We start from the raw sequence: 115,343 nt of genomic DNA on the forward strand, positions 1-115,343 counted from the left end.
AGCGAAATATTCTTCATCTGCAGGCCATAGTCCGCAAAGGCATTAAGCGAGAATTCAAACAGGCTGCGGGAATCCGTCTTCAAATGGATCTCGCCGAGCGGACTGAGCAGTCCGCGGTATTTATCCAGAAAACGCGGATGCGTCAGACGGCGGCGGGCATGCTTGCTTTTCGGCCAGGGATCACTGAAGTTGAGAAAAATCCGTTCCAGCTCCCCTGGAGCGAACACTTCCTCCGCGTAATCGATATTGGCCAGGGCCACTCTCACGTTCGGCGGTGTCTCTTCTCCTGCCGGCTCCCATACATTCCGGGCCTTCTCGGCTGCGCGCCGCACCAGCTCGTCATACATATCCACGCCGATGAAATTAATCTCCGGATATTTGAAGCTCATTTGACTGATAAACTGTCCCTTGCCCATTCCGAACTCCACATGAATCGGATGATCATTCCCGAACAATTCGGACCAGCGCCCCTTCAGGCTGCGTGGTTCCAGGATGACCAGATCGGTCTGCTCCTCAAGACTTTCACGTATTCCTTTTCTTCCACGTAAACGCATAGGTACTCCTCCGCTTATCTCTTTATTGCCTTATCTGTGAATAGGATAAATGCCACTTGCAATATTGTGCCGAACTTACCGGCAAAAGTAAAGGGATTTCAGCAAAAGAAAAGGAACCTCCATCCCGCCCCTGTTGGACTGGTCGAAAGTTCCGTGCGTGTTGTATCTGTAATACCGGCCCGCCGTTCAGCGGACTGCCATTTATTTATCGAACTCGAAGGTCTTCTCGAACGCATTGCGGATCTTCCGCTGCGCTTCTGTCTTGATCTTGTGGTTGCCGTTGAATTCTACGCCTGTCAGGGCGAGAGCTTCATCGGGAGTCAGCTGCACATCAATCGAACCTTTGTTATCAGCAAATACCGTTGGAGAATTCATCGTTATCACCTCTAAGGTTTAGTATGGACCGGACGACACGAAATTATGAATTCAAGCATAAGATTGTGGTTGCTGCAGCGGCTTTTTTAACACTTTAAATATAACATAATGTGTAAGCATTTTCAAGCCGAATGGCGGTAATTCACAGCCTATTTTTAGTTTTTTTTCGGCGGATTTCCGGGAGGGATTGTTACGTTCATCACGGATTTTTGATACAATGGGAAGGTTAATGAAAGGAGCTGCACATGTCTAATCTTCAACAAGCCTCCTCTCCGCTTCTGTGGGGGGATAAACGGTTCCATACCTGGAACTACGAAATGCGCGGGCAGATGGATACCAAGGTGTTCAAGGTCATGCTCGATGCGGGCTTCACCTGTCCGAACCGTGACGGTTCCATCGCCAAAGGAGGCTGTACATTCTGCAGTGCCAGAGGGTCAGGCGATTTCGCCGGAAGCCGCCGGGATGATCTGGTCACCCAGTTCAACCATATCCGCGACCGCCAGCATCAGAAATGGCCGAATGCCAAATATATCGGCTATTTCCAGGCCTATACCAATACGTATGCTCCTGTCGAGGAGCTAAGGGAATATTATGAAGTCATTTTGCAGCAGCCCGGGGTTGTCGGCCTCGCCATTGCCACCCGCCCCGACTGCCTGCCGGATGATGTAGTGGAGTATCTCGCGGAGTTGAACCAGCGCACCTATCTATGGGTGGAAATGGGGCTTCAGACCATTCATCAGTCCACTTCGGATCTGATTAACCGCGCGCATGATACCGCCTGCTATACTGAAGCTGTTGCGAAGCTCCGCCGTCACGGCATCCGGGTGTGTACCCATATCATTCACGGTCTTCCGCAGGAAACGCATGAGATGATGCTGGAGACTGTAGCTGCTGTAGCGAATATGGGAGTTCAGGGGATCAAAATCCACCTGCTTCATCTCATGCGCAAAACGCCGATGGTGAAGCAGTATGAAGCCGGGCTGCTGCGGTTCCTGGAGCAGGATGAATATGTGAAGCTCATTGCCGACTCGCTGGAAATTCTGCCGCCGGACATGATCGTCCACCGCTTGACCGGCGATGCCCCGCGCGATGCTTTGATCGGCCCGATGTGGAGCCTCAAGAAGTGGGAAGTGCTGAATGCCATTGACCAGGAGCTGGTTGCCAGGGACACCTGGCAGGGTAAGTACTGGAGGAAGGGCTGATGGGCTTCCTGTCTGTCCTTAGCTTCGCCCATAAGCTGACCGCTGAGCGGCTCTCGCCCGGCGGAAGGGCTATCGACGCCACCGTGGGGACCGGCGCCGACACTCTGTTCCTCGCCAAGGCGGCCGGGCCGCGCGGCGGGGTGTACGGGTTCGACATCCAGCCGCAGGCGCTGGCTCTTGCCGGCGAGCGCCTGCGGCTGGCCCGGGAGGAAGCGCCTGCTGCGCTGGCTCCCGTGACGCTGCTGCTGCAGAGCCATGCAGCCATGGCTGAAGCCGTTCCGCCCGCTTGGCGCGGAACGGTCTCGGCGGTGATGTTCAACCTCGGCTATCTGCCCGCAGGCGATGCCGATAAGACCATCATCACCGAGCCGGGAAGCACGCTGGCCGCGCTGGAGGCGGCGCTTGCGCTGCTCCGCCCGGGCGGGATCATCACGGCCGTGCTGTATCCCGGCCACGAAGGCGGCGGCCGCGAAGCCGCCGCTGTCGAAGCCTGGGCCGCCCGACTGGCCCAGCAGGACGCGCAGACCATCGTGTACCGCCAGCTTCAGCGAGAGTCTGCCCCGTATGTTGTAGCTGTAGAGAAGAAAAAAAGCTGATTAGAGATTGCAATCGCCCAGTTTTCGCAGCGATTGTATTTTCCCGGGACACCATCATCGGGTTGACAGCCCGGGACAAGACAAATCACCAATTCTATTATCAGGAAGGAAGATGTTGTAATGACGAAACCATATCCTCTGAAATTTCAGCCGGAATTCAAAGAACGTGTCTGGGGAGGCCGGGCGCTGGAGAAATTCGGCCTGGATCTGCCCGAAGGCCATATCGGCGAAGGCTGGATGATTGCCGATCATCCGAACGGCACCTCCTCTGTAGTCAACGGCGAGCTGGCCGGACAAGGCCTGGATGCCATCCGTGAGCAGTTCGGGCACGAGTGGTTCGGCAGCAAGGGCATCACGGAGGAAGGCGGAAGATTCCCGCTGCTGATCAAGCTGCTGGATTGCAACGATAACCTCTCTGTACAGGTGCACCCTACGGATGATTATGCCGGACTTCCCAAGGGAGAGCTGGGCAAAACCGAAATGTGGTACGTGCTGGACGCCAAGCCAGGCGCCAAAATCATCTACGGCCTGAAGGAAGGCGTCACCCGCGAGATGCTGAAGGACGCGCTGGAGAACGGAACGGTGATGGACAGCCTGCAGGAAGTGACTGTAGCTGCCGGTGACTCCTTCTATATTCCTGCCGGGACTGTACACGCCTTGTGTGCAGGTGTCGTTGTAGCGGAGATCCAGCAGAACTCTGACACTACATACCGGATTTACGATTACGACCGTCCGGGTCTGGACGGGAAGCCGCGCGAGCTGCATATCGAGGATTCCCTGAATGTTACTGCCTATGAAGGCGCAGGCGCGACTTCGATGAAGACCGATGGTGCAGTGGCCGGTGAATGGCTGCAGATTGCCTCCTCCCCTTATTTTATCGTGGAAAAAGGTCTGGTGTCCGGCGAATGGCAGCTCGCCACCACCGATGACAGCTTCACCATTCTGGTGGTCTGCGAAGGCAGCGGCCACCTGATCTGGGACGGCGGCTCCCAGCCATACGCAGCGGGCGAATGCTATCTGCTTCCTTCCAGCCTGGGCGCTTACAGTATTGAAGGACAATCTACAGTGCTGCGCTCTTATCTGCCTTAAGCAGCCGGACTGCGTCACTTGGATCAGAAGCAACAGGTACTCTTTACGCTAGGAATGCTGAATTTTACTTTCAGGAGGACAGGCGATGACTGAGAACACTTTTACCATGACTGATCCCTTAGATGTCAAAATCCATGTCTATGAATGGCTGCCGGACGCGGAAACGGAGATCCGGGGGATTGTGCAGATAGCACACGGGATGTGTGAGACGGCTGCGCGGTATGCCCGGTTCGCCTCGGCGCTCACCGCAGCCGGTTATGCCGTGTATGCCAATGACCACCGGGGGCATGGGCTTACCGCCGGCAGAGTCAACCTGCTTGGTGACAGCGGGGAGAACGGCTTCTACTGGATGCGGCGCAATCTGTTGCAGCTTGCGGGAGTTGCCTGCTCCCGGCATGAACATGCCCCGATCTACCTGTTCGCGCACAGCATGGGTTCGTTTCTGGCTCAGAAGCTCATGTGCGAAGAGGGGCATGAGATTTACAGCGGCTTCATCCTCAGCGGCACCAATGGTCCCCGGAGCATGCTGCGGCTGGCAGAATCCTTGTCGGCTATGCAGTTAAGGCTGCAGGGCGACCATCACCGCAGTGTACTGCTGAATGGCATTGTTTTCGGCGCTTATAACCGGTCCTTCTCTCCGGTCCGCACAGCTTTTGACTGGCTCAGCAGTGACCCGGAGGAGGTAGATAAGTTCATTGCAGACCCGTACTGCGGGGCGATCTGCACCACCCGCTTCTTCCGGGACTTCTTCCATTTGCTGCGTGAGCTTCATACCAGGTCCACTCTTCAGTACCTATGCAGCGACAAGCCGGTCTATCTGTTCGCGGGGGAGAAGGACCCTGTGGGGATGAACGGTCAAGGGGTGATGCGTCTGGCTGAGTTATACCGGAAGCAGGGGCTTCAGGATGTAGAATGCAAGCTGTATCCGGGAGGCCGGCATGAGATGCTGAATGAGGTCAACCGGGACGAGGTCACGGCCGATGTGCTGGACTGGCTCGCCCGCCACCTGCCTGCCGGGTCCATGCGGCTTCAGCCTACGGCGGATTAGCCTATTGATGCAGACGCACGTACTGGTCTGGTGCTGACGTTGGTCTGATGCTTACGGTGGTGTAGCACAGTGCAGACCTATGTCGCCACTGCGCTGTGATCCGCAGGTACGTTACAAAAAGAGAGGCACTCCGCTGGGTAGCGGAGTGCCTCTCTTTCGATTATTTTGCCGTAGCGGCTGTATAGCGTCCTCTGCGGTAATGTTTAACCGTAGCAGTTAGTTAAGCTCTGTGGTAATTCTCACCTTAGCTGTAACGTAAGGTCTGCCGCTGATCCTGCAGTAGCAATTGTTGTACTTTTTGCAGGAACTCCACCCTATCGGCACCGTCACAGGAGCAAATGTTGCACTTTTTGCATTATTTTCAACAAATTAACGCTCTTAGAAGCACCAGTTGTTGCATTCTGTGCAGGATTTCGCCATATTGACGCTCCAGAAGCAGCGAATGTTGTAATTTATGCAGGATTTCCAGGCTTCTTCTCAGGCCTCACTTACCGCTTAAGCTCCACTTACCGCGCCAAAACCCAAATTTTCACCTCAGGTATTAACAGTAACTCTACGAGGACCCTTTATTCACGCTCTAAATAACCTGCCAGTCTCCCGGCTAAATCTTGCTTATACGCCGGAAGATCATACGAAGAATTATTGACTTTAATCTTGTGCATATTTATGCGGTTATATATAATTTCTTCCAATTTCAGTCTGGCCTCAAGAACCTTCAGAGTTCCTTTTAAGCCCTGGTGCCCCTGTCTTAAGCCATACCCCTGTTTGGTGTAATAGTCAATGAACCCCTCCGACCACTCCAGGGGTCTTTCGCGGACTGCTTTTCGGAAAGAATTCTCCAGATCGTCCTGTTCAATATACATCAGCAGCGGATTCAATCCGGCCGTGATGGTCTCCAGCTCCAACGTGTAGCTTATAATGTCTTCCTCAGCTGCACCATGCTTAATCATCCCCATAGTTACTGGGTTCTGGATAAAACAGCAATCGAACACATACGTGTCCGCCCCCTGCAAGGCCTTCTGCGCGAACTGCCTCCATCTTGCTGTAATCAGCTCCCTGTTCTGCGCGAACGGCAATTCATACACATCGTTCCGGGCAAAAATATCCGTCCCTTCCTTTGGAACCCGGGAACTGTGTTCATTTAGGATTTTCCGGTATTCCACCAGGTAATGGCTGTTATGAACAGTTGTCCGCGGACTTAATATATATCTTGAATCGGCCCACATCCCCAGCAGCTCATCGTACTCTGCCTCCGTAAGACAAGCGACACCATCATAATCCGCCGGATGATCCAAATTCCCCTCCAGGAATAGCTGTGCTTTAGTGCCCGACTCCGCAAGAATGTCATAAATCAGCTGCGCCGTGGTGGATTTCCCGAAGCCGGGTAAGCCCTCGATTAAAATCAATTTAGGTTGCATATAGTAGTTCCCCCATTCACAATTTAGGAGGATAAGCAGATAAGAAGCCATTGAGATGCGGTGTCCCGGCAACAAAAAAAGATACCCTAAGGTATCCGCAGAAGTGTCGGTCTATGAACCAAACTTACCCTGCATACCCTGTAAGATTAAAAAAGACATGCCGAATAGCATAGTGTTCTGCACTATTACTGGCATTCTTCCGGTTAATTAATCCTTACAGAGTAATCCACATGATAAGGTATATGCTCCTTTATTTGCATCTCATGACTGATCGTAACACTTAGGATGTGTAAATACAATTAGGTGTTGTGAAAGACCAAGAGACCACCTTAAGCTCCGGCCATTTACTCTTCCATTTCTGCGTTTTGGTACGATATACCTCTTCGGTGATCAGCGCTTTGTTGGGCCGCAGAACCAGTTGAAACAAATCCTCCAGACCAAATGGAGCATAAATCTTCCATTCACCGTTCAGCTCAAGTTTTGCTCCCAGTGAGGTTACTGTAGTCGGCCAGCTGTCGATTGCAGCTTCCAGGGAGAGGTAGGGGTTGATCTCCACACCGAACTTCTGCGGATACCACAGATGAACCCGAGCCTGATTTTTGAGATCGACCGGGATAGCAATATCCTTAAAAAGCTCCCTGCCCTTAGCAACCATCGCATCCTCAGCAGCATAACTCAAATCGGCCGCATCATAGTAAATAATATCGATGTCACTAATTCCGTACCCCGGCGCTCGCCCGGTAAGCTCATTCCACACCGTTTGCACCAAGCATCCTGCACCTATGTAGTAAGGGAACGGGGCCAAACCTTGGGCACGCTTGAAAATATCCATTAGCAATGTATCGCGGGTGAATAGCTCCGTAAGACGATTATACATTTCATAGCAACTATCCATCGCCCAGATCCCCCACACTCCCGCTAGACAGCCCGTACTGCAAAATCAGCTGCGTTCCCTTGCTCCCGCTGCGCCGCAGGCCGTGATCCTGAAATCCGGCGCGGAGATATAGCTGACTGGCGGCGGTATTGCGTTCATTCACAGCCAGCACCATCTGTCGGGCTTCAGGGTAGTGACGGCGGATAAAATCCGGCAGCAGTGCCATCGCTGCTTTGGCGAACCCGCGGCCCTGGCTGGCGTAGTCCATCAGGAAAGCCCGGAGCAGAACTGCCCCTTCGTAGTCCTGGTAGAAATTCGAAATGCCTTCACCTGTATGAAGGATGAAGAAGCCCACCGCTCGTTCTTCGTGAGCAATAACCACTCCGGCTTTACCGGCATCCTCCCTGAGGTCCTGAAGCGTCTCCTCCGGCAGCCGAGTGAACTGCGCCTGCTCTGCCGGAAGCTGGAAGCTCAGTAACTGATCCCTGAATGTCTGCTCATGCCGATCCTTGTACATAAACAAGGATATGTGCTGATCCTGACTCATCTGTACGTCCTCCAATTGGTAACGGATAGATTAGCGCGATTACATTTGGTCCACGCACCCACGCGGCGCCGAATGTGGTCGGTTTTTCGATTACATTTGGCCTACGTGCCCACGCGGCGACGAATGTGGTCGATTTTTCGATTACATTTAGCCCACACGCCCACGCAGCATCGAACGTGGTCGGTTTTTCGATTACATTTGGCCTACGTGCCCACGCGGCGACGAATGTGGTCGATTTTTCGATTACATTTGGTCCACGCACCCACGCGGTGCCGAATGTGGTCGGTTTTTCGCACACATCAGCGCATGTCCGGTGCAACCAGGGTCCCTAACCTATAGAGGCAGCGAATAATACTGCGCCCGCTGGCTCTCGTCCTGCTGATACAGGACGACCAGCAGCGTGCGGCCGTCGCCTGCACCAGGGTGCGGATCGTTAAGGGCCACCGCTGGCACACCACCGGCCACCGCTGCCACAGAACGCAGCAGATCTGCCTCAGCAGCGGCCACGCCGCCCGCTCCAGCTCCCCCGCGTTCTGCCGGAGCCGCTGCTGTAACCGCCGCGTGTAGTTCCCGGCCGTCCCCGTTCCCGGCATCAGCACCGGCTTCAGCTTGGGCACCCGCCTCAGCGCCAAGCTCCCCGTCATAGCGCAGCCCGCTGATCGATTCCAGCACCGGATCGAGCCGGAATGGCAGCTCGTCGAGCACGATGAACTTCTGGAGCTCCCGCTCGCTAAGCCCGGCCTCCGCCAGCTTGGCCGAGATCAGCTCCGGCTGACTGGCGATCTGCTTCAGGTGCTTTGCCCACTCCGCTTTATCAAGCACATCCTCCCACCAGATCTTGCGGGGCTTGTACTTGTGGGCGAGGAAGTAGTCCAGCTTCATCAGGCCGGTGACAATATCCATAGAGGCCGTGCCCCGTTCCGTCAGGAAGTTATGCAGCCGGGTGAACAGATCCTCCAGCTGATGCCCGATCTTCTGCCAGCCCCGCTCTTCCCAATAGTCGCCGAACTCCTGGAAGAAGTCGAACGGGGACGGGAACACATGGCGGATCAGGTACTTGACCGAATGAGCCAGCCGCTGGCTGTTCCAGTACTTCTCCAGCACATCCTCCAGACGCTTGAGCCGGATGATATCGGCGAACGGCATGACATGGCTGCTGAGAATCTCGTACGGCGCATGCTCCATGTACGTGTAGTCATATTTGGCTGCCTGGGCGCGCAGCCCGGTGCCGCGCAGCATTTTGAGGAACCCTAATTGCAGCTCCTCCGGCTCCATGGCAAAGACGTCATTGAAGGTCTTGCGGAAGGTGTCGTAATCCTCCATTGGCAATCCGGCGATCAGATCGAGATGCTGGTCGATGTTGCCGCTGGCCTTGATCTTCATCACAGTGCGCGACAGCTTGGTGAAGTTCTGGCGGCGCTTGACCAGCTCATTCGTCTCGTCATTCGTGGACTGGACGCCGATCTCGAAGCGGAAGACGCCCGGAGGGGCGTTCTGCGCCAGGAAATCCAGCACCTCGGGACGCATAATATCGGCGGTAATCTCGAACTGGAACACGCAGCCCTGATGGTTGTCGATCAGGAACTGGAACATCTCCATCGCATAATTGCGGTTGATATTGAACGTGCGGTCCAGGAACTTGATCACCTTGGCTCCGCCCTCAATCAGATAGAGCAGATCAGACTTCACCCGTTCGATATCATAATAACGCACGCCCACCTCAATGCTGGACAGGCAGAATTGGCAGTTGAAGGGACAGCCCCGGCTCGTCTCAAAATACACAATCCGCTTGCTCAGCTCCGGCAGATCCTCCGCGAAGCGGTGCGGGGTCGGCAGGGTGTTAAGATCGCTTTTGGGACGGGGAGGGTTAACGATCAGCTCTTCGCCCTTGCGGTAAGCCGCACCGTATACGAAATGGTACTTATGTTCATCCCGGATCTCCTGCAGCAGATGGTGGAAGGTCTCTTCCCCGTCACCGTTCACGACAAAGTCCACTCCGGCCTCCCGCTTCATCCAGTAGAGCGGCTCATAGGATACCTCCGGCCCGCCCAGCACAATCTTGACCTCCGGCATGACCTGCTTGAGAATACCGACCAGCTTGATGGTCTCCTCGATGTTCCAGATGTAACAGGAGAAGCCAATCACATCCGGCTGCTTCTGAAAAAGGTCAGACACGATGTTCATCGCGGGATCTTTGATGGTATATTCCGCCAAAAGGATATCCTTGAACTCATGCTCGCTATACGCCTTCAGCAGCCGGATCGCAAGCGACGTGTGAATATATTTGGCATTTAATGTGGCCAGGATGATTCTCATGCCTTATAACCTTCTTTACATGTCATTTTGAAAAAACTCCAGGAAGGCCTTGCCGTACTTCCGGTACTTCACTTCCCCGACACCCTTCACCCTCAGCATCTCCGCTTCCGTCTGCGGACAGACCACGCTCATCTCGCGCAGCGTTGCATCATTGAAAATGATGTACGACGGCACATGCTCGCGCCCCGCCAGCTCGCGGCGGATCAGGCGCAGCTGCTCGAACACCGTCTCGTTGACCGCAGACGGCGAAGTATCGCGCGAACGGCTGCGGTCCCGCGTGCCGGAGGTGACCAGCGTGCGGGCCACGCGCTGATGCACCTGGCGCTGGCCGCGCAGCACCTCGGCTGCCAGCGGCTGCAGCCGGACCACCGGATACTGGCCTTCGGACAAGGCCAGATATCCTTCCGAGATCAGCATATTGATGATCTCGGTAATCTCCTTCTCGCTGCGGCTGGACATAGCGCCGTGAGTCGGCAGCTTCTCGAAGCCGTATTGCAGCACCTTCTGGTTACGTGAGCCCTTCAGCACGGATGAGACCAGCGCCACGCCGTAACGCTCCCGCATCCGGTGGATGCAGGAGAAGATCTTCTGCGCTTCAACGGTGATATCGACCAGCTCACGCTCGTCGGTACAGGAGCTGCAGATCCCGCAGTGATCATCGTCATGACTCTCGCCGAAATAGTCGAGCTGCGCACTGCGCAGGCAGCGGGTGGTATAGCAGTATTCAATCATCTGCTGGAGCTTGCGGTATTCGTTGGCTTTACGTTCCGGGTCCTGCGGGTTCTGCTCAATCAGGAATTTCTGGGTCATGATATCCTGCGCACTGAACAGCAGGATACAATCGCTCGGCTCCCCGTCACGCCCGGCACGGCCCGCCTCTTGAACATAGGCCTCCATGTTCTTCGGCATATTGTAATGGATGACATAACGCACGTTAGACTTGTCGATCCCCATCCCGAAGGCATTCGTGGCGACCATGACGCGGATATCGTCATAGAGGAAGCCTTCCTGGCTGTCCGCCCGCTCCTGGTCGTTCATTCCGGCATGATAGCGCCCGGCGGTGATTCCTGCGGCCTGGAGGCGCTGATAGAGATCATCCACCTCCTTGCGGGTGGCGGCATACACGATGCCCGGCTGATGGGCATGCTGAGCCGCGTAATCCAGCACGAACTCGCGCTTGTTCTCTCCGCGCAGCACGGACATCGCCAGGTTGTCGCGGCCAAGTCCGGTCATGAAGACGCCCGGCTCGCGCAGGCGCAGCAGCCGGACCATATCCTCCATGACCTCTGGGGTAGCCGTAGCGGTGAAGGCCGCCAGAATCGGACGCTGCGGCAGCTGCTCCACGAACGGGGAGACCGCCAGATAACTGGTGCGGAAGTCATGGCCCCACTGCGAGACGCAGTGGGCCTCATCGACAGCCACGCAGGAGATGTTCAGTCCCGCCATTTCCAGGCGGAACCAGTCCAGCTCCAGACGCTCGGGAGCTACATAGAGCAGCTTCAAGTCGCCGCGGCGGGCCGCGCGGATGCGCTCATTCACTTCCTTGCCGCTCAGGGTGCTGTTGATATAAGCAGCGGGAATCCCTGCGGTCGTCAGAGCATCCACCTGATCCTTCATCAGGGAGATCAGCGGTGAGACGACCAGGGTAAGCCCCGGCTGCAGCAGCGCCGGAACCTGATAGCAGATGGACTTACCGCCTCCGGTAGGCAGAATGCCCAGCGTATCGCGGCCTTCCAGCAGATTGTTCACAATTTTTTTCTGGCCGTCCCGGAAATCGGGATAACCGTAATATTTTTGCAGCTCGGCCTGGGCCTGCTCCATTAATGATCCTTGCATCTCCATATCTCTTCAAACTCCTTAAGGCTTTCTACCTTTTAGTTTACCGGGCAACCGGCTGCCAAGCAACCGCCTGAAGCAGATATCATAGCACTCCTTCCTGGCCTTACACATAGAAATTACATAAAAACCTTACGATCAAGCAACACTTTAGATAGATTCATCCATCTGCCCCATGAAGGAGGCCGCCCGTTTGCAAGATTGGAAAGATAAATATGCCTCCTACATAGATAAGCAACAGTCTTCTCCTCCAGAGCCGAAGCCGGCCAGCGGCAGCAGGCTGACAGGAGAGCTGAAGACCGATCTGCCGGAGCTTCAGGCCAGGCTCGGGGAGAACGGCGACCTGGTCGTACGCGACTTCCTGCTCTTCGGGGCTTATCCTGCCGCAATGCTCTTCTTCTCCTCACTCGTGAATATGGAGCAGGTGCGCGAGCATGTGCTAAAGCCGCTAATGGCCCCGCCGCCGGGGCAGCCTGTGGTGCCGGAGGATAAGGGCGGAATGATTCATTACATCTGGAGTACTGCCGTTCAGGTCACTCAAGGCACCACAACTGCTGATCTGTCCGCTCTCCCTCAAGCGGCCGTGAAGGGTGAACTGATTCTGCTGATCGACGGGATTCCCGAGGCGCTCCGCATGGAGATGCGCCAGATTGAGATGCGCGGGGTCGAGCAGCCGCAGACGGAGCAGGTCATCCGCGGGCCGCGTGAAGGCTATGTGGAGAAGCTGGAGAACAACCTCTCCCTGCTGCGCTACCGGCTGCAGAGCACAGACTTCCGGATTGAAATTAGCCCGCTCGGTGCACGTACTCAGTCGAGGGTGGCTCTATGTTACATTGACAGCGTCACTGACAGCAGTCTGGTCGCTGAAGTCATGCGCAGAATCTCGCTGATTCATACGGACGGCATCCTCGATGCGGGATACATCGAGCAGTTCATCGAAGACCAGCCGCTGTCCCCCTTCCCTCAGGTTCAGAGCACTGAGCGGCCGGACAAAACTGTTGCCGCCCTTCTGGAAGGAAGGGTCGCCATTCTTGTGGATGGCTCCCCGTTTGCCCTGATTGTTCCCGCCCTCTTCAACCAGTTCTTCCAGACGGTGGATGACTATACGGAACGCTTCATTATGGGCAGCCTGATCCGGATCATCCGGCTGATTGCTTTGGCCTGCTCGCTGTTTTTCCCGGCGTTATATGTGTCTGTCATCTCGTACAACCCCGAGCTGCTGCCTACAGATTTCGCTGTGGCAATCTCGGGCGGCCGGGCGGGTGTGCCGTTCCCGGCTGTCCTGGAGGTGCTGATCATGGAGGTATCTATGGAGGTGCTGCGGGAAGCGACGATCCGGCTGCCGCAGATGATCGGCGGGGCATTATCTATTGTAGGCGTCCTCGTCATCGGACAGGCTGCAGTGGGCGCAGGACTCGCCAGCCCGATCACGGTTGTCATTGTGGCTCTGACGACGATCGGCTCGTTCGCCACCCCCGCCTACAATGCAGCGATCGCCCTGCGTATGCTGCGGTTCCCGCTGATCCTTCTGGCCGGTATGTTCGGCCTCTACGGGGTTATGATTGGTACGATTCTGATTCTGAATCATCTGCTCTACCTGGAGTCCTTTGGGGTTCCTTATATGTCCCCTTACATTCCCGGCAAATGGCGTGATCTGAAGGATACGCTGGTGCGGGTGCCGCTCTGGTGGATGCGCCGCCGCCCCAGCTTCCTGCATGTCCGGGATACCGACAGACTGCCCCGCAGTGTACCCACCGCAGAGATTGACCAGATTCTCAGGCAGGGAGATGAGACCGATGAATAATCCGCGCCAGATTACGAGTCTGCGCGCAGCAGCCGTGATCAGCAGCACCATTATCGGAGTGGGCATCCTCAGCTTCCCGCGCTATATGACCGAAGCAGGCAACAGCAGCGCTCCCCTTGTTGCATTCTGCGGCGTACTTTTCTCCTTCATCAGCTACTGGCTGCTGGCCTCCCTGTGCCAGCGGTTTCCGCAGGAGACCCTGTTTGTGTTCAGCCGCCGCCTGATCGGACGCCCGCTTGCTGCTATTTTCACTGTGGTGATTATGCTGCTGTTCATTGTACTCACCGGCCTCACTGTACGCCAGTTCGGGGATGTCGCCACAACCGTGCTGTACAAAAAAACACCGATCGAAGCAACCATCTTCCTGATGCTGCTCATCAGTCTGCTGTCCTCCAGGCGCAACGTTGTGAAGTTCTCCTATATCCACTTCTTCTATCTGCCGCTGATTGTAGGCTCTATTCTGGTCACCATTCTGCTCTCGCTCAAAAATGTGGATATGCTCAATCTGCAGCCTGTCCTGATGGCTCCCAGCCTCCAGTTCTGGAAAGGAGCGCAGGAGGCCACCTATCTGTTCCAAAGCTCCTTCGTCATCGTGCTGCTGATTCCATTCATGGAGAAGCCTGGGCATGCCGTCCGTGCGGGGGCTTGGGCCATCTTCCTGTCGGGTGCAATCTACGTGCTGATCGTCATTGCTTCTGTAGGGATATTCGGTGCCGAGGAGACCAAGCTGTTGATTTACCCTACCCTGGAGATGGCCCGTTCGGCGGCTTTTGGCGAGGGATTCCTGGAGCGGCTGGATGCTATCTTCATTATTATCTGGGTCATCTCTGTCTACACGACGATCTACACTACTTATTACATATCTGCCTATCTGCTGCACAAGCTGCTGCGATTCCGCGACCAGCGGATGGCCTCCACGGTCCTGCTGCCGGTTATGTTCATCCTGGCCATGCTGCCCTCCAATGTGTTCGAATCTTACCGATGGGCCCTTCACCTGGGCAATGCCGGCATGATGCTGATGTTCGGCTATCCGCTGCTGTTATGGACGGTCTATCTGCTCAGACGCCACAAGAAGAAGGTGACCCCATGAAAATACAGCTTCCGCGCACGCTCGCCCTGCTCCTCCTGCTCACTATAGCCTCCCCGCTGCTCAGCGGATGCTGGGATCAGGTGGAGATTGAGGACCGCGCGCTGGTTCTAGGCCTATCCATTGACAAGATCCCTGCAGACGATACGCAAAAAGAAGACCGGGTCACTCACATTCATGATAACTCTCTGCCTACGGAGATGATCAGTGTCACCGCTCAGATTGCCGTCCCGGGCAGAGTCCCGCTGGGCCCCGGCACCGGCGGCAGCGCAGGGGAAGGCAAGACTAGTCCCGTCTGGGTAGTCAGCGTGCGCGGCATCTCCCTCGACGATGCCATGAATAATCTGCAGCAGCAGATAGCCGACCCGCGTTATCTGGTTCACCTGCGGATCATCATCATCAGCGAGGAGATTGCCCGGGGCAGTCTCGCCGAGCTGAATGATTATCTGCGGCGCAACCCGGAAATCCGGCGCAGAACCTGGCTGCTCGTCTCCGAGGGCCGCGCGTCCGCCTTCATGGATGTGAACCCGCCGCTGCAGCGTGTGCCTACTCTTTATATTTTGTCCATGATGGAGAAGTCCGTCTCCTCCGGCAAATTCCCCCGGGATTATATCGGCACCTTCTGGTCAGCCGACTCCAGGTGGGGACAAAGCGCTTATCTGCCTTATGTGGCACTTCGCAACAAGGATAATATTCTGATCAAAGGGCTGGCTTATTTCAGCGGCGGCCGGATGGTCAGCAAGACTGCCCCTATAGAGATCGGCGGGTTCATGGCGATGCAGGGGATGGACCCCGGCGGCTATTCCACTCTGCTCCGTACGCAGGAGCTAGGGATTGTCATGACCAAGATCAATGAACGCTTCACCCGCACCCGGAGCTATATCAAGGATGGCAAGCCCTATTTGTCCTATGAGATCTTCCTGGAGGGGGATTTGGACGAGCATTACAGCAGTGACATTCCTGTCAATTCCCCGCAGAAGCTGCATGAGATCGAGCGGGATTTCGAGCAGCAGATCCAGACGGTGCTGACCGGACTGGTGAAGCAGACCCAGCAGGACCACTCCGATATTTTTGGCATGGGCGAACAGATCCGAAGCCATCATCCCGCCTACTGGAGGAAGCATATCCACGGCAAAAACGACTGGGAGAGCCTGTACAGCAGTGTTGGTGTAGATATCAGACTGACCCTGCATATACGCAGAGTGGGCCTCAAGCATGATTAAGCGCCAGCCCGTGCAGGTAAAACCGCCTATGGAGGAGGAAGCGTATGATCCGATTGCTGGGAAGCCTTGCCGGGATGCTGTTGTTCTCGGCCATGCTCCTGCTGGTTGTAGATATCCGAATTTACAGTAACCGGGGCTGGCTCCGGGAGAAAAAGTACGCAAAGATCATAGCCTGGAGCTATATCCTGCTCTCCCTGATAATCTGTATCGGCCTGCTCCTCTATATCTAGTGCCCCACGTCCCTTCGTAGTATTTCTTCACGGCCCATGGTATATTGAGGAGTAACCTATTAAAGGACGGAGAATGCGGTCATGAATACAAGAAGAACCAGAAATCAGGGGAACAGAACCTCTAACCATAAACAGGGAGCAAGATCCGGAGCCCCGGCCAAGCCGGCAGCTGCACCCAAATCCTATACGGTAGCCGAGCCTGCGGAGCTGCTTCCTTGGCTGCTGAAGACGATTACGAACAAGGGGCGCAACTCGATCAAATCCATGCTCTCCCGCGGACAGGTTGCGGTGAACGGCAAGCCGGTGACGAAGCATAACCATCCGCTCTATCCCGGCCAGACCGTGACGATTGACCATGAGAAGCCTGCCGAAACCAAGGAGATGCTCGGACTGACCATTGTCCATGAGGATGACGATATTATCGTGATCCAGAAGGATGCGGGACTCCTGTCCATCGCTACCGGTGAAGATAATGAATTGACGGCTTACCGCCAGCTGATGGAGCATGTCCGCCTGAGCAACCCGAAGAACCGCGTCTATGTGGTGCACCGGCTGGACCGTGATACCTCGGGTGTCATGATGTTTGCCCGCAGCGAGGCGATTCAGCAGCAGCTCCAGAACAGCTGGAAGGAGACCGTCAAGGAACGCTCCTACGTGGCTCTGGTGGAAGGCGCCGTTAAGAGATCCGAAGGCACGATCAGCTCCTGGCTGAAGGAGACCTCCACACTGAAGATGTACTCCAGTCCGCATGAGGGAGACGGGCTGCACGCCGTAACCCGCTATAAGCTGATCCAGGCGAACCGCCACTTCTCCCTGCTGGAGGTGCACTTAGAGACCGGACGGAAGAATCAGATCCGTGTCCACATGTCCGACATCGGACATCCGATTGCCGGGGACAAGAAGTACGGCGCTGAGACCAAGGCGGTCGGCCGCCTCGGCCTGCATGCCCGCGTGCTCTCGTTCGTCCATCCGACCACAGGTGAAATTCTAACGTTTGAGAGCGCGATTCCGAAGAGTTTTCTGAAATACACGGCACCGGCACCTACGAACTAATTCCTAAGCTGTGAGTGCCAACAGCAGATCATAATAAATTATAGAGAAACGATAGAAGGTGCCGCTCTTGTTCCACCCTACTGTTTTTGACAATATCAAAATCGCCCTGGAGAACCAGATCTACGACTACGATAATCTGGATGGGGTTCTAGTTGTAACTGACCGGTCCGATTTGCTCAATCTCGCGCTGATGTCGCGTGAATTCAGCCTCGCGTTCAAGCTGGCCGGAGGCCTGAATGTGACGTCCGAGATTCTGCTCCAGTCCACAGTGAAGGACCTCAGCGATGAGATTCTGGAGACGCCGGGCAGCGATCCGGGATGCAGTCTTTTCTTACGCTTTTATATGGAGATAGAAGATGTGAATGTGCAGTGCCCGGCCATTGAAGAAATTCTGACCCGAATCTGGGGACCCGAATTCCAGCCTGTGCAATCGCTCAGCTTCCGCTATGGACAGACAGACGATACGTACAATAACTGTGTTGAACTGCAATTCAAACGGCAAATTACCGAGGAGCAAATGGAAGACCTTCCGAACCTCCTGAAGTTCATGCTGCAGAGCGCAGAGGAACTGGAAGAGGTATAACGCTATACATGGGGTGAGCTGATAATGAATTTCCTGCCTCCTGCCCGGACGGGCCGCTGGCTGGCATGGTCTGCCGGTTACGCGCTGTTGCTGTGGCTATCGCTGATTCTGCACCGGTATCTGTGGTTAGGTGAGCCTTTCAACTTTATTCTTGCCCTACGCTGGGCCATCCTTGCCCTTGTCATCTCCGGTATAGTCAACGGGTTCGGCTGGTTGGGTGCGCAGCTTGTGTGGATCTTCTCAACCGCTGGAACTGTGGCGGGGCTCTTCCTGATGTACCTGTACACTTACCGTGAGATGTCGGGCTTCGAGGATCTTGCGGGCTTTCTTTCCTTCGGCCTGTTTACAGCAGGCGGCTTCGCTCTGGGTCTGATCGCCGAGGGCGGCCGGCTGCTGATACACTATTGGCGCACACGCTGATTCCTGTTAGGAGCTGATGACCCTTATGTCCAATTCCCTGCTGACCAAAAATGCGCTCGCCCGCTCGCTCAAAGACCTGATGGAGGAGCTTCCGCTGAACAAAATCTCCGTCCGGCATCTGGTCGAGGATTGCGGCGTGAACCGGCAGACCTTTTATTATCATTTTCAGGATATCTATGATCTGCTGGGCTGGATCTACAAGACGGAGGCTGTCGAGAGCATTGCCGAGTACCGCAGCTACAGCACGTGGACAGACGGATTCTACCGGATATTCTGCTACATTGAGAATAATAAGGCGTTCTGCTGCAATACGCTGGACTCCCTCGGACGGACGCATCTGGATGCGTATCTGTATGAGGTGACGAGTGATCTCGTTATGGGCGTCATCAACGAGCTGGCCGCCGGACTGGATGTCGGAACGCCGGATAAGCAGTTCATCGCTAACTTTTACACGCTGGCCTTTACCGGACTGGTCATTCAGTGGATGCAGGACGAGATGAAGGAGCCGCCGGAGCAGATGATCGGGAAGCTGAGCGTCCTGATTGAAGGGAACTTTCTGAAGGCACTGCATAAATATGAGAACATTGTGTCGTAGCCTTAGGGGCTGCGGCTTTTTTTCTGCTCAAAAATGTTACACTTTGTTCCATATGTCCAAATTTTATACAGATCAAGTGCTTTGATGATACCCTCCAGGGCGGGACTGGATTACACTCGGTTCAGGTCCAGTATTCAAGCAAACCTATGGAGGCGGTAATCAGTGAAAAAAGAGTATGGTAACGAGCAGGTATATTTCGTAGGTGGTGGCATTGCATCCCTTGCAGGTGCGGCCTATCTGGTCAGAGACTGCGATTTTCCCGGACAGAACATTCACATTATTGAAGAAATGAAGATCCTTGGCGGCAGCAATGACGGTGCCGGCGATGCAGAGCATGGATATGTCATTCGCGGCGGCCGGATGCTGAACGATGAGACCTATGAGAACCTGTGGGAGCTATTAAGTACCATTCCGTCCATTGACCAGCCAGGGCTGACGCTACGGCAAGAAATCATTCAATTCGATGAGTCCAATCCAACCCGCGGCCAGGCACGGCTGATCAACAGCAAGGGTGAGGTTCAGGATGTAACCTCCATGGGCTTCGATATGGCAGACCGCCTGGCCCTGGGCAAACTGGTCATTACGCCGGAGCCAGCCATGGGCACCTTGCGGATTAACGACTGGTTCGGACCGCATTTCTTCACGACGAACTTCTGGTACATGTGGGCAACCACCTTTGCTTTCCAGCCTTGGCATAGTGCGGTTGAGTTCAAGCGTTATATGCTCCGCTTCATGCACGAGTTCCCTAGAATTCAAACGCTTGAAGGCGTAACCCGCACTCCATACAACCAATATGATTCCATTATTCTGCCGCTACATCAATATTTGGAGCCGCTGGGCGTAGATTTCAACTTGAAATGTACGGTAACTGATCTGGAATTCAAAGAAGGCGACGGCATTACTGTGACAGCGATGAAGGTCGTCCGCGATGGCGTGGAGGATGTCATTACTGTCAATGAAGGCGACCGCGTCATTGTGACTAACGGCTCGATGACCGAAGGCGCAAGCCTCGGATCGATGACCTCCGCTCCCGGGCTGAACGGTAAGGGCAGCTCATGGAAGCTGTGGGAGACGATCGCCGCGAAGAAGCCGGGCCTCGGCAATCCCTCCTCCTTCGACGATCATGTGGATGAATCCAAATGGGAATCCTTCACGGTGACCTTCCAGGACTCGAAGTTCTTCGATCTTATGGAGAAGTTCACCCGGAACCGGGCCGGAACCGGCGCACTCGTCACCTTCAAGGATTCCAGCTGGCTGATGTCTGTCGTGCTGGCCTTCCAGCCGCATTTCCGCAACCAGCCGGAGCATGTCAGGGTCTTCTGGGGATATGGCCTATACCCGGACAAGGTCGGCGATTATGTACACAAAAAAATGTGCGACTGTACCGGCGAGGAGATTATGGAGGAGCTGATCGGGCATCTGCACTTCGCAGAGCATAAGGAAGAGATCATGGCTACCGCCAACTGTATTCCTTGCATGATGCCGTATATCACCTCCCAGTTCATGCCGCGCCTGAACAGCGACCGGCCGCAGGTGGTGCCCGAAGGCTCAACCAACCTGGCCTTTATCGGCCAATACTGCGAGATCCCAGACGATATCGTTTTCACAGAAGAGTATTCAGTCCGTGCCGCCCGCATCGCCGTCTACACCCTGTTCGGCCTGAACCGTCCGGTAGAGCCGATCAATGCGTACCAGAACGATGTCCGCACACTGTTCTCCAGTCTGGTGACCTCGTTCCGGTAACGGAATGATTCGGTTTCCCGCTCCAGGCCAGTGGTCTTTGTAAGGAACAAAAACCCCCGCTGCATGAATTTCATGCGGCGGGGGTTTGGTGCGTCCATTTGTTGCAGACTTACCAGGAAGGGCCAGTGGCGGCAGGAATGCCGTACTTTTAGCCTGCTTCGATCAGGGCGTGGCTTCCTGAATGACTGGATGAATCACGCTACACAGACTCTAGCGGCGGACTCCAGTGCGCTTATTTGTTCCAAATCATCTTTTACGGCAGCGTTACGGACTCCAGTGCGCTTAAGTGCCGAATATCCTGCAATTTCGCTTCAAAAACCTCTGCATAGCGTCTTCTGAGTCCGGCACGCCGCTCCAAATGGCCTTTTGGCGCAAATAGCGGAACTATAGTCCGTAACCAGAATGAATCGTACGTCCCGTCCAGGCACAGCTTGCTGCAACGCTTATCTCAAACCTGCCACTGATCGTAATCAGATGCTGCAAGAACCGTCATCGCAGCCGTCAGCAGACGGTGCAGCCCCGGACTTCGGCTGGCCGACCACCTGAAGCTCTGGACCCTTCTGTTCCTCCGCCCATACCGTGTCCAGCACTTCAGTAAAGACCGGACCCGGCTGCGCACCGGATACGGCGTACTTATTATTGAAGACGAAGAACGGAACGCCGGTGATGTTCAGCTGCCGGGCAGCTTCAATGTCAGCCTGGACCCGATCGCCGTAAGCCTCACTGTCGAGCACTGCAGCCACTTCAGCCTGATCCAGTCCGGCCTCCGCAGCCAGCTCAGCCAGCACTTTATGGTCACCCACATTCAGTGAATCGGTGAAATAAGCACGCAGCAGCCGTTCGGTCATCTGCGGAGCCTTGCCCTGAGTAGCGGCATAGTGGCTCAAGCGGTGAGCGTCAAAGGTATTCGTGGACTGAATCGTATCGAAATTGAACTCCAGACCTACACCCTGCGCCTGCTCGGCCAGCTGTGCGTTCATCTCCTTGGCCTTGTCACGGGTCATGCCGTATTTGCCGGCCAGCAGCTCATGGATATCTCTCGTCTCATCGGTGCGTGCATTCGGATCCAGCTGGAAGCTGCGGAACACGACCTCCACTTGGTCACGGCCGGGGAATTGGCTCAGCGCGTGCTCCAGCCGTCTTTTGCCGATATAACAGAACGGGCAGGCATAATCAGACCATATATCTATTCTCATGGGAATTCCTCCTGAATGGTAATGTTATTGGTATTGCAATTTACTTACTATTATATAGTTAAAAACCGAAAATTACAAACAAACTTTCTGAACGGCCTCTCCCATTGAATGTCCCGTACACTCTCTTCCCTGCTGGCTTCCTTGAGAAAAGTAAACGAAAGAGGTATATACGTACGCCCGGCCGGGCAGGTAAAATTAGAGCAACATCTCTAATTCAAAGCGGACGGTCTATGGCGTCCCGAAAGGAGTCAGCGGCATGCATGACCTGTCTATAGTCATTCCCACGCGTAACCGGATCAGCGATCTGACCCTCTGCATTGAATCCATCGGTGCCCAGACCGGGCTGGAGAATGTCTCCATCGAACTGCTGATCGTGGACGACGGTGAGATCGAAGAACGGGTGCTGGATTATTTCCGTGAGGTGCTCGGGCGTCTTCCGGATGCCAGCCTGCGTTATTACCGCAAAACCAAGCCCGGCGTCTGGCTCTCCCGCTATGAGGCCCTCGGGCTCATCGACGGTGAGATTCTGCTCAGCTTCGATGACGATGCGGAGCTGGACGATCCGCTCTATATCCGCCGGTTGCTCGACACCTACGCCTCAGATCCGTCCATTGTCGGAGTCGGCGGAATCGCCAAGGGTCTCTCCAGCAGTAAATCAGGCAAGCTGCTTGGCCGGCTGACCTGCCAAATGTCGGCTTCGCCAGGCAGACTGTCGGCAAGCACACTGGCTGGGTCTCTTCTTTTGTGGGGGGAGACGGAGAATATTTTTGAGACGGATTTCTTCCATGGCTGCAACATGTCCTTCCGCAGCTCGGCGCTGCAGGACATGAAGCCGTACCCCTGGATGACTAGCTACGCGGTGGCGGACGATATCTATATGTGCCATCTGGCGAGCAGATACGGCAAGCTGGTGATTAACCCGGAGCTGAAAATCATGCATCATGAATCGCCCAGCTCTCGCGACAAGGCAGGCCGGGTCGCCCGGGCGACCGCAGTCAACCATTATTATCTGCTGAATCTGCGCAAAGCACCCGTGAAGAATTATGCAGCTCTGCTCTGGACCTTGTCTTACCTCGCCGTCAAGTCTACGCTCAAGCGGAACTTCAATGCCGTCTCAGGCTACACCAGCGGCATTCTGTTCGTGCTTAATCCCCGCAAGAATAAATACAGGGAATTCATGCTGGATTAGGTACGGCATTCCGCGAAGAACTGCTAGTGCGCACAGAACCAAGCAGTTTAAGGATGCTGGGGGCCCTGTGCCCCATACATCCGGTTCATACAGCTTCTGGTCAGTACATTAAAAAAGGTGCCACAGGCGGCTGCTTCAATGCGGCCTCTGTGGCACCCTTATATTATTCTTAAGCCGTATAGCCAAAGCCCAGGATCGTGAAGCTCTTGTCCTGATCCTCCGGCGCCATCCGGATCTCCACCACATGCTCCTCGCTCTGCTCATTGTTGTATAGAATCACAGCGTTGCAGTGCGTCCAGCTATTCACATGCGGATCTGCCGTCAGAACCAGCTTGCCGTCAACATAGACCTCCGCCTTGCCTACATCCGGGCTGCCAGAATCCTTGAAGACCAGGATAAGATTCTTACTGGTGATTGTCAGCCTGAAGCGATCCTCACCGGACGCAGCCGTGTGCATCCAGTTATGCGGGAATTGCGGAGTGCCGAACGGATTGGCATCCAGCTCCACCTGCTGCAGCTCCTCATCCGTACCGTGGAAGCCGCCTGCTTCAATAGCAATCGCAGTACCTGCGCTGCCCAGATCACTTATACGGTCCAGCAGCCGGACATGGGCAAAATCATTGCCGAGCTCAGGCGGTCCCGCCAGCATATCCTGCTCCTTTTCATCCAATCCCATCCGGGCGGTCTCGGCGAAAAGGTAGCCCAGGGAGTCCGCCATTACGCGGTGCCCGTCATTCGTGGGGTGATAGATATCGTAGAAGAATTGCCGTTTGGAGATGATATTTCCTTCGGCCTTGCTCAGCCGGAACTGCTCTGTTACTGCATCTTTGACACTGACCATCGGGAGATTATAGCGTCTGCCTACCGGGGAGAGGCGGTCCTGCAGGTTCCAGTCATTCACGAAGACACTGAACAGCAGAATGACGGCAGGCTGGTTCGGCGCAGACAGGATTTTGAGACAAAGACTCTCGAAGCAGTTGCCCTTCGTCTCGTCCCCTTCATCATTCACGGCAAATTCCACCACTACGATGTCGGGAGCGGCTGCACCATCCCTCAGCACATCCCGCTCATAACGGATCATCCCAAGCTCAGAGGGCGTCCCGCCAACCCCGGCCTTGATGAAATGAATATTCTCTCCACCCTCCTTGCCGAATAGCTCCTTAAATCTCAAGTACGACTGATAGGCATAGCATTCCGTATGAATGGGCTTAGCTCCGGCCCCCTGTGTGATGGACCCGCCAATATAAGCAATCGTCACATCCTCTCCGCTTGCAGCCTTGTCCATAGCCCGCTTCAGCCGCCGGTTATTGCCCGCATATAGCAGAGACTTCGCAATCATCGCGCGGTAAGCAGACGACTCGAAGTCTACGGAAGGTTCCGCTGTCAGCTCAGGCGCCGTGTACCCGTCATTCAGGTAGAGAACGATGCTCGCTGTCGCCAGTTCCCCCTCCTTACTGAATTCAAAGGCGTATTTGCCAGGAGCCACATCCTCCTCAGACCACTCGTGCTCTTCCAGCTTCACTAGGATTTCCGTTCCATCGCCCGGGCAGGGGACCCGCAGCTGCGTGCCGGTCTCATACTTGCTGGTTCTGCCCCAATTCTGCATAAGAAAAGTGACTGCTCCCCCTTCTTCCGCCGTCTTCACGGACACTCCAATGCTGTGCACCAGCTTGCGGAAGCCAGTCCAGTCTCTAAGCATCGCCAGCATCTGCTCATCCGTAACCCCGCCTATGTATTTGGCCTTATCGATCAGATAATTGCCTTCCAGATAGACCTCCTGCGAGGGCTTGCCCTCCGCCCGGGCGGTTGCCTCAATCGCCGTCTCGAACATGACGAAGAAGCCGTTACGGCGCTCCACTGGATCTTGGGGTGCCGCCGGACCCTCCTGCCCGCCAAGCCCGATACCGCTGTTATACTCTTCCATAACCATCAGCCTCACTTTGTCTGAAGGCGCTCTCATCCATCTGGAACAGGACAGCAGTACCCCGCCGCCATGCCAGCTCTAGACTTCAGCTGCGCCATAATCGTCTTCATTAACGCTTTCATTATAGCCCGGGGTGCCGGAACAGCTCAACGTACAATCTGAAGCTCTGTTTAGTTATTACAACAATTCGCTAGTTTGCCTCTATTGCAGTATTCCGGTGGAGATGAACAGAATCATATGCTCTTTGATCTTGTCCTGATCCAGCGGCTCATGGGATTTGTTCCATTCCGTGGTTAGAGCCAGATACATCCGCAGAATCATAAACGCCGCCACACTGGCATCGCAAGGCTTCACTTCTCCGCTCCCGATGGCCTCCTCAATCTGCTGCTGCAGGAAGTCCAGCGCATAGCCCTCCATCCGCTTCACGCCTTCGAGCGCCTGGGCCGTACCGATGTCCCGGACCTCCTGGGCCAGCTTCACGAACAGCTCATGGTCCAGGCGGAATTCCAGAATGGAATCCAGCAGATTAAGCAGCTTATGTACGAAGGAAGTTTGCTGCGCAGCCACACGGCTCATCACCGATGTTAATTCAGAGGTGGCCTTGTCCAGAATTTCCTCGAACAGTTCTTCCTTGGTTTTGAAAAAGGTATAGATCGTGCCTTTGCCCACATTGGCAATTCTGGATACCTGATCCATAGTCGTAGCCTTATAACCAAATTGAACAAAGGACAGGGTGGCTGCCTGCAGGATTAATGCTTTACGGTCAATGGACATGGGTAACACTCCATTCTCTAGAATACAAATTGACTAGAATTTATTTCCGGTCATTAATTACCACCCAATTTACCACGCCACCGGGAAGAAGACAATATTTTCATCAAAATATCACCGGATTCGGCACTCCGCAAGCCGCTCTTCTGCACAAAATGTCACCAAATGAGTATCCATTGCCGTTCTTTCTGGGGTATGATAGTAAAGATGCAACCACGAAACTAATTGTATGGATGGTGGAATATGTCTGAAATCAAAAAAACATCTAAGAACAAAAAAACCGTTGTAATTCTGGCCGCTCTAGTCGTTGTTATCGCTGCGGCTGTGGTAATCTGGCTTACAATGGGTAACAAGAGTGAAGACAGCCCTGCTGCTACCGGAACCCCTGGCGCTACTGCCTCCAAAGACGGCGATACGAAGTCCCTGGAGCAGACGTTTTATATTTATGATACGGTTGTGAATATCAAGGTGTTCGGCGATACGGTGGAACAGAAGAATATGGACGACATTCAGGCTATGCTGGAACGGATGGATATCGAGTTCAGCCGCACCAAGACGAACGGGGAATTGTACGCGGTGAATCAAGCCGCCGGCAAAGAAGCCGTTGCTGTGTCTGATGAAACGCTGGATATCGTGAAGCTCTCCCTCAAATATGCTGAGGAAATGGACGGGCTGTATGATCCGACGGTTGGCCCGCTTGTGGATCTATGGGCGATCGGCGAAGGCGGGGAGCATGTGCCTGACCAGGCGGCGATCGACAAGGCCCGGAGTCTGGTCAATTACAAGGATGTGATTGTTGATGAGGCTGCGAAGACGGTCAAGCTGGCCAAAGAAGGCATGGTGCTGGACATGGGCGGAATCGGCAAAGGCTATGCGGCTGACCGGATCGCCGACTATCTTAAGGCTCAGGGCCTGAACAGCGCGATGATCAATCTCGGCGGCAGCAGCATTATCGCCCTTGGCAACAAGCCAAATGGTTCTCCATGGAATATCGGCCTGCAGGACCCCGATCAGAGCCGCGGAAGCCAGCTCGGAACCATTAAGGTTGCCGATGAGGTGGTTGACGCGTCCGGGGTATATGAGCGCTTCTTCATGCAGGACGGAGTGCGTTACCACCATATCCTCGATCCGCGTACAGGCTTTCCTTCCCAGAACGGGCTGAAGAGTATCACCATCATGAGCCCCAACGCGACAGACGCGGACGCTCTTTCCACCGGTGTGTTCCTCATGGGCCTGGAAGAAGGCATGAAATATCTCGAAGCGCTGCCGGAGAAGGTGGAGGCCTTCTTCATTACAGACGACAACAAGATCTATGCCACCTCTGAGCTGAAGAAACGGCTGAATCTGACCGATTCGACTTATAGCTTCGCTAATTAACGGAGCTTGGTGCTGATGTGGTGAAGTAGCTTCTGGGTAAAATACACAAAAAGGTGCCTTCCACTCACGGAGGGCACCTTTTCTGTATGAATATCATACCAGCGGCAGCTCGCTGAACTCCTTATAATTCGTGAAAATATAGCTCGGCGTATGGTCCGTACCCGGCTTCCGCCCGCGCGGATTATACCAGCATACCTTCCAGCCTGCCGTAAGCGCGCCGACCACATCATTGGCCCAGGTGTCGCCCACATAAAGGCTGTTCTCCGGTGTCGTACCCGTCACCCGGTTGACATGAGCGAAGATCGCCGGGTCCGGCTTGGCCAGGCCGACGGCATCCGAGATGAAAATCATCTCTGGGGGAATGATCCGGTCAATGCCCAGCCCGCGCAGCTTGCCCATCTGGTGCTCCTGCGGGCCGTTGGTGATAATGCCTACCGGATGACCCTGGCTAATGAAGCGCTGCAGTTGCTCCGCTACGCCTTCAATCATCTCAATCGTGTACTGGCGGGCAATATAGGAGGCCTGTATCTGCACCGCCTGCTCCCGGTTGAGCGGCAACCCATATTCGGCAAAAGCCAGCTCCAGCCGCAGTACCCGCGTCTCCTCCAGCTCCATCTCCCCGCGCAGATACTTCGGCCACAGCAAGTCGCTGTGATGCCTTACCGTGTAGAACAGCTCCGCATAATCCAGCTTGTCCTCCTCAGGGGCCAGCACCTCACGTACAGCTTCCCTGAAGGGGACCAGGTGGTCATATAGTGTATCATCCAGATCAAAAAATACAGCCAGCTTACTGCTTGTCTCCACCACTATAACTCTCCTAACTATATCTTCAGAAATATAAATGATAAGTGAAAAAGCTCTCGTCCCGCTCATAACCCTGAGCTTCGTATAGACGCTGTGCACCGGTATTGGTTGTCATGGTGGATAGCGTCAAACCCTTGGCGCCTGTCCCCTGCGCGAATCCCTTCACGCCTTCAAGCAGCAGTGAGCCCAGTCCCTGTCCCCGCTGCTCCTGCGTCACAAACAGATCATTCAGTATCCACACCGGCTGAACCGTAATGGAAGAGAATGAGGGATACAGCTGCGCTATCCCATATATCCGCCTGTCTTCACCTTCACCGGCAACAGCCATGAAGACAACAGACTCTCCGTTCTCCAGTCTTGCCTGCAGGAATTCCCTGGCGGCTTCCCTGTCCGGCTGCTGGCCGTAGAAGCTGCGGTATTCATCGAACAGCGGTACAAGCTCCTCCACATCCTCAAGACCTGCCCGTTCAAAACGATAATTCAACAAAGGTAATCCCCCTTATTCCCTGGAATCATAAAAGACATGACGGGCGGTAATCTTACCATCCTCAATATCCATCAGGCCGAAGGAATATTGCTTCTCCCGCCGCTTGTCCGTGGGCGATCCGGGGTTGAACAGCAGAATCCCGTTCTCCCGGCGCATAAGCGGCTGATGGGAATGCCCGAAGAGGATGCAATCTACGTCCTGGCCTTCAAAAGCGAGCAGCGCATTACCGTCCGTACCCTTGCGGGAATACGGAGCGTGTCCATGAATCATTCCGATGCGCAAGCCTTCAAGCGTAAGGATCTTGCTCTCGCCGAAGCGCTCAATAATCTCATAGCCATCGTTGTTCCCGGCAATCCCCTCTACCGGAGCAAGCTCGGCGAGCATATCGTAAATCTCCGGCGACACCCAGTCTCCCAAATGCAGAATGATATCCACCTGGCGAAATTCCTTCATAAGCACGGACGGCAGCCCCTTGGCCCGGCTTGAGAGATGTGTATCCGATACCACTCCAATCTTCATCTGCATTCTCCTCCTCATTCAAAATGGCTAAGAAGCGCGGTAAACTGCGATTCCCAGCCATTTTTATGTTCAAATCCAAGTTTACGTTCTATCATTGTACGATGCCCTGAAGAGGGAATGCAAATTGAAGCTGCAGGTCACCGCGATCTGATCCTTTAGCCATTTTCATATATAGTGATCCTCACTCCGTCCAGTTCCAAAGCCGTACTTCCCCTACCTGGAGGTGGCTTACCCACGAAGCTTCGCGCAGCTTCAGCAGCTCCTTGACCGGTCCGGTGACAACGGCTCCGTAGAGCTTCACGCCGTTCTGCTCCAGATAAGCCACTGAGGTGTCGAGTTGATTGATGTGTGCCGCTGAACGGGTAAGCCTTGGATGCTCCAGCAGCAGCTTAAGCGTCTTGAGGAAGTTCGCATCCCGCAGCACGCCGCTCCCGTACGCTTCAACGGAAGGAGCTACGCTAGTGTAGGAGGAGACCGAGCTGAACCAGCCTGTTTTTTCCTTGGTGACTTGAGTTGTCTTCATATCGTCCTTGTGCCACATAGGCTGATAGGGGAAGCCAAGCGGATATACTACCACATCGTTCTCCCTCGTTGAAGGTCCGGCATCTGCTCCAAACCAGACCGGCTGAAGACTCAGCGGCTCCAGCTGCTTGAGCAGCTCATCAGTTGTATACAGACGGTCCAGTGACAAATACGCCTCGGCAACCGTACCTTCAGGAAGCTTCGTGAGCCTCTTCCATTGACTGTTGTCATCTCCTCCCCCGGCATTGCCCTCCGCAGACGGATAGTAAAACACTTTTCCAGCCCCGTTCTGCTCATCCATCCAATTAAACATTCCAATATTGGCCAGTCCCAGAAGGAATTTCTGTGTATAATTACCGACCTGAATACTCTCGCTACCCACCTGCTTAAGCACATTCCCGGATAATTCCATCCGGTAAAAATTATGAACATCCGCTGACAGATGCACCGTGGTGTTAGGACGGGTAACAGCAATCGCTGATGACACCACATCACGATAGGTATCGATGCGGTCGCTGGTGTTGTAGAAGACTGTTGTAATGATGCCGCTGATGACCGTAAAGATCAAAAACACCGAAAATACAGTTAACGTGTTGTTGATCCGCGCCTTCCATTTGCCCCGGCGAATAATGGACTTCTCTCTTCGCTTCTTTTTCGCCTTCTTGAACACTGGTGCTGCGCTTCCTTGCGGGTCCGTCTTGGTCCAACTCCTGGTGACCTGCCCGTCCTGCTCCTCCTGCTCCATCTGTTCCTCCAGATACAACTGATACGCTTCAAGCTTCGCCAGCTCACTCTCCAGCTCCTCACGCTCTTCCTCCGGAAGGGTACCCTCGCTGTATTGGCGCAGCTTCTCTTTGAATTCCTCACTCATGCTCATTCCTCCTCCGATCCGCTTCACGCAGCTTCTGCCTGGCGCGGAATACGAGTATCTTGTATTGGGACAAGCCCACCTCCATAATGCCAGCGGCTTCCTTATAGCTCAGACCGTGCACATCGTGCAGCAGCAGGGCATGGCGCTGACCCTCCGGCAACAGGCTAAGCGCCCTGGCCGCTTCCTCCCAGCGTTCCTGCTTCAGCAGAGTGCCCTCCGTTGTCTCCGGGTGGGGCAGGCTGCTGAAATAAGCGCCTTCCTTCGCCACACTCCGCTTCTCCTTGCGCTTATAATCCACGAATGCATTATACGCCACCCGGAACAGCCACGGCTTAACCCGTTCCTCCCGGCAATCCTCCAGATACAGATACGCCCGGTAAAAGGTATCCTGCATCAAATCTTCAGCCGCATGATGGTCCTGGCAGAGGGAGCGCAGATAGCGGTAGATGTCGTCAACATAATGTTCATATAGTTCATCCAGCGAATTTGGCTCCATCTCCTCCCCCCTTACTCCATCCACGTATGAGAATGCGAAAAGTTACACCTCTGTACGAAATTTCCTGAAATCATCCATTTTGTTCGCAAGCAAAGCCCTTCTTCCCCGGAGGGCGGTGGGGTGCAATGGGCCGAGATGCGATGGTGCAGGGGGCGACGTGCAGGGGGCGCGATGTTCGGGGGGCGTGTGCAGGGGAGCGAACCCCGCCACTCCCGTTGCGGACTGGAGATCCCTTATTTGGCCGGAACACAGCATTTCGCACGCCTGGCGGACTCAGATGCCGTTAAGCCAATGTCATTAAGTTAAGATATAGAGCCAAAAACAAGAAAAAAAGGCAGGTTATCGAAAAGATAGCCTGCTCTTTTTTTGCACAAAAAAAATCTTGACAATCCGTAGAAAACGTGTGGCGAAGCCCCTTGAAAAAACGAGGAGGTTACGCCAATGAATGCTTATGCAAATTCGCTGAAAGACAGACTGACATCTCTCATCCGTGAGATGGCGGCTGCCCCCGCGCCTTACGTCAGAAACCCGGGAAAGGATTTTACCCGAACGAAAAAACTACCCTTTGAAATGGTTATGCAAACCCTGATCTTTATGGGCGGCAACAGCCTCTATAAGGAACTGTTGGAATCGCAGGGCTATGACGTTAACACCGCAACTTCTTCTGCTTTTGTTCAGCAAAGAAATAAAATTTTGCCGTCTGCGGTCGAATCTTTGTTTCACACCTTTACCGCGTCCCATACGGAATTCAAGGATTATCGAGGCTATCGATTATTGGCCATTGACGGTTCCGATCTGCATATTGCAACAGATCCTGCGGACCCGTTGACCTATTCTCAAAGTCAGCCCCACTCGAAAGGCTTTAACCTTCTGCACTTGAACGCTGCTTATGACCTCTGTAACCGGCTTTACGTGGACGCCATCCTTCAACCTCGAAAGCTGCGCAACGAAGGAAGGGCGCTGTCCACGATGGTGGATCGGTCCCCTATTCAGGGGAACGTCATTGTGTTGGCGGATCGAGGATTGGAAAGCTACAATACGTTCGCGCATCTGGAACGGAAAGGATGGAAGTACGTCATACGGGTCAAGGATTTGCATTCGAATGGCATTCTTTCGGGCTTGCACTTGACCTTTGAAGGGGCGTTTGATCAGGAGATTCACCTGACGCTGACTAAAAAACGAACGAAAGCGTTCAGGGATCACCCCGAAATCTATAAAATTCTTCCGGCCACCTCTAGCTTTGATTTTCTGGACATGCAAAAGAACCTGTTTTACCCGATTTCCTTTCGGGTGGTTCGTTTCCTCCTGCCCAGTGGCGATTATGAAACCGTCATTACCAATCTACCGGCTGCTGAATTCTCACCGGATGAACTCCGGGAACTGTATCACCTGCGATGGGGGATTGAGACCTCTTTCCGGGCCTTAAAATACACCATCGGTCTGACCCATTTTCACGCAAAGAAGCAAGAGTCCATTACCCAAGAGATCTTCGCAAGAATGATCCTCTACAATTTCGCTGAAATGATTACCTCGCACGTAGTCATTTCCCAAAAGGATAAACGGCACCTCTACCAAGTCAACTTCACGGTGGCCGTTCACGTCTGTAGACATTTCCTGCGCTCCAAGGGCGATGGACCCCCGCCTGATGTGGAAGCTTTGATTCGCAAAAATATTTTGCCGATTCGTCTCACCCGTCCTGGGCAAAGGAATACACGCAGAATACGTAGCAAATCCGCCATTAGCTTCGTCTACAGAGTAGCATAATTCGGTTCGCATGAACATTTTTTTAAGTGGATCTTCCATCCGCTTTGTTTGCTATGCGCTTTTTTCCTTCCTTACACCAAAAACAAACGGCATAGGACGTTTCCCCATACCGTTTTGGATTCTCTTTATTAATTCCAAACTTATCTTTGAACTTATCTTAATGACATTGGCCGTTAAGCCCCCTCTCCGGCCTCTGTTTACGCTCCACAATACAATATAGGAGCTCCTGAGTCCGATACGAGCAGAAAAGCCGTCTTTTTCGCCAAATAACGTCCTCTGTGTCCGCATAACTCCCCAGATGACCCCGAAACCTCTAATTTGTAAACACCGAAGGCTAGCAGCCAGCAACGGCGGAGGAGCTCAAATTCAGCACAAAGGGAGCCTCCCGGCCCCCTGTATGCTAACTCTGGCGATTCATTCCCCAGCCTCATTCGCGCTGGCAGCCTGCTCTCCACGTATTTTATTCAATAAAAACCGATGCTGGCCGAAGCATCCTTCATCCATTCCCGTTTGCGCCCCTTGTCCAGCTCGCCGCGCATGCCGCGCACCAGAAGCTCCACATCTGCCGTGCCGTTCTCATGCCATTCCAGTGCGGCACTGACATACAGCTCGCCGAGCTGGGTCAGGGAGAAATCCCCGGTCAGACGCGAAGCGGTGGCCGTGCCTTCCTCACCTGCGAAGGCGGAGAAGCCGCGCAGCTGCAGATATTCAAGGCGCAGCGCTTCGCTTGGCATCTTGATCTCGTAGGCCCGGTCGAAGCGCCCGGCGCGGTTCATGAGACCCGGGTCGATTTTATCAGGGTAATTGGTCGTGCCGATCAGGAAGATTCCCTCCTTGGAGGTGGCCCCGTCCAGCGTGTTCAGGAAGAAAGAGCGCACCTCCTGCGGCATGGAGTCGATGTCCTCGATCACAAGCACCATCGGCGCCAGCCGGGCCGCAGCCTCGAACACCTCATTCACCGATTCGCTGCTCGTATACTCCGTAATCTGCCAATAGAGCACCGGTCCCGGCACGCTTCCGGCAATGGATTTGACCAGGGTGGTCTTGCCGTTGCCCGGATGCCCGTAGAGCAGAATCCCCCGCTTGTACGGGATATCATAGGTCACATAGAAGCTGCGGTCGCTGTCGAAGAACTGGTCGAGCGAGCGGTAGATCTCTTTTTTGATACCGGCGTCCAAAATCACCTCTTCACGCCTAACCGCACGCGTAATCGGCTCATCCTCCCGGGAAATTCCGTTGCGCCGGTCGGTGAACACTGTCACCTTGTTAATATTCTGCTCCCGCTGACGCTTGCGTACATTGCCAAGGAAGAACTGCAATTGCTGATCCGATGCGGCAAATACATAATCCTGAAAGTTAATCCCGTTCTCCTGAAACACCGGGACCCGCGCCAGCGCAATGCCCATCGCCGGATAAGCGAGCACATTATTGCGGACCGACAGATGGATATGGTACTCCGGCTGCTCCTTCTCATCATCGAACACGAAGGTCCGGTCCTCCAGGCGGTCAAAAATCCGCGCCACATGCTCCACCCCGGCATTCCCGCTCTGCACATCGTTCTCCAGCAGCTTCCAGTATTCACTGTTGGGATCATCGCTGGCATACAGCTCGTAACGGACACCGTAGCGGGTGTAGAGGGCTTCAAGGATACCGTCCACCAGGCGGGCATACACATCGTAGCCTTTGATAATGCCGGCTCTCTCTTCATCATATTCATAGATTACAGCCGGTTTCTTGTTCTCCTGCTCCATCCTTATTTCGTCCCCTTTATCGCTGCGAGCGGCTTGCATTTGGCCACCACGGCAGCCAGGCCGGCGCCCGTAACGCTTTCTATGATCTCATCTACATTCTTATAGGCTTGGGGGGATTCGTCAATGATAGATTCCAGGGAATGCTGGTTCACGACAATCTCGTCTTCCGTTCCCACCTTCATCGACCGGGAGAATTCCTGGACACTCACCAGCCGCTTCGTGGCCGAGCGGGAGCGGATACGTCCTGCACCATGGCAGATGGAATAATAATTCTCTTCCCCTCCGGGCTGGCCGACCATGATATAAGAGGCCGTACCCATCGAGCCGGGAATCAGCGCCGGATGTCCGGTCCCCGCATAAGGGCGCGGATTATCCGCATGCTCCGCAGGCAGAGCGCGGGTGGCTCCTTTGCGGTGGACGAACTTGCTGCCTGCGGAAGTCTTCTCTTCCCAGGCATAATTGTGCATCAGATCGTAGAGAGTGCGCAATTCGCACTTCGGGCCGAAGACGTCACGGAAGCCCTCGCGGACCCCATAAGCAATTAAATGGCGGTTCACGACCGCATAGTTCAGTGCCGAATACATCAGATTGACGTAACGCTGAGCCTGCGGATGCGCCAGAGGCGCATAGATCAGGCGCGGATCGGCGCTTCCGAGTCCCAGCTGGCCCATGACCTTGGCGAAGGCCGGGGTGCAGAATTGATTGACCATGCCGCCCCAGGCCCGTGAGCCGGAGTGGATCATGACAGCAATCTGCCCGTCCTGAAGCCCCCAGGCTTCCGCCACCTCCCGCTGCTCCTCCGCGATCTCAATCGCCTGAATCTCCACGAAATGATTGCCGCCGCCAAGAGTTCCGAGCTGGCGGTGGCCCCGGTGCCAGGCCATGTCCGGCAGCTCATTCAGAATCTCTTCGTCGAAGCCCAGCTTGCTGATCTCCACGTGGGAAAGCGCACTTGATTTCTTCGGTGTGTAGCTGTCCGGGATATACTTGTTGGGCAGACCGTGCAGTCCCTTGCGTACGATATTCTCCAGCCGGATATCACTGTAGTGGCCGCGCTGTTGAGCCTCCATCGGCAGATATTTCTCAATCGCGCGGACCAGCTTGCGGCGCAGCTTCACTTCGCGCAGATCATCCACGTGCAGGTTGGTCAGATGCACACGCATTCCGCAGCCGATGTCGCTGCCCACAATGGACGGCGACACATAGCCTGATTCGGCATCCCATACAGCCGTAGTGCCGATACAGGTTCCGACGCCTACATGTACATCCGGGGTATAGCTCATATATTCGATATTTGGTATCTGAAGATTGTTATTAGCCATCTCCAAGACCTTGTAATCCAGCGTGCCGAATAATTGCTCACTGGCGTAGATTTTGAGGTCGCCGCCCGGAAGGGCCACCTCATGCTTATAGCGGGACATCTCTTCCGCTTGTTGCTTCATGCTATTCATATCTATTTTCATTTCCTCTCAGGTTGGGTTTCTGGTTTGGTTCCATAGGGGTTCAGTGAATTTCGAGTTTCCAGGTACACAAAAAAGAGCCGCAGACCAGTTCTGATCATGCGGCTCCCGGCGCGCTAAGTGCAGCTTCCCGTTGAAGCTTGCACCCGTTCAAAGCACACCCGTATTCAGTTCAGACATCAGCAGCAATACCCTGCGCATTATGTCTTCCGGACGAAGGCGATGAGATCAGATCGTACATATGCGGTTGTCATGTGATCCTGCTGTCTGTTCCGTTCATTTGTTCCAATCATGATCCATCAGCCTCCCTTCTCTAAATGATAAACCCAATAATATATGGCCTTGCAGCAGATTGTCAACCCTTATTCTGGTAAAAAACTATTTTACTTAAATTTGGACCAGTCCTGATTGCTGTTCTCCAGCAGATGGCCGAAATCATTCTCCAGCCGCTTCTGCTCCGCCTTGCGCTTATCCTCGGCTGCCTTTAGGACAGCCTCCTTCTTGTCACGTTCTTCTGCCTTCAGCGCATCGGACTGCGCCTTCAGCTTATCCAGCACCTCGCGGCTGAGCATATCTTTAAGGGTTGCGGGAGCATCCGCCTGCGCAGGACGCGGAGCCGGGGTATTTTTCTTCTTTTTAGCCAAGAGAAATCATCCTTTCAAGCCGTGCTTTTCGTTCAAATTTGTTTTAGGCACAGGGCTTTTCGTTTATAATGTACAGTAAGAGGTGAGCCTAATGAAATCCACAGATTTATGTCCAAGATTACAAAAAAGCATGGATATTATCGGCAGACGCTGGACGGGCTTAATCATCTATCAGCTTTTGCAGGGCCCCCAGCGCTTCGGGGAAATCGAGTCCTCGCTGCCTGTCAGCGGCCGGCTGCTGTCGGAACGGCTGAAGGAGCTGGAGCAGGAAGGCATCGTGCTGCGCGAGGTATTCCCTGAGACCCCCGTCCGCATCCAGTATTCGCTTACAGGCAAAGGCCGGGCGCTGGAATCCGTCATCCGCGATCTCCAGGTCTGGTCGGAATCATGGATTACGGAAGAGGAATGCCGTTCCGCCTTCAGCGCTCCTACGCAACCTCAATAACGCCTGTCGATTTATATATTTACAGCTTGCGGCCGATGATGACCAGATCGCGCGGGATGCCGTCAAGCACCGCGACTCCCGGCAAAAGACCCCATTCTTTGAATTCGAACTTCCGCAGCAGGGCGAGGCTGGGCTCATTATGGCCGAAGACGAACCCCACCAGATTCTGCAGCCCAAGGCGCGGACATTCCTCCACCGCCTTGGCCAGCAGAATGCTTCCCGCACCGCTGCCACGGAATTTCTCATTTACATAGACACTAATCTCTGCTGTTCCATTGTAAGCCGGGCGTCCGTAGAACGACTGGAAGCTGAACCAGGCGGCGATCTCGCCCCCCTGTCTCAGTACCCACAGCGGCCGGTGATGGCTGTTATGCTCATGGAACCACCCTACCCGCTCCTCTACGCTTACCGGTTCAAGATCCGCAGTCACCACTCTTCCGGCAATCGTCGAATTATAAATCTCCACAATCGCTTCCAAATCCTCAATTACTGCATCCTCTATGCTGTAAGCCTGCCAATCCATCCAAAGTATCCCCCTAGTTGTGGTATAAACATCCGTTACAGTGATTATACTCCAAGCCGGTCTTATTACGCAGCAGTTCTACAGTTTCAGTAAAGCTGAAGCAACCTCACTGAAACAGCATTATTCAAGCCCGGTCTGCTCCAGACTCCATTTCCATAATCGTGCGGCCGCTTCAGCATCCTCCGCCCGTGGCGTCAGTTCCTTGATCTTGCGGCGGTAATAATATTGCCCGCTTACCCCGTCCAGCTCCGGCGCAGTCGCCAGCAGGATGGCCGTATCCGCCCCCTGCTCAGGCGTCAGGAAGAAGCGGGACAGCAGCTTCAGCACTCCGCGCCCGAAGCCGGTCTCCCGGTTCACCCCGATACTCGTCCCCACCGCGCCCGGATGCAGACAATTCACAGTAACCCGGGTATCCTTCAGACGTGAAGCCAGCTCACGGGTGAACAGAATATTCGCCAGCTTGGAGCGGGCATACGCCTTCGCCGGATTGAAGCCGCGGGATAATGTATGATCCTCCAGATACAGCTTGCCAAGCTTATATGCTCCTGAAGCTACAACCACAATCCGGCCCTGTTCAGCAGCCTTGAGATTATCCAGCAGCAAGCGGGTCAGCAGGAAGTGCCCCAGATGATTCACGCCCAGATCCAGCTCGAAGCCGTCTGCTGTCAGCTCACGCTTCAGCGCGACTACCCCTGCATTATTGATCAGAACATCCAACACAGGATATTCGGCAGTGAACTCCCCGGCAAAAGCGCGAATGCTATCGAAGGAAGCAAGATCGCACAGCATCAGCCGGATCTGGCTGGAGCCGCTCTGCCGCACCGCTTCGGCAAGAGCCTCTTCCCCCCGCTTAAGGCTGCGGCAGGCCATAATGACAGTTGCTCCCCTGCGGGCCATTTCCACGGTTGTAGCCAGCCCCATCCCGGAGTTTGCACCGGTGACCAGCACGGTTTTGCCTTGCATGGACATCCTCCCCTTCCTCGCCGGCCGGTACAGCTCAAGCACCGGCCTAACCTTACTCCATATCCGAGTATATGCGATAAGCTCATGTTACATCATTTCCGAGGGTTAACATAGTCAAAGACCCGCCAATTCTTCACTTCCAGTCCGGCCGGAGCGCAATCAGCCGATCATCCTGCGCCTGCGGGCCGCCTCTGCCGTCGCGGTTGTTGGTCATAAGGTACAGGGTACCATCCGGCCCTTCCGCCACATTACGGATTCGCCCGTACTTTTCCTTGAACAGGCTGGTCATTGAAGGCGTTCCGCCCGCAGGCGGCAGCGATACCCTTAGGAGCTGCTGTCCCGCCAGATTGGCAACCAGCAGCTCACCGGCCCAGGGTCCTTGCGTAATGAAGGTCATTCCTGACGGAGCCCAGGTCTCCTTCCCGCTGTGAACCAGCGGAGTCACAAGCTTGGGCTGGCCGTCTTCGGTCTCATCGCCTTCGATCAGCGGCCAGCCATAATTGGCTCCGGCCTTGATGAGGTTCAGCTCATCGTGACTGGACTGGCCATGCTCGGAGCTGTAGAGTGCCCCGCTCTCCGGCTGCCAGGCCAGCCCCTGGGCATTGCGGTGGCCCATGCTGTAGACCGGCGATCCGGGCCACGGGTTGTCTTCGGGGATAGAGCCGCTAGGCATAATCCGCAGGATTTTGCCGCCCAGACTATTCTTGTCCTGCGCCAGCTCCGGTTCATAGCGGTCACCTGTGGTGATGTACAAATTCCCGTCCGGCCCGATCTTGATCCGTCCGCCGTTATGATTCGTATCGCCCGGTATGTTATCCAACAGGACGCGGTCGATCTCAGCTGTGCTGCTTCCAACTACGATCCGCAGCACCCGGTTCGCCGTCCCGCCCTCTACGGTACGGTAGGTGTGATAGACATAAGCCCGTCCGTTCTGCTCAAAATCAGCATCAAGCGCGAGGCCCAAGAGCCCGCCTTCTCCCTTGCCGACAAAAGAATCAGAGAGCTTCAGCAGCGGAGCATCGCGCAGCTTGCCGTTCTCCATGACACGCAGGCTGCCGGTACGCTCCGTAATAAAAATCCGTCCGTCCGGTGCAAATGCCATCTCCCAGGGAACCTCCAGCCCGCTGGCCAGCGTCTGGGCAGTATAGGGAAAGTCCGGGGATGCACCCGGAGCTTCGTCAGGCTGCGCATTAACCTGCGGACTGCCTTCTGCTCCATTCTCCTCTAGCTTATCCTCCTTTGCAGCGGAAGTGCAGGCTGACAGCAACGTCATCAGCAAGACCAGTGTTACACGCAGCAGACAGTTACGGGAGAGCAGCCTTATTTTGGCTCCAGTCATATTCCTTAACCTCCTTCAGGTGTTATCAGATCCTGATTGTGGCAACTATTACCCTGTGCTTCTCTTCCTCAAACGACTGAGGCTGCAGCGATAACAGGAGGTGCAGCATCCATTTGTATGAATTATAATAGGAACATTGCTGTTCAAGCGTGTAGACGAAAGGGGAACTAATGAAATGAATGCAGCTCTGCAACAACTGGAGCAGGACATGGCAGCCGGTAAGCTGGATGCCCTGCTCGTAACCGATCCCAAGCATGTGTACTATTTGACGGGCTTTGCCAGCAACCCGCATGAACGTTTTCTGGGCCTGCTGCTGATCCGGGGCGAGAACCCGGTGCTGATCGTTCCGGCGCTGGACGCCGAAGCCGCGCATGCCGCCTCCTCGGTGAAGACGATTCTGACACACAGCGACACGGACAACCCGTACGCTCTGCTGAAGTCACGCTTCGGCAGTGTTAGTCCGGGCAGCATCGGCATCGAGAAGGAACACTTCTCCGTCAGCCGGTATGAACTCCTCACAGAAGCGGTCGCCGCCGGTTCCTACCAGGATATCGGCCATCTGCTACGGGCGATGCGCGCGGTCAAGACCCCGGAGGAAGTGCGCATCATGCAGCATGCCGCCGAGCTGGTGGAGGAAGTTCTCCGTCAGGGTCTGGCGCATGTCAAAGCCGGAGTCAGCGAGATTGAACTGGTAGCGGAGCTGGAGTATCTGATGAAAAAAACCGGTGCCTCCGGCCCCTCCTTCGACACGATGGTGCTGTCCGGTCCGAAAACGGCCCTCCCACACGGCGTACCGGGCGAACGCCTTATTCAGCCGGGCGATCTGCTTATGTTCGACCTCGGTGTGTATGCCGGAGGCTACGCTTCCGATATTACCCGCACCTTCGCGGTAGGCGAAGTGGACAGCAGACTGCGTGATATATACAATGCTGTGCTTGCTGCCAATGAAGCGGGCATTGCCGCCTCCGTGGCCGGAGCGTCCTTCGGTTCTGTCGACAAGGCGGCACGTGATGTGATTGAAGCCGCAGGTTACGGGGAGTACTTCATGCACCGTGTCGGACACGGGCTGGGCATGGACACCCATGAATATCCTTCGCTGCACGGGCTGAATACGGATATCATCCAGAACGGCAACGTCTTCACCGTAGAGCCGGGAATTTATGTGCCGGGTCTCGGCGGTGTCCGCATTGAGGACGATGTGCTGGTCACCGCCGAAGGTCCACAGACGCTGACCCGCTTCCCCAAAGAATGGACAGTACTTAACCTGTAATTCTGCTGAGCGTTCAGGAAGCCTCAAACTTAGCGCGCGAGCCCACTATACATCACGGCACACAAAAGCCCCAGCTCCCGGATCTTCGGGGGCTGGGGCTTTATAAAAATATAAGAATTTATAGGTTTCCCCTACAAATTTTCCTTCTATTTCTCGCCGAAACGGTACCGTCCTTAAAAAGGACAGCAATGCCGTTTCCACTTGTCGGGAGGCTTAGTCCCGGCTAACAGGCTTCTGCTCTTCTTCGGCAAATTTGAAGGAACGGCCCAGATAGAGCACCGGCGTGCCGGCGGCCGTGAGAATGAACTTGGACAGGTAGGTGGTCAGCAGAATCTCGGTCCACACCTTCATGTCATAGGTTCCGGCAAAAGCAATCGTACAGAAGATCAGCGTATCGACAAAGGAGCTGATCATCGTGCTGCCGTTCGAGCGAATCCATAGCTGCTTAGAGCTGCCGTAATATTTTCGAATCCAGGCGTAGAGCCGTACATCCAGGAACTGGCTGATAAAATAAGCGGTCAGACTGCCCAGCGCCAGTCTCGGCATCAGGCCGAATATCGTCTGCAGCGCGGATTGGGCAATGTCCGTCTCCTGCGGCTTGAACACCAGCACCATCTGCATAATGACGGTCGTCATCAGCAGCGTGAAGAAGCCGAACCACACAGCGCTCCGCGCTTCAGCCCGGCCGTACCGCTCATTGAGCAGGTCACTGGTCATATAGAGCGTGACATACATCGTATTGCCCAGCGTCATCACGATATCGAACGGCATCGCAATGGTCTTGGCGACCTGGATATTAGCGACTACTGTCGCCATGCCGACCCAGGCGTAGAGCCCCTTTTTACCGAATAAGCGGTAGCACAGCAGAAAAAAACCAAAATTAACGACAACAAAACAAACGCCCCACAACAAATTAAACATAATGCCTGGTATTCCTCCTAGTTTTGGTTACGCGGGATGGTTACGAACCGCGGATCGCAGTAGTCATGAAAACAAAACATTACTACTCTATCACATACAAAGCTAACATGCTATGAAATTTTAAATTTTCAGAAAAACGGCATTTCTTTGCATCTTTTTGGCGAAATGGTGATAGAGTCATTAAATATTCAGTTATTTCTGAAAATAATGCAGTTTATTGCAAATTTTCACTATTCAACCGGAGGTTAATTCTATAGAATAATGAGATTAAGATGCATTTCACGTAAAAAGGAGCGAATGCCATGTTTGGCTTCAAAAAATCAATTAGTCGCAAGTTTACGCTGTTGCTGTTCGTCGTTCTGCTACTCACTTCTCTTACGTTGAGTATCAGCTTCTACATTATATCTATCGGCACCATTAACAGCTATGTCATTCCGCAGATCGACAAGTCTCTGACTGCCGCCGCCCAGGATACCTATAAGAACCTGAATGCTACCAGTGCGCAGCAGACCCTGAACAAGAACGAGCAGGCCAGGACCAATGTCGAATTCTATCTGGAGGACAAGCGTAAAAAGCTGGATGTGGATACCCTTTTCCTCATCAATCTGAAGGATGGCCAGGCCACTGTCCTGACTGCAGATCACGGCGCCAAGCTCAAACCGGATGAAGCGATAGAAGTATCACCTGCCATGGAGCAAGCCTCCAAAGGAAAGACAGGGCTTAGTGAAATCTATAGTGATAGCCACGGTATACATAAAAGTGCCTATGTCGGCGTTCCCGGAACGACCATGATTGTAGCCGCAAGCGCAGATATGGACTTCGTCCAAGACAAAATGAGCAGCATCCTGTGGACAAGCGCAGGAATTACCCTGCTGGCGCTGGTGGTAGGCGTCACTGCCGCTGGCTTCATGAGCCGCAGAATCACCCGTCCGATCTCCAAGCTTGCAGCCTACAGCAACAAGCTGGCGGGCGGCGACTTCACCGAAGCGCTCACGCTTAAGGGTACCGATGAAGTCGGACAGCTCTCCGAGAGCTTCCGCATCATGAGTGAGCGCCTGAAGGAGATGATCGGACATGTGCTGGATACCTCCGGGACAGTAGTGGCCGATTCCAATGATCTGAAGACGCGTGTCCAGATCCTTAATGAGATGGCTGAACATTCAGCGGCCTCTGTGGAAGAGATCGGCAAGGGCAGTACCATGATTGCCAGCAGCGCGATGGATAACTCCCGCGCCATGGATGAGATCAATATGGGCATCCAGCATATTGCCTCCGCCGCCGGTGAGGTCACCGAGCAGATCAGCGAGGCGTCCACCGAAGCCCAGAGCGGCAATGATATTGCCCAGAGTGCAGTGGAGCAGATGCGCCAGGTAGAGCAGGCCTCCGAACAGTCGCTGGAGCAGTTCCGCTTGATGAACGAACGCTCGCTGATGATCGGTGAAGTCGTGCAGGGGATTACCGAGATTACCAAGCAGATTCAGATGCTGTCGCTGAATGCTTCCATTGAGGCTGCCCGTGCCGGGGAGCATGGCCGCGGATTCGCTGTGGTGGCCGGGGAAGTGCGTAAGCTGTCCGAGCAGTCCAAGGAATCCAATGAGCAGATCCGTGAATTCCTGCTGAGTCTGCAGGAGGATATGAACCAGTCCGTATCCGAAATGAACCATGTCAACGCTGAAGTGGCTTCCGGAGTGAATAAGGTGGTCGAAGCAGGCAACGCCTTCAACCACCTGCTGATCCTCATTCAGAGCATCAATCACAGCATCCAGTCCGTCTCTGCCGCAACCCAGCAGATCTCAGCAGGTACCGAGGAAGTCAGTGCCTCTGTAGAAGAAACGGCACAGATTACCGCCAAGTCGCAGCAGAACGCAGACACGCTTGCCGACAACTCTGCACGCCAGCATGAAGAACTGGAGGGCCACGCCCTAACTGTCGAGCACCTCTACCAGCAGGCCGTGAAGCTGCAGAAGGCCGCTCAGCAGTTTAAGATTTGAGGAGCTGAGACAACAGTTACGTGGAGATAGAAGGAGCGTGGAACTGCTGGATAGCCTGGAATCCTGCTACCTCTGGAGCTGCTGCTTGACTAGGTGTCTCAAAAAGTATAAAAAGCAGTTCCCGAGGCGATGCGGCCTTTGGAACTGCTTTTTTTTGGAAAAGTGAAGGTTGTTGCTCAGTGCCTTGGCGCCCATAAAATTACGGATACCCCGATGACACAGATGCCGGCCCCGATCCAGTCGTAGAGATCCGGCGTCTTGCGGTCCACCAGCCAGCCCCACAGTACAGCCAGCACGATGAATACTCCGCCATAAGCGGCGTATACCCGGCCAAACGAAGGAAACTTCTGCAGGGTCGGGATTATACCATAGGCGATCAGGATAACCGAACCTGCTAATCCATACCATAACGGGCGCGATTCCCGCAGCCAGAGCCAGACGAGGTATCCGCCGCCGATCTCAGCGAGACCAGCTACAACAAACAGCAGCACTGCAAGCAGCATGGCTATTCTCCCCCTCCAGGCAGACCCATGATTGCATATACCGCAGCCATATTCAAATGGGACGCTACGGCATCTGCCAGTCGGTCGAATTCCTGCTCACGAAGTGCAGCAGCCGAGAAGGTCGCCGTTAGCGGTGCCAGCCCCTTGGCGCTGCGCAGTCCGTTCAGCCAGCTCCGGCGCAGGGCATCGTTATGGAACAGCCCGTGCAGATAGCTGCCCCAGACTCTGCCGTCCCGGGTTCCCCAACCCTCCGGCACAGCCTGTCCTTCCGGTCCGGCCAGCGTAAACAGGCTGAGGACAGAAGACGGGTCGTGGTTCGTGGTTGTTCCCATATGTATCTCATACCCGGCAACAGGCAACGCTTCCGGTGTTACACCAGTGGCTATGGTGCTTAACCGCAGGGGATGATCCGCAGCCAGCCCGCCGCTCACCCGCACCGTGGTCTTGTACTGGAGAAAAGCTGTCGAGAGCGGCAGATAGCCCAGTCCCTCGCTCTCTCCCGGCTCCGCACTCTCTACGGCATGGGGATCCAGCAGCTTCAAGCCCAGCATCTGATACCCGCCGCAGATTCCGGCAAGCTGTTGCGTTCCCCGCACCAGCGCACGCTCGATTGCAGCAGGGAAACCCTGCTCGCGCAGATATTGCAGGTCAGCAGCGGTGTTCTTCGTGCCCGGCAGGATAATTACATCGGGCGTTCCCAGCTCATCTGCCGACTGCACGTAGCGTAAGACGGTATCCGGCTCCTCCTCCAGCGGATCGAAATCGGTGAAGTTGGAGATCCGCGGATAACGGATGACCGCGATATCAAGCTCCTTCGCGGAATCCTCCCGCTGACGGCCGGACGTTCCATCCAGTACTACGGAATCCTCTGCCTCAATCCGCAGCTGCGGCAGGAACGGCAGCACCCCCAGCACTGGAATGCCTGTACGCTCCTCCAGCCAGTCCAGTCCGGGCTGTAACAGGGAGACATCCCCGCGGAATTTATTGATGATGAAGCCCTTCACCCGGGCGCGTTCATGCGGCTCCAGCAGCTCCAGGGTGCCGACGATGAAGGCGAAGACCCCGCCCCGGTCAATGTCGGCGACCAGCAGCACAGGCGCATCTGCCCAGCCGGCCAGATTCATATTGACGATATCCCGGCTCTTAAGATTGATTTCCGCCGGACTGCCCGCACCCTCCATCAGCACAATATCATAGGCCTCCCGCAGCCGTCCGAGCGCATCCATTACGGTACCTTTGGCTTCGGGGAGGAACTTCTCACGGTATTCCCTCGCGCTGAGTGCGGCATGCGGCACCCCATGCACGACAATCTGCGCACTCATCTCCCCGGAGGGCTTCAGCAGAATCGGATTCATATCGCTGGTAGCCGTAATACCGAAGGCTTCCGCCTGCATTCCCTGGGCACGGCCGATTTCCTTACCGTCCGCTGTGACATAGGAATTCAGCGCCATATTCTGCGACTTGAACGGGGCCGTCCTGTAGCCGTCCCGGGTCATAATCCGCCCGATGGCGGCGGTGACCAGGCTTTTGCCGACATCGGAGGCCGTCCCCTGGATCATCAGCACGGCGCCGGGCCGCCGCAGTCCGGCTTCCGCTACCCGGGCTGTGCCTGTGTATGCGGCTGTATCTTCCATATTCATCTTCCTCGCTTTCTTGCTGCTCCCGGCGCTTGGCGGCGGTGCAGGTGTTGGTCTCCGGGCGTGGTGCGGCGTATAGGTGTAGGGCTGGCGCGGCCGGTTAATGCGCCGGGCGAAGCGGTGCACATGGGCTGGACGGCGCAACTAGGAACACTGGTACAGCACCTGCTAATGTATTCGGTTTTTCGTATACCTCGGGCCCCTTACCTTAGCGCCAGCACATTGTGTTCGGATTTCCGCATACATCCAGGCGGCGCACACCCCCACCTACACATTGTATGTTGTTTTTAGCATACATTCGAGCCACAAACACCATAACTGCAAATTGTATGCTGTTTTCAGCATACATTCGAGCCACAAACACCCCAACCTGCAAATTGTATGCTGTATTCAACATACATTCGAGCCACAAACACTCCAAACCTGCAAATTGTATGCTGTTTTTGGCATACATTGGCCCAATGATTTCACATTTAGTCCTTTTAGGGTTCATCATGCCCACCCGCAAGTGTAAATCTGATTATGCATTATTAATCATCAGATCTATAATTGTGACCACCGCTTTAACTTATCGCTGGCTGAGAATTCGCCGTGCCCCGGTTAGGGATGCAAGGGGTGGCGGAATTGCAATTTGTACAACTAAATCGCCTTGTCTGCCGCCGAATCTCCGGTTAGCTGCATTTCGTGCAATTAAACCGCCTCTATATCTGGATTTTCGCCCATTCAGGCAAATTTAGTTGTATAGACTACAGTTAGAAGAAGACAGCCTGCCGTTTCACTGTTTTTAGTTGCACAGAATCCATTTATCTCTGATTGTTCGCTACGGGCGCGGCGCGAAGCGATGCATAAATGCTGCGTAGGCACGGCGCATCATTCAGAGGGACGCGGGGAGTTGCCGCGCAGCCCGCTAAGGTAAGTTGTGCTGGACCAGCACCAGCACAAGCAGGACCACCGTCTCAAGCAGCTCGCCCAGCGCGCCGTAGACGTCGCCGGTGAGCCCGCCGAGCCGGCTGCCAATCCGCCGCGCCGCGAGCCGGCCGCAGACTGCAGCCGCCAGCGGCGCCAGGATGGCCGCAGCCGCAAGCAGCGGCCAGGCCCCGCTGCCCGCGCCCAGCGCCAGAGGCGCAGCGGCAGCGGCCAGCGTCAGCAGTGCGGCGCTCAGGCCCGCGCGCCGCTCCTGCCGGGCAGGCAGCCCGCCGAAGGTGGCGGCCAGCCCTTCATTGCCGCGGGCCAGGGGATAGCGGGCCATCGCCCGCACCATGTACCAGCGGCCCCAGACCGGCGGCAGCAGGAGCAGCGGCAGCAGGCTGAAGCTGCCGCCTTCGAGCCATGCCGCCAGCAGCGAGGCCTTCAGCAGCAGGAGCAGCACGCAGGCCAGCACGCCCATAGCGCCAACACGGCTGTCCTTCATGATCTCCAGCATCCGCTCCCTGGAGCGGTAGCTGAGCAGCGCATCGGCGCTGTCCATCCAGCCGTCCAAATGCAGCCCGCCGGTCAGCCCCACCCACAGGATGAGGGTGACGACAGCGGCAGGCCAAGCCGGCAGCAGCCAGCCTGCCGCTGCGGCACCGAGTGCCGTGCTAAGGCCGATGGCTGCCCCGACGAGCGGATAATAGACCACGCTCGCGCGCAGCAGCTCCGGCGAGAACTCCCCGCTGCTTCTAACCGGAAACCGCGTCAGGAACTGAAACGCGGCTGCGGCGCTCCCCCGCGCACTCACAGAAGATACTCCCGGCTTCTCAGCTCAACCGGGATTCCGGCGGTAACAAGAAATACCTGCCCGCACCGGGCAGCAAGCCGGGCGTTCATCCTTCCGGCCAAATCACGGTACAACCGGCCCAGCGGATACTCCGGCACAATGCCGCCGCCGACCTCATTGGTAACGAGGATCAGCGTTCCCTCGAAGCCGGAGACGACCTGCTCCAGTTCGGCAATTGCAGCCTCTGCTAATTCCTGCCTGTCACTTCGCTCCTCCACAGCCAGCAGTTGATTCGACAGCCAAAGCGTCAGGCAGTCCACCAGCACAATCTGGCTGCTGCCGGAGAGCTGCTCCAGCAGCGCTGCGAGCTTAAGCGGCTCCTCCAGTGTCTCCCACTGGAAGCCTTCCGCGTCCGCCTGCCGCTGCTGCCGGTGCAACGCAATCCGCGCTTCCATCTCCGTATCAAAAGCCTGTCCGGTTGCCACATAGACCGCCTGCCGCGAGTCAGCCAGCTTGCGGGTCAGACGCTCGGCGAAGCCGCTTTTGCCGCTGCGTGCCCCTCCCGTGACCAGAATGCTCATACGCTCTCCGATCCGGAGACGCCCGCACTCTCGAAGGTTGCCATCTCACGCATAATCCGGCAGACCGCTTCGATGAAATGCAAACACAGCGCACCCCCAGTGCCTTCTCCCAGCCGCAGGCCCATATCAATCAGCGCTTCCAGACCGAGGCGGTCCAGCATCAGCTTATGCCCCTGCTCACCAGAGACATGGGAAGCGATCATATACGCTGTGGATTCCGGCGCCAGTGCCCGGGCGATCAAGGCTGCCGCCCCGGAGATGAAGCCGTCCAGAATAACCGGAATCCGCAGGGACGCCGCTCCGAGAATCAGCCCGGCCAGCCCGGCAATCTCAAGCCCCCCGACCTTGGCGAGCACATCAACTGGATCTGCGGGGTCAGGGTTATTCACCTCGAGGGCACGTTCAATTACCGAGATTTTGTGCTGGAGCCGCTCATCGTTAATGCCTGTCCCCCGCCCAGCCGCCGTCTCTGCCGGAATGCCTTCGAGTGCGCACAAGACCGCCGCACTGGCTGTCGTATTCCCGATGCCCATCTCTCCGGTAATGAAAATCTCCGTTCCGTTCTTCACCGCCTCCTGCGCCACATGCACTCCGGCCAGAATCGCGCGCAGTGCATCATCCCGGCTCATCGCCGGACCTGCTGCCATATTGTCTGTGCCCCGGCGGACCTTACGGTTAATCAGCTGCGGGTGCTCGATATCGCCGTTGATCCCGATGTCCACGAACTGTACCTCAGCACCGCCCTGGCGGGCCAGCACATTCACAGCCGCCCCGCCGCTGAGGAAGTTATAGGCCATCTGCATGGTGACCTCCTGCGGAAAAGCACTGACGCCTTCACAGCAGACCCCATGGTCTGCGGCCATAACCACTACCGTTCGTTTGCTGTAACAGGGCTGCTCTACTTTGGAGATTCCGGCCAGCCGGACAGCCAGCGCCTCCAGCCGCCCGAGGCTTCCGGGCGGCTTGGTCAGACTGTTCAGGCGGAGCACTGCGCGCAGTGTAGCTTTTTCGTCAGGCGGGGCGATCCGTCCGGTTACTTCTTGAATGGCTGAGATCATTAATAATGCCTCCTATTAGATAGTGCGGAAGCGGGCTCCCGCTGCAAGAATACATCTGTGTCTGCTGATCAGGTTACGTTGAAGTTGTGTAAAAGTCATTGAAGTTTAAATTCGCAAGTATTGCAGGCCATGCTGCTCGTTAGTGAACAGAAGGGGCTAAGTCTGTATGAGAAGGAGAAATTTAGTCCAATTGCTGCCATGGAGGTGGTGCAGTGTGTAAGTATGCGATGTGCAAGTATACAAGGTGCGGGTGTGCGGGGTGGTTGAGTGGTGCGGCGTGTGGCAGGTCAAGTTAGCTAAAATCAAGTGCACTAATACCCCTCATTTGACCGCCTAGCCCCATTTCGCAGAAATCAGGTGCACTAATACCCCTCATTCGACTGTCGAGCCTCCATTTCGCCGAAATCAGGTGCACTTATACCCCTCATTCGATCGCCTGGCTCCATTTCACTGAAATCAGGTGCACTAATACCCCTCATTCGACTGTCGAGCCTCCATCCGCCGAAATCAGGTGCACTTGTGCACCTCAGCACTGTAGGATCAAAGGGATTTCCTCCTCCCATCTCCTTCACCAGCCTACTTTCCACCACAATCAAAGGGATTTCTCCCTATCTTTGCTCCCCCCGCCTACTTTGCTCTCTCCTGCCAGCTTACATCCCGCCATAATTACCTAGTTACCTGCCAAGCATCTCTCCGCCCGACAACTTCCAGCACCATCCAGCTCCCACTGGCCCCCCCAGCCTTCCCCCAATACAAGCCCAAAAGCCCCCCTCCAAATGAAGAAGGGGGCTTCCTGATCCGGCGGCGGGCCGGAATGCTGTTACAATATCCCTATTTCTTCCTTTAAGGATTATAGGTGATATGAAATCATCTTACAATTACATTTTTACCTGCAATACTATGCAGCCTGGTCACCTTCATGAAATCTTCCAGCCGTTCCAGCGCTTCCGTCAGCTTCGCCGTAGAAGCGGCGTAGGAGATGCGGATATAGCCTTCCCCGCCAGCCCCGAACACATGGCCCGGCACCACGGCAACCCCTGCTTCCTGAAGCAGGCGCATGGCGAACTCTTCTGACCCGAGCCCGGTGCGGCCGATCGAAGCGAAGGCATAGAAGGCCCCCTGCGGCATATGGCAGGACAATCCGGCAGACCGCAGGCCCTCCACCAGCAGCGAGCGTCGTTCTTTGAAGCATGCCTTCATCCGTTCCATATCCGGCAACGCACTGCGCAGGGCTTCGGCAGCAGCAATCTGTCCCGGTACAGGGGCGCACATGGCGGTGTATTGATGAATCTTCAGCATGGCCGAGAGCAGCTCACGGTTCCCGCAGGCATAGCCCACCCGCCAGCCCGTCATGGCAAAAGCCTTCGAGAACCCGCTGATCACCACCGTCCGCTCCTGCATCCCGGGCAGGGAAGCGATGCTCACATGCTTGCTGTCGTAGGTCAGTTCGGCATAGATCTCATCGGAAATGACGATCAGGCCCAGCTCCTTCACCACTTCAGCCACCGGCAGCCAGTCCTCGTAAGTCATAACCGCCCCCGTAGGATTGCTTGGAAAATTCACCATCAGCAGCTTCGTACGCGGCGTTACCGCCTTACGCAGCGCTTCGGCAGTGAGCTTAAACCCTTCCTCCGCCGTTGTCTCCACCGGTGCCAGCGTCCCGCCGTTCAGGTAGGCAATAGGCGCGTAAGCAACATAACCCGGAGAAGGAATCAGAATCTCATCCCCGGGAGCCATGAAGGCCCGCAGCGCCAGATCCACCGCTTCACTGCTGCCCACCGTTACCAAGATCTCATCCGCAGGATCGTATCGCAATCCGAAGCCGGTCTGCATATAGCCCGCAATCTCCTCCCGCAGCTCCGGCAGTCCGCTGTTAGAGGTGTACCCCGTCTCCCCGCGATCCAGCGCGCGAATGCAGGCAGCTCTAACCTGTGCGGGTGTTGCGAAGTCCGGCTCGCCTACTCCCAGCGATATAATATCGTTGTTACCCGCAGCCAGATCAAAAAAAGCCCGGATGCCCGAAGGCGGAATCTCTTGTAACCGCGGATTAATGATAAGACTGTGCTGAGGGCTGTTGCTTCTAGCCGCAGGCAGGACGGCATTGTCCCTTCTCACCGTGTTCATAGCCTGACACCTCCATATTCTACAGTCTGCGCTTGAGGGGGTTGATGGGTATGATCGGCTTGCTGCGCCTCCTTAACCTGCCCCTTCTGCTTCATTCCAGCATCCATAGCCATCCGCACTCCCTCTCCAGATGCACCTTGCAGCCCCCCGCGCTCCCGCAGTGATCTGGTAATAATCTCATCCAACAGGCTGCTGAAGTCCATCCCGGCTGCCTCTGCACTCTGGGGCAACAGACTGGTTGCCGTCATTCCGGGCAGGGTATTCACCTCCAGCACATAAGGGATGCCATCCTTCAACAGCATATCCACCCGTGCATACACTGCGCATTTGAGCGCCCGATAGCTGGTTAACGCCGCCGTCTGCACCTGTTCCTGCAACGCATCCGGCAGCCGGATGATCCGCTCCTCCGCGCCGCCCTGCTCGTATTTGGCCTCATAATCGAACCAGTCCGCACCCAGCGATTGAATGCCGATGACCGGCAGCATTTCTCCCCCCAGGATGGAGCAGGTAATCTCCTGTCCCGGGATATAGTGTTCAATGAGCACAGAGCCTTCTTCGGCGCAGGCAAAAGCTTTCTCTACCGCGCCCGCCAGCTCCTGCGGATGATTCACCTTGGTCATGCCGATGCTGGACCCGCCGGAATTTGGCTTCACCATCACCGGATAACCGAGCCGCTGCACGGCTTCCGGGGCATATTCGTCCATGCTGTCCCAGCACAGCCAATCGGGTGTGGAGATGCTTTTGCTGCGGATGACCGTCTTGGCCAGCCCTTTATCCATACATAAGCTGCTTGCGAGCACCCCGCTACCGGAATACGGGATTCCGAGCGTCTCCAGGGCTCCCTGCACCGTACCATCTTCCCCGTAGGCCCCATGCAGGGCGAGCAGAGCGAAGTCCAGTTCCGCTGCCCCTTCCAACAGCTCTTTGCGCGAGGTAATGTGTACCGGAACCGCTGTGTATTTTGCCGGATCAAGCGCCTTCAGCATCTCCCTGCCGGTCTTCAGCGACACCTCATATTCGGACGACACCCCGCCCATAATCACACCTACTCTTAGCATATCCGCACCTCATTCTCCCATGATTTGCCGTGCTGTCTTCCCGATGATTGCAATACCCCTTACGATATCCTCATCCGCCACTCTGGAGAATCCCAACCGCAACGTATTCTGTCCTGCACCGTCTGTGAAGAAGATGTCTCCCGCCGTAAAAATAACCCCCCGCGCATGACAAGCCGCCAGCAATTCCCTTGTGCTGAAGCCTTCCGCGAACGTTACGAACAGATGCAGCCCGCCATCACCCGACAAGGAGGCATATGGAATATGCTCCTTACAGCAGGCCAGAGTCAGCTCGTATTTGCGTTTATACTCCAGCCGGGCTTTTTTGAGATACTTCTCCAGGTTGCCGCCCAGCAGGTATTGATACAGAATGGACTGGTCGAGCGTCGAGGTATGAATGGTCCGCGCCCGCTTCACACTCTCCAGATAATAGATCAGCTTCTCATCCGCCAGCACCCACCCCACCCGCAGCCCGGGGAACAGGACTTTGGAAAAGCTGCCGAGATACACCACGCCGTTCCCGCCGCCCGCCGCCGCAATTAACGGAGCCACATGGGCGCCGGAATACCGCAGTTCCTCGTTGAACCCATCCTCAATCACCGGCACGTTGTAGTCCTGCATCAGCTTCATTAGCCTTTGTCTTTTCTCAGGGGACATGACGATGCCGGTGGGATTATGGTAGGAGGGAACCAGATAAGCACAGTCGTATGGCCGCGCCTCCAGCGCCTGCTTCAGCTCCCCGAGGTGGATGCCGTCCCGCTCCATCTTGACCCCGTGAATTCCGAAGCCGTGCAGCTTCAGATTCTTGATCGCTGTATGATGCGTCGGATTCTCGCAGACCACTGTGCCATGACGCTTGCCGAGAGCCGACAGCACCAGGTCGAAGCCCTCCGTGAACCCGTTCGTAATCAGCAGATCCTTGCCGCGCAGATCTACGCCTTTATGCTCCATATATTGTTTGAGATAGTCTATTAACGGCTTATAGCCTTTGGCATATCCATAATTCAGCAGAACGTTGCCCTCTACGGACATACGCTCCAGGAACGCTCTACGCACATGGTCCAGATCGAAGAGATGCTCATCCGGGGCAATGCTGGTAAAAGAAATCGTGCCCTTCTCCGCGCGTATCCCCCGCTTCATAATATCCAGCTCCTCTGCGAGCAGCGCCTGGCTGCTGAGCCGCTCTGTCCAGTCCAGCGTCCACGGGGCGGCTTCCGCTCCGTTCTGCGCTGCCGCGCCTTGTGCGACATAACTGCCCTGGCCCTGTACGGTATAGGCGAAGCCATCGTCTTCCAGACCTTCATAAGCGGAGATTACCGAGTTCCGGCTGACCTTCAGCAAGGTGCTCAGCTCACGTGTCGAGGGCAGCTTCTGCCCGCCTTGGAGCGCGCTTTTGATGATGAGATGCTTCATGTAATCCTTCACCTGGATCGATACCGGACGCCCGGCAATGAGCTTGAAATCCTTAAACATCCTGCGATCGCCTCCATAGCTATCATGGCACAGTCGGTGCCGTAAAAAAAGAACCACCGCCCCGGGATTTTCTTCCGGGCGTGGTTCTGTGGGTGACCGGGTAGGCCGGGGATGCAAGCGGGACGGGAGTAACGTGGCTCTGAGGAGTACTTGCCAGGGCTGGGAGTAATGTGGCGCTGAAGAGTACCAGCCGGGGCTGGGAGATAATAGGCAAACGTGATATGGACTCCCATTTCGTGTTCGGACTACCAGAATTCCTCTCAACTCCCTTTCGAGGTTCCCCTGGATGATCTATTGCATTTTATACAGTTGAATTAGTGTAAAGTTATCCTTTTCTCATGTACTATTGCACTTTGTACACTAGAATTTAGGATTTCCACTCGAATTGGGCCGATCTCCAAGATTCTACTGCAGGAAATACAATAGAATGTGATTTGAAGTTCTTTTTCACGGATTCTGATGTATAAAGTGCAATCACCTCATAAATAATCGCAAGATCCTTCTGGATGCTCACTGTACTTCGCGTGCTATCCGGCTCCAAGTTCCGGTATCGCTCTTAAGGTTCAATACAGTAACTTCACCTGGAGCCGGTGCCGCTGCGGTATAGAAGGTCAGCCCTTCGACGAACCGCGCCAGCAGTTGCCGGATGACGCCTCCATGCGTTACCAATAGCACACGATAAACCACGGGTGCCTGCGTTGACTCTAGCTCCCGTACTGTGGTCTTTGGCATATCTCTTCCTTGGACGCACTCTTCTTGGCTTGCCGAATCCGCACCTGGCAGCGCAGCAACAGACCCTGTTGCGTCTGTCTCTGCTCTTGCTTCAATTCCTAGCCCTGCTTCCCGCTGGAGTTGACCCCAGACAGCCTCCACCCGGCCCGTGAAGTCCTCCCATGACTCCCCTTCCGGCGGCGTTACCGATTCGGGATGATCGATCCAGTTGCGGTAATGTCCATTATCCTGTAGCTGCTCATAGGTGCAGCCTTCCCAGGCACCGAAATCCATCTCCCGCATCCGGGAATCATAGACCGCCTTCTGCTCCAGGTGCGGAGCCAGGATTGTTAGAGTCTCTTGGCACCGAAGCAGGTCGCTGCAATAGACTTGCTGAAATTCCCCGCTAAGTGCTGGCTGCAACCGAAGATCAGCAAGCCGCTGCGCTTCCCCCGGTAGCAGTGGGAGATCTGTCCTGCCTAAATAGCGCCGCTCCTTGTTCCACTGCGTATAGCCGTGACGCAGCAGCACCAGTTCCATTTGCACTGGCTGTAACAGGTTTCTTGGCGCGCTGGAATTCCCCCGAGGAGAACCTCCACTCCATTCTGCTTGGCAATGGTCAGCTTTCACCCCGCTCAGCCCCCGATCCCGTGCCATAGCAGGGCAACGGCTGCACAGATGCAGACAAATATTGCGGATGACCACATCATCATCCGCGAGGTCACAATAATATCCTCCGGCTCCATCGTCCGCAGCGGATCACCCATGTAAGCGCGGAAGGAGACGATTCCATGGTATACATTCTCGCCGCCCAGCCGGATGCCGAGGGCCCCGGCAACTGCCGATTCCGGGTAGCCGCTGTTCGGACTGGGATGAAGGCGGGCATCCCGGCGCACGGTGCGCCAGCATCTCCGGCAGTCCAGCCGCAGGAGCGCAGCACATAAGGTTAAGAGCAGTGCGGTCAATCGCGCCGGTATGTAGTTGGCGACATCGTCCAAGCGGGCCGATGCCCAGCCGAGGTCGCGGTATTTATCGTTCTTGTAGCCGACCATGGAATCCAGCGTGTTCACCGCACGGTAAGCCATAGCCAGCGGCGCCCCGCCCAGCAGGGCGAAGAACAGCGGAGAAATGATCGCATCGACGATATTCTCCGCAACCGTCTCCACCGTACCGCGCACAATCTCCGGGCTGTCCAGATGAGCCGTATCCCGGCCCACGATCATCCCCAGCGCCCGGCGCGCGGCGGGAATATCTCCTGAACGCAGCTCGGTGTATACTGCCATGCCTGCATCCTTCAATCCCTTGGAGGCGATGGTGGTCGAGATCAGCCAGACTTCGGCAAGCCCGGCAAGCCAGGGAGACAGGCGGGCGAGCAGCATAACAAGCAGCGCGGTCAGCGCCCAAGCGCCGCCCGCCACCAGCAGCGGAAGAAGAATACCGGCACGCTTCAGAGCACTTGGAGCTGCGGCGAAGCGGCGAATCCCCCGCTCCAGAGCACTAATGACCTTCCCTATGTAAATAACCGGATGGGGCAGGCTGCGCGGATCACCAACCACCCGGTCCACAATATAAGCAGAGAGCAGGATGATAGCAAGCTTCACCTTGGCTCACCCCTCCGCTCTGTATAGCAGTCCGTATTCGTCATTCCCGGCCGCCGCTCTGAGAGACACGGGGCAGCGCAGAACGTGGTGCCTGTGACGCTTCCGCGTCGACTCCGTGTGCATCCTGCGGTCCTTTCTCTTCTACTCCGTGTACAGCCTGCAATGCTTCCGCCTCTGCTCTGCTCTCGGATTGCGCTGTCTTCACTGAGCGCAGGCTCTCCGTCACCGCGCTGTACACCAGTCTGCCAATGGCTCCGCCGAGGTCAGTCGCCGTTCCGGCATACACATGCTCCGCAGCATAGCGGCGGCTTCCGCTCACCGCAATCACAATGGCATCCGTAGTGGTTCCCGTTGCGCCAAGCCCATTCTCGGAATCCGTGATTCCGAGGTCTGCCAGCGCCGCAGCCTTCGCTTCCGTGGCCGTCATCACAGCATTGACCATGGCCGACTGGGACAGCCAGCCGTCGATGCCGAGCATGATATTGATCGTGCCCGGACGGTAGGCCGCAAGCACACTACGCTCCGACCCGGCCGGGGCCGCGTTGCCCGCCGCCGCTGTTACGCAGCAGAATATGCCCGCTGATCCCGTATCCTCCTCGGCAACAGCGGCGTGCTCCAGGGGAACCGCTGTCATCAGACCCGCACAGCCTTCCAGCGGGTAGCCCCATTCCTGAAGCTTGTTTTCCAGATCCTGCACCGGATTGCTGCATTCGTAGTCCCGGCTGACGTATTGGTTCACCGCACGTTTCAGACGCCCCGCGCCTCCACCATATACTGCACTTGATATACTATCCGCTTCAGCCGGAAACTCCACCAGCAGATGGCCCTCCCGCCATTCCAGCGTCAGCCCGGGCCACACCTTACTGCGGTACGTCTTCTCCCCGTCTTCGGCCTTAAAGGGCAGCTTTACCTTCGCTACCTTCGCTTCCTGCACTTCCTTTGCTTCCTTCATATCCTTCGCTCCTCTCCGTTCGCTCCGATTAGCCCTCTTCGCGCGCTCGCAGCCTGCACTGCCGCCGTTCTTGCTCACATTCCCGCCCGCAGCAGCTCCCCCATCTGCCGCAGCAGACGGTCGTTGTCTACGCAGCCCTTGACCGCGACGCGGATATGCCCGGCTTCAAGGCCGGGGTACATCGCGCAGCTGCGGACGAGGATGCCGCGCGCACCCAGGCGCTGCTGCATCTCCTGCGCGCTCCACGGAGCGGGCAGCCGCAGCAGCAGGAAGTTCGCTTCGCCCGGCGGCACGCCGCAGCCGAGCTCAAGCAAGCCCTCCCGCAGCCGCTGCCGCTCGGCTGCGATCAGCGCGCGCGTCTCCTGCCCGTAGCCGTCGCCGCAGCGCAGACAAGCTTCCCCGGCCAGCAGCGCCAGGCCGTTCACGCTCCAGGTCACCTGCTTGCCAGTCATCGCCGCGGCAAGCGCCGGATGCGCGGCAGTGAAGCCCAGCCGCAGCCCCGGAATGGCAAAGAACTTCGTCATCGAGCGCACCAGCACCGTATGACGATAAGCTCCCAGCTCCGGCAGCAGGGATTGCCGGTCCGCCTCCGGGATGAAGTCGATGAACGCTTCATCCACCGCCAGCACCGTCCCGCAGGCCTCCGCCTGCTGCGCGAGCTGCCGCAGCTCGTCCAGCGGATACTGGACGCCGTTCGGATTATTCGGCTGGCCGAGGAACAGCAGATCGACCTGCTCCAGCAGGGCGGAGATGCTGTCCACGGCAGCCCGGTAATCCATCCGGCTGGCCCCCTGAACGGACAAGACCTCCGCGCCGAACTGCTCCGCGAGCTGGCGGTACTCGGAGAAGCACGGCTCCACGATGCCCACCCGGCGCGGGGCTACCGCCAGCAGCAGCAGCGCCATCGACTCTGCCGCCCCGTTCGCCACGGTAATCCGCTCCGTGCCGAGACTCAGCTCCTCCGCCAGCAGCGCCTTGAGCCTGCGGTGGCCCGGATCGGGGTATGCGGTGACCGCTGCGCCCGCATCCCGGAGCAGCGCCAGCACGCCCGGCGGCGGACCCAGCGGATTAATATTGGCGCTGAAGTCCAGGAAGCCGCCGCTGCTGTCCCCGTATAACTCGGCGGCGGTCAGCAGATCACCGCCGTGGCCGTATTTTTCAAGCATAGCTACACCACCCTTGTCCATATTTCACCATCATATATCCCCCTTGTCCATATCTCCCCATCATAATATCCTCCGTGTCCATACTTCCCCATCATACTTCCTCCCTGTCCACTATTGATAATCTATCAGTGCTCCATCAGGTAATTTACTTCTATGTATGTCTCACTTCACTAACCAAAAGCTCTATTACCATTCTCCCAATTATTGGCCAATTCCCGGAAATTCGTCAATGCTATATCGCCTATGCACCCTGCCTTGAACCCGTAAACCTTCTGCATAGCCCCGTAACCCCGACTTGATCTCAAGGCTGATGCTATTGTGACGGCCGCTGCGAACTGCGAATACTCTAACTGCACTTTGTACAACTAAAGGGACCGATATTCAAGCGGAGTGCGTTTTAATTGCAGTTTGTACATCTAAAACTAACCCTATCTCAAATAATAGCCGCATCTCCTATTTTTAATTGTACAAAGTGCATTTAAACGGATAAACCCGCTGATTTCCCATCCTTTAGTTGCACGAAATACATTTAACTGCTATATACATGCCGCACCTGTTCATGATTCTCAGACACTCATCCGTCAACCGTTTCAATCCGCCACCCACGCCAATTCATCTTATTTCCCCATCCTACCCGCCAATAGCCCCCGCCCCTCTCCCGCCGCTCACTCCTCTTTTGAAGAAATCTCTCTTTTAGTTTAGAATAAGTACAGCAGTTTACTATGGTCACGCGGAGGAATCACGAATGCTTTTTATCGATAATACCGGAATTACAGACGCATCGATCAATCTCGCCATTGAGGAGTTTGCGCTCAAAAACCTGCCGATGGACGAGAGCTACCTGCTCTTCTATATCAACAGCCCGTCAATCATTATTGGCAAGCATCAGAATACGATTGAGGAGATCAACCAGGAGTACGTGAAGGAGCATAACATCCAGGTCGTGCGGCGGCTGTCCGGCGGCGGCGCGGTGTATCATGATCTCGGCAACCTCAACTTCAGCTTCATTACCAAGGATGACGGCCAGTCCTTCCATAATTTCCTGAAATTCACCCAGCCGGTCATCGACTATCTGCAATCTATGGGCGTGAACGCCGAGCTGAGCGGACGCAATGATCTTCAGGTCGGGGAGCAGAAAATCTCCGGCAACGCCCAGTTCTCCACCCGCGGACGAATGTTCAGCCACGGCACCCTGATGTTCGATCTGAATCTGGATGATGTCCAGGCTTCCCTGAACGTGAATCCCGAGAAGTTCAAGTCGAAGAGCACCAAGTCCGTGCGCAGCCGGGTCGCCAATATCAAGGAGCTGCTGGGCAATCCTGACATGACGATTGAACAATTCCGCGAAGGGCTGCTGCGTTCCATCTTCGGGATGGAGGCCGCTGACGTTCCGCAGTACAAGCTGACCATGGACGACTGGGTGCGGATCAATGAAATCTCCAAGGAGCATTACCAGAATTGGGACTGGAACTACGGTCTTTCCCCTAAGAGCAACGTGAAGCACACCCGCAAATTCCCGGCAGGGCTCGTGGATATCCGTATGGATATTGAAGATTCGGTCATCCGGGAGATTAAAATCTACGGCGACTTCTTCGGCGTCGGCGATGTGGCAGATGTGGAGAACGCGCTGCGCGGCAAGCGTTATGAGGAAGCAGAGGTCCGCCAGGCGCTGGCTGATCTCGATCTGAAGCATTACTTCGGCCGTATTGAGCCGGAGGACTTCATCGGACTTGTGTTTCTTGAGGAATAGCTTCATAGCAAGTCGAATTTTATATTTTAAAAGAACCCCGCTAACCTGCCGCATCCTGCGCAGAGCTAGTGGGGTTCTTTGCCTTCGTATGCTTGCCGGGTTCGCTGCTATACAAGCACGAACACATACAACACCAGCGTCAGCGTAAGCATCACGCATACTTTCTCCACCGCGTTGCCCTTCTTCGTGCCGGTGCTCATCAACTTCAGCCGCAGCTTAAATGGAATCGGAGGCAGCGGGGTGATCCCGCGCTGGGTCAGGGAGTCGGCGAGGAGATGCAGCCCGTAGGACAGGCTCCCGGCAATCCACAGACTGCCGCCGTCATTCATGTCAAGGGAGACGAAGTACAGCAGCGCGCCCCATCCGGCAACGGCATACAGCGTATGCGTGATTCCCCGGTGAGGAACTATGGAAGCTACGACCAGCACACAGGCGGCGATATAGTTCCACGGATCATAGGCATCGGCAAAAGCAAACAAGGCCAGCGCAATCAGCAGCATCACCAGATGCCGCAGCCTGCGGCTGGGCAGGAAGGATACGCTGCCCACCAGCAGCGCCAGTGCGATATTCCAGGGCGGCTCCGCTATCCCGGCAAAATAAAGATAAATGCCCGCTCCGATCAGCGCTACCTGCAGAATACGCAGCAAAAACTCCGGCACGGCCTTGCGTACCAGCATGGAATTCGGCTCGTCGATATCGGGCAGCAGCGAGCTGACGACGGCGACAGCAACAGCCGGAAGGGTAATAGCATGCCCTAGCAGGCTCATGGCGGACAGGGTAACCCCGGTGCTGATAGCTAAATGGGATTTGCCCATCATGGTGAATCCGCTCCTTAGATGAAAGTATAAATGCTTCTGGATGTCTTGAAATAAGAACAGGTGTGCGGTTACCGAAGTATACCAAGGCTTTCCTTTTTTGTCCAGCTTATATGTAGTTTCCAGGCTCTTCACGCCCGTGGGGCCAAGGATGCCGCACAGTTTCGGCTTGTCCTGCCCCCTGTTTTAGGATACAATTTGGACAACTCAACTGGCCCTGAAAGGATGAACCCTGTGAATCGCTCCCGAATCGCCGATCTAAGTCTGCTACTGGTGGCGATGATGTGGGGATGCACGTTTCTGATCGTGCAGTCTGCCGTGCGGGTGCTGCCGCCGCTTGCTTTTAACAGCATCCGGTTTACAGGTGCCGCCGTGCTGCTGGCCTTGATTACCGCTGTCTTCTACCGCCAGGATTGGCGTAAGCTGAGCTTACGCATGGTGATGCACGCCCTGCTGCTGGGCCTATTCCTGTTCCTCGGCTACGGCTTCCAGACCGTCGGGCTGCTGTACACCACCACCTCCAACACGGGATTTATCACCGGGCTGTCGGTGGTGCTGGTCCCGTTCCTGTCTCTGGCACTGCTGAAGACGGCCATCTCCAGATATACCTGGCTGAGCGCCGGGCTTGCAGCGGGGGGCTTGTATCTGCTGACCTTTACCGGCTCTGCCTTCTCCCTGAATAAGGGCGATGGCCTGATTCTGCTCTGCGCCGTGGCTTTTGCGCTGCAGATCGCGTATACCGGCAGATACGCACCGCGTTATCCGGCCCTGCCGCTGGCGGCGCTTCAGCTTGGCTTCGTAGGCCTGCTCAGCATCGCCGCCTCCCTGCTCGTGGATGGAAGCGGCCCGCTGCTGCATAGCGGAGAGCTGCTCCGCCAGCCGGAGGTGCTCTCTGCGATGCTGATCTCCATCGGCCCGACTAGCGCCTTCGCCTTCTGGATTCAGACGGCCTGCCAGAAGTACACCACCCCGTCCCGGGTGGCGATCATCTATGCCATGGAGCCGGTGTTCGCTGCCGTCACCGGTCTGCTCTTCGGCGGAGAGACGCTGGGCGTATCCGCACTGCTCGGCTGCGGCTGCATTCTGGCCGCTATGCTGCTGGCGGAGCTCAGCCCCGCGCCGTCAGGAACGCAGGCGGAGGGCTGAGCCGGAATCTGCGGACCCTTTTACCAGATTAACGTTAATAAGTTCCATTACTACAGACAAAGAGCCGTTCTTCCGTTACCCTTCCTATAGAAGCTTCAGCGGATAGCCGGACTATAAACCACGCTTAGGAGAGAACCCAAATGTACAAATTGATTGCCATTGATATTGACGATACCCTGATTAACGACGACAAGGAAGTGACCCCGGCCACCCAAACCGCGCTGGAGCAGGCTGTAGCCGCTGGCGTAGTAGTTACTCTGGCTACCGGACGCGCTTATGCTTCTGCCCAGGCGATTGCCCGCCAGACCGGTCTGAACGTGCCGATCATTACCTATCAGGGCGCACTGGTGAAGAATCTGCTCGATGAAGCAGTGCTCTATGAGCGTTATGTGCCGCAGGACGCGGTGCGCAAGCTGTTCCAGTATTGTGTGGAGCATAACCTGCACCTGCAGACTTATATCGACGATAAGCTGTATGCCCGTGAAGAGAACCAGAAGCTGATTGATTATTCCACCCTGAACGGGACACAGTACTATATCGAACCGGATTGGGAAGCGAAGCTGGTTCCGCAAAAAACACCAAAAATGCTCATTATCGACGATCCGGACTTCCTCGATGAATTGTCCCCGATCCTGCGCAGCCTGCTCGGCGATTCGGTTCATATTACGAAGTCCAAGCCGCATTTCCTGGAGATCATGCACCATGAAGGCACCAAAGGCCTGGCGCTTGAATTCCTGGCTAAGCATTTCGGCTGCGACCTGTCCGAGACCATCGCTGTAGGCGATTCCTGGAATGATCATGAGATGCTTGAAGCTGCCGGCCTCGGTGTCGCGATGGCGAACGCCATTCCAGCCTTGAAGGAAATTGCCGATTTCGTTACCCTCAGCAACAATGAGGACGGCGTGAAATACGCCATTGATAAGTTCATTCTGAAGACTGCTGAATAAGCAGCGTGTATAAGCTGAACTTAAGATACTAACTTAAAGCTTAGTCGTCACTGCGGTGAATATTTGGACTTCCGGACGCTTCCATCCCGCAGCAGCACAAAGGGTGCCCTCCTTCCGGTTCACTGAACCGGCGGCAAGGCACCCTTATTCTATTTTCCTGCTGCAATACCACAATCATTCCTGCGGCATACTCTCCTCCCAGGCCATCCGGGCCAGCGGAAAAGGTGAGACCGCCCGCTCCAGAATCCCCTGCACATAAGCGATTGCAACCCCGTAATTGACGATGGGTATTCCGGCATCCAGAGCCTGCTCCATCCGCCAGAGCATCCCTCTGCGGCTGAGCATGCATCCGCCGCAGTGAACGATAAGGGCGTAGTCCTCCAGATTATCCGGGAAGCTCATACCGCTGGCGAACCCGAATTCCAGCTGCTTGCCGGTGGCCTGGCGGAGCCAGCGCGGAAGCTTCACCGTGCCGATATCATCAGCCTGGCTGTGATGGGTGCAGGCCTCGGCAATCAGCACCCGGTCCCCATCCTGCAACCTGTCGATGGCGCGCGCACCTCTCACCAGCTCTTCGAGATTGCCCTTCTGCCGGGCAAACAGGATCGAGAATGAAGTCAGCGGAATATCCCGGGGTGTATCAGCGGCCGCCTTCAGGAATACCTGTGAATCGGTCACCACCAGACGCGGCTTCTTGCCGAGACTCTCCAGCGTTTCCTTCAGCTCGAATTCCTTGGTTACCACGGCAATGGCATCGCTCTCCAGCAGATCACGGATAGTCTGCTGCTGCGGGAGAATCAGCCTGCCTTTGGGCGCTGCCTGATCAACCGGAACCACGAGTACAACCAGATCGCCCGGAGAGACCAGATCCCCGATGATGCGGAACTTATCCCCGGCTTCCGGTACAGAGGCGCCGATCGCCTTCATCAGCTCAGGTATCCCGTCCCGCTTCAGCGCAGACACTGGAATCACCTTCATGCCCAGCTCCTGCTCTGTGCAGGTGACCAGAGCGGCAAGCTCCTCCTCCTGCGAAGGCCCGCCTGCCGCTAATACATCTGTTTTATTCAGTACCCCTATTGCCGGAATCCCCCTGCTGCGGACGGTCCCGGCAAGCTCCCGGTCCAGCGGGAGCACACCGCAGGCAGCATCTACGGCGATCAGGGCGATATCGGTTTTATGAAGAACCTGAGCCGTCTTCTGCTTCCGCAACTCGCCCAGCTCTCCTGTCTCATCCAGGCCTGCGGTATCTATGAATACAACCGGTCCGAGCGGAAGCAGCTCCATCGCTTTATACACCGGGTCGGTTGTTGTTCCTTTAACAGGTGACACCACCGCAGCATCCTGCCCTGTGATCGCGTTGATCAGGCTTGATTTCCCGGCGTTGCTCCTTCCGAATATGGCGATATGCAGCCGGTTCGAACGGGGCGTATGATTCAGACTCATACGGCTCTCTCCTTCCCCAATAGCAGTTAGCACGGGTCCGAAATCAATAGCCGGGTACACCCGGCCGGGTCACTTGGCAGGGATTCAGGATCCGGGCAATCTCTTCCTCCGGAAGCAGCTGCGCCTCAACAAGCACCTGCTGCACCGTCCGGCCTTCCCGGCTGGCCTGCTTGGCAAGCTCCGCGCTCTTCTCGTACCCGAGGTGATGGATCAGCGCCGCAGCCAGCACAGAGGAATTCATCACCTGCTCCTGACAACGCTGCTCACAGATACGGATCCCCCGCACACAGCGCTCTTCGAACAGGTTCACGGCATTTGCCAGAATCTCCAGCGACTCCAGGAATGAATCCGCAATCAGCGGCATGAATGCATTCAGCTCCAGCTGGCCGCCCGCAGCCGCCAGCGTCACAGCGGTGTCATTGGCAATAACCCGCATCGCCACAAGCCCGGCCAGCTCGGCCATGACCGGATTGACCTTCCCCGGCATAATCGAGGAGCCTGCCTGCACCGCCGGAAGCTCAAGCTCCCCCAGGCCTCCCGCCGGCCCGCTGGCCAGCAGCCGCAGATCCCCTGATATTTTCATAAGATTAATAGAAGCCGCCTTCAGCAGTCCGGATACTTCAGCGAAGACATCCATATTCTGCGTAGGGTCCATCGGGAATTCACTGCGGGCCAGGCCGTAGCCGGTCAACTCCTGCAGAATATCGGTCATCAGGAACGTATATTTCACCGGGGCATTGAGCCCTGTTCCGATCGCCGTGCCCCCAATGTTAATCTCCCGGAGCCGCTCCTCGACTTTATACAGCCGCCAGCGGTCCCTGGCCACCGCTTTGGCATAAGCCCCGAAGCCCTGCCCGGCCATCATCGGCAAGGCATCCATCAGCTCGGTCCGGCCCAGCTTGAGTACATCCGCGAATGCCTTTTCCTTCTCCTGCAGAGCTTCCTGCAGGGCTGCAAAGGCTTGACTAAGGGCCCGGACCCGCCCGATTGCAGCAATTCTCAGGGCGGTGGGATAGACATCGTTGGTGGACTGGCAGCAGTTGACATGATCCAGCGGATGCACCTGTGAATAGTCGCCCCGCTCCCCGCCCAGCAGCTCAATGGCACGATTGGCGATGACCTCGTTCACATTCATATTGGTGGATGTCCCGGCACCGCCCTGCAGGGCATCTACCGTGAATTGTTCACTGTAAGCACCCGCCAGGAGTTCATCACAGGCCTGCACAATCGCCAGGGCTATCGCTGACGGATAGGTATCCAGCTTCAGATGGGCCAGCGCCGCAGCCTTCTTCACGGTAATCATGCCTTGCAGCAGATGGGCATTAACCGTTCTGCCGCTGACCGCAAAGTTATCCATGGCCCGCAAGGTGTGAATACCATAGTACGCTGACTCAGGCACAGCTCTGGTTCCCAGTGCATCCTGCTCCATACGAGAAGAGTTCCGCAGATTCTCCATCGGGGCAACCTGCCTCAAGCCTTAACTTCCAGGATTTCCAGCACACGCGGCAGTATGCCGCGGAAGTAGGCAAAAGCAATGCCATAGTTGGTAATCGGCACGTTCTGCACTCCCGAGCTGCGCAGCCGCATCATCAGCTGCTTGCGGTTGAAGATACAGCCTCCACAGTGCACGATCAGCTTATACCCGGAGATATCATCAGGGAAGTCGGGTCCCACACTGGTTGTAATCTCCAGTCTGCCTCCAGCGCTCTCCTCCAGTCTGGTCTTCACCAGCATACGGTCAATTTCCCCGTTATGCGGGTGATGGATACAGGCCTCCGACAGCAGAACCTTGTCACCGGGCTTCAGGGTGGAGATCATCCCCGCTCCGGCTACAAAGGTGTCCAGATCCCCCTTAAACCGCGCCATCAGAATCGCAAACGTGGTCAAAGGTACGCTCGCGGGTATAATCTCGTTCACTCTGTCGAACACCTGCGAATCGGTGATGACCAGATTCGGCAGACGGTTCAGGCCCGCGAGCAGCTCCGGCAGCTCTTTTTCAGTAACAGACAATGCTATCGCGTGATGATCAAGCAGATCGCGGAGAATCTGCTGCTGTGAGGCCACCAGCCGGTATTTCGGCGCAGGGATCAGCTCAGGCAGCACCATTACGACCAGATCCCCCAGGTTCACGAGGTCGCCTACGATGCTGTTCCGCTCAAATTCGGCGGGGGCAAGGTCGCTCATGGCAAAGCGCAGGCTGCCAAGGTTGGTGTTCCGCTTCACGCTTAGCTTCACGAAGGGGATCGTCAATGCTGCTTTTAAGGAATCAATGTCTGTATAGTGGTCGTCGGTCTTGGCGATGACCCCGATGACCGGGATATTCCGTTTCTCCATTTCCCGGACCCATTCCTTCTCCAGCTTATAGTCACCGGCCTCATCCGAGAAAATCATGATTCCAAGATCGGTCAGATCCATAACCTCCCGTGTCTTCTGCACCCGGAAGAGGTCAGCGTCATCAATTCCGGCGGTATCCACGATGATCGAGGTGCCCAGATTCTTCATCGTCAGATACTGAAAGATCGGCTCTGTTGTCGTTCCCGGCTCATCGCTGACCAGCAGGGCTGATTTTTCTGTGAGCGCGTTGACCAGACTGGATTTTCCTGAATTTCTTCTTCCAAAAACAGCGATATGCATTTTGTTGGATTGTGGTGTAAACTGCATAACAATTCTCTCCTCAACATGCGATTTTTAGAAGTGCAAATCCCGTTCACCCTTCTCTATGCGCTGGAGCCGGTCGACTGTAGCCTTTCTCGCCGCTTCTTTCGGAATATCCTCAAGCCCCTTGCGGATGATCTCTTCCCCCAGATGACGAGTCGTATCGTCCGCATAATCCAGCAGATATTCTTTGAAGGTCAGCAGGGAATTGGGCTGGCATATATTATGGATCTGCCCGGATTTGGCCAGCCGCATGAAGCGGTCGCCGGTCCGGCCTTCCCGGTAGCAGGCGGTACAATAGCTGGGTACGTATCCGTCCTGGCACAGTCCGCGGATAATCTCCTCCGGTGAACGGTGATCACTGACCTCGAACTGAGGCTTCTCGCCCGGCTGCCCTTCGGCCCTCTGCTTATTCTCCATGTAGCCCCCGACCCCGGTACAGGAGCCCGCACTCACCTGGGAAATTCCCAGCTTGATGACCTCGTCACGGAAGGAAGGCTCTTCCCGGGTGGAGAGAATCATTCCGGCGTAAGGAACGGCCAGGCGCAGGACGGCCACTAGCTTCTTGAAATCCTCGTCCTTCACCAGATGCGGATAGATATCCAGATTTACATTCTCCGCCTCACGCAGCCGGGGAACAGACACCGTGTGCGGACCCACACCAAACCGCTCCTCCAGATGCTCGGCATGCATCAGCATGGCGACGGTATCGTATTTATGGTCATACAGGCCGTAAAGCACGCCTATGCCCACATCGTCAATCCCCCCTGTCTGCGCGCGGTCCATAGCCGTAGTGTGCCAATCATAATCGCTTTTGGGACCCTGGGGATGCATGGCTGCATAGGTGGGCCGGTGATAGGTCTCCTGGAATAAAATATACGTTCCGATCTCGGCATCCCTGAGCTTCGTGTAATCCTCTACGGTGGTTGCAGCAATATTAATGTTCACCCGGCGGATGCTGCCGTTGCCGACCTTGACGGAATAGATCGTCCGGATGGCTTCCACCACATAGTCAATGTCACAGTTCACCGGATCTTCTCCGGCCTCCACCACAAGACGCTTGTGCCCCAGCTCCTGAAGCACACGGACCTCAGCCGCCAGGTCCTCCTGGCTCAGCTTCCGCCGCAGGAAATCCTTGTTAGTGTGCTTGTATCCGCAGTAGTCGCAATTATTGACGCAGTAGTTGCTTATATATAAGGGAGCGAATAATACAATGCGGTTACCGTAAATTTTCTCTTTAATCACCTTGGCAGCGCGGTTAATGCTGCTTAGTACCTCCGGATCTGTAACCTCCAGAAGCACAGCTGCCTCCCGGTGGGTAAGCCCCTTGCAGGCTTCCGCTTTTTCCAGAATCGATTGGACATAAGCCTCATCTCCGGCCTTAATCTTCGCTTCTGCCAGACTTACAAGAATTTCTTCATCATTGATAAAATCCGCCGCTTCCCAGCCCTTCCGCAACCTCGTCACCTCCTCTTGAATATGTGGCTGAATATAGGGACAACTGCTTATACCCTGGAACGGGCCTTATAATGGGTGTGCAGCAGCTCATGTGCCAGATGGCTGTTAGGCTCTCCCAGGAATTCTTCATACAGCGCTTTAATAAAAGGATTGTTATGCGATTTACGAACCGTCTGCGCCTCGTCTTCCGAATAGATTGCTTTGGCACGCTCTGCCTTAATGTCAATCCGTGCGGCTGTGCCCGCGTCCAGAATCGGCTGGCCTCCGCCCGCAATACAGCCGCCGGGACAGGCCATGACCTCTACGAACTCATAGCTTTTCTCCCCGGCTTCCATCGCTTCCATCAGCCTGCGGGCATTGCCCAGACCATGAACAACAGCCGTGCGGATCTTCTGCCCGTCAGGCAGCTCAATCACATTCTCCTTGATCCCGTCCATTCCCCGGACCGCTGTGTATTCAATCGTAGCCAGCTCCTTCCCTGAGGTAATTTCGAACACGGTACGGAGTGCTGCTTCTGCTACCCCACCAGTTGCACCGAATATAACTGCGGCACCTGAGCCCTTGCCGATCGGATTATCGAAGGCCTCATCCTTCAGGTTCACAAAGTCTATACCGGCCTCCTTGATCATGGATGCCAGCTCGCGCGTCGTGAGGACCCAATCGACATCCTGCAGCCCTTCACTCGACAGCTCTTCGCGCGCGCCTTCGAACTTCTTGGCCGTACAAGGCATAATGGAGACGACGACCATATTCTTGGGGTCTATGCCGGCTTTCTTGGCGAAGAAGGACTTCACCATCGAACCTTCCATTTCATGCGGGGATTTGCAGGTAGACAGGTTACTCAGCTTGTCAGGGAAGTTATGCTCCATAAATTTCACCCAGCCGGGGCAGCAGGACGTCATCAGCGGCAGGTTCTCTCCGCTGCGGAGGCGGGAGAGCAGCTCTATCCCTTCTTCCATGATGGTGAGATCGGCGCCAAAGTTCGCATCGAACACTTTATCAAATCCAAGCCTGCGCAGCGCTGCGACCATTTTGCCCGTCACCCGGGTTCCCACCGGCAGGCCGAATTCTTCTCCCAGGCCCACACGTACCGCAGGCGCTGTCTGGACAACGACAACTTTGCCTTGGTCTGCGAGATCATGCCACACATCATCAATGTTCTCGTGCTCCGTAAGTGCCCCTACCGGGCAAGCCATAATGCACTGGCCGCAGTGGACGCAGGTAGATTCGGCCAGCGGACGGCCGAACGCGGTTGAGATTACCGTATCGAAGCCGCGCTTCGCGAAGCCGATCGCCCCCACCGTCTGCATGGTTCCGCAAGCCCCGACACAGCGGCCGCACAGGATGCATTTCGAGGCATCGCGCACGATGGACGGGGAGGTATAATCCTTCTCCTGGCTCGATTTCTCGCCGGTGTAAGTCACTCTGCGGATATTCAGCATACTGGAGACATCCTGCAGCTCACAGCTGCCGCTGCGGGAGCAGCTGAGACATTCCTGATTATGGTCGGACAGCAGCAGCTCCACTGAAGCCTTGCGGGCATCGCGCACCTTGCGGGTGTTCGTCCGGATCTTCATGCCTTCCTCTGCAATCAGCGTACAGGAGGCAATGAGCCGCGGACCTACCTCAACCACACATACCCGGCAGCTGGACGAATGGTTGAGCCCTTTCAAATAACACAGAGTCGGAATATCAATGCCCTGACTGCGCGCGGCTTCAAGCACGGTCGTCCCTTTGGCGACTTCTGTCTCCAACCCGTCAATCATAATTTTAACCGTATCCAAAGTGATCCCTCCCCTCGTCAGACTATCGCTACGGCCTTGAACTTGCATACATCGAAGCAGACACCGCACTTGATGCAGACAGCCGTGTCGATGACAAACGGCTCCTTCATTTCGCCGGAAATCGCATCTGCCGGACACTTTTTGGCGCAGAGGCTGCAGCCCCGGCACAGCTCCGGATCAATCTCATAAGCGATCAGCGATTTACAGACACCGGCCGGACATTTGTGGCCTTCAATATGGGCCAGGTACTCTTCGCGGAAATACTTGATGGTGGACAATACCGGATTCGGAGCGGTCTGTCCTAACGCACACAGGGAGGCATTCTTGATCTGCGCCGAGAGATTCTCCAGCTTCTCCAGATCCTCCAGGCTGCCTTTGCCTTCCGTAATCTTATCCAGCAGCTCCAGCAGGCGTTTGGTGCCGATGCGGCAGGGCGTACATTTCCCGCACGACTCATCGCGCGTGAAATCCAGGTAGAATCTGGCTACGTCAACCATGCAGGTGTCTTCATCCATGATGATCATGCCCCCGGAGCCCATCATCGAGCCCAGGCTGGTCAGCGTATCGAAATCAATGGTGCAGTCCAGATGCTCCTCGGTCAGACAGCCGCCGGAAGGTCCGCCGGTCTGTACAGCCTTGAATTTCTTGCCCCCCGGAATCCCGCCGCCAATCTCAAAAATAACCTCGCGCAGGGTAATTCCCATAGGAACCTCAACGAGACCGGTATTCACCACTTTCCCGCCCAGCGCGAAGACTTTGGTGCCTTTTGACTTCTCGGTCCCGATGCTTGCATACCAAGGGGCGCCTCTTAGCATAATCTGGGCAACATTCGCCAGGGTCTCCACATTGTTAATGATCGTAGGCTGCCCCCATAACCCCTGAACAGCCGGAAAAGGCGGTTTGGGTGTCGGCATCCCCCGGTGTCCTTCAATGGAATGGATCAATGCCGTTTCTTCTCCGCAGACAAAGGCTCCGGCGCCAAGCCGCACCTCAATGCTGAAGCCGAAGCCGGTGCCAAGGATATTGTCGCCGAGCAGACCATATTCGCGGGCCTGATCAAGCGCTCTCATAAACCGCTGAACCGCGATGGGATATTCTGCGCGGACATAGATGAAGCCCTGGTTAGAGCCAATGGCATAGCCGGCAATCGCCATCGCCTCAATGACAGAATGCGGATTGCCTTCGAGGATCGAGCGGTCCATGAACGCTCCCGGGTCTCCTTCATCCGCATTGCAGATGACATACTTCTGCTCTGCCTCCTGCTTCGCAGCAAATTCCCACTTCAGGCCTGTATTGAATCCGCCGCCCCCGCGTCCCCGCAGACCGGACTGCTTCATCGTCTCAATAACCTCCTGGCGGCTCATCGTCTTCAGCACCTTGCCGAGCGCCTGGTAGCCTTCACTGCCGATGTATTCATCAATATTCTCCGGGTCAATGACTCCACAGTTGTGCAAGGCGATCCGCACCTGCTTCTTGTAGAACTCGGTTTCCTCGAAGTTCAGGATTTCACCGTTCTGCCTGGTCTTCTCATAGATTTTCTTCTCATACGGTTTGCCGTGGAGCAGATGCGCCTCCACCAGCTTCGGAATATCCTGAACCTCCACCCGGCTGTAGAATATCCCTTCCGGATAGACAATGACGACCGGCCCGAGCTCGCATAAGCCGAAGCAGCCGGTGCGCACGACCTCCACCTGCTCCTGAATGCCGTGGCCCGCTATTTCCTGATTCAGCCTGGCGATGATCTGGTTGGAATCTGACGAGGTGCACCCCGTCCCGCCGCATACCATTACGGATCGATACTTGATGGAATCCGGTGATTCCCTGGTAATTCTCCGGTTGTCCAGACGGCCTTGCGTAAGTGTTCTGATCGCTTCAAGATCCGTTAGAAGCTTCATGCCCTTCCCTCCTGTCGCTGCGCCACAGGCGCAGGATGTCAATTGTATTCCTTCAGAATTTTCGGAATATTGTTAGGTGCGAGCCGTCCATGAACCTTCTCGCCGATCGTCATGACCGGTGCAAGGCCGCAGGCCCCCAGGCAGCGCGTGGCTTCAAGTGTGAACTTGTTGTCCTCTGTCGTTCCTTGTACAGGCACTTTAAGCTCTGTGCTGAGACGGTCAAGAACGCCCTGTGCCCCCTTGATATAGCACGCCGTCCCGAGACACACATGAACCACATGCTCCCCTTTGGGGGTGAGCGAAAAGAAATGATAGAACGAGGCCACACCATAGATTTCACTCATCGGCAGGTTAAGCTCGGCAGACACTATCTGGAGCACGTGCTCCGGCAGATAGCCGTAGATATCCTGAATTTCATGGAGCACAGGAATGAGAGCCCCTTTGATCATTTTGAACTGTGCAATCGCGGTCTGGACCTTCATCAGCTTCTCATCTGCTTCAGCTGCGTTCCCGCAGCTGCTAACTTGTTGTTCCATATTATCGCCCCCTCCGCTTACTTAGCTAAAAAGTTATGCAAGGTGATCAGGAATCGAACATTTTTTGCTGCAATCTGTATATACTGTATTGAGAATTATTTTCAATTGAACAGGATGAGGCCAACATCTGTATTTCAGCCGGCCTCATCTCACTCCTTACTAGAGCAGCGAGCTTTCATGCTTGAGCTTCAGCCGGCTCCAGCGGCGCTCAATTTCGGTCTCGAAGCTGTGGAGCAGCTCTTCATCCTTGAGCAGATGCTTGGTTTTGCCCATTCCCTTCAGCCAATCTACTGCCGGAATACGCTTGCCCTTCAGCTCCGGATTGTAGGTGATGCTGGTGATGCCCTGCTCAATTTCATACAGCGGGAAGAAGCAGGAATCCACAGCCGCCTTCACCAGGTCATGGCCGCTATGGTCAGGAGTCTTCCAGTTCAGCGGGCAGGCACAGAGCAGCTTCCCGTAGGCAGTGCCGACGTTATTCGCATACCACTGGGCCTTGGCTGCCTTCTGCAGCAGATCCTGGGGATTGGATTCGGCACCGGTGAATACATAAGGGATGTTGCAGGCCGCGAGTATTTGTGCTGTATCCTTGTGATGCCCTTTTTTCCCCTTCTGCGTTTTGCCCACTCCGGAGGTACTGGTCATGTGGCCTACAGGCGTGGAATAGGACAGCTGGGAACCGGTGTTCATATAGCCCTCGTTATCGTATTCAAGAATGATCATTTTGTGGTTGCGGAGCGCCGCCCCTACGGTAGCCCCCATCCCGATATCCATGCCGCCGTCACCGGATACCATCACGAAGGTGACATCATCACTGATCTGAATCTCGCCGCGCCGTTTCAATTCATAGAAGGCATCCACCATACCCGCGAGAGTAGCTGCACCGTTCTGGAACAGATTGTGTACGAAGGTCTGGTTATGGGAGGAGTAAGGATAGCTGGCTGTCACAACATAAGCACAGCCCGTCTGGAACAGGACCACCATATCGCCTTCGATTCCCTTGAAGAACAGCTCCAGTGCGGATAGCGCCCCGCATCCGGGACAGGCGCCATGTCCGGGGGCCAGCCGGTGCGGCTTGGCGGTCAGCTGCCGGAGCGGAGGCAGCTTCACCTTCAGCCGGCCGTCTTCGCCTGGCGTCACTTCAATAAGGCCGCTCTTGTAAGCCTCCCCATACAGCGGCTCACTGACCGGAGCAAGGGCGTTCTTGGGGTCGCCGGGGTAATAACCATGATAGTCAAAGGGGATCTCGGCATAACCTTTAGCTGCTGCATCCATAGCCAGCTGGAAGAAGGCTTCCGCATCATCCGCATAGAAGTCCTTGCCCCCCAGGCCAAAAATACGGGAGAGGATAATCGTCTGGTTATCAGGGTCCACCTGCAGCGCTGAGCGGATCTCATGGGTCAGGTTCCCGCCCTTGGCACCGTACGAATCCGCGCGTTCACCGACCAGCAGCGCCTTGACGTTCTTCAGCGCCTGGCGCAGCTGGTCCGCCGGGAACGGACGAATGATATTGGGGCGGACCAGACCCGCCTTGATGCCCTTGGCCCGCAGCGCGTCAACGGTATCCTTGGCGGATTCCCCGGCGGAGTTCAGCAGGAACAACGCCACTTCAGCATCGTCCATCCGGTACAGGTCCAGCACTTGATGTTCACGCCCCGACAAGGCGGCATATTCCCGCGCAACCTCCGCATAGACCTCGCCCGCTTTATCCAGCGCCAGCGACAGCTGATAGTGGTTATTCAGCAGGTCATCGCCGCCCATATGCGCACCTATGGTCACCGGATGGGCAGGATCGGACACATTCGGATAATTATGATTCGGGTTCGGGCCCACGAAATTCTGTACCGCCTCGTTCTCCTTGAAGTATTGGACCTTGCGTTTCTGGTGGGAGGTGAAGAAGCCGTCATAGGCGACGATAACAGGCAGGCGTACCTCCGCATGTTCGGCAATTCTGAGAGCCATGATGTTCATATCATATACAGCCTGGGGGGTGCTGGCTGTCAGGATCACCCAGCCTGTATTCAGGCCATAATACAAATCGGAGTGGTCCCCGCGGATATCCAGCGGTCCGCTCACTGCACGGGTAACCAGGTTCAGTACCATCGGGAACCTCGTCCCGGACTGGGTAGGCAGCTGCTCCAGCATATACAGGAAGCCTTGCGAGCTGGTAGCATTGATCACGCGTGCACCGGCCATAGCCGCACCGTAGCATATCCCGGCAGAGCCATGCTCCCCGTCTGCAGCGATCAGCTGAATATCGTGCTGGCCGCGGGCTTTCATCTGGTCCAGATACTGGGCCACCTCGGTGGAAGGCGTAATCGGAAAATAACCCATGATATGATAGTTGATCTGAGCCGCTGCCGTAGCCGCCATTTCATTCCCTGATTCGAAGCAGGTCACCTGCTCGGCAGGTACGGCCTGTGCCTCTGTATTCTCACTAACCGCCATTGTTGTATCCTCCCTGTCCATTTACTTGAATACCTGCGGAACGCGGTGCTCTTCGGCAAACCCGACCTCTTCACGGATACTGGTCAGCGCCTCCGTCGGGCAGACATCGATGCATTTCAGGCAGCCTTTGCAGTAGTGATAGTCGATGCCAAGCAGGGTCTGCTGCGGCCGTCCGCGCTTATCCTCGCCTTCCTCCCAGACAAAACAGTTGTCCGGGCACACACTGTCGCAGGCCGCGCAGCTGATACATGAATCGATGTCCAGTACCGGCAGGACACCGGAACGCGAGCCGCTCAGATCCTTCTGGGTGCTGTTGCCCTGAGCCAGAATGACGCCGCCCGGCACCTGTGTCTCATAGCCGAGCAGAGATTGTGTGCGCTTGAAGGGAGCGGCCACGGTCCCTGCGGGCACCTCGTAGGTCTTAAATCTCACTTCGTTATAGCCGCGGTCGAAGGTGCGGATGTTGGGCTCCACCAGGTGCGGATATTTCTTCTCGAAGGTACGGCGGATGACCTTACGCATTGCCTCCGGATCAAGGAATTCACAGATACGGAACATCGCACCGAGCATCGATGTATTGACTTTCGTCTGCTCCTCAACAGCAATTCCCATGGCATCCACCAGAGCAACCGTCCCGTATTCAAGCTTCAGGTCTGTCCGGACCTCATCGAAGTCCCGTGTAGTGTTAACCAGAACCACACCCTCCGGCTGCAGTCCGCTGACCACGTTAACGGTTCTGTACAGGGCTTCGTGAAAAACCGCGATCAGATGGGGCTCCTCAATGGGACTATGATCCCTGATCTCCACCTCCGGGTCGCAGAAGCGGACAAAGGTTTTGATCGGGGTCCCTTTTTTCTCCGAGCCGTAAGACGAGAAGTTCGCTGCATTGAAGCCGAGCTCAAGCGCGCCGGTCTCGGCAAGCATCTTGCCTGCCAGGTTGGCGCCCAGTCCGCCAATAGATTCCAGACGGATTTCATAAAAGCCAAGCGCATTCTTTTGTGGCAACGTTGACATTGGATTTCCTCCTTGAAGTTTGGTGAGCCTTACGGAAGAACGTGCTTTTAAACTCTAGTTCATGAATCGTGAATTTATTCACTTACTAGATTGAAATAATCCCTTACCTTCTTGGTTCTCCCCCTGCTCTGCCGGTGAAGCTGCAGTGATCCCCTCTGCTGAGGTCAATCCGATAGCCAGCGGCTGCGATTCTCATCTCAAGACAGCTCCTGCACAGAGATGCCTCGTCACCCATACAGATTTTGTTCTCATACAGGGCATATTTCCTGCGGACACCGAGCGGGGACAGAATGGGCATCACTACATTGCAGCCTGCCCCAAGCGCCTTCTCCCTGCCGACTGGATCAAGCGTCCCCATGGCCGTGGTAGCAGGTATCAGCGCCTCCGGGACAAGCAGTCTGGCCATAGCAATCATTACGAGCGTGTCCTCTACCGTTCCGCCCCGCGCATCCTTAAGCGGCGTTGCGCTATGCGGGATGAACGGGCCGATGCCGATCATCTCCGGCTGGAGCTCCTTCAGAAACAGGAGATCCTCTGCCAGGTGCTCACAGGTCTGGCCGGGAAGACCCACCATGAAGCCCGCTCCAACCTGATAACCAATATCCTTGAGCGTATGCAGGCAGCTCACCCGGTGATCATAGGACATTCCCGGATGCAATGACTGGTACAGGGAGCGTGAGGCTGTCTCATGCCGGAGCAGGTACCGGTCAGCCCCTGCATCAAACAGTGCACGGTAAAAGGCTTCGCTGCGCTCCCCTATGGACAATGTGATTGCCGCCTCGGGAAAACGGAGCTTCATGCTCTTGACTATGCGGATCAGCCGGGCCTCCGTGAAGTAGTAATCCTCTCCGCTCTGCAGGACAAACGATCGATATCCGAGACTATAGCCCGCTTCTGCAGACTCCAAAATTTCCTCCTCCGTCAGACGGTAGCGCTCTGCCGAAGGATTCGACCGGCGCAGACCGCAGTACAGGCAATCCTGCTTGCAGAAGCTGGAGAATTCAATTAAGCCTCTTAAAAAAACGCTTTCACCATAATGCAGCTTCCGCGTCTGTACCGCCAGATGGAATAACCTGTCCTTGCGCTCAGCGGTGAGATGCTGCAGTAAGCAGATAATCTCCTCCTTATCCAGCTCATGGCGCTCAACTAATTTGTCCAGCAATCTCTCCATCTGATATTTCCTCCATCCCGCAGGCCCCGCCCAACGATAAAGCTGGTTGTTTCCGCCTTTTCTCAGGCTAAACAAGCTCTTGCTTAACGAATTACTCTAGACTATGCAGGGGGTCATAGTTACATGACGGTGTTAATCGGCTTTATTTCTGCTTTTTGTGTATATTCTGCGAATTGTTTCCCAGTTGCTGTAACCCAGTTTTCATCCTTATAGCACCCAGCTCAGAAACCTGGAACATTTAAGGATTGGCATACACAAATAACGGGTCTCCGATGGCCGGAAACCCGTTGTTTATGCTTCGGGAGGACCTTAAGCCTCCCCTTCAAATCATTAAAGTGTTACTTGCTGGTATTCGTCCTTCCAGACCTCCAGCCCCTCCGGCACCTCTTCTTCCTCCAGCTGGGAATGATACAGCTCAGAGTACCGTCCCTCCGCCGCAAGCAGCTCCTCATGTCCGCCCCGCTCCACAATCTCCCCGTTCTCCATCACCAGGATGACATCGGCATTCTGGATCGTTGAGAGCCGGTGGGCGATTACAAGCGTTGTCTTATCCTTCATCAGCTTGCGGATGGCCTGCTGGACCATTCGTTCTGACTCATTATCAAGTGCCGCAGTAGCCTCATCCAGCAGCAGAATCGGCGCATTTTTGAGCATCGCTCTGGCAATGGACAGCCGCTGCCTCTGACCGCCGGACAACCGGGAGCCATGCTCGCCAATATCCGTGTGTATGCCTTCCGGCAGCTCCGTCACGAACTCGTACGCATTCGCCTGCCGCAACGCCTCGATAATCTCTTCGTCTGACGCACCAGGCTTGCCGCTCTCGATATTGTCCCGGATGCTCCCGGAATATAGGCCCGACTCCTGAGGCACATAGGCGAAGTAGCTGCGCAGCTCTGCCAGCGGTATTCCGCTGATCGGACGGCCGTTGATCGCAACCTCACCTGCATCCGTCTGGTAGAAGCCCAGCAGCAGCTTGAACAGGGTGGATTTCCCGCCGCCGCTCGGACCTACTACGGCCATTTGCTGGCCGCGTGCCAGCTCCAGACTAACCTTGTTAAGGCTCTGCTTCTCACTGCCCGGATAGCTAAATGACACCTCTGCGAGCTGAAGCTCCCCGAACCCCGGCAGCTCCGCCTGGACCTCAGGCAGCACCTCAACCTCAGCAGGCGCATCCATCACCTCGAAGATCCGCTCCGCCGCACCCAGCGACTGCTGCATGGAAGCGACCAGGCCCGGCAGGGACGAGAACGGCCCAACCAGATAATTCATCAGCTGAATGAAGGCAATCATCGCCCCGACCTCAAGTCTTCCATTCGCCACGAACCAACCGGCAATCACCAGAGCCAGCAGGAAGGTCAGATTCCCCAGCAAGGAGGAGATCGCTCCGGTGGCTCCTTCGATTCTCGCTTTCTTTTTCTCTCCTGAGGCAATATCCTCACTGTAGCCAACATATTGCTTCTGCAGCCTGCGCTCCATGGAGAATGCCTTGAACACCATACTGCTGCCCAGAATATCGTTCAGAAAAGCCGTAGTCCGGCTCATACTTTCCTGCACCCGCACACTGTTGATGCGCATCGCATTGCCGAAGATTTTACCGGTCAGGAACAGCAGCGGACCGATGGACAGGCAGATCAGCGCCAGCAGCCAGTTAATATAGAGCAGATAGCCGAAGGAGGCTACCGCCAGCAGCGGGTTGCGCAGCAGATCCAGCATCACCTGCCCGCAGGCTTCACCGACCGATTGATTGTCATTCGTGAACCGGGACAACAAATCACCGGAATGATTGCGGTCGAAATAAGACTGCGGCAAGGCCAGCGTATGCCCCATCATGTCCTGACGCAGCTCATTTCTGATTTTGGCCGATACATTGGTCTTGAGATACGCACTGACGAAGGTATTCAATCCCGTAACCAGCAAGAATAGAATCCCGAACCAGGTAAGTCCCTTGAACGCCTCCACATCCAGCCGGACAGCAGCATCCGTAATCCGGGCCAGGAACCAGGCCATCGTAAGATCAAGCACAATACTGAATAACGTCACCAACAGCAACACGGCATAAATCAGCTTATGTCTAAGCATGTATGTACTTAATCTGGAAAAAGCACCTTTCTTTCTCACAACATCAGCTCCTCTTTAGAATTCCGCACCCCGCACCTTGGCATTACCTTGCTGTCATGAAGTTCCCCGTACGGCCCGCGGGTACTTTTGTGGAGAATGCCATCCCCACTGGCACATCGTTTTAGTATAGTACCTCCTTCTCTTTTTGAAAATAAAGAAATATACGCATTATATTCATAAAACTGGAAGTCAGCCCCGTCGTGGGCTCACTCTCTGCGGCTCCGATGCCACTAGTGTACTAGACCCCTGGAAAGTGCCCCAGCGGCGGGGGGCGGATTCCCGTATCGGTCTTAGGGCTGAAATCCATTGTAAGAGTCCTGAAGAAAATGAACGCTGTAGCTTCAAAAGACACTGCGGAGTTATGCGGGATTATGCGAAAATCATCGCCGATGCTTGGTGATTACTTGGGGGAAATATGGGGGAGCGTATTGTATACTTGCACAAAGCATGGTTGGTTAAGAGAGGATGAAGGAATTGTCATGGCCAAAACACATATGGAAGAATCAGCAGAAGAGCAAACAAGGCTGGAAACGCTTAGATTGGCCCGTCTGATTGAGGCTCATGTTACACGTGACGGTACAGCCGAAACACCGATCCAAGGCTTGTATTTCAACCGTTACTCGCAAACGGAACCGTCCGATTACCTGCACACGATGCAGTGGCCGACGGTGGGCATTGCCGCCCAGGGCACCAAAATGATCAAGATCGGCGAAGCCACTTCCGAATACAGCGGATCGCGCATTCTGGTTGCTCCCGTAGCGGTGCCCATCCGCATGCAGACGATTCAGGCAAGCGCTTCGGAACCGTTCCTCGGCGTGGGCGTCTATCTCGATCCGCGCAGAATCGCTGCGCTTATCCCTCAGGTCTTTCCGAACGGCCTGCCGAAGATCGGCAAGCGCAGCGCAAGCTATGTGCTGGAAGGTGAACCGGCTTTGATAGGCGCGGTGACGCGGCTGGTCGCGTGCCTGGACGAATCCGGCGACAACGGCCTGCTGGCCTCGCTTGCGGCGGATGAGATTTTCATCCGGCTGCTGCGCAGTCCCATCGGCGTCTATGTCGCCGAGACCGTACTGGCCGGCTCGGATGTCCAGCGCGTCGCCAAAGCGATCGACTGGCTGCGGAGCCACTTCGCCGAATCGCTGAGAATCGCCGAGCTGGCAGACATGGTCCATCTCAGCGAGTCCTCCTTCCGCGAATATTTCAAGTCGGTGACCTCCATGAGCCCGCTCCAGTACCAGAAAGCGCTAAGGCTGCAGGAAGCGCAGCGGCTGATGCTGTCCGGCGGGCGGGATATTACCACGGCGTGCCAACTGGTCGGATATATCAGCGATTCCCAGTTCAGCCGGGATTACAGCCGCTTCTTCGGCAATCCGCCGAGCCGGGATATCGCCAAGTGGAAATCGGGCCTCATCTCCTGAATGCTACCCAGCAAGCCCTCCGATCTTGTCAACGGAGGGCTTTTCCGTTGAATCGGGCAAGAAATCAAGCAGAACAGTCAAATGAAAGGGTATCGGGCCGTCTATACTGATCTTATCCGGATAAGCCAAGCGGCGAAGCGGAAATCATCGTTGGAACAAGCTGCTTTGTACAGGGATTTAGAGGCTTGATTCTATAAGGAGGATACCGGGATGCGTATTTTTGTAACGGGAGCAAGCGGCTTTATCGGGTCGGCAGTGGTCCGGGATTTGCTGGAGGGCGGACATGAAGTGGCCGGGCTGGTACGCTCCAAGGAAGCGGCCGAGCGGCTGGAGGCGGCTGGAACGAGAGCTGTCCGCGGCTCTGTCGAGAACACAGACCTGTTGCGCCGGGAAGCGGCTGCAGCGGACGCGGTTATCCATACGGCCTTTTATCATAAGTTCTCCCATGCCAGCCTGAAGATGAAGCTGAAGATTATGCTGGGCGGAAGTCCGGCCCGTACGCCGGCCCGTTTCATGGCGGCAGCGGTAGAAACAGAACTGCGCGCCATCGAAGCCTTTGGAGCCGTGCTGTCCGGGCGGTCCGGCGCGCTTGTCATCGCGATGCCGACCATGACGCTTACTCCCGGCAGGCTGGCGGCCGAGGATGACCGGGGAGATGCCTCATCCATCGGAGGAGGACGTGTGGCGTCGGAGAACGCCTTGCTGGCGCTGGCCGGGTCAGGCGTCCGGGCGTCGCTGGTGCGTCTGCCGCCAATCGTCTACGGCACGGGCGACCGGGGCGGCCTGTTGCCGAGCCTGATCCGCAGTGCAAGATTCAAAGACGCGGCCGCCTATATCGGACAAGGCGCCAACCGCTGGCCTGCTGTGCACCGGCTTGACGCAGCGCGTCTGTTCAAGCTGGCTGCCGAGCAGGCTCCCGCCGGCTCGCGGCTGCATGCTGTAGGAGAGGAAGGTGTTCCCTTCAGGCACATAGCCGAGGCGATTGCCCGGCAGGCGAACTTGCCGTCCAAGCAGATCCATAAGGAAGAAGCCGGCTCCTATTTCGGCTGGCTGGGTCCTTTTGTGGCAACCGACAATCCTGTCTCTTCAACGCTTACCCGCGAGCTTTACGGCTGGAGTCCGGTTGAGCGCGATCTGATGGCGGAAATGGAGCATGGTGATTATTTTGCCGGCCCATCGCCCCGCTAAGCGAATTCAAAATGGAGCTTTCCGGGAAGTCAGCACATCCTGACTTTCCGGAAAGCTCCTATTGTGATGTCCGTCAACCCGGACTAGCCTGCCGATCCTACTGTTCAGGACTCCTCCCTATACAGCGGAACCTTCATGCCTGTAACGGCAAGCGTAACCTTCTCCGGCAGAATATAATCCTTGTCCAGATTGATGTCATGCGACATATGTGTGTAGACCGCACGGCGCGGCTGGACCGTCTCCAGCAGATCGGCGGCTTCAGTCATATCATACACAGAGCGGGTGGACAATTCAGCTGCCTCGTAATAAAAGCTGGTTCCCAGCACCAGCAGGTCCGCTCCATGCATACGCCTGGTTTCCTCCGTGGTCAGAGAGATCGAGTCCGGGCAGTACACCCAGGCATAGTCCTCCTTCTCCAGCCTGTAGGCATAGGAGTAACCATTCTTGCCATGGTTCACCCGCCATGTGCTAATCTGCCAGCCATATAGCGTAATGCCGTCATCACAAGGGATCATGTCGATATGCCCGCTGAGCCACGGGTATTGGCGCTGGATGACGGGAATGACCTCCGCCGGAGCGTACAGCTCTCCCCGGAAGCCCATCCAGCGGCAGCTGTCCGCCCATTCCGGCAGCCCACCGATATGATCGAAATGCGCATGTGTCACGAGCAGACGCTTCATGGTGCGGTTCCCTTGCAGCTCCATCTGTCTCCGCCAGTCCGGTCCGCAGTCAATCGCCAGGAAGCCGCTGCCGTTATCTATAAGCACAGAAGAACGCAGGCGGTTATTGCGCCCGGTAGTTCTTGCTTCCGTACAGGTCTCACAATCACAGTAGACCCGGGGTACGCCCATGGCATCCCCTGTTCCGAGGAACACTAATGTATCCATATGCATGCCCACCTCATCGTCTTTTTTCTCGAATATCCGTCAGTTCATTATAGAACAGGAGCCGGTCCTTTGCACCCCGGCCCGTAAGACAGTAAAGAGCTGCCCTTCAGCCTGATCCGGCCGGAGAACAGCTCCCTTAATCCTTCGCACTCCACAATAAGCAGGTGTCTTCTAATCCTCTTCCGTCTCATCTACCCGCCTAGATCCCGGCCAGCACCTGATACCATATGCCCCGCTTGGAGTACAGCGTGGTGCGGACTTCCTCCCAGCCGCCAAGATAGCTGATATCGAACAGCCCGGCAGGAACCGGATACTGACTCTCATGTGCCGCATAGACCTGCTGGTTTACGGGACGGAAGCCGAACTTGGCGAATATCTCCTGCGCCTCAGGCGTCGTCAGATAATCGACCAGCGCTTCTGCGGCTGCACGGGTACCATGCTTATCCGCATACTTATCCACCACGGCCGCAGGATTCTCGATCAGGATCGTATTCTTCGGGATGACCACCTCATACTTCACACCCTCTGCAATCCGCGCCAGCAGCTCATTCTCATAAGTGACGATCACATCACCTACGCCGTACTCGAAGGCAGCCATGGAGGCCCGCCCGCTTTTATCCAGAGATTCGACGTTCCTGTGTATGCTCTCCAGGAAGGCCTTGGCAGCCGCAGGGTCCTTCGCCCCCTCCTGCTCCTCAGAACGCTTCAGGCCGGCCCCGTAGATCGCGTTGATGTCCCACTGGGCACCGCCGGAGGTCTTCGGATTAGGGTAGAGCACCTTCACCCCCGGCTTCGCCAGATCGGCAAAATCATGAATCCCCTTCGGATTGCCCTCCCGCGTCCCCAGGGCCACAACCGACCGCGTCACCATGCCCGCCTCGCCGCCTCGCTGCTTCCAGTCCTTCTCCACAAGGCCCGCCTTGACCAGCTTCCCGACATCGCCTTCCATGGCAAGCAGCGTAACATCCGCCTCGAAGCCGCCGGCAATTGCCCTCGCCTGAGTGCCTGAAGCTTCATAGGACTGCTGGAATACGATAGTTTGACCGGTATCCGCCTTCCACTTCTCCGCGAACCCGGGGAGAATCTCGCCCATGGCATCCTTCACCACGCTGTAGGCACCCACCACAAGCGTTAGATCTCCCTGCGGCGGTGCACCTGCCTCTCCTGCAGCCTGCTGCTCATTCCCGCAGCCGGCAGCGGTCAGGGCGAACACCGCCAGCAGTAAGACCGTCAGCCATCCGTGCAGTTGTCTGCTCCTTCTGATAAGCCACATACCGGCGACACATCCCACTCATTTATTTTTTAGATAAATACAGGCATCGGATCTTTCTTCAGCCCATTCTCCTGAATCCAGCTCCGCTCCTCATTGAACAGGTAGGCGCGGTGTACCAGCACAGATATTTCCTGGCCCGGAGTCAGCGTTTCTTTCTCCAGAGAGCGGTAGGTGACCAGCTTATGTCCATTGATTTCAACCTCCACCAGCCATTCACTGCCGCGGAAATGCAGATGCTTCACAACGCCCTGCTCCGTGGCCGAAGCTATTTTGAATTCATGCAGATGGCCCACCTCAATATATTCCGGACGGATCAGCGCCTTGGTCGGCTTACCGCCGCCTGCGCCTTCGAAGCCCTTCAGCTCGGAAGCACTCTCGATCAGCGTCGATTCCCCGATGAAGGTTGCCACGAACGGTGTCTTCGGCTCTTTATAGATATCCCAAGGCGTACCCTTCTGCTCCAGCCGCCCCTGGTTAATGATCATAATCTCATCCGCAACTTCAATAGCCTCATCCTGGTCGTGGGTGACGAAGATTGAGGTGATCCCGACACGTTCGATCAGCTCCCGCAGCCAGGAACGCAGCTCCTGGCGGATCTTCGCATCAATCGCGGCGAACGGCTCATCCAGCAGCAGCAGCTGCGGCTCAGGGGCCAGCGCCCGGGCAAAAGCCACCCGCTGGCGCTGCCCCCCGGACAGCTGATGCGGATACCGGCTCTCGAAGCCCTTCAGTCCGGTAAGCTCCACCAGCTCGGTGACACGGTCACGGATGACTGACTTACTAGCTTTCTTGACTTTCAAGCCGAAGGCGATATTCTCGAACACCGTCATATGCTTGAACAGCGCATAGTTCTGGAAGACAAAGCCGATCTCACGCTCCTGCGGCGGAAGATGGTTCACCGCCCGGCCGTGGAAAATAATCTCGCCGCTGTCCGGTGTCTCAAGGCCCGCCAGCATCCGCAGGATGGAGGTTTTGCCGCCGCCGCTTGGGCCAAGCAGCCCGATCAGATGGCCTTTGGTAATGCCGAAATGGACATCCTTCACCGCATGAAAATCGCCAAAATGCTTATCGAGTCCCCGGACCTCTACATGCATAATTAGTGCCCTCCCTTTCTTCTCTTGCTCCATTCCATAAGCAGCAGCAGTCCTGCGGAGAATGCGGCCAGCACCAGTGCTATCCCGCCCGCAGCCGTAACATTGAAATTCTCGACATCCTGATAGACCAGTGTGGTAGCCGTCTGGGTCCGGTTCATAATATTGCCTGAGACGACGAGCACCGCACCGAACTCACCCAGTGAGCGGGCCACCGTCAGAATCACTCCATAGATGACCGCCCAGCGGATAGACGGCCAAGTCACCTTCCAGAAGGTCGTCCAGCCATATGCGCCAAGTGTGGACGCGGCCTCTTCCTGCTGGGACCCGATCTCTTGCAGTACCGGCATCACCTCACGCACCATTAGCGGGAACGTGACGAACAGCGTAGCAATCACCATTCCCGGAAAAGCATACACAATCTTCACTCCAATTTGCTCAAACAACGCACCCAGCGCACTGTCCGGCCCGAGCAGCAGAACGATCATCAGCCCGCCGATCACCGGCGATACCGCATAAGGCAGATCCACGATGCTGTTCAGCAGGCTTTTGAGGCGCCGGCCCAGCCAGTTCGCCCGTACCAGATACAGGGCCGTCATGATCCCAAACAGCGTATTCAGCAGCGTCACAACCACTACAACATATCCGGTCATCAGCAGCGCATGCAGCGCCTCGGGCCGGGTCAGGGCGTTCCAGAAGCCGCTCCAGCCTTCGCTGAAGGCCCCCATTGTCATCCTGCCAAGCGGAGCTGCAATCAGGACGAAGAACACGAGGTAGGTCAGTCCAATCCACAATCTTCTCATGATCTTCTCCCCCGCATCTGCATGAGGCTGATCAGCCAGAGAATCAGGAAGGATAAGGTCAACAGAATGATCGACACCGCGGCAGCTCCCGCCGGATTATCACTTTCGACCTCTCCGAAAATATAAACAGAAGACACCAGCGTTCGCCCCGGAATATTGCCTGCCACGAGAACTACCGCACCGAATTCAGCGAGCGCCCGCGAGAAGGCCAGCATCCCGCCGCCGATCATGCCAGGTGCCATAGACGGCAAGATCACCTGTAGGAAGACCCTGCTTGGCTTCGCTCCCATCGTATAGGCTGCCTCTTCTTCCGAAGCGTCCAGCTCCTCCAGCAGCGGCTGCACCGCCCGGATGACGAAGGGGAATGTGACGAAGACCATGGCAATCACAATGGCAGGCTGGTGAAAAACAATCGTGAAGCCCAGCGATTCCGCAAGGCCCCCAATCAGGCTTCCCGGGCCCAGCAGCAGCAGAATCATCAGTCCGCCCACCGCAGTTGGCAGGGCAAACGGGAGATCAACAAGGCTGTTCAGCAGCGCCCTGCCCCGGAACTTATAACGGATAAGGACCCACGCGATCATCGTACCCAGCAGCACATTCGTAAGAGCCGCAATGACCGCCAGCTTGAGTGTTAACAGGACCGACTTCCAGGCAATCGGATCGCTCACACTTTCAGTGAAGCTTCCGAGCCCGGATGAGAATGAATTGTAATAGACCCCAAGGATCGGCAGCACAATCAGAATGACGAAATACAGTACAACCGTTGATCTAAATCCCCAGGTCCAGCCCTTGTGCCTGATCAGCGAATTCAATGGTCAACCTCCCACCTCCGGATAACCGGTCGGTATACTCGACTTTAAGGTTTGATTATTCCTATTAATATACTTGGTTTAAAGTTATTCCTACTTTACCAAATACCGCTTGCTGCCGTCAATTACTTTGTTAGTTTTTGGGTTAAAGTATAAGTAGCACTTGTTATATCCAAACCAGAGAGGGGCTGTTCATGATGCTGCATACTATGGAGATCACCACCAGCAAACGGGATGAAATGCGGGATATTACCCGCGAGGTTCAGGCTTATGTGAAGAATAGCGGAGTTCTTAACGGACTGCTGATTGTCTATTGTCCGCACACCACCGCAGGGATTGCGATTAACGAGAACGCCGATCCTGATGTGAAGCGCGATGTGTTGATGCGTCTGGATGAGGTCTATCCCTGGGAGCATCCCAAATACCGCCATGCCGAGGGCAATACGGCTTCCCACCTGAAATCCATTACGGCCGGTCCTTCGCAGACCCTGATTATTCATGAAGGGGCTGTGCTGCTGGGCCGCTGGCAGGGCATCTATTTTTGCGAGTTCGATGGTCCAAGGCAACGCCAGTGCCACCTCAAAATTATGGAAGGCTAGCACTGCCTGCCCTTGTAGAAGAGCAGCTACGCATGAACCGCGAAGCTGCTCTCTATACAATTTATAGTTCCTGTAACACTTTCACCATGCAAAGTTATACCAATGCAACGCTCTAAAGTACGAGCTGTTAAAAAAAACAGCTTATTATAAACTGCGGCTTAATACCTTGACATGTGTCAGGGCAGCTTGCTTCACATCTTCGAACAACACTTTATCCTGGATATAATACGAAATAAATCCGTGAGCAGACAGGAATAAGGTCAGCGGAACGTTCTGCCAGTCCTCCGTTACATATCCCTCTTCCTTCATATGACGGCGGACAATGCTCGCAAACAACTCGAAACATCGGCCCTGTTCTGCCCGGCAATACGCCAGCAGCTCTTCGTCGCGGATCATAAACATGATCTCATACTGATACGGATGGTCCAGCCCGAACCGGATGAACTCCATAATCAGCTGCTCCACCCGCGTCATTCCCTCTTCGGGCGGAGTGGTCATAGCTTGATTCAGAAGCGAAGCCACATGATTGAAATCCTCAACGACAATGGCGTAGAAGAGTTCGGCTTTCTCTTTGAAATGGTAATACAGGGAGCCGTGGCTGTAACCCAGGTGCTGACCAATGCTGCGCATCGAAATGGCACGGTACCCTTTGGTGATGAAAAGATGCCTCGCCGCCTCCAGAATTCTTTCTCTCGACAACTCCTGTTCCACTGCTCTTCTTGCCATAATCTATTCCCCTTCGCTGTAGTAAAGCCGCCGCCCTTCCGTAACCAGGGATTGCCCCTCCGTAAGATCGGTTATCCATGCGATAAATGCGTCACCTTCATCATTGCGCGGAAGACACAGCAGTGTAACTTTATCCGTAAACAAAGTCTCTCCGGTCTGAATATTCCGGCCCCGCAGTGCATTCTCCACCTTGCCCAGCCAAGTGTACTCGATTTCCACGAATACCTCCCGCCTCAGCACACGTGTAATGACCTCTCCGGCCGCAAGCGCCAGTACAGCGCCATCGGTATAGGCCCGAATCAGCCCGCCTGCACCCAGCATAATGCCTCCGAAATAACGGGTAACAACAATAGCGACATTCTTCACCTGTTGGCTGCGGATTACTTCCAAAATCGGTTTCCCGGCCGTTCCACTCGGTTCCCCGTCATCCGACTGTCTCTGGATCTCATCCCTCTCCCCGATCATATAAGCAGAGCAGTTATGCGTAGCATTCCAGTGCTGCTTCTTGATCGAATCGATAAATTGCACAGCTTCTTCCTCGTTCTCCACCGGCATAACATGCCCGATAAAGCGTGATTTACGGATTACGACCTCCCGCGAGCCGGGGGTACGTACCGTCCGGTATTGTTCCAGCATTGTTGTCCATTCCTTACTCTACATGTGATGACTTGATATATATTAGGAGCAGCCCTGGTAGTGGTTACCTATGGACTGCTCCCTGATGACTTACATTAGGTTGAATGATCTGCGGTTAGAGTGGGACTATTCGGTAAGTCTTGCTTCCAGTTCTGCCTTTTCTTTCTCGTAGCCTGGTTTGCCCAGCAGTGCGAACATGTTCTTCTTATAGGCTTCAACACCCGGCTGGTCGAACGGATTCACACCCAGCAGGTATCCGCTGATCCCGCAAGCCTTCTCGAAGAAGTACACCAGATAGCCGAAAGTATAAGGCGTCTGGTCAGGAATGGTAACGATCAGGTTCGGCACCTGTCCATCAGTATGCGCCAGCATAGTTCCCTGGAACGCCTTCTTGTTCACGAAGTCCATGGTCTGGCCGGTCAGGAAGTTGAGGCCATCCAGATCGTCCGGATCATTCTCGATCGTTACATGGTGCTGTACCTTCTCCACTTGAATAACCGTCTCGAAGATGTTGCGGTTACCCTCCTGAATGAATTGGCCCATGGAGTGCAGGTCAGTCGAGAAGTCCACCGAAGACGGATAGATTCCCTTGAAATCCTTGCCTTCACTTTCGCCGTACAGCTGCTTCCACCATTCAGAGACAAAGTGCAGGGACGGCTCGTAGTTCACGAGAATTTCTGTCGTCTTGCCTTTGCGGTAGAGCGCATTACGTACTGCAGCATATTGATAGCTCTGGTTCGTAGCCACATCGGGGTTGTTGAACTCATCGGCTGCGGCTGCGGCCCCTTGCATCATTTCTTCAATGTTAATTCCCGCTACGGCGATAGGCAGAAGACCTACCGGTGTCAGTACGGAATAACGTCCGCCTACATCATCAGGGATGATGAACGACTCATAGCCTTCTTCGTTAGCCAGCTTCTTAAGTGCGCCCTTCTCCTTGTCTGTTGTAGCGTAGATCCGTTTACGTGCTTCTTCCTTACCGTATTTCTTCTCCAGTGCTGCACGGAAGATACGGAAAGCAATAGCAGGCTCGGTAGTTGTACCGGATTTGGAGATTACGTTCACGGAGAAGTCTTTACCTTCTACCAGGTCAAGCAGATGCGTGATGTAGGTAGAGCTGATGTTATTACCGGCAAAATAAACCTCCGGTGTCTTGCGCTTGTCCTTGGACAGGTTATTGTAGAAGGAATGCGAAAGCGCCTCAATAGCTGCGCGTGCCCCCAGATAAGAGCCGCCGATACCAATCACGATCAGCACTTCGGAATCACTCTGAATCTTCTTGGCGGCCTGCTGAATGCGGGCGAACTCTTCCTTGTCATAAGCTGTAGGGAGATCAATCCAGCCCAGGTAATCGGAGCCTGCTCCGCTCTTGTTATGCAATTGTTCGTGGGCCAGCTTCACTGGAGCGGCGAAATAGTCGATCTCGGTCTGGCTGAAGAAGGAAAGGGCTTTGGTGTAGTCAAAATTAATCTTCTTGGACATCGGTAATGGTAGCCTCCTGTTTATCTCTTTAGATTTGACACCGTGTGTTGCAACATTATAATCTAGAATACTTTAATTTGCCTTGACTGGCAAGGTCTTAAGGCATATCCCCGGCTTTCCGAACCCTGTTTATGAAAAAATAACTGAAAGCGGTTACCAAGCAGACAAGCAGACCTGTTCTGTGGAACAGGCCGTAACCTTCTGATAGAATGAAGGCAAACTTAGTTTCTATAATATGATCTCAGGAAAGCAAAGGTGGAATTGAAATGAAGCACATCGGCTTTATCGGACTCGGAACAATGGGAGCACCTATGGCGTCGAACCTGCTGCGAAGCGGCTTTGAGGTTACGGTGTACAACCGTACAGCAGAGAAATGCAAACCTTTGGAACAGGAAGGTGCGAAGACAGCCGCCACACCGCAGGCAGCAGCGGAAGGCAAGGATGTTATTATTACCATGATCAGCAACGATGATTCGATCCGTGAAGTCTTCTACGGTGACCATGGCATTCTCGCCACCCTTCAGCCGGGAACAACCGTAATCGATTCCAGCACCATCTCCCCCGGCCTTGCAAAGGAGATCGCCACTGAAGTAGAAGCACGGGGCGGCAGCTTCCTTGATGCCCCTGTAACCGGCAGCAAGCCGGCAGCTATCGACGGCACACTGGTCTTCATGGTCGGCGGACATGCCGAAGTGATTGAGAAACACCGGGATCTCTTCGACTCTATGGGCCGTCTGCTGCTGCATATGGGCGCTAACGGCAGCGGCGCTGTAGCCAAGCTGGCTCACAATGCCATGGTCGGCATTCACAATGTCGCGCTCGCTGAGGGCTTCTCCATTGCGGTGAAGTCCGGGGTACCCGCAGATAAATTCCTGGAGCTGGTGAAGAACGGATCAGCAGGCAGCAAGCAGGCCGAGCTGAAAGGCCAGAAGATCATTGATAACGACTTCAGCAACCAGTTCTCCCTTGCCCTGATGCTCAAGGATCTCAAGCTGGCGTCCTCGCTCAGTGATTCCACTGGCGTCCCTTCCCCTATGCTCGGCGTAGCCAAGAGCCTGTTCCAGGCAGGCTTCAATCACGGCTACGGCGACGAGGACCTGTCCGCTGTGGTCAAATCCTACGAAGACTGGATCGGCCGGAAGATCGGCGAAGGTAACTAATGTAACGGCGGCTTTTCCAGAATCTGTTTATGATGGTGTTTCACACACTATTGTAAACAGGGGAGGAAGTTTCAATGCTGACCTTTGAACTCGCCCGGCCACAAGATGCGGCCATGTTGGCGAATGTACAGAAAAGAACCTTCGATGATGATGCCCGCCGATATCAGGATAAAGAGGAGGATGGCCCTCCCGGTTATGATTCGGTGCCCTGGCAGGCGGAACAAATGCAGCAGGGCCATTACTACAAGCTTCTGAAAGACGGTGGAATTGTCGGGGGGATGATAATCTTCCCGTCGCCCACAGAAGAGGAATGTCATCTGGGCCGGATTTTTATCGATCCGCTCTACCAGAATCAAGGCTTCGGGCATGAGGCTTTGCATTTCTTATTGGCTAAGTACCCTAGGGCTACGCGCTGGACGCTGGATACCCCTTCGTGGGCCGTCCGGAACCATCACTTCTATGAGAAGCACGGCTTCGTCCGTACCGGAGAGATCTATGATGCGGAGAGCAGCCAGAGCATCTGGGAATATGAGCGGACAGGTCCGCTGGCAGAGGTAGGCCGCTAAGAACAGAATCACTTTACCGAGCGAATCATGCTAATGGACCATGTGCCGACGCCCAGCCTATTGTGTTCGGTTTTCCGCATACATTCTGCATATGTAACTCGTAATCAGGGCGCAGCCAGGCAGTATCGGCTGCGCCCCTTTAATATGCGAGCATGGTCTTCTTGTCAGGAGTGAGAACGCAAAAGTACCGGTGATTTAATCACCGGTACGAGAAGTTTAATTTACAGTACGTATACAAAAAAACATACGTTTTCCTTGCGTTAACTATAAAATTAATATAGCACAGAAATGTCAACATAACAAGCATTTTTATGGAAAATGAAGAAAATAAATGATTCTCCCCCTGTCAGCCTGGCAGCAAGGATCAAGAAGGCGCCAGACGCGGCTGTCCCCCTCTCCTCCCCTGATGATATGATCTTCTGCGCGAAGGAGGCGACTGATATGCAAATTAGACTGAGAGATATCCGCAAAAGCTTCAAGGTGTACAAACGGCCCGAAGGAAAATGGGGACTTCTGAGAGGAGCGTTTATGCGGAATGTTACCCAGGTGGACGCGCTCGGTGGCATCAGCTTTGATATTGAAGAGGGTGAACTGGTAGGTTACATTGGCCCGAACGGCGCCGGCAAATCCACCTCCGTCAAGGTAATGAGCGGCATCCTGACACCCGACAGCGGAGAATGCACCATCTTGGGCAAGATTCCCTGGAAGCACCGTGTAGAGCATGTATCCCGAATTGGCGTCGTGTTTGGCCAGCGCTCGCAGTTATGGTGGGATGTTCCGGTGGCAGACTCTTTTGACGTACTGAAGGATATTTATGCCATTCCTCCAGGCGACTACCGCTTAAGATTATCCGAGTTATCGGCAACACTTGGTGTGGAAGCGCTCTTAAGGACCCCGGTGAGACAGCTTTCGCTCGGACAGCGGATGCGCTGTGAGCTGGTAGCAGCGCTGCTGCACCGGCCGAAGCTTCTCTTTCTGGATGAGCCAACCATCGGACTTGATGCGGTATCCAAGCTCGCGCTGCGCAATTTTCTGAAGGAAGAGAACCGTAAGTACGGGATTACGATGCTGCTGACCACACACGATATGGACGATATTGAGGCATTATGCCAGCGGGTCATGGTGATCGGGCACGGCCAACTGCTCTATGACGGGCAACTCTCAGGTCTGCAGCAGAAATATGCGCCGGAGGTCGTCATGAAAGTGAACACGGATGCGATGATTGCGGCTATGTACAATGACTTGGCTTTGGGCTAACCCATCAGGAGGTGCACAATGAACTTTAGAAATACATGGCGGGCCTGCAGCTCCCTCTTCCGAATCCGCATGGCAGAAGGGCTCCAGTACCGGGTGTCCGCCATATCTGGCACGATGGTAGGTGTGTTCTGGGCGCTTATAGAATGTGTGCTGTTCACCGTGTTCTATACATACAGCGAGAATGGCTCCTGGAACAATAACGGACTCAGCCTCCCTCAGGCCATATCCTATGTTTGGCTGGCTCAGGGGCTGTTTGTACTCCAGAGTATGAACATCGAAAGCGAAATTATGGGCAAAATCAACAACGGTGACGTCGGTATCGAGCTGTGCCGGCCCATGAACCTGTACACCCACTGGTTTGTCAAAAGCTCGGCCGGCAAGCTCGGCACCAGTTGGATCAGGGGGCTGGCCACCGTACTCGCCGGGTTCCTGATGCCTGCCGGATATGCCTTAGGGGGCCCTGCCTCATTGCCTGCACTATTCTATTTCCTTCTGTCGGTGGTCATGGCGTTTGTGCTGTGCTCGGCCTTCGCTATGCTTGTGACTGCGATCCGGCTGAATATCACTTGGGGGGACGGACCGACCTATATGCTTCTACTGCTAAGCGGCATATTGTCCGGCACCTACCTCCCCCTGCGGCTCTGGCCTGATTTCATGCAGACCTTCCTGTACCTGCAGCCGTTTGGCGGATTCGCCGACATCCCTCTGCAGCTATATATAGGTAGCGTGGCTCCTGCCGCCGCATTGCCCGGCATCGGCTTACAGCTCATGTGGAGCCTTATCTTTATCTCGGCGGGCCGGATGATCATGAAACGCAGATTGCACAGCATTATCGTCCAGGGAGGGTGAGAGTACCGTATGCTTGCTGAAGGTAAAATTTATTGCAAATACTTGCGGATGCATCTGCTGTCCGGCATGGAATATAAGGGCTGGTGGCTGATGCTGATTCAGGTGCTTACTGTGGTGATCTCCGATCCCATAGCCACCGTCCTGCTGTTCTCCCGCTTTGGCAATATCGGCGAATGGACCGTCGCCCATATCATTCTGGTGTACTCGCTGGCGGTGGCTTCCTTCGGACTTGCCGAGAGCGTATGCCGCGGCTTTGATTATTTCCCGTGGCATCTGCTGCGCTCCGGCGATTTCGACCGGCTGCTGCTCCGTCCGCGTTCCCTGTTCGTGCAGGTCGCCGCTTCCAGATTCCATCTGCACCGGCTGGTCCGGCCGTTTACAGGAATCTGTGCTGCGGGCTGGGCGCTGGGACAGCTCGGCGTTCCCTTGACGCCCAGCAGACTCGGCATTCTGGCGATGGCGCTGGCCGGAGGCTGTCTGATGTACTGCGGAGTGTTCGTGCTAACCTCAGGTCTTGCTTTTTTCACGATCAAAGGGCTGGACTGGATCTTTCTGCTGACCAACGCCAGCTACCAGATTACCCGCTGCCCAGAGCCCTATTTGCCGCGAATGCTAAAATCCGTGTTCAGCTTTGTGCTCCCAATGCTGTTCATCAGCTTCTATCCGGCGGCCACCGTCTGCGGCTGGGATTATCCCCACTGGCTGGGATTCCTCTCGCTTCCCTCTGGAGCTGCCTTCCTCGGAGTGTCTCTGCTGGTATGGCGCATAGGCGTGAGGCATTACAAAAGCACGGGGAGTTGAGCTCCGCTGAAGCTGACAATACAAAAAAAAGCACCCCGGGACCATGAATCTTCCAGGGGTGCTTTTTTCTGCCACTTTCTTTTATACAATCGGGTAAGAACAGCAATAATCAGTTAATGCGAATACTTCCAGCGCAAATTTAGAGTTGCCGGGAACATGGAATGTCTCCGCTCCGTCAATGTCCTTCCACACTTCAGTGCCGGGAAGCAGCACCTTGAGCTTGCCGGAGAGAATCTCCATCGTCTCGGGGCCATCGGTGCCGAATTCGTATACGCCAGGCAGCATAATGCCGAGTGTCACCTTAGTGCCGTCTTCCAGTGTAACTGTACGGCTGGTAACTTTTCCGTCGTAGTAAATATTGGCTGCTTTTTGAATTGTCGCGTTGGTGAACTGACTCATATGCTTATTCTCCCCTTTGTCGTTAGATCCGTCTATTATAGCAGCGCTTTTACGCGGCTGACTACATTTTCTACAGTGAAGCCATATTCTCTGATTACGGTGTCGCCAGGGGCGGAAGCGCCAAAGGTAGTGATTCCCAGAATGTCTCCCTGATCGCCTGTATAACGTTCCCAGCCGAAGGTTTGCGCCATTTCGATAGCCAGACGGGCTTTCACTTCAGGCAGGATAACGGAATCGCGGTATGCTTTATCCTGCTTCTCGAACAGATCCCAGCTCGGCAAGCTGATGACACGAACATCAATGCCTTCTTCGGCAAGCGCAGCCTGAGCCTTAACCGCCAGCTGTACTTCAGAGCCTGTAGCAATGATCTGTGCCTGTGGAGTGCCGTTCTTGGAATCAGAGACCACATACCCGCCGCGTTTGATGTTATCGCGTACACCGTCTACGGTTCCAGCCAGGATCGGCAGGTTCTGACGGGTCAGTACCAGTGCTACCGGATTAGCGGTGTTCTCCATAGCGTATGCCCAAGCTGCAGAGGTTTCGTTGGCATCAGCCGGACGAATGACCGTCAGACCTGGAATGATACGCAGGGAAGCAAGCTGTTCAATCGGCTCATGGGTAGGACCGTCTTCACCAACAGCAATACTGTCATGAGTAAGCACGTAGGTTACCGGCAGCTTCATGATGGAAGCCAGACGGACAGCCGGACGCAGGTAATCTGTGAAGACGAAGAACGTACCGCCGAACACCTTAAGACCAGTGTGCAGTGCAATCCCGTTCATGGCTGCAGCCATTCCGAATTCACGTACGCCGAAGTAGATGTTACGGCCGTCATAGGATTCTGAGGTGAACTGGGACAGACCGTTCAAGTGCGTCATGGTCGAGCTCTCCAGATCGGCAGAACCCCCAACCAGCTGCGGGATACCGCCAGTCAATCCGTTCAGCGCATTACCGGAAGCCACACGGGTGGATACGGCTTTGTCTTCTGCTTTGTAGAACGGCAGATTGGCATCCCATCCTGCAGGAAGCTCACCGCTTAGTGCAGTTTCGAGCTGTGCAGCAAGCTCAGGGTATGCTTTTTTGTAGGCTGCAAATTTCTCATCCCATGCTTTGTTAGCGGCGATTCCTTTGGCCTTCACTTCAGTGAAGCTGGCACGGACTTCATCCGGTACATAGAAATCTTCTTCATATACCCATTTGTAGTATTCCTTCGTCAGCTTCGTTTCATCAGCACCCAGCGGGGAGCCGTGGGTACCGCCGTGGCCGCCTCTACCTTGCTTGTTCGGGCTGCCGTAGCCGATGACAGTCTTCACTTCGATCAGCGTAGGTTTGCTGCTGTCTGCTTGAGCCTCTTCAAGAGCCTTAGCCAGTGCAGGAAGATCGTTACCGTCTTCTACACGCAGAACCTGCCAGCCGTAAGCTTCAAAACGCTTAGCAACATTCTCGGAGAATGCAAGGTTGAGCTTGCCGTCTAGGGAGATATCATTCGAATCGTACATTACAATCAGCTTGCCCAGCTTCAGGTGTCCGGCAAGTGAAGCAGACTCGGAAGAGATCCCTTCCATCAAATCACCGTCGCCGCAGATGGCGTACGTATAATGGTCAATCACGTTATGTTCATCTTTATTGTAAGTCGCACCCAGCTGCGCTTCAGCCATTGCCATACCAACAGCCATACCGATACCTTGTCCAAGCGGACCGGTTGTCGCATCTACACCGGCAGTGTGGCCGACTTCCGGATGTCCCGGAGTTAAGCTGCCCCATTGGCGGAACTGCTTCAATTCTTCCATAGGCAGATCATAGCCGCTGAGGTGCAGCAGGCTGTAGAGGAGCATGGAGCCATGTCCGGCAGACAACACGAAGCGGTCACGGTTGACCCAAGTCGGGTGGTCCGGGTTATGATTCATTGTCTTAGCGAACAATTGGTATCCCATAGGTGCGGAGCCCATCGGCATACCCGGATGTCCGGAGTTTGCCTTTTCAATGGCATCAATGGCAAGTGTACGGATCGTAGTGATGGCCAGGTTGTCCACCGTTGAGTTTTCTTCTTTATGAATGGCTTGATCTTTTGCTTGTTCAGTCATTACAATAATCCTCCTCGAATCAAGAATGTCATTTTGACTATTATTGTATCACGGAAGTGGAAGCATTTCCAATTGTTTTTGCTGCAGCTTATATTTAGCGGCTTCTGTCGGGTCTATGCACGCCTGTGCCAGATTCACGGTGCTTCAGGAGGTTCTTTTTTGGAGATACGGATGGGAATCCGGAAACTTAGCCTTAAGTCTAGTTTCTAATTAAGACTAAAGTTTGTTTTACAAAGCGGATTTATACAGTAAGATGGAAGTACCACAGCGGAATTTTAGCCGGATTATCCATAATTTCCAGCAGAAAGGAATTCAGAAGATGACTGCAAACAGAGACATTTATATTGTGCTGACCGGAACAGGCACGGCCTTCAGCGGAATTATTAAATGGTTCACCAAAGCGGAGCTGAATCATGCCTCGATTGCTTTTGACAGTGAGCTGCGTGAGGTCTACAGCTTCGGCCGAAAAAAAGTGTACAACCCGTTTATTGCCGGACTTATCCATGAGAACTTCATCCATCCGTTCTACAACAGTGCAGACTGTGCCATCTACCAGCTCAGAGTCAGTGAGGAAGAGTACAATACTATGTATAACCATGTCCAGGGTATGATGCAGAATCAGGAGCGTTATAAATATCACCTGCTCGGTCTGGTCGGTGTGCTGTTGAACATCCGGATTGACCGGGAGAATGCTTTTTTCTGCTCCCAGTTCGTAGCCTCTGTATTGGAGGAAACTACTGTTCATCCGGTAGCCAAGCCCTCCTGCTTCGTCACTCCGGAGGATTTCGCTTCATCCCTGTGTGCCCACAAAATATTCAGCGGCAAACTCTCCTACTATATGGACCGGAGTCATTCTGCGGACCTCAGAGGTTCCAGTCTACATAACCCCCAAACTACTAATCCGGCAGATTTTGCGGCTCCTAGACTGCGGCTGCATGAAGAACGGACCGAGGGAATCGTCTGAACGATCACCCTCCGCCCGCTTGATGCCAAGTAAAACAAAATCATAGTAGCACATAAGGCATAAGGATTGCGTCCCGCGTTATTTTACACGATGGCTCTGATAATATTCTGTCCAATCTCCGAGAATCGTTACCGCCACTGTATCCACCTTGGTCTGATACTCATTGGTTGCGGTAAAGGTAAAAGTAACCGGACCATCCGGCAGCTGTTCGAACGATGGGTCGGCCAGCTCACCCGTCCATAAGGTCTTATCACTCCCGGCCGGACTCAGCGCCGCCGTGTATCCTCCAGTCATTGTGACTTGCACGGTATCCGGTAGTCCGGTAGCTGTCCCCTGCAGCACAAATTTCTCGCCAGCCCAATAGACACTATACCCCCGCGGGCTTTCAGGCGAGCCGCTCTGCTTCAGATTGTACGCCTGACGGTTGCCATTCCACTCCTCTGTATGACGGACAGCCCCCTTGATGCTAAGCAGGTTAACCATAAAGTACTTTCTTGCGGACACAACACTCCACTCAAATCCATCGAAGACCTCAACTTCTACAGCATATTTTTCGTACTCTGCTAAGGCTCCATCTGGTACCTTCCATTGTTTTGAACTGGATACCTGGTCACCGGACTGCACCTTAATCGCACCTGTGGCCAGATTAATTATCCGCACCCGGAAGCGCTGCTGCTGATCCCCGTCCTCATCCTGGTAATCCCACTTGATGATCGGCGTCAGTGTGCTGGCAATCGTTGGCTTGTTGGGGCTATCACTTGTCGGATAGGTAATTGAGACCTTGGGTAACCGGTTCAACACGGTAATGCTATGGGACAGCTCTCTGAACAGTCCCAGGGAGTCCGTAACAAGCTGCCGATACGTAAAGGTACCGTTTGTAGTAAACTTTTTGTTAAAATCGCCTTCTGTGCTCACAAGCCCCTCTACACCAGCCGCCGGCTTCAAGAAATACTGATGACTTATGATGTCTCCTTTCGGAATATCCTCATCTGTTGCCGTGCTCTTGATATTAAGCACATCCGTCCGGTAGATTGCTACCTTGGTGGCATCCTTTCCGGTATCCGTAATGAGGGTGAATCCCGGCTGGGGCGGGTTGTCGATGATGAAGGCTTTTTCGTTTGATACCTCGGACCAGGAGCCTTTGGAATACGCCCGCCCCAATACCGTGAAGTACTCGAAGCGATTGAATGTTGGGTTTGGAACTTGATACTGACGGATCGATCCGCTGCCATCTGTATTCTCTACCGTTTTCTCCAATAGCCCTTCTTTGGTGAAAAATTCAAGCCTGTACTTTTCCTGAGGATCATTCTCCGGATCGGAGTAGGTCCACTGAATCAACGGGTCCCCCTGCTTCTCTGCATCCAGGACGGTAGGGTTCCCTACTGTACCCGGCGGAGAAGTGATCGTCATGGACGGGGCTTCGTTTTTGATTACATTCACTTTGAGTGACTCAATATTTGACTTCGCCCCAATCTGGTCCACTGCCCAATGTTCCAGGGTGTATATCCCCGGTTCCGGAAAACTGATATTGATACTCTGCGTCTTATATAACTTGGTGGTGCTGTCGCTATCTGTCACCTTCCAAAAATATTGAAGACTGGCGATATCCGATGGATCTTCATCAAAATCAGACGAGGTGTATTGCTTCGTATCAAACTGATACGCCGTTGCAGACCCGTTAATGGCGGCCGTAGGGACATGGTTGAGGACTTTGAACGTCCGTGTCGCATTCGAGGAAAGCGACCCGTCCGAGGCGGTCAGGCGCATTTCCCAGCCATCTGAAATGGCTTGTTGTGGTGAAATGCCGCTACGCGCGATCAGATCCCGGATGGTCATCACCTGGTTTCGGTTACCTCCGGCATAATAGTACGGGCTGCTATTGATCCGGGCATTCCAGGCATAGCTTAGCCAATCCCCATCCTCATCCGGGTCAGGTGTCATATTCTCCATCGTAATGACCGTATCCCGGTATACTTCCACCGGCATATTGAAGGCAGCTGCTGGCGGGTGATTCAGGACTTGTACCGTTTGGCTGTAGGGCTGCGACCATAGCCCGCGGTTATCATGGACCTGAAGGGTTAACTGATACGTCCCCACGCCGTAGGCTGCGATATTCGGCGGCACCGCCGCACCGCCCGAATGACTCCATACCTGTTGCCAGCCATCCTTAATCACTGTCCAGCTGTATACGTCCAGTGGATCATTGTCCGGGTCGAAGGACTTGTCCGTGACCGCTGTAGCCTTACGGTACGATACAATGTTGGGCTCTACGGTGAACAGCGCTACCGGCGGCAGGTTGCCGGCCGCCCCTACCGTTTGCTGCGACCAGTCACTCCAGACGCCAATCCCATTCTCGCCATCGATGTCCCGCACTCTTAGCCGGATATCATACTGGTCATTGGTCGGCAGTTGTGCCGGCGGATATCCATCCGTCCAGACTTGCCCTTCTGTCTTCTTGTATTGCCATTGCCAATCCATGATCCCTTTATTGGAGGCAGTGACATGATCCAAATCGTAGGAGCTGTCCGTGATCTGCAGCCATCCGCCTGACAACCTGGCACTAAACAAGGCTATCGGCTTGCGATGCACATGGAAGGTCATCGAAGAGAGGTTATTCCGGCTCCATTTCCGGTACACATCGAACCGGTCGTCATCCTTGGGATTGTCACGACCCTGGAACGTGGCCACGTAGGAACCGCTAAACGGGAAGGTCGTATAGGGTGAACTTCGCCATAATCCAGAATCCCAAATAATCCCCATCGAATTGTCAAAGAAATATGGATCATGATCGAACCGGTACCGTTCTTCCCGTTTAGGGTCCCATTCCGAGTCAAAGAATTTCGTTCTGGTTTCTACAGGGGTATTGATCAGGACAAAGGACTTGTTCCGCATCTGCTGTCTGACATTGATCGTAAGCGCCGCCTTCGCGGTCATTCCCGAAGGATCGGATGCCGTGATGTTCACGGTGTAGGTTCCCGGCGGGATCGAGTCTTGCAGCACGTCCAGTGGGATATTGAATAGTTTGGATAGCTTGGCTTGAGGCACCACCGTCTTCTTGTAGAAGACACCAGGGATCTCGGCGGTGACGGTAACGTCCTCGTTATCTGGATCGCTGACATACCCCTCAATATTGATTCCGCTTAAGCCTGCGGCATTAACCAGGGTAATTCCATTTGCTGTTCCTACGGACAGGCTAGGGGCATAATTGGGTATCAATTCTGCAACTCTAGTCATGTATGGCGACCACCAGTAAGTGTTTGTCCGAGCGAGCACTCGAAAACGGAACATTTCCGGATCATCCGCTAATCCTGGGTTGTATTCACTTGGCTGATAATAGTTATAGCCTTGTGCATAGTCATTAGGATAAGTATTCGCCATTAACTCACGTATTTTGGACATCTCTATATCAAGAGTGGCGGGAAAATAATCTCCGTATGGTGGGGGTGCCACCGCATTTATAAATAATCTTCCCCAATCTGCTGACCAGTTGTAATACATACCATAAAAGTCAGGTGTCCTAGGATCATTACAAGTCCATAGATTATCATCGTTATAGGCATTTCTGTTTAATTCATATTCATATGCTTTTTTGGTATAAATGGAACTACACATTTCGATTTCCATGGGCTCTGTGTACCCGGCCCAATCATGTCTCCCCGTATGATAGGTGACATGTAAGTTAGAGCCTGGAACAATATCATAGGTCATTCTTTTGGTCGTTTTATTAAATTTAAGATTGGTTACCTTCAGAGCAGGGAAATCAATGACAACCTTATCATCCTGATTGGCATGTCCCCCTCGCCCAGCTTCAAAGACAATATCCCGATAATAAATAAAATTGTCCTCTGCAGCCTGCACTGTACTGGCCAGTCTCGTCACTTCGACAACTGGTTGCGGCAGTGCGGGAATCAGCAGCAAATAGGCCATAAGCAAAATGATACTTCTCTTGAATCTCTTCAATGTCTGCCTTCCTCCCCTACAAGTCCCAATCGACTTCTGGCGCGCGGTTATCTATTTCTACCGTCCGCTCCACTAATGCTTGCTTGATCGGATCGGTATACGAATCTGCAGAACGCCGGTCCGCCTCCGTCACGTAATCCTCAATGGTCGGTTGACCAAACTCTTCAAAGACCGTCAACCGGATTTCGTATCTCCCCACCTGAGTCAATTCCAGCTTAGGATTAATCTCATTTCCATTATTGAAGATCTCCCAATTCTCATCGGTAAACCGACCGTCATTATTGGAGTCATACCGATACTCCCAGATCCGCCGGTTCAGGGTATCCTTGTCTGTGGAAAAGGATCTGTCCGTAATTTGGATGATCGCTCTATTCCCCTTCTCCGGGTCCCGATACATTTTTTGGGCAACGTCAAAATACACACTTGGAACTTCATCCGGTGCAATATCGAACGTGATCTCCCCATCTGCACCATAGCCGGCTGTATTCTCAACATGAATATTTGCTTTGTATTTTCCTGGCTTCCGGAAGAGAACGTCCTTGCTCTCCAGCTCGGCCAGACTGCCGCTGTATTTGATATCTGCATTAGTCCCGCCGCTGACGGCGCTGATCGTGACCTGAGTTTTAGACTTAATGATCGGGAATCGTGTCGGGCTTGTGCTGCTGTTGGTGAGCGTGGTTTTCCGGTTCTGCTTCAGCGATCCGGTGATCTCCAAGGTTGCGGATGGAATCGGTTCAATGACCGTTACCTCGGTACTGGTGCTCCCGATCAGCCCGTCATTATCGACAACGGTAAGCATTATGGGGAATGTCTGTCCAACCTTGTCCCGTGTGTACCACACATAGCCTCTGGCTGTATTTTCAATCCCGCCCTCTGCTCCAGGAGTTCCCCAGGCATAGTCCGTAATGTATCCGTCTGGATCAGAGGAACTCCCTCCGTATACCATCATGTCTGAACCGGCTTTGACGTACTTGGGTGCGCTGATTCGGGCAATCGGTGGCTTACCTTCCGGCTTGCTCGGCGTTCCCGGTATGGATGGATAGGTAATGGGGTTGTCCCTTTTGTACACTCCGGCCGAGACTTCCATTTTCTGTTCCAAGGAAGTTATCGAACCGGACTTAGTAACCACAGGATTCTTGAACCGGATGATCACCGTCAGCGCGTAATCCTGCTTGAAGCTGTCACTGGTTACCCGGCTGGCCGGGATCTGGAAGTCAAAGCTTTTCGATGCGGTGAGCATTTTTCCGTATTCTTTCTTCATGTCAGCCTTCGCTGAACCGTCTTTTTCCTTGGCATAAAATACCCATTCTTCGATGTTAGAGGAATTCGTGTAACCCAGCAGTTCGCCTTTAACGTTGATCTTCACATCGACCTTGCTGCCTTCCAGCTTGATTGGGTTTGGACTCGGCTTCTCTAGCGTGGCCGTTCCGTTCAACGTAGCTTGGTCAGGTGGGGAATAATCAAAGGTGACCGAACCGGCGTAGCTGTAGGATGTGACTTTGGCTTCGGCGTTGAAGTAATAGGGGAGAGTCACGTAATAAAGCCAACCTCGAGCATGTCCTCCTTTCCCAAATCCTTCGGATACTTCTTCTGGTCTCCTTTTTTCAGACGGTACTGAATAAGTAATTATAAACCTTCCATTTTTAACGGAAGTTTCCCCTTTATCACCTTTCAGGGCTTGTGGATTAAGCTTTATGCTTGACTGAGATACACTACTATAGGGAACCTGCGTTTTATCTTTCCTATACCAAGTTGCTGTGCTCGGACTGACAGGATCTGACTTCGTAGACACGGTAGTCTTAGGTGGTATCTCAGATGGCATTCCGTAATCTTCTGCGTTCTTATTGGAGCTTTCATTATAACCCTTGTCCTCTGTGTAATCATTAATCTGCCATCTTCGGCCATCTGAATAGCGCCAGATGGAGTTTCCAGGAACACTCACAAAAGGCTTGTCAAACTGTCCATCCATTCCAAATACAGGAAATACCTCATCCTTCACATTCCCCTTCAGCGTAACCTTAATCTTCCCGTTCTCGACAGTGAGAGCCCCTACAACACTGTTGTTTCCTGAATATTTCATTGTGCCTGCCTTAATCGCGGAGCTAGTGACCCCGCTGGGAAGATCCAGATAAAACGTCTTGGCACTATTTCCTGAGCCGGTTAACCCGGTTGTCACCGGTATGCTGATGCTGCCTTGCTTAGCTCCTTCTGCTTGTGCCGAATAGGTGAAAGCTGGCACAAGCAACTCAAAAGCTAACAGGATAACTACACCGACAATCCAAAGTTGTTTAGTTTTCATTTTCTTCATCATTTAATTCTTCTCGTTCACAATATATTTTGTGGTAGAGTTGCTCTTGTTATCTAGCCAGATTACGAAATAATTAAAGTTTCCAGTGTACAAATACGCTTGGTACGTACTGAGCTTTTCTCCCGGTTTTAGACTCCAATCCCAAAGAGATTGCTTGCTATTTTTGATATCTGTCATTTTATCTGGCATACTAGTATACGCTTCGCCTTTGGACAAATCCCCGAAATTCAAACGCCATTTGTCTTTTAAATCCTTAACGTTTTGTTGAACCATACTCCCACTCTTATTTTCCACAGTGATCTTCGTCCAAATAAAATACTGAGCATTACCTAAGTTATAACCATATGTTTTACTCAACACCTGAGCATCCTTCGACTTCGCATCAAAGATCATAATCTTCTCCAACGTGTAGTTCAGCCCCCCGGCCGTAACTGTTACCGGCAGTTCCAGATCTTTCACTAATCCGAACTTAGAAAGGTTGTCTCTCATAATCGGAGCTGCTGGTTTTGCCGCTGTAGCAGCCTGTGCTGAGCCCACTTGCCCTAGAATCGAACCCGCCAACAGTGTAGTTGCTAAGATTGCTTTCATCATTATCTTTTCCATGTAAATCTCTCCTTTAATAGTTTGTGCGGCCTGCTAAGGTTCGCTTCAGGGCAGGCCGCATTCATCCTGGTTTACATATTAAATTTATATTCCTGAACCGCCGGCACTGTAATGGCCTCTTGAACCTTGCTTCTGGAGATCAGCACCGGGTGCTGCGTTTGAATAACGGCGATGACCGAAGGACCTTGTATGTATTTGGTGATACCGTAAGTACTGTCCTCATAGAGCAGCGGAAAAGTATCGCCCGTAGATTCATCCACGATGTCGAATTTGACGATCTTCACTTGAGCCTGAAGCCGGCTCCCCGCCAAGGGGGATAAGCCGTCATCCAGTCCCAGATTACTCTGCAGGGTGTGGCGGAAGGTGGCATAGGCCTCAGCGGGATCAATGACCAGACGGCCTTGGGCCCTCGCTGCTTCGTTCAACTCCTGTGATGCGTCATGGACGGCCATATTGTTGGCATCCTTAAGCATGCTGCGCACCTGGTCCCACTCCTGATTCTGAATCTGAAAAAACCAGGAATAAATAAAGATCAACAGGACAAAGGCCAGCTTAATAATATAATCCATAGGTTAGCTTCATCCCTTAATTAATCGAGATATTCACTCATGATTGAGCCATGTCCATAGTACTGTGTCGGCTGGGATACGCCGGAGAAATTGTAGGGGAACAGGTTCACCCGCGGTGCGGTCACATACACATCAATCCGCTGTTTACGCTCAAGGATCACTTCTGTTCCGCTGGTTATCTTGATCGAGCCTTCGGGAAATCCTACAGCCTTCAGGTTAGAAATGACCTCAGCCTTCATGGAGACAGTGACCCTCCCTTCTGTGGCTGCCTTTTGCGTGATATACGAGGTGTTGGCTTTGACCTGCAGATCGAGCAAATAATCGATGTACGTAAAAATCGGCTGCAGGATAATGAACAACACCAGCCACATGAACAAGGCCCGGAGGACGGTTGCCTTCAAACGCAGCGCCTCCTTTTAATACTTCTCGACAGCTTTGACATGGGTAATAATATCATCCTGGCTGCCGCCGATCATGCTTGTAGCCCCAGCGATAAAAATCCCGGCAATCACAAAGCCAATAGCCAGAAACAGCGCGACGGAAATCGAGTCCTTCTTCATCTCTGTTACACCAACGGACTGGCGATCGTATACGTTACAGCTGCTTCCACGGAATCTGCGGGCTGAACCAGACTAACCTTCGGGATTTCAGGTCTGTTGTCATCCGCTTTATCGATTACATCCCGTACCACAGGAATCAATACGGCAATTACGATAGCCACACACAGGAACCCGATTGCGATAAATAAACCAGTAGAAATAGCGTCTTTTTTCATTGTTAATATCTCCCTTTTGATTGTATATTTTAAAATGATTCTTGAATATAACAAAAATTTCACTTCGTTTATTTTCTTGCTTCCAGCCTGCCTAATTAGCTCATTGGAACATCCCTACGCCGTTAAAATTCCCTTTGATCAGCATAATGTACTGCATCGCCAGCGACACAATCATCAGAAAGGTGGCGATCGACGGAATGACATTGATGATCGTGGAAATGTCCCCGATAAAGGACCACTTCTTCAGATATTGGTCACTTGAGATTTTGGTAATAATTTTGCCCTGCTCCTGCAGATACTTCGCTGCTTCATGGTCATCATCCATCCCTTCTGTCGCAAGCAGAATCGAGCGGATATCGTTGATAAACATGTGGTTCTCCGGGAATTTGCTGCAAAACCATTCAATGGCCCGCTCCGTCCCCTCATCCACCGCCCGCTCCGACAACTCATACAGATCCTGGCGGATGTAACTGAAATGGTTGGCCGTCCCGGCGCAGAAGGCGCCAAATTCCACATACCCCCGCTTGCGCAGACGGTTATTCTCATAGAGGCGGATGAAGGAGATCAGCTCCCCGTCTTTTTGAATCAGTGTCTTCTGATGCAGCCAGCTCAGCAGCCAGCCAAACGGCAGCGCCCGCTGCGGACTGGTAATCACGAGAATCAGCAGAGCAATCAGAGGATCGTATATTGACATTGGCTCTGAACGTAAGAAGTCTCCCGTTACCTGGGCCAGCAGATAGAGAAAAGCCGCCGAATATCGGAACAGGGTGATTTTGGCTGCTGATATAGAGAGTCCGCTCTGATTGAGCAATTGCTGCAGCCGCTCATTGTGCACACGTTCCCCGAAGGCCTTCCACTGCTGGCCCAGACGGAGCACATACCGCTGCTGACGGCTGCTGCTGCTGATAAAGACCAGTAAGGCAAGATACACAATACCTGTTACAGCTATCAAAAGTAGTAATCTATCCATCATTCATCACCTTAATGGTAGTCCAGTCTGGGTCTGGCGAGGATGGTACTGATCATGAACGAGATGAATAGGCCCGTCAGGATCACCATCATAAATGAAAGTCCAATCGTTGTCTCGAACTGCAATTTGAAATACACATCCGGCTTCAGCATGTACATGAACGTTCCCACAGAAGACACCAGCACAATCAGATTACCGTACAGCCCCAGGCTGATCGCATCCCGGCTGCTGGCCTTTACTGTCAGAATAGTCTCCCGTTGCAGCTCCATTGAGCGGTTAAGCGTCATGAGCGAGCTTTTGAGATAACGGGTGCCCTCCTTCTCGCAATAGAGCAGATCAGATACGAATTCAACGGCAAACGTCGTGCCAATCGCTCCGGCAAAACGCCCGGCTTCCTCATTCAGCTCCCGTTCATTACTATAGCCAGCGAACGCTGCACCCAGCAGCCTCAAGGGCGTCTTCAGCACATTCTCCACCGGCAGCAAGTCACTGGTCTTGGACAAAATGGAATCCGCAGACAAATGCGTGAATTTGGTGGCGATTTTGATCACATCGAGCAGATCGTAGCTCCCCCGCACCTTGCGCTGGGCATAGGTATATCTCATCCGCAGATAAGGAATACAGGCCGAGAGCACCGCCAGAAACAGCGGAAGCCGCCAGGCATTCGCCACAGGTGCGCCGTCATTCAACACCATGCCTTCCAGAAAAGGATTGCTGAAGCTCATCTGCCCCGGCAGCTCTTTAAGAGTCAGCAGACTCGATAGGAATACACCGAGGAACAGCATCCCCGAACGGGTGACGAAGCGCAGCACACTGATGCCCGGCTCGTATCGCTTATGGGCAAAATACAGCAGATCATCCAGATGGCGGTACAGCCACATTTTCCTCTTCGCGCTGCTGACCTTGTGGCCGAACAAGCTCATCCGCAGGTTCATCCGCAGATCCAGCTTCTGCCCCCATTGCCATAGATGCCGCTCAATCAGCGGCTTGACCAGCAGCCAGAGTCCGCCTGCAACGAGCAGGTGAAGCACAAACTGGATGATATAGAACAGCAGCCCCACAGGCTCTCCCTCCTCTCATTCGTTCAAAACGATTTTGGACTTCAAACTTTCCTTCAGCGGGTCAGTCATCGGCTTCTGCGCAGCGAGATGTCCAAGCTCCTGCAGCAGCATCCGTGCCGCTCTGGCATTCTTCTTCTTCATCTTATCGATCAGCGCCTGGGTCAGCCTGTCATTATAGGTCCAGCCCGCCTGCTCCGGTTCCCAGCGCATCAGATCATTGGCGAAGACTGAATTATTGGCCTCTTCATAAAAGACCTCGGAGATCCGTGCCAGCCGTTTCTTCCCATCCGGGACACTCTCCAGAATGAACACCAGCTCACAGGATTTCAGCGCTGAGATTAAATGCCCTTTCAGGCTGCCGCCGATCCGTGTAGATACAGCAAACGCCCCCTGATAAGGAATATCCTCTGAATCTACCGTATGAAAGGTGCCCGTAATGCCGTCATACCCCTTCTCCCCGCTCCACAGATAGAATTCCCACTCGTTATAACGCATTTCTGTCATGTATAGAATGTTCGGGTCATGCCGCAGCGACTCCACTCCGACCTCCATCAATTCCTCATTGGAAGCCTGAATCGGAATAATCCGGTGGCCTTTGATCTGGTACGGTAAAATCGACTCCGGATGCTTCTCGATCATCACGACGCCCATGCAGGAAGCGGAGCCGAGCAGCTGCTCGCCGACAATTGTGTTGGCAAAAGTAGTTTTGCCCGAGCCAACCGCCCCCGCGATAATCGTGTTTCGAAACGTCCCGGTAAGCGCACGAATCAGATCAATCGCTTCCGCAGGAATACATTCCGTGCCGGCCTGATCATCCAGATCCAGAAATTCAACGACCTGCCGCCGCAGCGAGATGGTAGTGAAGCCCTCCCAGACCCGCGGGGAGACCCAGATGGCTAGACGAATGAATCGGCCGGGCCAGAGGGGATCATCCATTTTGAATTCAACGGAAGGATTATCCTTGTTCAGCTTCTTGCCCGGATCACTCTTGAGGAGAGAGCGCTTGAGCTGCTCCACCCGGTCCAGCGAAGGCATCTCATAGGGATACGCCACAAACCTCCCCTGATGGTTATAAAAAATTTGCCGCCCGATCATCTGCAGTCCGGTGGATTCGCTATAGGCACGGTCTGTGAACCAGCGGTAGGCGGGGCCGAAGCCCTTCCATTCATGAAACAGCGCTTCAGCGGCTGTGCGGTAAGCCTCCGGCACTTTTCCGGTAAACGGGGTCCGGCGCAGGTATTTCTCAATCTCGTTCATGAAAAAGCTGACCGCCTGCGGATCACCAACCAGCGCCTTCGCATTCAGTTCGAAATAGCCGTCATCCTCACGCTCCAGCCCGGCGTTCATTTCACTTTTCATGGTGTGCAGGAAGCTGTAGAAGTCCTCTTTGCCGGGCTTGCTGGTACGCAGTACACTCTGCTTCAGTGAGAATAGCCGTCTGCTCTGCGTTCCGTCCGCGAGTCCAGGCACCGCCTGTAAGCTCTCATCCCCCTGCCCCTGCCCCTGCCTCCTGCCCTGTTCAGGGTCCAGCGGAGCCCATCCGGACAGCACACGCTTCTGCTGCAACGGCAAGCTGTCATCCTTGTTGTTCATCATTGAAATATCCCCTTCTTACGGGTTTCCTGGGCGAGGCCCAGTGATACAAGTAATGCGTGGACCTTATCGTCCACTTGCTGAAGCTCTTTTTTTCCCAGCGGCAGGCTCTCCGGAAAAGATGGATAATACGGTAGCTCCAGCAAAAGCTCGCTGCCAAAACGCAGGGCCAGGCTCTTCGGTGATGTTAGCTCCTCCACATTGCTGCGGTTAATTATCCACTGGAAGTCCTGCGGATGCAGGTCCATATGTCCGGCCAGCTCCATCAGGGGCTGCAGCCTGTGTTCATGCCGCGGGTGTGTAACGATCATGCGCAGCAGCGACTTCTGCATTCCCACATACCACGCGGCGCTCTCGGGAATCGACCCGAAGTCCGCAATCACCACATCGGCGCTTTCACTTGCTCTCGCCAGCAGATATTCGATCTCCTCCTCCTGATAATCCTGAGCGCTTAGATAATCGAAGTTCCCTGGCAGATAGGCATAGCCTTCCTGCTTCACCAGCGCGCTGAAGTCCTCATCATGCAGCATTTTACCCGTAATCCGCGGCCGCAGCCTGTCCAGACTAACCGCCGTCTTCCGGTCATAGCCCGGATCGTACAGGTCGAGACCCAGCATAATCACCCGCAGCCCTGAAGCGGCAATCCTCCTGGCGAACAGCTTGGCAATACTCGTGCAGCCAATCCCCGGCCCTGAACCGAAGAAGCCTACCACATTACCACTCTCCTTGTGCTCATCTTCAAGCATATAGCGCAGCTTATCGATGATTGCCGCTGAGGTGCAGCGCGGAGGCATGAAGAATATGCCCAGACTCTCACACTGCATATGTATGGCCTGGTAACCCCGCACCCCCTTTTGCAGATAGATGTACAAAATTGAAGAGTCCGGATACCTCCCTCTCAGCTCTCTTAATTCCGCTACCGGTACCTGCTCGCTCGTTACCATTAACAGATGCCCTCCGGCATGCTCAGGCTCCGGCAGCACACTTTGAGCAATAACGGTGAAGCCTGCCAGCTTAATCTCATTAATCGTCAACTGATCTATACCCAGACTGAATATTCTCAAGTTTATTCCTCCTCCTTTCTGTATGCTCTTCTACTCCACCCGGACAATCCATAGCTTCTTGCCCTGTTCGAGATAAGCTCCCAGCAGCTCACCGTCGCTCTTCTTCAGCTTCAGCTCCGGGGCTGCCACCTTCCCGGTTGAAGTAAAACGGTTATTGTTATTGCCGTTCTCCGAGTCGAGTACATCGTTGTTATCTTCCGTACGGACATAGTTTACTGTCACTCCGCTTAAGAATACTTTGCGCGCAGGGATTTCCGGCGGAACCTCTGCTTCCGGCAGCGAAGAAGCGTCTGAGGTCTGCCCTCCTCCAGTAGCAGTTACAGATGCAGATGCGGATGCAGCCGGACTGTATCCTCTGCGTTCTTTTGCGGGTAAGTCTCCTTCGACCAAATAGATATCTACCTTATCCCTGCTGCGGAGAGAACCGTTGATGGCATAGATCGCGTCTTTGGGAATCGGGAAAATCCCCTCGTCCTGCTGTGGCTCCAGTTCGCTTACATCCACCAGCGACTCGGTCAGAATGCTGCCATCCGTCAGATTAACATTCGTAATCTTCTGTTCCACCTGCTCCAGACTACGGACGACCCCTGCCGGGATGTCTTTGGTCTGTACGGAATCCAGATAGAGATTCTCCGCTGTCAGCTCATGATTCTTCGGCAGGAAGCCGCCCCCGTCCACCTTGATTTTGACAACGGTCTGTGACAGTACATAAGGCTTGAAATACAGATCATAGCCGAGCAGTCCGCCGAAGCCAATGAGCAGGATGAGTCCGGCGAAGAAATAATTGCGTTTTAATAGACGTCCGTGCTTTGTTGACAAGCCCTTTACCCCCTTTGAATGTGATTTCTGCACATAGCAAAATACATCTTGGCGCTTATGTCCAAAATGCCGGTAAAATGCTTTTTTACCTTAGTGGTTGAGAAGTGTATTAGATTATCCTTGTGAGGTTGTGAAGCCTGAGGCTGCGGGAAGCTCCCGCTGAAGATGAATGCCGGTAAAAGCCAGGCCAGAACGCTGTTCCATATCCCCTGCGTTACGCAGGGTTGCTGACTTTTACCGGAGTGGTTGTAACGGTTACGGCAAGATTAGCTGATTAATTAAATACTACTGTTTTGTTGTGATGCACGAGGATTCTGTCCTCAATATGCCATTTAACGGCACGGGCCAGAACGACCCGCTCAATGGTACGTCCAATGCGCTTCAGCTCGTTCACATCATCGCTGTGGCTAACCCGCTGAACGTCCTGCTCGATAATCGGCCCGCCGTCCAGCTCCTCGGTCACGTAATGGGCGGTTGCCCCGATGATCTTGACTCCGCGCTGATAGGCCTGGGCGTACGGCTTACCGCCGACGAAGGCAGGCAGGAACGAATGATGGATATTGATGATCCGGTGCCGGTAATGCTCGATGAATGAAGGGGAGATAATCTGCATGTAGCGGGCCAGTATGATCACATCGATATCCTCACCGATAACCTCCAGTTGACGCGCTTCAGCTTCAGCCTTCGTCTCTGCGGTAACCGGAATATGATGGAACGGAATGCCGAAGGATTCCACATAACCCTGCATATCGGTGTGGTTGCTGACCACAAGCGCGATATCTGCATCCAGGTCACCCGCCTGCCACTGCCAGAGCAGCTCCACCAGACAATGGTCCTCCTTGGAGACGAAGATCGCCAGCCGCTTCTTATGGCTTACCTTGAAGATCTGCCAGTTCATCTTGAAGCGCTCGGCAACACCGCCGAAGATGCTACGTACCTCCTCCAGCCGCTCATCCAGCTTAGGCAGGTCAAACTCTACTCTCATGAAGAACATTCCGCCATCCGGGTCCATCGTATATTGGTCCGACTGCACGATGTTCGCGCCATGCTGATACAAGAAATGCGATACCGCCGCTACAATCCCCGGTCCGTCAGGACAAGATATGAGCATACGCGCCCGGTCGGGATAAGGTCTGCCTGTTGAATGCTCTCTCTTCACATGTAATTCCATAGTTCTCCGTTCATCCTCTCATCTGCTTGCATTATCTATGCGGGTCTATGCCTTCACGAGCAGCTGTTTGCCTGCAAGCCAGGCGATCAGCCGGTGATTAACGGCTTCCTCACTAAGCTGAGGGAATAATCCGGCAGCTATGACTTGATCATAGAGACGTTCCAGCGGTTCCCGGGGATCCGCTTTCTTAGCCTTGGCGTCATTCTTCAGCAGCTCCCACACATCCAGGACATAACGGCGTGAATCCAGCTCCTGCTTGGCAAAAAAGGCATGCAGCTCTTCCAGCTCCTGCAGGAATTCCGCACCGAAGCGTTCAGCAACATTGCCGCGCAGCAGAGCGATTTCTACTTCATACATGGGACGGAGCTTCTTGGCGTCTTTGCCGATCCAAGGCGTCTCCAGAATAAACGGCAGACCTGCCAGTGCTTCATGCTGGACTACATTGTTGATCGTCTCGAATCCTATGTAGCCGGAGCCAATTGGTGTATGACGGTCTTTGCCCGCTCCGCGCGGGTTCTTGCTGTCATTAAGATGGATCACGCCGAGCCGCTCCAGGCCGATGGTATCATCGAACTTCTTCAGCACCCCATCCAGATCGTTCACGATGTCATATCCGGCATCATGAATGTGACAGGTGTCAAGACAGATCGATAGCCGCTGATTAAATTCGACCTTATCTATAATGGAGGCAAGCTCCTCAAAGGTGCGGCCGATCTCTGTGCCTTTACCAGCCATCGTCTCCAGTGCAATATGCACATCGGTCTCATTTGTACCGCCCAGCACCTCATTCAGACCGTCTGCAATACGCTGAATGCCGTAATCAGCATCCTTATCAGTGAATGCACCCGGATGCAGGACAATATGCTTGACCTCAAGCGCATGGGTCCGACGGATCTCCTCCTGCAGGAAATCTACTGCCAGCTGATAGGTATTTTCCTTGTAGGAGCCCAGGTTAATAATGTAAGGGGCGTGAACCACAATCTCGCCGACGCCATTCTCCCGCATCTTCTGCTTGCCTTCCTCGGGGAACATCGATTCAATCGGCTTCCGGCGCGTATTTTGCGGCGCTCCCGTATATATCATAAACGAGGTAGATCCGTACTCATTTGCTTCATTGGCCGCGCTCAGGAGACCCTTGTCCGCGCAGGACACATGTGAACCTATTTTCAGCATGCCTATTTCCCTCTTTCCTTCACGAATTAACCCTTATTCTACCGTGATCGGGAGAATAAATCTAGGCAAGCCCCGAAAGGCCGCTTCCGCTTCGCAAACCTAAGGAAATACGCTATACTCAAGAGGAGCAAAAGGAAAGTGACAATCATCATTGTCAAAGGCGGTGTATTCATGCATTTCCATTTACCCTCAAGCTTATTATCCACATCTCCAAGCAACTGGTTTATGAACTCCATCGCATTTTGGACCTTTTTACTGCTGGGCTGCATGTGCATCGGCGGCTATTTTATGTTCCGCAAATTCCTGAAGGTGCTGCCCAAGGCTGACGGCAAATCCAAGCTGGACTGGCAGAACTACTGGGTGGAACGCAGCCGTCCGCTGTGGAGCGACGAGATGAAGGCTTTTCTGGACCAGCTTGTACAGCCGGTGCCTAGCCCGTTCCGCGATATTGCCAAGCACTCTATCGCCGCTGAGATCGGCAAGCTGGCTGTAGAGAGTCATGCAACTGAGGTTACCCGTGACCACTGTATTCAAGGGTACATTATTGCTACGCCCCGGCGTGACAACAGGTTCCTGATCACCTTCCTGGAGAAGAACGGCATCGACTACGCGCCTTACAAGCATCTGGTCAAATAAAGCATATTAAGGAGCAAGCCCTATGAAATATATCATTTGCGGAGGCAGCGGATTCATCGGCAGCGAGCTTACCGGATATTGGCTGCAGA

The 115,343-nt window shown here is 54.7% G+C and carries 103 protein-coding genes (2 of these 103 only partly in view); 33 read left to right on the forward strand and 70 right to left on the reverse strand.

Annotated features, from left to right (window positions below):
- Together trmB and MHH78_RS29640 are read right to left on the reverse strand one after the other, a co-directional pair.
- Nucleotides 1-554 carry the 5' portion of a tRNA (guanosine(46)-N7)-methyltransferase TrmB gene (gene trmB / locus MHH78_RS29635; protein WP_036727654.1) on the reverse strand. The gene continues 163 nt to the left of window position 1, outside the view, so the window shows 554 of its 717 coding nt (coding positions 1-554); the start codon lies at nucleotides 552-554; the stop codon falls past the left edge of the window.
- 201 nt (nucleotides 555-755) lie between these two features.
- The gene (locus MHH78_RS29640; RefSeq protein WP_179090500.1) at nucleotides 756-929 is read right to left on the reverse strand and encodes a hypothetical protein; all 174 of its coding nucleotides are present in this window, start codon (nucleotides 927-929) and stop codon (nucleotides 756-758) included.
- Between the two features lie 245 nt (nucleotides 930-1,174).
- On the opposite strand from MHH78_RS29640, the gene MHH78_RS29645 reads away from it, so the two are divergent.
- From MHH78_RS29645 to MHH78_RS29660, 4 genes are all read left to right on the forward strand, one after another.
- A complete protein-coding gene (locus MHH78_RS29645) occupies nucleotides 1,175-2,131 on the forward strand; it encodes a TIGR01212 family radical SAM protein (protein WP_036696094.1) in 957 nt (318 codons plus the stop codon).
- On the forward strand, nucleotides 2,131-2,727 hold the full coding sequence (locus MHH78_RS29650; RefSeq protein WP_341169767.1) for a tRNA (mnm(5)s(2)U34)-methyltransferase: 597 nt from the start codon (nucleotides 2,131-2,133) through the stop codon (nucleotides 2,725-2,727). Before MHH78_RS29645 ends, MHH78_RS29650 begins: the two co-directional genes overlap by 1 nt.
- Before the next feature lie 120 nt (nucleotides 2,728-2,847).
- Complete coding sequence (locus MHH78_RS29655; RefSeq protein ID WP_341169768.1) at nucleotides 2,848-3,816, forward strand: type I phosphomannose isomerase catalytic subunit; 969 nt, start codon at nucleotides 2,848-2,850, stop codon at nucleotides 3,814-3,816.
- An 85-nt stretch (nucleotides 3,817-3,901) separates the two neighbouring features.
- The gene (locus MHH78_RS29660; protein WP_341169769.1) at nucleotides 3,902-4,864 is read left to right on the forward strand and encodes an alpha/beta hydrolase; all 963 of its coding nucleotides are present in this window, start codon (nucleotides 3,902-3,904) and stop codon (nucleotides 4,862-4,864) included.
- A gap of 566 nt (nucleotides 4,865-5,430) precedes the next feature.
- On the opposite strand, the gene MHH78_RS29665 is transcribed toward MHH78_RS29660, so the two are convergent.
- From MHH78_RS29665 to recQ, 5 genes are all read right to left on the reverse strand, one after another.
- Nucleotides 5,431-6,282 (reverse strand): hypothetical protein, encoded by an 852-nt coding sequence (locus tag MHH78_RS29665; protein WP_341169770.1) that lies wholly within the window; start codon nucleotides 6,280-6,282, stop codon nucleotides 5,431-5,433.
- A gap of 280 nt (nucleotides 6,283-6,562) precedes the next feature.
- A complete protein-coding gene (locus MHH78_RS29670) occupies nucleotides 6,563-7,177 on the reverse strand; it encodes a nucleotidyltransferase family protein (RefSeq protein ID WP_341169771.1) in 615 nt (204 codons plus the stop codon).
- A complete protein-coding gene (locus MHH78_RS29675) occupies nucleotides 7,170-7,703 on the reverse strand; it encodes a GNAT family N-acetyltransferase (protein WP_341169772.1) in 534 nt (177 codons plus the stop codon). Before MHH78_RS29675 ends, MHH78_RS29670 begins: the two co-directional genes overlap by 8 nt.
- 333 nt (nucleotides 7,704-8,036) lie before the next feature.
- Nucleotides 8,037-10,019 carry a B12-binding domain-containing radical SAM protein gene (locus tag MHH78_RS29680; RefSeq protein ID WP_341169773.1) on the reverse strand — a complete coding sequence of 661 codons (1,983 nt, stop codon included), beginning with the start codon at nucleotides 10,017-10,019 and terminating at the stop codon, nucleotides 8,037-8,039.
- A 15-nt stretch (nucleotides 10,020-10,034) separates the two neighbouring features.
- Nucleotides 10,035-11,861 (reverse strand): DNA helicase RecQ, encoded by a 1,827-nt coding sequence (gene recQ / locus MHH78_RS29685; RefSeq protein WP_036727639.1) that lies wholly within the window; start codon nucleotides 11,859-11,861, stop codon nucleotides 10,035-10,037.
- 187 nt (nucleotides 11,862-12,048) lie between these two features.
- Here recQ and MHH78_RS29690 point away from each other — a divergent pair, with 187 nt between their 5' ends.
- The 9 genes from MHH78_RS29690 (at nucleotide 12,049) to MHH78_RS29730 (ending at nucleotide 20,593) form a co-directional block, all read left to right on the forward strand.
- Entirely contained in the window at nucleotides 12,049-13,659 is a 1,611-nt protein-coding gene (locus MHH78_RS29690; protein WP_341169774.1) for a spore germination protein, read from the forward strand.
- Complete coding sequence (locus MHH78_RS29695; RefSeq protein ID WP_341169775.1) at nucleotides 13,652-14,749, forward strand: GerAB/ArcD/ProY family transporter; 1,098 nt, start codon at nucleotides 13,652-13,654, stop codon at nucleotides 14,747-14,749. The genes MHH78_RS29690 and MHH78_RS29695 overlap by 8 nt, the downstream gene beginning before the upstream one ends.
- Entirely contained in the window at nucleotides 14,746-15,969 is a 1,224-nt protein-coding gene (locus MHH78_RS29700) for a Ger(x)C family spore germination protein (RefSeq protein WP_341169776.1), read from the forward strand. Before MHH78_RS29695 ends, MHH78_RS29700 begins: the two co-directional genes overlap by 4 nt.
- A gap of 44 nt (nucleotides 15,970-16,013) precedes the next feature.
- A complete protein-coding gene (locus tag MHH78_RS29705; protein ID WP_036727634.1) occupies nucleotides 16,014-16,199 on the forward strand; it encodes a CLC_0170 family protein in 186 nt (61 codons plus the stop codon).
- Nucleotides 16,200-16,280: 81 nt separating this feature from the next.
- Entirely contained in the window at nucleotides 16,281-17,252 is a 972-nt protein-coding gene (locus MHH78_RS29710) for an RluA family pseudouridine synthase (protein WP_341169777.1), read from the forward strand.
- Between the two features lie 58 nt (nucleotides 17,253-17,310).
- Nucleotides 17,311-17,835 (forward strand): hypothetical protein, encoded by a 525-nt coding sequence (locus MHH78_RS29715; RefSeq protein WP_341169778.1) that lies wholly within the window; start codon nucleotides 17,311-17,313, stop codon nucleotides 17,833-17,835.
- Nucleotides 17,836-17,859: 24 nt separating this feature from the next.
- Nucleotides 17,860-18,255: a hypothetical protein gene (locus MHH78_RS29720; protein ID WP_076081849.1), complete on the forward strand. Its 396-nt coding sequence runs from the start codon at nucleotides 17,860-17,862 to the stop codon at nucleotides 18,253-18,255.
- Nucleotides 18,256-18,280: 25 nt separating this feature from the next.
- Nucleotides 18,281-18,850: a TetR-like C-terminal domain-containing protein gene (locus MHH78_RS29725; RefSeq protein ID WP_341169779.1), complete on the forward strand. Its 570-nt coding sequence runs from the start codon at nucleotides 18,281-18,283 to the stop codon at nucleotides 18,848-18,850.
- A gap of 162 nt (nucleotides 18,851-19,012) precedes the next feature.
- Nucleotides 19,013-20,593 (forward strand): oleate hydratase, encoded by a 1,581-nt coding sequence (locus tag MHH78_RS29730; RefSeq protein ID WP_341169780.1) that lies wholly within the window; start codon nucleotides 19,013-19,015, stop codon nucleotides 20,591-20,593.
- Nucleotides 20,594-21,063: 470 nt separating this feature from the next.
- Here MHH78_RS29730 and MHH78_RS29735 read toward each other — a convergent pair whose 3' ends face one another.
- On the reverse strand, nucleotides 21,064-21,789 hold the full coding sequence (locus MHH78_RS29735; RefSeq protein ID WP_076081851.1) for a DsbA family oxidoreductase: 726 nt from the start codon (nucleotides 21,787-21,789) through the stop codon (nucleotides 21,064-21,066).
- Between the two features lie 256 nt (nucleotides 21,790-22,045).
- Here MHH78_RS29735 and MHH78_RS29740 point away from each other — a divergent pair, with 256 nt between their 5' ends.
- On the forward strand, nucleotides 22,046-22,978 hold the full coding sequence (locus MHH78_RS29740; protein ID WP_341169781.1) for a glycosyltransferase family 2 protein: 933 nt from the start codon (nucleotides 22,046-22,048) through the stop codon (nucleotides 22,976-22,978).
- 169 nt (nucleotides 22,979-23,147) lie between these two features.
- On the opposite strand, the gene MHH78_RS29745 is transcribed toward MHH78_RS29740, so the two are convergent.
- Both MHH78_RS29745 and MHH78_RS29750 read right to left on the reverse strand, forming a co-directional pair.
- Entirely contained in the window at nucleotides 23,148-24,902 is a 1,755-nt protein-coding gene (locus tag MHH78_RS29745; RefSeq protein WP_341169782.1) for an SGNH/GDSL hydrolase family protein, read from the reverse strand.
- A 201-nt stretch (nucleotides 24,903-25,103) separates the two neighbouring features.
- Complete coding sequence (locus tag MHH78_RS29750) at nucleotides 25,104-25,676, reverse strand: TetR/AcrR family transcriptional regulator (RefSeq protein WP_076081854.1); 573 nt, start codon at nucleotides 25,674-25,676, stop codon at nucleotides 25,104-25,106.
- Nucleotides 25,677-25,916: 240 nt separating this feature from the next.
- Between MHH78_RS29750 and MHH78_RS29755 the strand changes: the two genes are divergently transcribed.
- A complete protein-coding gene (locus MHH78_RS29755; RefSeq protein WP_341169783.1) occupies nucleotides 25,917-27,050 on the forward strand; it encodes an FAD:protein FMN transferase in 1,134 nt (377 codons plus the stop codon).
- Between the two features lie 93 nt (nucleotides 27,051-27,143).
- Here the strand turns inward: MHH78_RS29755 and MHH78_RS29760 are convergent, their stop codons facing one another.
- The 5 genes from MHH78_RS29760 to MHH78_RS29780 all read right to left on the reverse strand — a co-directional run bounded on the left by MHH78_RS29760 (nucleotide 27,144) and on the right by MHH78_RS29780 (nucleotide 30,749).
- Complete coding sequence (locus tag MHH78_RS29760) at nucleotides 27,144-27,854, reverse strand: HAD family hydrolase (protein WP_341169784.1); 711 nt, start codon at nucleotides 27,852-27,854, stop codon at nucleotides 27,144-27,146.
- 25 nt (nucleotides 27,855-27,879) lie between these two features.
- Complete coding sequence (locus MHH78_RS29765) at nucleotides 27,880-28,341, reverse strand: GNAT family N-acetyltransferase (protein ID WP_341169785.1); 462 nt, start codon at nucleotides 28,339-28,341, stop codon at nucleotides 27,880-27,882.
- A gap of 12 nt (nucleotides 28,342-28,353) precedes the next feature.
- Nucleotides 28,354-28,860 carry a metallophosphoesterase family protein gene (locus MHH78_RS29770; RefSeq protein ID WP_341169786.1) on the reverse strand — a complete coding sequence of 169 codons (507 nt, stop codon included), beginning with the start codon at nucleotides 28,858-28,860 and terminating at the stop codon, nucleotides 28,354-28,356.
- Between the two features lie 181 nt (nucleotides 28,861-29,041).
- The gene (locus MHH78_RS29775; RefSeq protein WP_341169787.1) at nucleotides 29,042-30,253 is read right to left on the reverse strand and encodes an anti-sigma factor; all 1,212 of its coding nucleotides are present in this window, start codon (nucleotides 30,251-30,253) and stop codon (nucleotides 29,042-29,044) included.
- Complete coding sequence (locus MHH78_RS29780) at nucleotides 30,246-30,749, reverse strand: sigma-70 family RNA polymerase sigma factor (protein ID WP_341169788.1); 504 nt, start codon at nucleotides 30,747-30,749, stop codon at nucleotides 30,246-30,248. The genes MHH78_RS29775 and MHH78_RS29780 overlap by 8 nt, the downstream gene beginning before the upstream one ends.
- A 441-nt stretch (nucleotides 30,750-31,190) precedes the next feature.
- Between MHH78_RS29780 and MHH78_RS29785 the strand changes: the two genes are divergently transcribed.
- Entirely contained in the window at nucleotides 31,191-32,513 is a 1,323-nt protein-coding gene (locus MHH78_RS29785) for an IS4 family transposase (RefSeq protein WP_076086935.1), read from the forward strand.
- 464 nt (nucleotides 32,514-32,977) lie between these two features.
- Here the strand turns inward: MHH78_RS29785 and MHH78_RS29790 are convergent, their stop codons facing one another.
- The 3 genes from MHH78_RS29790 to MHH78_RS29800 all read right to left on the reverse strand — a co-directional run bounded on the left by MHH78_RS29790 (nucleotide 32,978) and on the right by MHH78_RS29800 (nucleotide 36,368).
- Nucleotides 32,978-34,264 carry an ATP-binding protein gene (locus MHH78_RS29790; protein WP_341169789.1) on the reverse strand — a complete coding sequence of 429 codons (1,287 nt, stop codon included), beginning with the start codon at nucleotides 34,262-34,264 and terminating at the stop codon, nucleotides 32,978-32,980.
- Between the two features lie 2 nt (nucleotides 34,265-34,266).
- Complete coding sequence (locus MHH78_RS29795) at nucleotides 34,267-35,715, reverse strand: RtcB family protein (protein WP_341169790.1); 1,449 nt, start codon at nucleotides 35,713-35,715, stop codon at nucleotides 34,267-34,269.
- 392 nt (nucleotides 35,716-36,107) lie between these two features.
- Entirely contained in the window at nucleotides 36,108-36,368 is a 261-nt protein-coding gene (locus tag MHH78_RS29800; RefSeq protein ID WP_341169791.1) for a YqkE family protein, read from the reverse strand.
- A 91-nt stretch (nucleotides 36,369-36,459) separates the two neighbouring features.
- Between MHH78_RS29800 and MHH78_RS29805 the strand changes: the two genes are divergently transcribed.
- Complete coding sequence (locus MHH78_RS29805; RefSeq protein ID WP_341169792.1) at nucleotides 36,460-36,813, forward strand: winged helix-turn-helix transcriptional regulator; 354 nt, start codon at nucleotides 36,460-36,462, stop codon at nucleotides 36,811-36,813.
- A 19-nt stretch (nucleotides 36,814-36,832) separates the two neighbouring features.
- Here the strand turns inward: MHH78_RS29805 and MHH78_RS29810 are convergent, their stop codons facing one another.
- The 3 genes from MHH78_RS29810 to MHH78_RS29820 form a co-directional block, all read right to left on the reverse strand.
- Entirely contained in the window at nucleotides 36,833-37,336 is a 504-nt protein-coding gene (locus tag MHH78_RS29810) for a GNAT family N-acetyltransferase (RefSeq protein WP_341169793.1), read from the reverse strand.
- A gap of 120 nt (nucleotides 37,337-37,456) precedes the next feature.
- The gene (locus MHH78_RS29815; RefSeq protein WP_341169794.1) at nucleotides 37,457-38,299 is read right to left on the reverse strand and encodes an SDR family oxidoreductase; all 843 of its coding nucleotides are present in this window, start codon (nucleotides 38,297-38,299) and stop codon (nucleotides 37,457-37,459) included.
- Between the two features lie 133 nt (nucleotides 38,300-38,432).
- Nucleotides 38,433-39,638, reverse strand: coding sequence for a PQQ-dependent sugar dehydrogenase (locus MHH78_RS29820; RefSeq protein WP_341169795.1), 1,206 nt, complete (start codon nucleotides 39,636-39,638; stop codon nucleotides 38,433-38,435).
- Between the two features lie 175 nt (nucleotides 39,639-39,813).
- On the opposite strand from MHH78_RS29820, the gene MHH78_RS29825 reads away from it, so the two are divergent.
- Complete coding sequence (locus MHH78_RS29825) at nucleotides 39,814-40,908, forward strand: M24 family metallopeptidase (protein ID WP_076081865.1); 1,095 nt, start codon at nucleotides 39,814-39,816, stop codon at nucleotides 40,906-40,908.
- A gap of 213 nt (nucleotides 40,909-41,121) precedes the next feature.
- On the opposite strand, the gene MHH78_RS29830 is transcribed toward MHH78_RS29825, so the two are convergent.
- A complete protein-coding gene (locus tag MHH78_RS29830) occupies nucleotides 41,122-41,829 on the reverse strand; it encodes a queuosine precursor transporter (RefSeq protein ID WP_076081866.1) in 708 nt (235 codons plus the stop codon).
- A gap of 302 nt (nucleotides 41,830-42,131) precedes the next feature.
- On the opposite strand from MHH78_RS29830, the gene MHH78_RS29835 reads away from it, so the two are divergent.
- Nucleotides 42,132-43,820: a methyl-accepting chemotaxis protein gene (locus MHH78_RS29835; RefSeq protein ID WP_341169796.1), complete on the forward strand. Its 1,689-nt coding sequence runs from the start codon at nucleotides 42,132-42,134 to the stop codon at nucleotides 43,818-43,820.
- A 176-nt stretch (nucleotides 43,821-43,996) separates the two neighbouring features.
- Here the strand turns inward: MHH78_RS29835 and MHH78_RS29840 are convergent, their stop codons facing one another.
- The 12 genes from MHH78_RS29840 to cobD all read right to left on the reverse strand — a co-directional run bounded on the left by MHH78_RS29840 (nucleotide 43,997) and on the right by cobD (nucleotide 58,380).
- Nucleotides 43,997-44,323: a YnfA family protein gene (locus tag MHH78_RS29840; protein WP_036727604.1), complete on the reverse strand. Its 327-nt coding sequence runs from the start codon at nucleotides 44,321-44,323 to the stop codon at nucleotides 43,997-43,999.
- A gap of 2 nt (nucleotides 44,324-44,325) precedes the next feature.
- The gene (locus MHH78_RS29845) at nucleotides 44,326-45,957 is read right to left on the reverse strand and encodes a cobyric acid synthase (RefSeq protein ID WP_341170408.1); all 1,632 of its coding nucleotides are present in this window, start codon (nucleotides 45,955-45,957) and stop codon (nucleotides 44,326-44,328) included.
- A gap of 910 nt (nucleotides 45,958-46,867) precedes the next feature.
- Complete coding sequence (cobS, locus tag MHH78_RS29850) at nucleotides 46,868-47,680, reverse strand: adenosylcobinamide-GDP ribazoletransferase (RefSeq protein ID WP_341169797.1); 813 nt, start codon at nucleotides 47,678-47,680, stop codon at nucleotides 46,868-46,870.
- Complete coding sequence (gene cobU / locus MHH78_RS29855; RefSeq protein WP_341169798.1) at nucleotides 47,677-48,240, reverse strand: bifunctional adenosylcobinamide kinase/adenosylcobinamide-phosphate guanylyltransferase; 564 nt, start codon at nucleotides 48,238-48,240, stop codon at nucleotides 47,677-47,679. The genes cobS and cobU overlap by 4 nt, the downstream gene beginning before the upstream one ends.
- The gene (cobT, locus tag MHH78_RS29860; RefSeq protein WP_341169799.1) at nucleotides 48,237-49,298 is read right to left on the reverse strand and encodes a nicotinate-nucleotide--dimethylbenzimidazole phosphoribosyltransferase; all 1,062 of its coding nucleotides are present in this window, start codon (nucleotides 49,296-49,298) and stop codon (nucleotides 48,237-48,239) included. Before cobT ends, cobU begins: the two co-directional genes overlap by 4 nt.
- A gap of 867 nt (nucleotides 49,299-50,165) precedes the next feature.
- Complete coding sequence (locus MHH78_RS29865) at nucleotides 50,166-51,422, reverse strand: pyridoxal phosphate-dependent aminotransferase (RefSeq protein WP_341169800.1); 1,257 nt, start codon at nucleotides 51,420-51,422, stop codon at nucleotides 50,166-50,168.
- Nucleotides 51,419-52,480: a D-alanine--D-alanine ligase gene (locus MHH78_RS29870; protein WP_341169801.1), complete on the reverse strand. Its 1,062-nt coding sequence runs from the start codon at nucleotides 52,478-52,480 to the stop codon at nucleotides 51,419-51,421. Before MHH78_RS29870 ends, MHH78_RS29865 begins: the two co-directional genes overlap by 4 nt.
- Before the next feature lie 9 nt (nucleotides 52,481-52,489).
- A complete protein-coding gene (locus MHH78_RS29875; RefSeq protein WP_341169802.1) occupies nucleotides 52,490-53,950 on the reverse strand; it encodes an aminotransferase-like domain-containing protein in 1,461 nt (486 codons plus the stop codon).
- Nucleotides 53,951-54,460: 510 nt separating this feature from the next.
- Complete coding sequence (locus tag MHH78_RS29880; protein ID WP_341169803.1) at nucleotides 54,461-55,201, reverse strand: histidine phosphatase family protein; 741 nt, start codon at nucleotides 55,199-55,201, stop codon at nucleotides 54,461-54,463.
- A gap of 95 nt (nucleotides 55,202-55,296) precedes the next feature.
- Nucleotides 55,297-56,262 (reverse strand): adenosylcobinamide-phosphate synthase CbiB, encoded by a 966-nt coding sequence (cbiB, locus tag MHH78_RS29885; protein WP_341169804.1) that lies wholly within the window; start codon nucleotides 56,260-56,262, stop codon nucleotides 55,297-55,299.
- 40 nt (nucleotides 56,263-56,302) lie between these two features.
- On the reverse strand, nucleotides 56,303-57,214 hold the full coding sequence (locus tag MHH78_RS29890) for an adenosylcobinamide amidohydrolase (protein ID WP_341169805.1): 912 nt from the start codon (nucleotides 57,212-57,214) through the stop codon (nucleotides 56,303-56,305).
- Between the two features lie 74 nt (nucleotides 57,215-57,288).
- Nucleotides 57,289-58,380: a threonine-phosphate decarboxylase CobD gene (gene cobD / locus MHH78_RS29895; protein ID WP_341169806.1), complete on the reverse strand. Its 1,092-nt coding sequence runs from the start codon at nucleotides 58,378-58,380 to the stop codon at nucleotides 57,289-57,291.
- A gap of 745 nt (nucleotides 58,381-59,125) precedes the next feature.
- Here cobD and MHH78_RS29900 point away from each other — a divergent pair.
- Complete coding sequence (locus tag MHH78_RS29900) at nucleotides 59,126-60,130, forward strand: lipoate--protein ligase (protein ID WP_341169807.1); 1,005 nt, start codon at nucleotides 59,126-59,128, stop codon at nucleotides 60,128-60,130.
- A gap of 107 nt (nucleotides 60,131-60,237) precedes the next feature.
- Here MHH78_RS29900 and MHH78_RS29905 read toward each other — a convergent pair whose 3' ends face one another.
- Nucleotides 60,238-60,948 carry a metal-dependent hydrolase gene (locus MHH78_RS29905; RefSeq protein ID WP_341169808.1) on the reverse strand — a complete coding sequence of 237 codons (711 nt, stop codon included), beginning with the start codon at nucleotides 60,946-60,948 and terminating at the stop codon, nucleotides 60,238-60,240.
- A gap of 231 nt (nucleotides 60,949-61,179) precedes the next feature.
- On the opposite strand from MHH78_RS29905, the gene MHH78_RS29910 reads away from it, so the two are divergent.
- Nucleotides 61,180-62,091, forward strand: a complete 912-nt coding sequence (locus tag MHH78_RS29910; protein WP_341169809.1) for a DMT family transporter — start codon at nucleotides 61,180-61,182, stop codon at nucleotides 62,089-62,091.
- Between the two features lie 140 nt (nucleotides 62,092-62,231).
- Nucleotides 62,232-63,038: a Cof-type HAD-IIB family hydrolase gene (locus tag MHH78_RS29915; protein WP_341169810.1), complete on the forward strand. Its 807-nt coding sequence runs from the start codon at nucleotides 62,232-62,234 to the stop codon at nucleotides 63,036-63,038.
- 174 nt (nucleotides 63,039-63,212) lie between these two features.
- On the opposite strand, the gene hydF (MHH78_RS29920) is transcribed toward MHH78_RS29915, so the two are convergent.
- The 11 genes from hydF (MHH78_RS29920) to MHH78_RS29970 form a co-directional block, all read right to left on the reverse strand.
- On the reverse strand, nucleotides 63,213-64,481 hold the full coding sequence (gene hydF, locus MHH78_RS29920) for a [FeFe] hydrogenase H-cluster maturation GTPase HydF (RefSeq protein WP_341169811.1): 1,269 nt from the start codon (nucleotides 64,479-64,481) through the stop codon (nucleotides 63,213-63,215).
- Nucleotides 64,482-64,524: 43 nt separating this feature from the next.
- On the reverse strand, nucleotides 64,525-65,937 hold the full coding sequence (locus MHH78_RS29925; protein ID WP_341169812.1) for an aspartate ammonia-lyase: 1,413 nt from the start codon (nucleotides 65,935-65,937) through the stop codon (nucleotides 64,525-64,527).
- Nucleotides 65,938-65,951: 14 nt separating this feature from the next.
- Nucleotides 65,952-67,142 carry a [FeFe] hydrogenase H-cluster maturation GTPase HydF gene (gene hydF, locus MHH78_RS29930; protein ID WP_341169813.1) on the reverse strand — a complete coding sequence of 397 codons (1,191 nt, stop codon included), beginning with the start codon at nucleotides 67,140-67,142 and terminating at the stop codon, nucleotides 65,952-65,954.
- 27 nt (nucleotides 67,143-67,169) lie between these two features.
- Entirely contained in the window at nucleotides 67,170-68,594 is a 1,425-nt protein-coding gene (gene hydG / locus MHH78_RS29935; RefSeq protein WP_341169814.1) for a [FeFe] hydrogenase H-cluster radical SAM maturase HydG, read from the reverse strand.
- A 47-nt stretch (nucleotides 68,595-68,641) separates the two neighbouring features.
- Nucleotides 68,642-70,378, reverse strand: coding sequence for an NADH-dependent [FeFe] hydrogenase, group A6 (locus tag MHH78_RS29940; protein ID WP_341169815.1), 1,737 nt, complete (start codon nucleotides 70,376-70,378; stop codon nucleotides 68,642-68,644).
- A 17-nt stretch (nucleotides 70,379-70,395) separates the two neighbouring features.
- On the reverse strand, nucleotides 70,396-72,273 hold the full coding sequence (gene nuoF, locus MHH78_RS29945; protein WP_341169816.1) for an NADH-quinone oxidoreductase subunit NuoF: 1,878 nt from the start codon (nucleotides 72,271-72,273) through the stop codon (nucleotides 70,396-70,398).
- A gap of 38 nt (nucleotides 72,274-72,311) precedes the next feature.
- A complete protein-coding gene (gene nuoE, locus MHH78_RS29950) occupies nucleotides 72,312-72,809 on the reverse strand; it encodes an NADH-quinone oxidoreductase subunit NuoE (RefSeq protein ID WP_036727578.1) in 498 nt (165 codons plus the stop codon).
- A gap of 159 nt (nucleotides 72,810-72,968) precedes the next feature.
- Complete coding sequence (locus MHH78_RS29955; protein WP_341169817.1) at nucleotides 72,969-75,257, reverse strand: thiamine pyrophosphate-dependent enzyme; 2,289 nt, start codon at nucleotides 75,255-75,257, stop codon at nucleotides 72,969-72,971.
- 21 nt (nucleotides 75,258-75,278) lie between these two features.
- Nucleotides 75,279-76,271, reverse strand: coding sequence for a 2-oxoacid:acceptor oxidoreductase family protein (locus MHH78_RS29960; RefSeq protein ID WP_341169818.1), 993 nt, complete (start codon nucleotides 76,269-76,271; stop codon nucleotides 75,279-75,281).
- Between the two features lie 103 nt (nucleotides 76,272-76,374).
- Nucleotides 76,375-77,442 (reverse strand): [FeFe] hydrogenase H-cluster radical SAM maturase HydE, encoded by a 1,068-nt coding sequence (hydE, locus tag MHH78_RS29965; protein WP_341169819.1) that lies wholly within the window; start codon nucleotides 77,440-77,442, stop codon nucleotides 76,375-76,377.
- A gap of 330 nt (nucleotides 77,443-77,772) precedes the next feature.
- A complete protein-coding gene (locus MHH78_RS29970) occupies nucleotides 77,773-79,560 on the reverse strand; it encodes an ABC transporter ATP-binding protein (RefSeq protein WP_341169820.1) in 1,788 nt (595 codons plus the stop codon).
- Nucleotides 79,561-80,039: 479 nt separating this feature from the next.
- On the opposite strand from MHH78_RS29970, the gene MHH78_RS29975 reads away from it, so the two are divergent.
- Together MHH78_RS29975 and MHH78_RS29980 are read left to right on the forward strand one after the other, a co-directional pair.
- A complete protein-coding gene (locus MHH78_RS29975; protein WP_341169821.1) occupies nucleotides 80,040-80,978 on the forward strand; it encodes an AraC family transcriptional regulator in 939 nt (312 codons plus the stop codon).
- Between the two features lie 210 nt (nucleotides 80,979-81,188).
- Complete coding sequence (locus tag MHH78_RS29980) at nucleotides 81,189-82,166, forward strand: SDR family oxidoreductase (RefSeq protein WP_341169822.1); 978 nt, start codon at nucleotides 81,189-81,191, stop codon at nucleotides 82,164-82,166.
- A 104-nt stretch (nucleotides 82,167-82,270) separates the two neighbouring features.
- On the opposite strand, the gene MHH78_RS29985 is transcribed toward MHH78_RS29980, so the two are convergent.
- The 5 genes from MHH78_RS29985 to cysT form a co-directional block, all read right to left on the reverse strand.
- A complete protein-coding gene (locus tag MHH78_RS29985; protein WP_341169823.1) occupies nucleotides 82,271-83,053 on the reverse strand; it encodes an MBL fold metallo-hydrolase in 783 nt (260 codons plus the stop codon).
- A gap of 199 nt (nucleotides 83,054-83,252) precedes the next feature.
- Nucleotides 83,253-84,326 carry a sulfate ABC transporter substrate-binding protein gene (locus MHH78_RS29990; RefSeq protein WP_341169824.1) on the reverse strand — a complete coding sequence of 358 codons (1,074 nt, stop codon included), beginning with the start codon at nucleotides 84,324-84,326 and terminating at the stop codon, nucleotides 83,253-83,255.
- 29 nt (nucleotides 84,327-84,355) lie between these two features.
- Nucleotides 84,356-85,420 carry a sulfate/molybdate ABC transporter ATP-binding protein gene (locus tag MHH78_RS29995; RefSeq protein WP_341169825.1) on the reverse strand — a complete coding sequence of 355 codons (1,065 nt, stop codon included), beginning with the start codon at nucleotides 85,418-85,420 and terminating at the stop codon, nucleotides 84,356-84,358.
- Nucleotides 85,421-85,422: 2 nt separating this feature from the next.
- Nucleotides 85,423-86,220, reverse strand: a complete 798-nt coding sequence (locus MHH78_RS30000; protein ID WP_076082476.1) for a sulfate ABC transporter permease subunit — start codon at nucleotides 86,218-86,220, stop codon at nucleotides 85,423-85,425.
- Nucleotides 86,217-87,032: a sulfate ABC transporter permease subunit CysT gene (cysT, locus tag MHH78_RS30005; protein WP_036727564.1), complete on the reverse strand. Its 816-nt coding sequence runs from the start codon at nucleotides 87,030-87,032 to the stop codon at nucleotides 86,217-86,219. Before cysT ends, MHH78_RS30000 begins: the two co-directional genes overlap by 4 nt.
- Nucleotides 87,033-87,226: 194 nt before the next feature.
- Here cysT and MHH78_RS30010 point away from each other — a divergent pair, with 194 nt between their 5' ends.
- Nucleotides 87,227-87,628 (forward strand): secondary thiamine-phosphate synthase enzyme YjbQ, encoded by a 402-nt coding sequence (locus MHH78_RS30010; RefSeq protein ID WP_036727896.1) that lies wholly within the window; start codon nucleotides 87,227-87,229, stop codon nucleotides 87,626-87,628.
- Nucleotides 87,629-87,772: 144 nt separating this feature from the next.
- Here the strand turns inward: MHH78_RS30010 and MHH78_RS30015 are convergent, their stop codons facing one another.
- The 3 genes from MHH78_RS30015 to MHH78_RS30025 form a co-directional block, all read right to left on the reverse strand.
- Nucleotides 87,773-88,354, reverse strand: a complete 582-nt coding sequence (locus MHH78_RS30015) for a TetR/AcrR family transcriptional regulator (RefSeq protein WP_076082473.1) — start codon at nucleotides 88,352-88,354, stop codon at nucleotides 87,773-87,775.
- 3 nt (nucleotides 88,355-88,357) lie between these two features.
- Nucleotides 88,358-88,990 carry a YigZ family protein gene (locus tag MHH78_RS30020; RefSeq protein WP_341029312.1) on the reverse strand — a complete coding sequence of 211 codons (633 nt, stop codon included), beginning with the start codon at nucleotides 88,988-88,990 and terminating at the stop codon, nucleotides 88,358-88,360.
- A gap of 126 nt (nucleotides 88,991-89,116) precedes the next feature.
- On the reverse strand, nucleotides 89,117-90,472 hold the full coding sequence (locus tag MHH78_RS30025; protein ID WP_036700477.1) for a glucose-6-phosphate isomerase: 1,356 nt from the start codon (nucleotides 90,470-90,472) through the stop codon (nucleotides 89,117-89,119).
- A gap of 260 nt (nucleotides 90,473-90,732) precedes the next feature.
- Here MHH78_RS30025 and MHH78_RS30030 point away from each other — a divergent pair, with 260 nt between their 5' ends.
- From MHH78_RS30030 to MHH78_RS30050, 5 genes are all read left to right on the forward strand, one after another.
- Nucleotides 90,733-91,632, forward strand: coding sequence for an NAD(P)-dependent oxidoreductase (locus MHH78_RS30030; protein WP_341170409.1), 900 nt, complete (start codon nucleotides 90,733-90,735; stop codon nucleotides 91,630-91,632).
- A 74-nt stretch (nucleotides 91,633-91,706) separates the two neighbouring features.
- The gene (locus MHH78_RS30035; protein WP_341169826.1) at nucleotides 91,707-92,198 is read left to right on the forward strand and encodes a GNAT family N-acetyltransferase; all 492 of its coding nucleotides are present in this window, start codon (nucleotides 91,707-91,709) and stop codon (nucleotides 92,196-92,198) included.
- Nucleotides 92,199-92,639: 441 nt separating this feature from the next.
- Complete coding sequence (locus tag MHH78_RS30040) at nucleotides 92,640-93,455, forward strand: ABC transporter ATP-binding protein (protein ID WP_340756152.1); 816 nt, start codon at nucleotides 92,640-92,642, stop codon at nucleotides 93,453-93,455.
- A gap of 18 nt (nucleotides 93,456-93,473) precedes the next feature.
- Nucleotides 93,474-94,304: an ABC transporter permease gene (locus MHH78_RS30045; protein ID WP_341169827.1), complete on the forward strand. Its 831-nt coding sequence runs from the start codon at nucleotides 93,474-93,476 to the stop codon at nucleotides 94,302-94,304.
- 9 nt (nucleotides 94,305-94,313) lie between these two features.
- On the forward strand, nucleotides 94,314-95,105 hold the full coding sequence (locus MHH78_RS30050) for an ABC transporter permease (protein ID WP_341169828.1): 792 nt from the start codon (nucleotides 94,314-94,316) through the stop codon (nucleotides 95,103-95,105).
- Nucleotides 95,106-95,186: 81 nt separating this feature from the next.
- Here MHH78_RS30050 and ppnP read toward each other — a convergent pair whose 3' ends face one another.
- Together ppnP and tkt are read right to left on the reverse strand one after the other, a co-directional pair.
- Nucleotides 95,187-95,504: a pyrimidine/purine nucleoside phosphorylase gene (gene ppnP / locus MHH78_RS30055; RefSeq protein ID WP_036727552.1), complete on the reverse strand. Its 318-nt coding sequence runs from the start codon at nucleotides 95,502-95,504 to the stop codon at nucleotides 95,187-95,189.
- Nucleotides 95,505-95,539: 35 nt separating this feature from the next.
- Nucleotides 95,540-97,588, reverse strand: a complete 2,049-nt coding sequence (tkt, locus tag MHH78_RS30060) for a transketolase (protein WP_341169829.1) — start codon at nucleotides 97,586-97,588, stop codon at nucleotides 95,540-95,542.
- A gap of 319 nt (nucleotides 97,589-97,907) precedes the next feature.
- On the opposite strand from tkt, the gene MHH78_RS30065 reads away from it, so the two are divergent.
- Nucleotides 97,908-98,552, forward strand: coding sequence for a hypothetical protein (locus MHH78_RS30065; protein ID WP_340826418.1), 645 nt, complete (start codon nucleotides 97,908-97,910; stop codon nucleotides 98,550-98,552).
- Nucleotides 98,553-98,630: 78 nt separating this feature from the next.
- Here MHH78_RS30065 and MHH78_RS30070 read toward each other — a convergent pair whose 3' ends face one another.
- From MHH78_RS30070 to MHH78_RS30135, 14 genes are all read right to left on the reverse strand, one after another.
- Entirely contained in the window at nucleotides 98,631-101,786 is a 3,156-nt protein-coding gene (locus tag MHH78_RS30070) for a hypothetical protein (RefSeq protein ID WP_341169830.1), read from the reverse strand.
- 742 nt (nucleotides 101,787-102,528) lie between these two features.
- The gene (locus MHH78_RS30075) at nucleotides 102,529-104,823 is read right to left on the reverse strand and encodes a hypothetical protein (RefSeq protein WP_341169831.1); all 2,295 of its coding nucleotides are present in this window, start codon (nucleotides 104,821-104,823) and stop codon (nucleotides 102,529-102,531) included.
- Nucleotides 104,824-105,423 carry a hypothetical protein gene (locus tag MHH78_RS30080; RefSeq protein WP_341169832.1) on the reverse strand — a complete coding sequence of 200 codons (600 nt, stop codon included), beginning with the start codon at nucleotides 105,421-105,423 and terminating at the stop codon, nucleotides 104,824-104,826.
- Nucleotides 105,424-105,494: 71 nt separating this feature from the next.
- Nucleotides 105,495-105,992, reverse strand: coding sequence for a hypothetical protein (locus MHH78_RS30085; RefSeq protein ID WP_339313072.1), 498 nt, complete (start codon nucleotides 105,990-105,992; stop codon nucleotides 105,495-105,497).
- A gap of 20 nt (nucleotides 105,993-106,012) precedes the next feature.
- Nucleotides 106,013-106,393 carry a hypothetical protein gene (locus MHH78_RS30090; protein ID WP_341169833.1) on the reverse strand — a complete coding sequence of 127 codons (381 nt, stop codon included), beginning with the start codon at nucleotides 106,391-106,393 and terminating at the stop codon, nucleotides 106,013-106,015.
- A 15-nt stretch (nucleotides 106,394-106,408) separates the two neighbouring features.
- Nucleotides 106,409-106,552 (reverse strand): hypothetical protein, encoded by a 144-nt coding sequence (locus tag MHH78_RS30095; RefSeq protein ID WP_340826409.1) that lies wholly within the window; start codon nucleotides 106,550-106,552, stop codon nucleotides 106,409-106,411.
- Nucleotides 106,553-106,557: 5 nt separating this feature from the next.
- Nucleotides 106,558-106,767: a hypothetical protein gene (locus MHH78_RS30100; RefSeq protein WP_340943413.1), complete on the reverse strand. Its 210-nt coding sequence runs from the start codon at nucleotides 106,765-106,767 to the stop codon at nucleotides 106,558-106,560.
- Nucleotides 106,768-106,867: 100 nt separating this feature from the next.
- Complete coding sequence (locus tag MHH78_RS30105; protein ID WP_143803835.1) at nucleotides 106,868-107,737, reverse strand: hypothetical protein; 870 nt, start codon at nucleotides 107,735-107,737, stop codon at nucleotides 106,868-106,870.
- A gap of 11 nt (nucleotides 107,738-107,748) precedes the next feature.
- Nucleotides 107,749-108,798: a hypothetical protein gene (locus MHH78_RS30110; protein ID WP_341169834.1), complete on the reverse strand. Its 1,050-nt coding sequence runs from the start codon at nucleotides 108,796-108,798 to the stop codon at nucleotides 107,749-107,751.
- A 15-nt stretch (nucleotides 108,799-108,813) separates the two neighbouring features.
- A complete protein-coding gene (locus tag MHH78_RS30115) occupies nucleotides 108,814-110,394 on the reverse strand; it encodes an ATPase, T2SS/T4P/T4SS family (protein ID WP_341169835.1) in 1,581 nt (526 codons plus the stop codon).
- Nucleotides 110,391-111,455 (reverse strand): hypothetical protein, encoded by a 1,065-nt coding sequence (locus tag MHH78_RS30120; RefSeq protein WP_341169836.1) that lies wholly within the window; start codon nucleotides 111,453-111,455, stop codon nucleotides 110,391-110,393. The genes MHH78_RS30115 and MHH78_RS30120 overlap by 4 nt, the downstream gene beginning before the upstream one ends.
- Nucleotides 111,456-111,485: 30 nt before the next feature.
- Entirely contained in the window at nucleotides 111,486-112,274 is a 789-nt protein-coding gene (locus MHH78_RS30125) for an SAF domain-containing protein (protein ID WP_076082424.1), read from the reverse strand.
- 274 nt (nucleotides 112,275-112,548) lie between these two features.
- Nucleotides 112,549-113,445 (reverse strand): formyltetrahydrofolate deformylase, encoded by an 897-nt coding sequence (purU, locus tag MHH78_RS30130; protein WP_341169837.1) that lies wholly within the window; start codon nucleotides 113,443-113,445, stop codon nucleotides 112,549-112,551.
- A 45-nt stretch (nucleotides 113,446-113,490) separates the two neighbouring features.
- Nucleotides 113,491-114,618 carry a deoxyribonuclease IV gene (locus MHH78_RS30135; RefSeq protein WP_340991396.1) on the reverse strand — a complete coding sequence of 376 codons (1,128 nt, stop codon included), beginning with the start codon at nucleotides 114,616-114,618 and terminating at the stop codon, nucleotides 113,491-113,493.
- A 171-nt stretch (nucleotides 114,619-114,789) separates the two neighbouring features.
- Between MHH78_RS30135 and MHH78_RS30140 the strand changes: the two genes are divergently transcribed.
- Both MHH78_RS30140 and MHH78_RS30145 read left to right on the forward strand, forming a co-directional pair.
- Nucleotides 114,790-115,254, forward strand: coding sequence for a DUF2621 family protein (locus MHH78_RS30140; protein WP_076082524.1), 465 nt, complete (start codon nucleotides 114,790-114,792; stop codon nucleotides 115,252-115,254).
- Nucleotides 115,255-115,276: 22 nt separating this feature from the next.
- On the forward strand, nucleotides 115,277-115,343 hold the beginning of the coding sequence (locus MHH78_RS30145) for a TIGR01777 family oxidoreductase (RefSeq protein ID WP_341169838.1). It continues 836 nt past the right edge of the window; only the first 67 of its 903 coding nucleotides appear in the window; the start codon lies at nucleotides 115,277-115,279; its stop codon lies beyond the right edge, outside the window.

The organism is Paenibacillus sp. FSL H3-0333 (assembly GCF_038002805.1).
Lineage (GTDB): Bacteria > Bacillota > Bacilli > Paenibacillales > Paenibacillaceae > Paenibacillus_AQ > Paenibacillus_AQ silagei.

Coding starts and splice junctions, on each gene's coding strand:
- MHH78_RS29825 (WP_076081865.1), top strand. CDS start 39,814: ATGAATGCAGCTCTGCAACAACTGGAGCAGGACATGGCAGCCGGTAAG.
- hydF (WP_341169813.1), bottom strand. CDS start 67,142: ATGCAGTTTACACCACAATCCAACAAAATGCATATCGCTGTTTTTGGA.
- MHH78_RS29705 (WP_036727634.1), top strand. CDS start 16,014: ATGATCCGATTGCTGGGAAGCCTTGCCGGGATGCTGTTGTTCTCGGCC.
- MHH78_RS30000 (WP_076082476.1), bottom strand. CDS start 86,220: ATGAGAAGATTGTGGATTGGACTGACCTACCTCGTGTTCTTCGTCCTG.
- cobT (WP_341169799.1), bottom strand. CDS start 49,298: ATGATCTCAGCCATTCAAGAAGTAACCGGACGGATCGCCCCGCCTGAC.
- MHH78_RS29775 (WP_341169787.1), bottom strand. CDS start 30,253: ATGAGTGAGGAATTCAAAGAGAAGCTGCGCCAATACAGCGAGGGTACC.
- MHH78_RS29865 (WP_341169800.1), bottom strand. CDS start 51,422: ATGAACACGGTGAGAAGGGACAATGCCGTCCTGCCTGCGGCTAGAAGC.
- MHH78_RS30075 (WP_341169831.1), bottom strand. CDS start 104,823: ATGATGAAGAAAATGAAAACTAAACAACTTTGGATTGTCGGTGTAGTT.
- cobD (WP_341169806.1), bottom strand. CDS start 58,380: ATGCTTGAAAAATACGGCCACGGCGGTGATCTGCTGACCGCCGCCGAG.
- MHH78_RS29845 (WP_341170408.1), bottom strand. CDS start 45,957: ATGGAAGATACAGCCGCATACACAGGCACAGCCCGGGTAGCGGAAGCC.
- MHH78_RS29695 (WP_341169775.1), top strand. CDS start 13,652: ATGAATAATCCGCGCCAGATTACGAGTCTGCGCGCAGCAGCCGTGATC.
- MHH78_RS29870 (WP_341169801.1), bottom strand. CDS start 52,480: ATGCTAAGAGTAGGTGTGATTATGGGCGGGGTGTCGTCCGAATATGAG.
- MHH78_RS30025 (WP_036700477.1), bottom strand. CDS start 90,472: ATGTCCAAGAAGATTAATTTTGACTACACCAAAGCCCTTTCCTTCTTC.
- MHH78_RS29780 (WP_341169788.1), bottom strand. CDS start 30,749: ATGGAGCCAAATTCGCTGGATGAACTATATGAACATTATGTTGACGAC.
- MHH78_RS30010 (WP_036727896.1), top strand. CDS start 87,227: ATGCTGCATACTATGGAGATCACCACCAGCAAACGGGATGAAATGCGG.
- MHH78_RS30115 (WP_341169835.1), bottom strand. CDS start 110,394: ATGATGAACAACAAGGATGACAGCTTGCCGTTGCAGCAGAAGCGTGTG.
- MHH78_RS29650 (WP_341169767.1), top strand. CDS start 2,131: ATGGGCTTCCTGTCTGTCCTTAGCTTCGCCCATAAGCTGACCGCTGAG.
- tkt (WP_341169829.1), bottom strand. CDS start 97,588: ATGACTGAACAAGCAAAAGATCAAGCCATTCATAAAGAAGAAAACTCA.
- MHH78_RS29655 (WP_341169768.1), top strand. CDS start 2,848: ATGACGAAACCATATCCTCTGAAATTTCAGCCGGAATTCAAAGAACGT.
- MHH78_RS29835 (WP_341169796.1), top strand. CDS start 42,132: ATGTTTGGCTTCAAAAAATCAATTAGTCGCAAGTTTACGCTGTTGCTG.
- MHH78_RS29795 (WP_341169790.1), bottom strand. CDS start 35,715: ATGAATAGCATGAAGCAACAAGCGGAAGAGATGTCCCGCTATAAGCAT.
- ppnP (WP_036727552.1), bottom strand. CDS start 95,504: ATGAGTCAGTTCACCAACGCGACAATTCAAAAAGCAGCCAATATTTAC.
- MHH78_RS29675 (WP_341169772.1), bottom strand. CDS start 7,703: ATGAGTCAGGATCAGCACATATCCTTGTTTATGTACAAGGATCGGCAT.
- recQ (WP_036727639.1), bottom strand. CDS start 11,861: ATGGAGATGCAAGGATCATTAATGGAGCAGGCCCAGGCCGAGCTGCAA.
- MHH78_RS30065 (WP_340826418.1), top strand. CDS start 97,908: ATGACTGCAAACAGAGACATTTATATTGTGCTGACCGGAACAGGCACG.
- MHH78_RS29820 (WP_341169795.1), bottom strand. CDS start 39,638: ATGACTGGAGCCAAAATAAGGCTGCTCTCCCGTAACTGTCTGCTGCGT.
- MHH78_RS29790 (WP_341169789.1), bottom strand. CDS start 34,264: ATGGAGCAGGAGAACAAGAAACCGGCTGTAATCTATGAATATGATGAA.
- MHH78_RS30135 (WP_340991396.1), bottom strand. CDS start 114,618: ATGCTGAAAATAGGTTCACATGTGTCCTGCGCGGACAAGGGTCTCCTG.
- MHH78_RS30035 (WP_341169826.1), top strand. CDS start 91,707: ATGCTGACCTTTGAACTCGCCCGGCCACAAGATGCGGCCATGTTGGCG.
- MHH78_RS29955 (WP_341169817.1), bottom strand. CDS start 75,257: ATGGCGGTTAGTGAGAATACAGAGGCACAGGCCGTACCTGCCGAGCAG.
- MHH78_RS29640 (WP_179090500.1), bottom strand. CDS start 929: ATGAATTCTCCAACGGTATTTGCTGATAACAAAGGTTCGATTGATGTG.
- MHH78_RS29880 (WP_341169803.1), bottom strand. CDS start 55,201: ATGGAACTGGTGCTGCTGCGTCACGGCTATACGCAGTGGAACAAGGAG.
- MHH78_RS29805 (WP_341169792.1), top strand. CDS start 36,460: ATGAAATCCACAGATTTATGTCCAAGATTACAAAAAAGCATGGATATT.
- hydE (WP_341169819.1), bottom strand. CDS start 77,442: ATGGAGAGATTGCTGGACAAATTAGTTGAGCGCCATGAGCTGGATAAG.
- MHH78_RS29755 (WP_341169783.1), top strand. CDS start 25,917: ATGTCTGAAATCAAAAAAACATCTAAGAACAAAAAAACCGTTGTAATT.
- MHH78_RS30140 (WP_076082524.1), top strand. CDS start 114,790: ATGCATTTCCATTTACCCTCAAGCTTATTATCCACATCTCCAAGCAAC.
- MHH78_RS29985 (WP_341169823.1), bottom strand. CDS start 83,053: ATGGATACATTAGTGTTCCTCGGAACAGGGGATGCCATGGGCGTACCC.
- MHH78_RS29660 (WP_341169769.1), top strand. CDS start 3,902: ATGACTGAGAACACTTTTACCATGACTGATCCCTTAGATGTCAAAATC.
- MHH78_RS29995 (WP_341169825.1), bottom strand. CDS start 85,420: ATGCATGTAGAGGTCCGGGGACTCGATAAGCATTTTGGCGATTTTCAT.
- MHH78_RS29890 (WP_341169805.1), bottom strand. CDS start 57,214: ATGAAGGAAGCAAAGGAAGTGCAGGAAGCGAAGGTAGCGAAGGTAAAG.
- MHH78_RS29925 (WP_341169812.1), bottom strand. CDS start 65,937: ATGGAGAATCTGCGGAACTCTTCTCGTATGGAGCAGGATGCACTGGGA.
- MHH78_RS29645 (WP_036696094.1), top strand. CDS start 1,175: ATGTCTAATCTTCAACAAGCCTCCTCTCCGCTTCTGTGGGGGGATAAA.
- MHH78_RS29725 (WP_341169779.1), top strand. CDS start 18,281: ATGTCCAATTCCCTGCTGACCAAAAATGCGCTCGCCCGCTCGCTCAAA.
- MHH78_RS30085 (WP_339313072.1), bottom strand. CDS start 105,992: ATGGATTATATTATTAAGCTGGCCTTTGTCCTGTTGATCTTTATTTAT.
- MHH78_RS29740 (WP_341169781.1), top strand. CDS start 22,046: ATGCATGACCTGTCTATAGTCATTCCCACGCGTAACCGGATCAGCGAT.
- hydF (WP_341169811.1), bottom strand. CDS start 64,481: ATGAGTCTGAATCATACGCCCCGTTCGAACCGGCTGCATATCGCCATA.
- MHH78_RS29975 (WP_341169821.1), top strand. CDS start 80,040: ATGGCCAAAACACATATGGAAGAATCAGCAGAAGAGCAAACAAGGCTG.
- MHH78_RS29665 (WP_341169770.1), bottom strand. CDS start 6,282: ATGCAACCTAAATTGATTTTAATCGAGGGCTTACCCGGCTTCGGGAAA.
- MHH78_RS29750 (WP_076081854.1), bottom strand. CDS start 25,676: ATGTCCATTGACCGTAAAGCATTAATCCTGCAGGCAGCCACCCTGTCC.
- MHH78_RS29840 (WP_036727604.1), bottom strand. CDS start 44,323: ATGCTGCTTGCAGTGCTGCTGTTTGTTGTAGCTGGTCTCGCTGAGATC.
- MHH78_RS29980 (WP_341169822.1), top strand. CDS start 81,189: ATGCGTATTTTTGTAACGGGAGCAAGCGGCTTTATCGGGTCGGCAGTG.
- nuoF (WP_341169816.1), bottom strand. CDS start 72,273: ATGAAGCTTCTAACGGATCTTGAAGCGATCAGAACACTTACGCAAGGC.
- MHH78_RS29670 (WP_341169771.1), bottom strand. CDS start 7,177: ATGGATAGTTGCTATGAAATGTATAATCGTCTTACGGAGCTATTCACC.
- MHH78_RS29785 (WP_076086935.1), top strand. CDS start 31,191: ATGAATGCTTATGCAAATTCGCTGAAAGACAGACTGACATCTCTCATC.
- MHH78_RS29770 (WP_341169786.1), bottom strand. CDS start 28,860: ATGAAGATTGGAGTGGTATCGGATACACATCTCTCAAGCCGGGCCAAG.
- MHH78_RS30020 (WP_341029312.1), bottom strand. CDS start 88,990: ATGCTGGAACAATACCGGACGGTACGTACCCCCGGCTCGCGGGAGGTC.
- MHH78_RS30045 (WP_341169827.1), top strand. CDS start 93,474: ATGAACTTTAGAAATACATGGCGGGCCTGCAGCTCCCTCTTCCGAATC.
- MHH78_RS29720 (WP_076081849.1), top strand. CDS start 17,860: ATGAATTTCCTGCCTCCTGCCCGGACGGGCCGCTGGCTGGCATGGTCT.
- MHH78_RS29815 (WP_341169794.1), bottom strand. CDS start 38,299: ATGCAAGGCAAAACCGTGCTGGTCACCGGTGCAAACTCCGGGATGGGG.
- MHH78_RS29745 (WP_341169782.1), bottom strand. CDS start 24,902: ATGGAAGAGTATAACAGCGGTATCGGGCTTGGCGGGCAGGAGGGTCCG.
- MHH78_RS30095 (WP_340826409.1), bottom strand. CDS start 106,552: ATGAAGAAGGACTCGATTTCCGTCGCGCTGTTTCTGGCTATTGGCTTT.
- nuoE (WP_036727578.1), bottom strand. CDS start 72,809: ATGGAACAACAAGTTAGCAGCTGCGGGAACGCAGCTGAAGCAGATGAG.
- MHH78_RS30050 (WP_341169828.1), top strand. CDS start 94,314: ATGCTTGCTGAAGGTAAAATTTATTGCAAATACTTGCGGATGCATCTG.
- MHH78_RS30040 (WP_340756152.1), top strand. CDS start 92,640: ATGCAAATTAGACTGAGAGATATCCGCAAAAGCTTCAAGGTGTACAAA.
- MHH78_RS29810 (WP_341169793.1), bottom strand. CDS start 37,336: ATGGATTGGCAGGCTTACAGCATAGAGGATGCAGTAATTGAGGATTTG.
- MHH78_RS29905 (WP_341169808.1), bottom strand. CDS start 60,948: ATGATGGGCAAATCCCATTTAGCTATCAGCACCGGGGTTACCCTGTCC.
- MHH78_RS30070 (WP_341169830.1), bottom strand. CDS start 101,786: ATGACTAGAGTTGCAGAATTGATACCCAATTATGCCCCTAGCCTGTCC.
- MHH78_RS29915 (WP_341169810.1), top strand. CDS start 62,232: ATGTACAAATTGATTGCCATTGATATTGACGATACCCTGATTAACGAC.
- purU (WP_341169837.1), bottom strand. CDS start 113,445: ATGGAATTACATGTGAAGAGAGAGCATTCAACAGGCAGACCTTATCCC.
- MHH78_RS29990 (WP_341169824.1), bottom strand. CDS start 84,326: ATGTGGCTTATCAGAAGGAGCAGACAACTGCACGGATGGCTGACGGTC.
- MHH78_RS30105 (WP_143803835.1), bottom strand. CDS start 107,737: ATGGATAGATTACTACTTTTGATAGCTGTAACAGGTATTGTGTATCTT.
- MHH78_RS29735 (WP_076081851.1), bottom strand. CDS start 21,789: ATGAGAATAGATATATGGTCTGATTATGCCTGCCCGTTCTGTTATATC.
- MHH78_RS29680 (WP_341169773.1), bottom strand. CDS start 10,019: ATGAGAATCATCCTGGCCACATTAAATGCCAAATATATTCACACGTCG.
- MHH78_RS30015 (WP_076082473.1), bottom strand. CDS start 88,354: ATGGCAAGAAGAGCAGTGGAACAGGAGTTGTCGAGAGAAAGAATTCTG.
- MHH78_RS30100 (WP_340943413.1), bottom strand. CDS start 106,767: ATGAAAAAAGACGCTATTTCTACTGGTTTATTTATCGCAATCGGGTTC.
- MHH78_RS29960 (WP_341169818.1), bottom strand. CDS start 76,271: ATGTCAACGTTGCCACAAAAGAATGCGCTTGGCTTTTATGAAATCCGT.
- MHH78_RS29710 (WP_341169777.1), top strand. CDS start 16,281: ATGAATACAAGAAGAACCAGAAATCAGGGGAACAGAACCTCTAACCAT.
- MHH78_RS29830 (WP_076081866.1), bottom strand. CDS start 41,829: ATGTTTAATTTGTTGTGGGGCGTTTGTTTTGTTGTCGTTAATTTTGGT.
- MHH78_RS29700 (WP_341169776.1), top strand. CDS start 14,746: ATGAAAATACAGCTTCCGCGCACGCTCGCCCTGCTCCTCCTGCTCACT.
- cobU (WP_341169798.1), bottom strand. CDS start 48,240: ATGAGCATTCTGGTCACGGGAGGGGCACGCAGCGGCAAAAGCGGCTTC.
- MHH78_RS30080 (WP_341169832.1), bottom strand. CDS start 105,423: ATGGAAAAGATAATGATGAAAGCAATCTTAGCAACTACACTGTTGGCG.
- MHH78_RS29875 (WP_341169802.1), bottom strand. CDS start 53,950: ATGTTTAAGGATTTCAAGCTCATTGCCGGGCGTCCGGTATCGATCCAG.
- MHH78_RS29900 (WP_341169807.1), top strand. CDS start 59,126: ATGCTTTTTATCGATAATACCGGAATTACAGACGCATCGATCAATCTC.